Source organism: Aerococcus suis (assembly GCF_900176325.1).
Classification (GTDB): domain Bacteria; phylum Bacillota; class Bacilli; order Lactobacillales; family Aerococcaceae; genus Aerococcus; species Aerococcus suis.
In genome coordinates, this window is record NZ_FWXK01000002.1 from 1 (window position 1) to 115343 (window position 115343).

A 115343-nucleotide genomic window follows, 5' to 3' on the forward strand; every position below is an offset into this window, starting at 1 on the left:
TGGAGAATTAGCTCAGCTGGGAGAGCGTCTGCCTTACAAGCAGGATGTCGGGGGTTCGAACCCCTCATTCTCCATATGACTCGTTAGCTCAGTTGGTAGAGCAACTGACTTTTAATCAGTGGGTCACAGGTTCGAATCCTGTACGGGTCATTATTTTTGCGGGTGTGGCGGAATTGGCAGACGCACCAGATTTAGGATCTGGCGCCGCAAGGCGTGGGGGTTCAAGTCCCTTCACCCGCATTAAATATAAATTTGCCGGCTTAGCTCAGTTGGTAGAGCATCTGATTTGTAATCAGAGGGTCGAGGGTTCAAGTCCTTTAGCCGGCATATGCGGAAGTAGTTCAGCGGTAGAACATCACCTTGCCAAGGTGGGGGTCGCGGGTTCGAACCCCGTCTTCCGCTTAGCCTAAATGGCTAAGATATATTATGATAAATAAGCCGGGGTGGCGGAACTGGCAGACGCACAGGACTTAAAATCCTGCGGTAAGTGATTACCGTACCGGTTCGATTCCGGTCCTCGGCATTATCTTTATTTATCATTTGCACCCATGGCTCAACTGGATAGAGTACCTGACTACGAATCAGGCGGTTGCAGGTTCGAATCCTGCTGGGTGCATTATCCGGGAAATAGCTCAGCTTGGTAGAGCACTTGGTTTGGGACCAAGGGGTCGCAGGTTCGAATCCTGTTTTCCCGATTATATGGGGGATTAGCTCAGCTGGGAGAGCGCCTGCTTTGCACGCAGGAGGTCAGCGGTTCGATCCCGCTATTCTCCATAATATATTTATATTGGCGGCGTAGCTCAGCTGGCTAGAGCGTCCGGTTCATACCCGGGAGGTCATGGGTTCGATCCCCTTCGCCGCTATTCAGTTCTGGTAGTTTTTGTAGCTTGGACCTTTAGCTCAGTTGGTTAGAGCAAACGGCTCATAACCGTTAGGTCGTAGGTTCGAGTCCTACAAGGTCCATATAGAATTGATTATTAATAATACGGAGGATTACCCAAGTCCGGCTGAAGGGAACGGTCTTGAAAACCGTCAGGTGGGTCAAACCACGCAAGGGTTCGAATCCCTTATCCTCCTTAATAATATCGCGGGGTGGAGCAGTTGGCAGCTCGTCGGGCTCATAACCCGGAGGTCGTAGGTTCGAGTCCTACCCCCGCAATTATAGGTCCCGTAGTGTAGCGGTTATCACGCCTCCCTGTCACGGAGGAGATCGCGGGTTCGATTCCCGTCGGGACCGTTAAAATATTATGCGGGTGTAGTTTAGTGGTAAAACTACAGCCTTCCAAGCTGTTGTCGCGAGTTCGATTCTCGTCACCCGCTTTATATTAATATATGGGCCTGTAGCTCAGCTGGTTAGAGCGTCCGCCTGATAAGCGGGAGGTCGATGGTTCGAGTCCATTCAGGCCCATTGGAGAATTACTCAAGAGGCTGAAGAGGACGGTTTGCTAAATCGTTAGGCTGCTAACGCGGCGCAAGGGTTCGAATCCCTTATTCTCCGTATATTAAATTTTATTTGATATGTATTAATTAGTTATGGCCCGTTGGTCAAGCGGTTAAGACACCGCCCTTTCACGGCGGTAACACGGGTTCGAGTCCCGTACGGGTCATTTTAAATATGGAGGATTACCCAAGTCCGGCTGAAGGGAACGGTCTTGAAAACCGTCAGGTGGGTCAAACCACGCAAGGGTTCGAATCCCTTATTCTCCGTATATTAAATTTTATTTGATATGTATTAATTAGTTATGGCCCGTTGGTCAAGCGGTTAAGACACCGCCCTTTCACGGCGGTAACACGGGTTCGAGTCCCGTACGGGTCATATTACAGGACATATAGTATGTCCTGTTTTTTTGTGCTTAAAAATAGGACAATATATTATTGTTGTTCTCAAAAATCGATTAAAAAGATAAGTAGTATAACGAAAATAAATTATTCGTTTACAAGAATTCTTAATACGTTAAAGGCTATGGGTCTGTTATAATAGAAGATATGTTAATGAACTGAAGGGAAGAGTGACATTGCGACAATTTTTTGGAAATAAAAAACTTATTGTGATCTTAGTTAGTGTCATTACAGCGTTTAGTATGATATCTTTTTCAATATTTGGACAAAATGAGACACCGAAGCCCGTTCTATGGGTGAATGATGTGACAGCAATTATCGGTAGAATTGTATCTGCTCCTACTAATTCTTTAGTAAGATTTTCCGAATCAATAAATAGTCTTGTGAATACATATGATGAAAATAAATCTTTAAAAAAACAAGTTAACTCATTAGAGGATCTAAAAGCACAAAATAAAATGCTTAAAAGTGAAAATGAAGAATTATCTGATTTATTATCATTACGTCCTTCTTTAGTAGGAAAAAATATTATTACAAGTACGGTTATCACTCGTTCACCAGATAGTTGGATTGATAATTTAACGATTGATGTTGGATCGAATAATGGTGTTGAAAAAAATATGTCAGTTATGACTGACAGTGGGTTAGTGGGGCATGTTTCAGAAGTTTCACCAACAAGTTCCAAAGTTCAATTATTATCTACTGAAAATGAACAAGTGACGCAAGTAGCGGTAAGTATTCAATTAGATGATCAAATTGTTCATGGTGTGATTAGTGGATTTGATAAACGAAATGATGAAATTATTGTGACACAAATCCCTGCTGAAGCTAAAGTGAAAAAAGGTGATACAGTAACTACTAGTGGGTTAGGTGGTGTATCACCAGAAGGATTGATTGTCGGAGAAGTTGTTGATAGCAAGAAAGATAATCATGGATTATCACAAAAGGTTACAATAAAACCTGCTGCTGACTTTATTGACATTCGCCATGTTATTGTCGTTATGCCTGGAGATGAAACAGAAAACACAGAGAATACAAACCAGCCTCAAGAAGTTACTGAGGATGGTAATGTTGCAACTGAAAGCGGAGAAGGTGAATAAGATGCTAAGCTATTTTAAACAAAGCATTTTATTGCCATTATTGTTAATATTTTTGCTTTTATTTGATGGGAGTTTGATTGTTCTCTTATCTTATATGCTATCTAATGTGCCGTATATTATTTCAAGTGGTTTATTAGTGATGTCATTAATTCTACTAACCATTTATTTACCGAATACGACGTCGTTATTTTATTGGAGTTTTGTTGTAGGATTTATCTATGATACGTTTTACACAAGTATCATTGGGATTAATTTATTTGCTTTTCCTGCAATTATATTAATAACTCAATATATAGCAGGGAAATTACCACTTAATTTCTATAGTATATGGTTTTATGTATTAGTTTTATATACCCTGTATCATCATGTGATTTATCTCTTATATCGCTTACTAGATATTAATCAAAATACATTAGCAACGTTTTGGTCAGTTTACTTTTTACCATCTTTATTATTTAATGGTTTGATGGCTTTCTTATTAATTTGGCTTATTCGACAATTCGTTCTATTTATAAATAAATAATTTTCTGATTTAAAGGACTGGAAGTGCACTTACTTCTGGTCCTTTTTTATTATCGGTTTTAATAAAAAACGGTTTTCAATGAAAGAGCTTACTAATTTTTTAATTTGTTATATTAAATCTATTGACATATTTTGTAAGCGCTATAGTATAGTTAATATAATAACTTTTTTCTAGAGAAAAAGTTTGTAAATTTTAAGGAGCCGACGCATATAAAAAGGGTAATTTAAGAGTCAGAAGAACCAGGTCATCCTATCAGACCTGACCGCGAAGACGACCTGAAAGAGCTAGAAGCTTTTCAGGGTAATAACCATTCAGAACAAGATATTCCTTCAGGAGAAGTGATTACAACCGATAATATGCAAATCATTATTCCTGATATGACTATTGATCACAATAAACCATTAGAGGAGGCGAATATTGAAAAATTAAATGTACCTCAAGAGCAGGCCAGTCATTCTGATTACTTAGTAAACAATGATAATGCAAGTAATCAAACAGCTGAACGTTTGCCGGAAACCGGACAACAAACTAATTGGTGGTATAGCTTAGTGGCATTAATAACAGGTATTAGATTATTTAATTATAAAAAACGTCGACAAGGCGATTAATTTTTTTGAAAATGATGTAAGCGGTACAAAAGTAGTTATATATGAAGGAGAATTAGATGGATTCGAAATTGAAAATTCCAATGTTTAAGCAATCATTAACAGTTACTTTCAGTGTAGCGGCTAGTGTCTTGTTATTTGCAAGTAACGATTCACAAACTGCTCAAGCAGCAGAAGTCGATGAAACAACACCAACTTCTACCTTAGTTCAAGAGGATAAACAAGAAGTGCCTGTTGAAGAATCTAATGAAAAAACTGAACCAGTAGCAGAAACAGCAGAAGTTGCTGAAGAACCAGTTGAAGAAGGTCAACCAGAAGAATTAACCGATACTGTTGCTGAATCAGAAGAAACACCAGCAGCACCGACAAATGAAGGTGGCAATCAACCAGCAGCAGAAGAAACAACTGATGATGTAGCAGATACAGAAGAAGTAGAAAACACACAACCAGAAGCTAATGAAGCGACAGAAGCAGTGGATGCCGAAGAACAACCAGCAGAAGAAAATCCGAGCGAGGATGCAGAAGAACCTGAAGAGGAAACAAACGAAACGGAATCTAAAGAGGTTGAACCAGATTGGAAATTAGCGTCTAAAGATGGTGAAAATGCGGTTATCGAATTAGAAGGTGTTCGCTATAATGTGGTTGCTTCTAACGATAAAAATAATAATGGCAATAACGCTGCCTTATTTGAAAAAGAAGGATTGGAAACTAACGAAGATGGGTCAGTTTCTGTGCATCTTAAATTCTTAGATGTTTCTGCTCCTGGTCAAAGCCGTTTTGGTGCCTTTCTAAAATATGGCGATCCAAATAATCATATCTTTGTTGGTTATGACCAAGGTGATTGGTTCTGGGAATACAAACTAGATGGTAAAGGTGATTACTTACGTTCAAATCGTAAAGCAGCACCTAAAACTTTAGAATCTAATGATTTATTGATTTCATTAAAAGCGGATGGCCAGTTAAATGCTGAAAACAATGGTACGGCAGTATTTGATACCGTAAATATTCCGACAAATGTGATGGAAGCATTAAAAGATAATAAAAAAGTTTATCTAAAAGCCGGAAGCTTCCAAGATCAATCCACTCAAATTTTTGTTGTTGCGGATAATCAAGAAGGCGTTTCTCAAGATCCAACTGAAAGAGAGCCTGAAGAAGGTCCAGAAGTTAACGATCAAGATGTGGTTTATGATGAAATTACAGATGGCAAACTAACAGCAAAAATCGATACAGCTTTCCCACGTGTAGCTGAATTCGAATTTGAAGGTGATATTTTACCTGGCCAAGTCAATAAAATTGATTCTGTGAAAATTAATGGCCACGAAATTAAACCAGATGTCACTTATAACAAAATTGACGATAAAACAGTTGAATATCAATTTGATATTAAAGATCCAGAAAACTTCATTGATGCGGAAATGATTGTTCAATTGAAAATTGCAAATGGTAACTTCCACTTTGATGTGACAAATATTACTAACCGAAATAATATTGCTTATGGTGAAAAAATTGATAATCCTGAATTGTTATTAACGACAATTGAATTCCCAGGTAACTATTTAGTTGCTGTCTCAAGTGATGATGAAGATGCGGCTTTTGATGGCGCACGGATGTCTACAAATACGCATCAATCTGGTGATGTTCACATTGATGTAACCAATCCAATGCTAAATAATTTTCCTGAAGGATATATGTATGGATTTGTTTCTAATGATAAATTAGCAGCTGGTGTGTGGTCTAACTCTCAATATAACTTTGGTGGTGGAGCTAATGACTATACCCGTTTACAAATTGATAAACAAACAGTAGGCCATACGAATTATATTGGTATCGGTGCTACACCTTTCATCTATGAAAAACAATATAAAGGGTTAGTTTACGATAAAGAAACGTTAGACTTACCTTCAGCAACCGTTACTTTTGCTAAAGACGAAAATAATGATGGACAAGTTGACTGGCAAGATGGAGCGATTGCTTACCGTGACATTATGAATAATCCAATGGGTTGGGAACGTGTTCCTGATTTAGTTGCATATCGTATCGCGATGAACTTTGGTTCACAAGCACAAAACCCATTCTTGAAAACGTTAGATGGGATTAAACGGGTTTTCTTACATACAGATGGTTTAGGACAATCTATCTTACTTAAAGGTTATGGTAGTGAAGGTCACGACTCTGGACACTTAGATTATGATGATATTGGTCAACGTATTGGTGGCGCTAAAGACTTTATTCTATTAGGTGAAGAGGCTAAGAAATATGGTGCTGACTTAGGTATTCATGTGAACGCTTCTGAAACTTATCCAGAATCTGACTACTTCACGCCTGATCGTTTACGTAAAAATGCTGACGGTTCTTATAATTATGGTTGGAACTGGTTAGACCAAGGGATTAATATTGACGCTGCTTATGATTTAGGTCATGGACGTCGTGAACGTTTTGAAGACTTATATGAAGAAATTGGCGAAGCCATAGACTATATTTATGTGGATGTTTGGGGGAATGGTCAATCAGGTGATAATAATGCTTGGATGACTCATCAATTAGCCAAAGAAATTAATGAATTAGGCTATAACGTAGCCTTTGAATGGGGCTATGCTGGTGAATACGACAGTATCTTCCAACATTGGGCAGCCGATTTAACTTATGGTGGCTATAGTCTAAAAGGTATCAACTCTAATATTGTTCGCTTTATCCGTAACCATCAAAAAGATTCATGGGTTGGTAATTATCCACAATATGGTGGTGCGGCAGTTAATCCACTACTTGGTGGTTACAGCATGAAAGACTTCGAAGGATGGCAAGGACGTAGTGACTATATTGGTTACATTAAAAACTTATTCGAAGTCAATATTCCAACTAAATTTGTCCAACACTTCAAAGTCATGAAATGGATTGATGGGGAACCAGTATTAATGTCGGATAATGGGGAAACTTATCAATGGACACCTGAAATGGAAATTCATTTACAAGACGATAATGGTCGCGAACTAAAAATTTACCGTAAATCTAATGATGTTAACGATCCAGGATATATGCAACGAGTAATGACGTTAGATGGCCGCGTTATTTTAGATGGTTCAGCATACTTAATGCCATGGAATTGGGATGCCAACGGTAATGCGTTATCTGATAATGAAGAAAAACTTTATTACTATAACACTAAAGCTGGAGAAACAACATGGGAATTACCAGCTGAATATCAAGGAAAAGATTTATATCTCTATAAATTAACCGATACTGGTAAACAAGATGAAACTGTTATCCGCGCTACTGATGGTAAAATCACATTAGATCTTGATGCGGAAACACCATATGTGATTTATTTAGCTCCACAAGAAAATGAAACTGTTTCTTATGGTGAATTCTCTCATATAGTAAACCCAGGATTTAATGCGGTTAACTTAGATGCATGGGATGTAACCGGTCAAGCTGAAAAAGCTGATGTGGTTTATTCTCAAGGTTATAACCCAATGCTAGCTATTGGAGATAACGATGAAGCTACTCATGTGAGTCAAAAATTAACAGGACTAAAACCAAATACGAATTATGCCGTTTATGTTGGTGTCGATAATCGTTCTGATGCTAAAGCCAGCTTAAGCGTAACAGTTGATGGCGAAACATTGACTCAAAGTACTGATAAATCATTTGCTAAAAACTATATTCAAGCCGATGCTCACAATACTTTGAAACAAAATGCCACAGTGGACGATGTTTCTTACTTCCAAAATATGTATGTCTTCTTTAATTCCGGAGACAATCCAGATGACATTGTTTTAACATTGAGTCGTGAAGCAGGTAAAGATTTATCATACTTCGATGATGTTCGTATCGTTGAAAATGATGCTAAATTATTCGATGGTAGTCATAATACCGATAAAGATGCAACAGTCTTCTTCCAAGACTTTGAAGATGTCGCTCAAGGTATCTATCCATTCGTAGTATCTGAAATTGAAGGAGTACAGGATAATCGAACTCACTTAGCTGAATTAAATGATCCTTATACTCAACGTGGATTTAATGGTAAAGTCATTGCGGATGTTATTGATGGTAAATGGTCAGTAAAAACGAATGGATTAACCGGACGAAATAAATTGGTTTACCATACGATTCCACAAACGTTCTATTTTGAACCTGGTGAATTATACGAAATTTCCTTCGATTATGAAGCTGGTGCAGATGGAACATATGCGTTCGCAATTGGCGATGGGGAAAATGGTATTGGTAATTTAGACTTAACACCATTGAATAATACATGGAAAGATAGCGATTCTGCCAAAACATTCAAAATACAATTAATGGGTAGTGAAAGTGGTAAAACATTTATCGGTATCTACTCAACAGGTAAAGAGGCAGACTTAAATGGCACATCAGGAAACCACGCTAACTTCCAATCATATAATGACTTCATGCTAGATAATCTACGCATTGAAAAAGTAACGATGACACCAGAATTGTTGAAAGGTATTGTATTAGATAACGTCAAAGATGTATCAGATATTTATACACCGGAAACTGTTTCAGCATATGCAGCAGCTGTTCAAGCCGTCATCGATGCAAATCCTGAAACTATCAGCTTAGAAGAGATGCGCGAATTGGCAAATGCGGTGACAACAGCAGAAAACAATTTAGCCACTCAAAAAGCGCATCTAACGATTGACGATATGGCTCATTTAGAAGCTAACTATCAAGGTGGTTCCGGTATTGAATTGGCATTTGATGATAAATTAAATACCATCTGGCACTCATCATGGGCTGGAGATGGTGTTGGTAAACCAGTTATTATGGAATTAAATGAAGCGACACCAATAAAAGGCTTTGAATATATTCCAAGACAATCAGGCGCTAATGGTCGAATTCAAGACGGAACGATTACAGTTATTGACGCTGATGGTGAAGAACATGAATTCACATTTAGTGATTGGGCAAATGACGCTCAAACTAAAGTGGTTGATTTTGATGGTGTCATTAATGCTACAAAAGTGGTCTTAGTTCCAACGGCTACTTATGGAGGCTCAGAAGCTGAAATGAATAAATTTGCCTCAGCGGCAGAAATTCATTTATTAATTCCTACTGAAGTTAACGAAAGTGATACAGCTGCTGGCTTTGTCGAATCATTAGGAAATTATGAAAATGAATATGGTACTGATCAATTTGCAGGTATTCGCCAAAGTTACGAATTATTGGCTGCTAACCATTTATTAACAGATGGCACTGTTGAAACCTTAGAAACTCAGTTATTAGCTAAAGTAACGGATATTGTTAGTGGTGGCGGAACTGAACAGCCAGAAGAACCAACTGAACCATCAATTGGCAGTGAATACGTCGAAGATCCATATGTTGATGGAAAAGACGTTGTCGAAAAAGATTTAACAGATGAACCAGCCAAAGGTGAAAGTGGCAGTGAATACGTCGAAGATCCATATGTTGATGGAAAAGACGTTGTCGAAAAAGATTTAACGGATGAACCAGCCAAAGGTGAAAGTGGCAGTGAATACGTCGAAGATCCATATGTTGATGGCGATGAAATCATAGAAAAAGATGTGACCGTTCAATCAACTGACCATCTTGGAAGTGAATCAATGGACTTACAATCAACAGAGTCTAATGATGATACGATGACTGAAGCAGACAATGCGATGGCCACAGAAGATATTAAAGTAGACGCAACTGGTGAAGGTCAAGTTGGCGAAGATAAATCACTCCCTCAAACTGGAGCTACAGCAGGAACACTTCTTGGAGGTTTAACTGCGTTAGTTTCTGGACTAGGTTTATCTTTCAAAAAAAGAAATAAAAAATAAATCTAAGTAAAATAGTCTTAAACTACCGTAACAGAGCTTAACAGTTGTTAGGCTCTGTTTTATTGGTATTAATACAAGAAAAAGTTGACTGTAATTAGATATAATGATAGAATATTATCTGTTGTATTGTGTGAGCACCACACTACAACCGCTCAAAGATAAGTTTAAGACTCATAGAGCACTTATCATGGCGAGTCTAAGTCTATTAAAGGAGGTGCAGTTTAATGTACGCAATCATTAAAACTGGTGGAAAACAAGTTAAGGTTGAACAAGGACAAGCAATCTACGTTGAAAAACTAGAAGCTGAAGCTGGAGACAAAGTAACTTTTGATGAAGTTGTATTTGTCGGTGGTGATTCAGTTAAAGTAGGTTCTCCTGTCATTGAAGGAGCATCTGTTGTCGGTACTGTTGAAAAACAAGGTTTACAGAAAAAAGTAACAACTTTCAAATATAAACCTAAAAAAGATAGTCACCGTAAACAAGGACACCGTCAACCATACACTAAAGTAGTTATTGACGAAATTAATGCTTAATGATTAAAGCAATATTTCGTATGAATGAAGCACAAGATATTGTAAGTTTTGAACTTAGTGGCCATGCTGGTTCAGGTCCGTATGGTGAAGATATCGTTTGTGCAGCAGTTTCGGTAGTCGTTATTGGTACAATTAATAATATTGAACGACAAACGGCTATCACGCCTCTCGTTTCAATCGATGAAGTGAATGAAGGCTATATTTATATGGAATTGCCGGAAAGTATGCAAGAAGTGGATCAAGAAACTAGTCAAATTTTATTAAAAGGTTTATATGATATTTTAAGTGAGGATTTAGCTAGTGAATATCCACAGTTTCTTGAGGTGCTTACCGAGCCTATGAAATAAGAGGAGGTTACCTACATGTTAAAAATGAATTTACAATTCTTCGCCCACAAAAAAGGTGGAGGTTCAACTGCTAACGGTCGTGACTCTCAAGCAAAACGTTTAGGTGCTAAACGTGCTGATGGTCAAGCTGTATCAGGTGGTTCAATTTTATACCGTCAACGCGGAACTAAAATTTTACCTGGTGTAAATGTTGGCCGCGGTGGCGACGACACTTTATATGCTAAAATTGATGGTGTCGTTCGTTTCGAACGTAAAGGACGCGATAAAAAACAAGTTAGCGTTTATCCTGTAGAAGCATAAGATAACGTTCAAAAAGGCAATGTCAGATTTCGATATGACATTGCCTTTTTTCTATCATAAAAGAGGTTATGAAAAGAGGGTAGAAATGGCAGTAGATTACTTAAAAGCAACTTATGATATTATTCATGAATCCAATCAAACATTGATGGGAGCTCTTGACGAAACTTATATTGAAGCACTTTTTGAAACGTTACAAAATTTAGTCACTCAACAGGTACAACAAATTGATGGTGAGCCAAGTGACGATGTTGTCGAAACATTAACGAAACGTTATCAATCCCTTGATTGGTCAAAAGTTGATGCTGAAACGTTTAGAAAGGCGTTTCAAATGTCTTTCCTTCAAGTAGATCGTTATGATCAGTTACCGGCGAATTATCAAATGACTCCAGAAGCCATTGCTTTATTAATGGGATATTTTGCTGTTAAAGTTTCACAAACGAGTACTCAATCTGACACTCTTTCAGTATTCGACCCAGCGTTTGGGACAGGAAACTTATGGAATATCGTTCAAAATGAGTTATTAAAAAATGGGCGACGTGTTGAAGGATTCGGCTATGATAATGATGAATTATTATTAGATATTGCCGATCAAAGTCTACAACTGATGGGATTAGCACCACAGTTATTTCATGGTGACTCCTTACAAAATTTATATATTTCACCAATGGATCTTATTGTTAGCGACTTACCGGTAGGCTATTATCCTATTCAACAAAATCTGAATGACTTTAAAACAGCTTTTACAGACAATGAGAAATCACTACCTTATACGCATTATTTGATGATTGAGCAAAGTTTACGTTATTTAAAACCTGGGAAATGGGGATTATTCTTAGTACCAGCTGATTTAACTAATGACCAACATTTTGTCGATTTAATTAAAGGAATTAATCATTATGGTTATTTCCAAGCATTTCTTGAATTGCCTGAAAATCTATTTCGTCACCAGTCCGGTCGTAAAGCGATTTTGATGGTTCAAAAAGCTGGAAACCAAGCAAAACAAGCAGAGCCAGTATTAGTCGGAGAAATCCCAGATTTAAAAGCTATTGAACAAATATCTCAATTTATTGATAGTTTTGATCGTTGGTTAACAGATATTACCAAAGAATAATCTATTTTCTAGGTACTTACTACAATCAATGTTATAATGACGACACCAAATAATTTAAATTTAAGGAGCGAAATTATGTCTAAAGTAATTGCAGTAAATGCAGGATCTTCAAGTTTAAAATTTACAATTTTTGAAGTTCCTAGTGAAGAAGTTGTATCTTCTGGATTAGTAGATCGTATTGGTATCGGTGATTCCAATATTGAAATTAAATATGGAAACGGTGAAAAATACGAAGACGTCACTGATGTAAAAGATCATGAACAAGCAATTAACTTGCTACTTGAACAATTGTTAGAGTTGCATATCATTGATAGCTATGATGAAATTGCTGGTACTGGTCATCGAATCGTAGCAGGTGGAGAAATTTTCAAAGATTCTGCCTTATTGGATGATGAAGGCATTCAACAAGTTGAAGACTTAGCAGATTTTGCGCCTTTACATAATAAAGCAGAAGCTCAAGGAATTCGTGCATTCCAAAAAGTATTACCTGGAAAACCAACTGTTGGAGTATTTGATACGTCTTTCCATACGACGATGCCTGAAAAAGCATACTTGTATTCTATTCCAATGAAATATTATGAAGAACATGGTGCTCGTCGTTACGGTGCGCATGGTACTTCTCATCGTTACGTTGCTAATCGAGCTGCTGAATTGATGGGTAAAGATATTGAAGATTTAAAAATTATTACTTGTCACCTAGGAAATGGTGGTTCTATTACGGCCGTTGATGGCGGTAAATCTGTTGATACTTCAATGGGATTCACACCATTAGCTGGTATTACAATGGGAACACGTTCTGGAGATATTGATGCGTCATTAGTATCATATATTATGGAAAAAGAAGGTATTTCTGATATTAAAGAAATGGTTAATATCTTAAATAACAAGTCTGGATTATTAGGTTTATCTGGCGTTTCATCTGATATGCGTGATGTGGAAAGCGCTGCTGCTGATGGTAACCATAATGCTCAAACGGCTCTAGATATTTTCTACGACCGTGTACAAAAATACATTGCTTCATATATTGCGGTAATGGGTGGTGTTGATGCGATTGTTTTCACAGCAGGAATTGGTGAAAATTCAGCTAGCACTCGTGCAGGCATCATCAATGAACAAATGGATTGGTTTGGTATTCGCTTAGATGCTGATAAAAATGATACCCGTGAAGAAGCTGAAATCTCAGCAGAAGATTCACGTGTTAAATTATTTACGATTCCAACCGATGAAGAATTGATGATTGTACGTGATACAGTTCGTTTAGGAAATATTACTGATTAACGATAATATAGTAAGAAACGCGAGGTTCTACTCAAGAATCCCGCGTTTTTCTATTGATTTTCTAAATCCGTTCGAACAATCAAAACGTCACAAGGGGCATTACGGATAACATAGGCACTAACAGATCCCATAACAATACGTTCTAAAGTGCTTAAACCAGTAGCTCCCATCATAATTAATTCACAACCACAACTTTCACTTAAATCATGAGCAATGGTTTGTTTAGGCAAACCAAACTCTAAATGAGTATAAACTTCTTTAACGCCATGTTCTTTTGCGAACGCTTCATAATCGGCTAATAGTTGTTTGGCTTGTTCGACTAATTCAATGGTATATCGGGTATCATACTTATCGCCAGTTTGCATGGTTCGAGTATCGATAACATGTGCAATATCTAAGATTCCTTCATTACGTAACGCGGCTTGAACGGCTTTTTGAAACGCTTTTTCTGCTTCGTCAGAACCATCAATGGGGACTAAAATCCGTTTATATTCTTGATACATGTAATCACTCCTATCTTAGCTCTATTATACGATAGAACCCACAAAAAAACACACGTCAAAAGACGTGTGCTAAAATAATTTTTATAAAAGAACTCCGTAGATGCCGTGTATAGTCTATCTGTATTGAACCCGTATGTTTAAGTACAGGTGGGCACCATTATTCTGCTTCAACTGTCCTCATGAAAAGGCATAGTTTCCACAGAAGTTCACGGTTCCCTAGATAGATGGTTTGTAAGGTCAACACATTAAGAGAAGCACGTACATCACAGAACTTTCTTTGTATGACTAATTATACACACTTTATAGAAAAATTCAACCATTATTGTTTATTTAAGTATTGACGGTACTGCTCTAATGCACGTTCATATTTACCAGTCTGCCCCGCTTTAAAATACTGTCTATCACGTAATGTTTCAGGTAAATAAGCTTGTTTCACCCAATGATTAGGATAATTATGTGGATATTTATAACCGACGCCATGTTTTAAATCTTTAGAGCCTTGATAATGTGAATCTTTCAAATAATCAGGGATATGACCGCCCTTACCAGCTTTAACATCGGAAATTGCGGCATCAATTGCTGAAATACTAGAATTTGATTTAGGAGATAGGGATAAATCTATCACAGCATTTGCTAAAGGAATGCGTGCTTCGGGGAAACCTAATTGCTTAGCAGCATCGATAGCTAATACTGTTCGTTCGGCTGCTTGTGGATTAGCTAATCCGATATCTTCATAAGCAATCACTAATAAGCGGCGACAAATGGTTATTAGTTCACCACCAACGATGAGCCGTGCTAAATAGTGTAGGGCAGCATTGACGTCACTCCCTCTAATACTTTTCTGGAAAGCTGATATCACATCGTAATGCAAGTCCCCATCGGCATCATGAGTGAATGCTTTTTGTTGCATACATTCTTCAGCAATTTCTAAAGTAATCTTAATTTCGCCATTTTTGTCTTTGTTCGTGGATTTGACGGCTACTTCTAATGCATTTAAGGCTGAACGTAAATCACCATTAGCGGCATGAGCGAAATGATCCAGCGCGTTCTCATTAATGGTTACAGGGTAATCTGCTAATCCTCTAGAATCATTAATGGCTTGTTGTAACCCCATTTTTATATCATCATCTGTTAGAGGATGAAGTTCAAAAATTTGCATCCGACTACGTAAAGCAGGATTCGTATTGATATAAGGATTTTCTGTCGTCGCACCAATTAAAATGATTTGGCCACTTTCTAAGTGTGGGAGTAAGAAATCTTGTTTGGTCTTGTCTAAGCGATGAATTTCATCAAGAAGCAAGACAACCGAACCACTAAATTCTGCTTCTGAAACAATAGCTTGTAAATCTTTTTTACTATCAGTAGCGGCATTTAATTTTCGAAAGGCATAGTCAGTTGATCCAGCAATGGCACTCGCAATACTTGTTTTGCCAATTCCTGGTGGACCATATAAAATCATAGATGATAATTGTTTAGCTTTAACCATACGATAGATGATTTTGCCTTCACCAATCAGGTGTTGTTGACCAATCACGTCTTCGATTTTCTGTGGGCGCATGCGATAGGCTAACGGTTGATTTTTGGCTAACATAAGTGGCTCCTTTCTAAAAATGTCGTATCACTAATCATAGCACAAATGCGAAATGAGAGCGAATTATTGTCACCTACTAGAAATAAGTGATAAAATACTAGCGAATCTATATGAAAATTCTGATAATTCCAAGCTGTAATGTATGCTTAGAATTAATAGAAGGAGACAATTATGCAAGACATCCAGACTTTTATTAAACAGCCTGAAAATAGCAAATTATTTCAACAGACGACGATTGGAATCGAACGTGAAGGCCATCGAGTAACACCAGATGGGAAACTCGCACTGACTCCTCATCCGCCAAAAATTGATGGGAGTACGTCAAGTTTCTTTATTCAACGAGATTTTGCTGAATCTCAGTTAGAATTAGTCACGCCTCCTGTACAAACGAGTAAAGAAGTCATGCAATGGCTACAAGCTATTCATGAAGTTGCGATTCGATCAGCTGAAAATGAAGAGCGCATTTGGCCATTTAGTACGCCTCCGCAATTACCAGCGGACGATGATATTTCGGTTGCACAATTACAAGATCCGAATGCGATTAAATATCGTGAATATCTAATTTCTGCCTATGGGAAACAATTGCAAATGATATCTGGTATTCATTACAACTTAGGTATGAATGATGAATTTTTACACAAATGGTACGAATATGCTCAAAGTGAGGAAGATTTTAAGCAATTTAAATCCAATTTCTTCTTACGTTTAGCGCGAAATTTCTTACGCTATCAATGGATACTCGTTTATTTATTTGGAGCAACTCCAGCAGCGCACGAAACCTTCTATAATCAACCGGATGATAAATTTGATCATCCAATTCGTAGTATCCGTAATTCTCATCTAGGTTATATTAACAAAGCAGATGTGACTTATTCATATACGAGTTTGAAAGACTATGCAAAAAAATTAGCTGCTAATGTGAAAGAAGGACGTTTAATTGCTGAGAAAGAATTCTATTCTAATGTTCGCTTAAGAGGTGGAAAAAATTCCAAAGAACTTTTGAAGAATGGTATTCAATACTTAGAATTTCGTTTATTTGATATTCAACCAGATGCAACATATGGTATTACTGCTCAAGATATTGAATTTTTCCGCTACTTTATTTTATATTTAGTTTGGATGGATACCGATAGTGATATGGATGACGTTTATTTAGGTAACCAAATGAAAACTCAAGTTGCAGAAGAAAATCCTTTTGAGCCGAGTCAATATCAGTCAGAAGGGCAACAAGTCTTAACAGATATGGAATCAATGCTAGACGCTATTCATGCACCTCAAGTGGTTTTTGATGCCTTGCATGTGATGCAACAACGGATGCAAGATTCAACGCTTACTCCCGCGGCTAGATTTTATAATCAAGCCAAAACAGATTCTCAGTTTGTCGACTTAGGAACTGAGCGAGCGGCAGAAAATTATGCTAAAGCCATGGAAATACCATATGCACTCGGTGGCTTTACGGATATGGAATTATCGACGCAACTGCTTTTATTTGATGCCATTCAACAAGGGTATGAAATTGACATTTTAGATCGCGATGATCAAATGATTCGCGTTCGTTACGGAAATCATGATGAAATTATTAAAAATAGTAATATTACTAGTCGCGACTCATATAGTGCTTTTCATGTGATGACAAATAAAGAGGTAACTAAAAAGCTATTAGCTGAAGCAGGTTATACCGTTCCTCGTAGTACAATATTTAATCAAGAGGCAACTGCAAAAGAACAACTCGAAGCGTTTACTCATCGTCCAATTGTTGTAAAACCAAAATCAACGAATATGGGGATAGGAATTACTATATTTAAAGAGGGGGCAGATTCAGAAGCGTTACGTCATGCTATCGAATTGGCGTTCTCTAAAGATGATGTGATTTTGATTGAAGATTATGTTTTTGGGACCGAGTATCGTTTCTTTGTATTGGATGGTGTAACCAAAGCCGTCTTAAAACGTGATGGCGCTCATGTAGTTGGCGATGGAAAACAAACGATACGTGACTTAGTTGCAGATAAAAATAAAGATAAGTTACGTGGTGAGGATCATCGCTCCCCATTGGAAAAAATTGCTTTAGGTAAAGAAGAAGAGACAACATTAGAAATGCAAGGATATACGTTCGATTCCATTGTAGAAGCTGGTAAAAAAGTTTATTTACGTGATAATTCAAATATTAGTACCGGTGGCGATTCAATTGATGTGACAGCCTCAATGCATTCATCGTACAAACAAATTGCTGAAGGAATGGCAAATACTTTGGAAGTTGCTATTACGGGTCTCGATTTAATTATTGATGATATGACTGAGCCAGCAACCCTAACCAATTATGCAGCAATAGAAGCAAACTTTAATCCAATGATGATGATGCATATTTATCCAGCTCAGGGTGAGAGCGTTCGCTTAACAAAAGAATTATTAGATTTCTTATTTCCTGAAAAAACAGTATTTTAGGAGGAAAATTTAATGTCAGGAACTTATTTAGATTATGCTGCAACAACACCGATGGCTCCTGAAGTCATTGCAAAAATTACAGAAACCATGCAAATGAATTATGGAAATGCCTCTAGTTTGTATACTATAGGTCGGGAATCGCGTAAAATAATTGAAGATACGCGACAATTAGTGGCTAAAACACTAAATGCCAATCCTAACGATATTGTCTTTAATAGTGGAGGAACTGAAGCAAATAATTCCGCATTAATTAATGCGGCTAAACAGTACAGTCATCAAGGAAACCATATTATTACCACAGCTGTTGAACATTCATCGGTTTATCAAACGATGAAATATTTAGAATCTAAAGGTTTTCAAGTGACCTATTTAGACTTCGATACTACTGGACATATTAGTTTAGATGCACTAAAAAATGCGATTACGGATCAAACGATTATCGTATCGATTATGGCAGGTAATAATGAAGTCGGCTCATTACAAAATCTACAAGCGATTGGTGATTTATTAGCAGAGAAAGAGATATTTTTCCATACTGATACGGTGCAGGTTTATATGAACGAACCAATTGATGTCCAACAATTGCATGTTGATGCCTTATCAATGTCTGCCCATAAAATATATGGTCCTAAAGGAATTGGCTTTATGTATTATCGTGATACAGCGAAGAATTTTCATTCTTATATTTTAGGTGGCGATCAAGAAAATAAACATCGTGCTGGGACAGAGAATGTTCCGTTGATTGCTGGAATGCAAAAAGCGATTCAATTGCGGTTAGAAAATGGTGAACAAGAACAAAAACATTTTATTGAATTACGGCAATATTTACTAGAATCAGCAAAAGAAAGGCAATTGGATTTTGAGATAAATGGGCCACAGACTCCGGAGTTGAAACATATTTTAAATATTTATTGGCCCAATCACCCTAGCGATATCAATTTAATTAAATTTGATATGAATGATATCTATTTATCTGCTGGATCTGCATGTACAGCAGGTAGTTTAGAGCCAAGTCGAATTCTAGTTGATATGTTTGGTAGTGATAGTTCACGTACCACTGAAAGTTTCCGAATATCTTTTGGTGAAAAGACATCATTTAAAGAAATTGATCATTTTCTCGATGTTTGTGAGCAAATTAAGTAAGAGGAGCATATTATGGCACTAAAAGAAAAAGCAACATTTCCTGGCAGCAATAATGAGTTTTCCCTACATCCAGATTGTAAAAAATATACGTTACGTGATTATGGTTTTCAACAAACACCAAAAGGTCAGTTTGAATATAATCGACCCGTAAAACCTAGTTTTAAGGATTCACGTTCAATCATGTTAAAAATCCAAGTGGCAAAAGATTTATCAGGTTTATCAATGAATACTACTAATGCGAATGGATTACAGTCTGTTAATGTGTATAAAGGTGATCGCTTAGCAGATTTTATTCAGCCTTTGGAGGCCATTCTTACTGATATGGAAGAACAACATGTATTGAAAAAACACTAAGAAAACGTAAAAAAGCAAGTGATATCAAGATTATGGCTTGCTTTTTTATTTTGAGCGCTTTAAGATAAACACTTAGAGTTATCTAACTACTAATCAAGAAAAATACGACCTTCAATCGTAAATTTTTTAGAAAGATGGTGATGTGATTGGTAGATAATAGTCAAACAAAAGTAGTTGTTGGAATGAGTGGCGGTGTTGACTCTTCAGTAACCGCATTATTACTAAAACAACAGGGATATGATGTCATCGGTATTTTTATGAAAAACTGGGATGATACGGATGAAAATGGTTTCTGTACGGCAACAGAAGATTATAAAGATGTGCAAGCTGTAGCTAATCAAATTGGTATCCCTTATTATTCCGTTAATTTTGAACAAAAATATTGGGATCGTGTCTTTACATATTTCTTAGATGAATATAAACGAGATCGTACACCGAATCCTGATGTCATGTGTAATAAAGAAATTAAATTTAGAGCTTTCTTAGATTATGCTTTAGAGTTAGGAGCAGACTATGTCGCCACAGGTCATTATGCTCAAATACGGCGTGACGAAAATGGCAAAGTCCATCTCTTAAGAGGGGCAGATGACAACAAAGATCAAACGTATTTTCTAAATCAACTGAGTCAAGAACAATTGCAACATGTGATGTTTCCTTTAGGACATTTAGAAAAACCGGAAGTTCGTCGCATTGCAAAAGAAGCTAATTTAGCGACAGCCACGAAAAAAGATTCAACCGGTATTTGTTTCATTGGTGAAAAAAATTTCAAATCATTCTTATCTCAATATTTGCCTGCTCAACCAGGTAAAATGATTGCTGAAGATGGTACAGTGATGGGAGAACATGCTGGTTTGATGTATTATACAATTGGCCAACGAAAAGGATTAGGAATTGGTGGAACTAATGGCACTAATAATGATCCTTGGTTTGCCATTGGAAAAGATCAAGCAAGTAATACACTGTATGTTGGACAAGGCTATCATCATCCTAAGTTATATTCTGAGTATCTGATTGCTAGTGACTTGTCGTTTGTTGATGATGAATGGGACAAAGATTCTTTTGATTGCACTGCAAAATTTAGATACCGTCAAAAAGATACCAATGTTCACGTGGATCGTTTAGATGAAGATCGCGTTAAGGTAACATTTGAAAAACCTGTTCGTGCGATTACCCCTGGCCAAGCTGTCGTTTTTTATGATGGTGAGGAATGCTTAGGAGGAGCAACTATTGACCGCGCTTATACAGGTGATCATGTGATGCAATATCAATAAGACGATATTTTAAAGCTAGGAATATCCTAGCTTTTTTAGTTATTTTTTGAGTTTAAATGTGCTAAGATGAATATATCAAATCATTGCTTTAAAGTTTTATGAAGATAAGAGGTAATAGTTATGAAAGCAGTTATTTCCATTGATTATTCAAATGATTTTGTCGCTAGTGATGGCGCGTTAACAGCTGGTGAACCTGCTCAAGCTATCGAAAAAGATACCGTTCGATTATTAAAAGATAGTATCGGTAATGGAGATTTTGTTGTTTTTGCTGATGATATTCATGAAGCGAACGATCACTATCATCCAGAGACCGAATTGTTCCCACCTCATAATCTTATCGACACAACTGGTCGCCAACTTTATGGTCAAGTTCAAGATGTTTATGACCAAAATAAACATTTAGATACGGTCTATTGGTTAGATAAAACCCGTTATTCTGCATTTGCGGGAACTGACTTAGATATTAAATTGAGGGAACGGCATATTCAAGAAGTTTGGTTATCTGGAGTAGTAACAGATATCTGTGTGTTACATACAGCAGTAGATGCTTATAACTTAGGATATGATATTGTCGTTGTTGAAAATTGTGTCGCATCATTTAATCAAACGGGGCACGAATGGGCGCTTGATCATTTCAAAAATAGTTTAGGTGCTAAAGTTATTACTTATTAATTCCTAGGAAAATTATGAAAGAATTCCATTTATTAATGATGGAATTCTTTTTTGTAAGTAAATAGTCTCTAATAATGACTTATGATATACTGAAAAGTTGTGATTAGGAGGGAAGTAAATGACTACCGAACGAGATTATATTATTGGTGAGATAAAAGCCACTTTTTTTGAAAATCCAAATAATTATTATCGAGTGATGAAAATTCGTGTTGATGAAACCAATACGATGTATTCTGAAGATGAGATTGTTGTTACGGGGGTGTTTGCTGAAATCCAAGAAGGAACAACTTATCAGTTTAATGGTCAATTAGTCGATCATCCAAAGTATGGTATTCAATTTAAATGTGAGACTTATGAGCGTCAAAAAATAACGAGTCGTGAAGGCTTACAACGCTTTTTATCAAGTGATCAATTTCCTGGAATTGGTAAAATATTAGCGAAACGAATCGTAACGCAATTTGGTGAAGAAACGATTGATATTATTTTAAATTCTCCAGATCGCTTACAAGAAATTAAAGGTTTAACCAAAAAGAAACGCGTGATGTTACATGACTTGTTAGAGTCTCAACAAGGTAATGAACAAGTTTTTATTCAATTAGCTGAGATGGGATTTTCTAATCAATTAGCGGCTAAAATACATGCTCAGTATCATAATGATGCGATTGAAATCATTGAGGAGAATCCTTATGCTCTCATTGAAGATATTAATGGATTCGGTTTTAAACGTGCTGATGAGTTAGCGATGCACCTAGAATTCCCACCTGATAGCCAAGTACGAATTACCGGTGCTATTATTTATAAACTTGATGAAATCTGTATGCAATCTGGAAATACTTATGTAGAGTATGATGGATTAGCTGATCAAGTCAGTGAATTACTCTCTGAAGGGCAAGTCCAACGTATTGAGCCAGATTTAGTTAAAACGATTCTTGACGAAATGAGTGAACTCGGTAAGATTATTATTACTGAAGGACATAAAGTCGCGTTACCAAGTTTATATTATGCTGAGGCAGGAATTGCTGCTAAATTAAATCATATGCAACAAGATCGCTATCAGCCGGAATATCCTAATTGTAATTTAGATGATGAAATTGAGACTTTAGAAGAAGAATTGAACATTCGTTATGGGAATGCACAAAAAGCTGCAATACGAGAAGCTTTAATGAATAAAGTGTTCGTTTTGACTGGCGGGCCAGGAACTGGGAAAACAACGGTACTTAACGGAATTGTTCAATTATATTCGAAGTTGAATGATTTATCATTAGATGTTGATGATTATGAGCCGGGAGGATTTCCAATAGCTTTAGCCGCACCTACCGGACGTGCTGCCAAACGTATGTCAGAAATGATTGGTCTACCAGCAAGTACAATCCATCGATTGCTCGGATTAACTGGTGAGGAAGATGAGACTGAGGAATGGGAAGGCAATGGCCAACAATTAGAAGCCGATTTACTGATTATAGACGAAATGTCAATGGTTGATACGTGGTTAGCTAATCAATTGTTAGAACGAATTCCTCCGTTTATGCAAGTTATTTTTGTGGGGGATAAAGATCAACTACCTTCCGTTGGACCAGGACAAGTTTTATCTGATATTATTCGTTCTCAAACAGTTAAAACACGAGAACTAGATGAAATTTATCGTCAAGATGATGAATCAACAATTGTCACTTTAGCTCATAACATAAAACAAGGCATTGTTCCGGGTAATTTAACCATTAATCAATCGGACCGCTCATTCATGGTGAGTGACACGAATCATTTAGCACCGCTTGTATCAGCAATAGCTAAGCGGGCGATTGAAAAAGGATATGATAAACGCTCTGTTCAAGTCTTAGCCCCAATGTATCGCGGACGAGCAGGAATCCATGCTTTAAATGAACAGTTACAATTTGCTCTCAATCCTAATAATGAAGGGACTAAACGAGAAGTTAGCTATTTTGAACAAACTTTTAGAGTCGGAGATAAAGTCTTACAATTAAAAAACCAACCCGAAGATAATGTCTTTAATGGGGATGTGGGAGAAATTGTCGCTATTTTTAGAGCGAATGAAACTGAAAGTAAGGTGGACGAGATTGTTGTTGCCTTCGATGATGTTGAAGTGACTTATGAACGTAAAGATTGGAATCAAATTACTTTAGCGTATTGCACGTCGATTCATAAATCACAAGGAAGTGAATTCCCAATTGTCATTTTGCCATTAGTTAAACAATTTCAACGGATGCTACAACGCAATTTAATTTATACTGCGATTACTCGAGCTAAGCAGTCTTTAGTCTTGATAGGGGATCCTGATGCTTTTGTAATGGCTATTCAAAACGTGACGGAGCATCGTGATACGCAGCTTCTTGAATTTTTATTGGAAGCGAATCATTTAGATTCTGATGAAGTTTTTGTTGGTAATGATGAAACATCAGTTATTGATAAAGAAATAGAAGAAGATGATGGTCCTAAAATTTTGACAGCCGCTCATATTATAAATCAACAGATTGACCCGATGATTGGGATGGAAGGATTAACCCCATATGATTTTTAGTGATAAAGTGATTTGACTCAGACTTGACATTTATTCTAAATAATCAGTATAATATCCTGTAAGCAAAAATAAGCAATCTGTGAAAGACTATAACCAATCAATTTTAGCGAGAGTGGATAGTGAAAGCACTCACCGATTGTGTTGCTCCTTTCACTATAGATAAGTCGAAAGACTTCGCGCTCGCGTTAATAAGCAAATGAAGAGGTAATGAACATATCATTGCAACTGAGGTGGTACCGCGCACTTGCGTCCTTAGTAGCAAAGATATGTTTTTTTATTTGAGGAGGAAAAATATGGAACAATTAACTAGTGTAGAAATTAGACAAAAATGGTTAGATTTTTGGAAAACAAAAAATCATCAAGTAGAACCTAGTGCCTCGTTAGTTCCTGTAGATGATCCCACATTATTATGGATTAATTCAGGTGTTGCAACATTAAAAAAATATTTTGATGGGTCAGTTGTTCCGGATAATCCTCGGATTACGAATGCTCAAAAATCTATTCGGACAAACGATATTGAAAATGTTGGTGTTACAGCGCGTCACCATACGTTATTTGAAATGTTAGGTAACTTTTCAATTGGAGATTATTTTAAATCTGAAGTCATTCCATGGGCATGGGAATTACTAACAGGTGAAGAATGGTTTGCGATTGAACCTGAAAGATTATATGTGACATATTTCCCAGAAGACAAAGAAACATTGAAATTATGGCAAGAGGTTACACAATTAAGTGATGATCATTTTGTTCCTATTGAAGATAATTTCTGGGATATTGGTGCCGGTCCATGTGGCCCAGATACTGAAATTTTCTTTGATCGTGGTAAAAAATATCAGGATTTAGCTGATGATGATCCTGAAATGTATCCAGGGGGAGAAAATGAACGTTATTTAGAAATTTGGAATATTGTCTTTTCTCAATTTAATCACATGCCAGATGGAGAATATGTGCCTCTAAAACATAAAAATATTGATACAGGTATGGGATTAGAACGTATGGTAAGTGTTATGCAAGATGCCCCTACAAACTTTGAAACTGACTTATTTATGCCTATCATCCATGCTATTGAAAAAATGGCAACGACTTCTAAATATGGGGAAGATGCTAAGGTTAATATTTCATATAAAGTCATTGCTGACCATATTCGAGCAGTTACCTTTGCTATTGGGGACCAAGCGCTACCTTCTAATGAAGGACGCGGTTATATTTTAAGACGATTAATTCGTCGTGCGATGATGCATGGTCGGCGATTAGGAATTACTAAAGCTTTCTTATATCAATTAGTTCCGGTTGTTGGTGAAATTATGTCTGATTTCTATCCAGAAGTGGTTAGTGAAGCTGACTTTATTATGGAAGTAATTGAAAAAGAGGAAGAACGATTCTTAGAAACCATTAATGAAGGAGAAGACATCTTAACTGGTGAGATTGAACGTCTAAAAGCTGCAAATGAGACGGTGTTGGCTGGTGAAATTGCCTTCAAATTATATGATACTTACGGTTTCCCATTAGAATTAACCAATGAATATTTAGAATCAGCTAATATGACGACCGATGAAGAAGCTTTTGAAGCAGCAATGCAAGCACAAAGAGAACGTGCTCGTGCAGCTAGAAAAGATACAAAAGGTATGGGTATTCAATCTGATATTTTAGGCGATATTGTGGCTGATAGTCAGTTTGTAGGCTATGAAAATGTCAAAAGTGAAGGAACGGTTAATAGTTTAATCGTTAATGATCAGATTGTAGAAGTAGCTGAAGCTGGACAAACCGCTTACTTTACCGCTTCAGAGACGCCATTTTATGCGGAAATGGGTGGACAAGTAGCCGATACCGGAGTGATTTACTCGCTAGATGGTAAAAAACTCGGTGATGTTATTGATGTTCAAACGGCACCTAATGGCCAACATTTGCATGAGGTGACTTTAGTAGAAACTCTTAAATTGAATGACGACATTCAATTAGTTGTTGATGAAAAACGACGTCATGCGATTACTAAAAACCATACGGCAACACACTTACTTCATCAAGCGCTTAAAGATATTTTAGGTGAGCATGCTAATCAAGCGGGCTCATTAGTGGCTCCTAAACAACTACGGTTTGACTTTACGCACTTTGGTCAAGTGACAGATGAAGAGTTAGAACGCATGGAACATATCGTTAATGAAAAAATTTGGGATGCTATTCCCGTAGAAACGATTGAAACAACGATAGAAGATGCGAAAGCACGTGGCGCTATGGCATTATTCGGTGAAAAATATGGTGATATCGTACGTATGGTTTCTGTTGATGATTGGTCTATCGAATTATGTGGTGGTGTCCACGTAGCTAATACAGCAGAGATTGGTGTATTTAAAATTGTTTCTGAAAGTGGTATTGGGGCTGGTGTTCGTCGGATTGAAGCATTGACTGGTGAAGCAGCTGTTGACTTCTATAATCAACAAGAGCATCAACTACAAGCAATCGCTAACCAAGTGAAAGTGAAAAAAGCAGCAGATATCTTACCACGATTAGAAAGTCAACAAGCAGAAATAAAACAATTAGAACAAGAATTGGAAAGCCTTAAAGCTAAAGCCAACCAAGAAGCTGCTGGACAAATTTTCCAAAATGTTCATACCGTAAATGGCACAAGTTTTATTGCTGAACATTTGCCAAAACGTGAAATTAAAGATTTACGTCATATTAGTGATGATTGGAAACAAGCAGATTACTCTGATATTCTAGTATTAGCTACAGATCATGATGATAAAGCGAATTTATTAGTTGCCGTTAAACCTGAAGCCATTGAAAAAGGCTTTAAAGCTGGCGACTTGATTAAACAATTAGCCCCACTTGTGAATGGTGGCGGTGGTGGTCGTCCTGATTTAGCACAAGCAGGTGGTAAAAATCCAGCTGGAATTAAAGATGCGCTATCAAAAGTCAGCGATTTATTGTAAAATAGGACTAAGCCATTTATATATAATAGGGTGGTTTAAACCAATTAGGAGGTGCCCTTATGAGTATCAAAGATGAAACGGTTTTATTTAACTTCGGTGAAGGCAAAGAACGTGAAATTCAAAAAACATTAGGGATGGTATATGATGCCTTAGTTGAAAAGGGTTATAATCCAATCAACCAAATTGTTGGCTATTTATTATCTGGTGATCCTGCATATATTCCTCGTCACAATGATGCCCGTAATATTATTCGGCAATATGATCGTGACGAACTATTAGAGGAATTGATTACCCACTATATGGCAGATTTAGGTAGACGCTAATGCGCTATATGGGACTAGATGTTGGCACTAAAACAGTAGGGGTCGCTGTAAGTGACCTAATGGGCTGGACAGCTCAAGGAATCGAAATTATTGCTATCGATGAAGAAGCTGAAGAATACAATCTCGATCGAGTTAAAGCACTCATCGATGAGTATGATGTGACCAAAGTAGTGATTGGTTTACCTAAAAATATGAATAATACAGAAGGACCAAGAGCTGAAGCTTCTCGATTTTATGGCAGTTTAGTTGAAGATGAATTAGGAGTGCCGGTTGTATACCAAGATGAACGCCTGACAACCAAACAAGCGGAACGTATGTTGATTGAAAAAGGCGATGTGAGTCGACAAAAACGCAAAAAAGTAATTGATAAGTTGGCAGCTGTCTTAATTTTACAAAATTATTTAGATGCCAATAGCTAAAGGAGGAAAAAGAATGACAGAAGAAAATGCGCATGAGCATGAACATATTACGATTGTTGATGAAGAAGGTAACGAAACATTATATGATATTTTGTTTACCTTTGATTCTGAAGATTTTGATAAATCATATGTTCTTGTTTATCCTGCAGGAGAATTGAGTGAAGAAGAACCTGTTGAAATCGAAGCTTTCTCATATATCGAAGCAGACAACGGTTATGAAGGTGAATTAAAACCTATCGAAACTCAAGAAGAATGGGATATGATTGAAGAAGTTTTAAATACCTTTGTTTCTGAAGACGAAGAATAACTAATATTGGGGACTAGAGAAAAAGCTAGTCCCTTCTTTTTATTGCAATTATATTACAAAAGGATGACTTTTTAGCAATTCAGTGACTAACAATTGCTCCTTTTCTTCAAAGTCATGTATAATAATTAAGATGTTTTAAAGAGCAGTAAGGAGATTGTTTATGACCAAAAAATCTAAGCGTCACTCTAGTAAACGCCAAATTGAGGCGAAACAAGAGGACAATTTAGCAAGTAAAGTGGTAAAGTGGCTATTTATCTTATTAATTAGCTTAGTATTAATTTTCGGAATAGTATTTGGTGTTAACGTTATGACTGGTGGCTTCGGAAGTGATGATGAAACGGTAGCTGTGGATATTCCTAGTGGCGCAACGGCAAATGATGTCGCAACAATTTTAGCAGATAATGATATCGTTGCTAATGATAAGTTGTTTAGTCTCTATATGCGTCTATCTGGCAAAGATGAAATTCAAGCGGGTCATTATGAATTACCGAAATCTGCTGGTTTTGGCGAAGCAAGTGACATTCTAGCTGAAGGTGGTCTTTCAGGAGAAACTTATAAACTTGCCATTCCTGAGGGAACAAATTTAGAAGGAATTGCCGATATCGTTGCGGACGCTTCCGATTATTCTGCCGATGAATTTATGGAAGTAGCAAAAAGTGATAAATTTTTCGACCAATTAAAAGCTGACTACCCTGATATGTTAGGAGAAGTTGCTGATAAAGATGATGTCAGATATAAACTCGAAGGCTATTTATATCCAGCAACTTATGACATTGGTAAAGACGAAAGCATTGAAGATATTATTCATAAGATGGTTGATAACATGAATAATGTTTATGTTCAACACCAAAGTGAACGTCAACATTCTGACTTATCATTCCATGAAGTCTTAACCTTGGCCTCATTAGTAGAAGCGGAAGCTCCTGAAACTGCTGATCGTCAAAAAATTGCAGGTGTCTTCTTTAATCGATTAAACCAAGATATGCCAATTCAATCTGATATTTCAATTAGCTACGCATTGAACGAACATCGACCATATGTGACATACGATGATACAGAAGTTGACTCACCATACAACTTATATAAAAATACTGGCTTAGGCCCTGGACCATTTAATAATCCTGGTGTCGAAGCTATTGAAGCAACATTGGAACCTGAAGATACTGATTATTTATACTTCGTTGCTGATCTAAAAACAGGTAAAGTTTACTATGCGAAAACGTATGAAGAGCATATGGAACTTGTTGATAAATATGTGTCTGAAGATAATGCAGATATGTAGTATAATAGAAAACAAATGACGATAATAAAAGCTCAGGATAGTCCTTGGGCTTTTTTCTTGAGTATGAGGGGAGAAAGCAAATGAGAAATTGTCCGATTATAATTGGGGTTACCGGTGGAACAGGTAGTGGTAAGACATCCGTTACTCGTAAAATTATGGCAGATTATGAAGATGTCTCACTAGCATATATTGAACAAGATGCTTATTACAAAGACCAGTCGCATTTAAGTTTTGAAGAGCGAATTAAAACGAATTATGATCATCCGTTAGCTTTTGATACTGATTTATTAAAATCTCATCTAAATCAGTTACTGAATAACGAAGCGATTGATATGCCAGTTTATGATTATACGCAACATACACGAAGCCAGCAAACAGTGCATATAGAACCGCGTGATGTGATTATTTTAGAAGGTATTTTAATTTTATATGATGAAGAATTAAGAGACTTGATGGATATCAAAGTTTATGTTGATACCGATGATGATATTCGGATTATTCGCCGTATTGAACGCGATATGGCGGAACGTGGACGGTCCTTAGAATCGATTATTAAACAATATACTGAAGTGGTTAAACCGATGCACGAACAGTTTATTGAACCAACGAAGAAATATGCCGATCTAATTATTCCTGAAGGCGGAAAAAACTTAGTAGCTATTGACTTAATGCGGACTAAAATTGAGTCAATATTAGAAGATAAGAAAAAGTAAAACGTATTGCAATTTAGAATAATATCTGATATTGTATTGCTATTGATTTTTGATAAAAGACAGTTAGGAGAATAGTATGACTGAAGAAGTTTATCCGATGACCCAAGAAGGGTTAGAAAAAATAGAAAAAGAATTAGATGAGTTAAAAGTTGTTAAAAGAAAAGAAATTGTTGAACGAATTAAAATTGCTCGTTCATATGGTGATTTATCTGAAAACTCAGAATACGAAGCTGCAAAAGATGAACAAGCTTTTGTTGAAGGCCAAATTGCTAAACTAGAAAATGTGATTCGTTATGCTGAAATTATTAATCCTGAAGATTATGAAGCGGATGAAGTTAGCTTAGGACGAAAAGTGACTTTCCAAGAACTTCCTGATGGGGATGAAGAAGAGTATTCAATTGTTGGTAAAGCTGAAGCTGACCCATTAGAAGGTAAAATTTCTAATGAATCTCCAATTGCAAAAGCCTTAATTGGAAAACGTGAAGGTGATGAAGTAGATATCACAACACCAGGTGGAACGATGAAGGTAAAAATCGTGAAAGTTGAAGAAGCTTAAAAGATTAAATTAAAATGATATGCTCCCCCAAAAAGGTGTATTTTTAGTACACTTTTTGGGGGTTTTTTATTTATATTGTAAGATAGGTCTTAAGCAGGACGTGAAAACTATTAAATTATGTATAATAAGAAGTAGGATAGAGGTGAAACCATGTCTAAGCGGACGAAATTATTAATTATCATTTTAGTTCTCATTTTATTTAGTGGCTTTACTTGGCATATTGAAAGTTTTATTTCCATTTTTGTTGGATGTAGTCTTTTTTATTGGATCCTTACGCGTCCAAGTACATCTTATCATCGACGACAAACCTTCATTATATGTCTTAGTGCACTAGCAATATTTTTTATTATATATGGTTTAATTAATATGGCCTGGGTTGGCTTATTAGTAATTATCATTGGCGCAATGCTAATCATGTCACCCACCAAAACACAAAGCGTTGAAAATGTTCAAATATTAAACGAAAGAGATACATTACAAAACTCTCAAAATCAAGAAGCGAATAAATCACTATTTTTGAAATGGCAATACTTTTTTGGCAGTCAACCAGCTCCGCAACATTTGGATGACTTTTCTCTTGTGAGTGGGATACAATCGACATTGTTAGATTTTGGACAAGTATTAATTCCACGAGGCGAACACTTTTTAGTGATTCAAAAAATAGGAGGGCAATTAAAATTGGTCATCCCTGAAGGAGTCGGGGTGGCGTTACATGTTCATCAATATCGAGGACGTGTTTATTGGAATCAGCAAGAAGAAATATTCAATAACCAGCAAATGATTTTAACGACCAAGCAATTTGCTGAAGCACCAAGACAGTTAAACATTCACTTATATATGGGAATAGGGGATATTCGGGTGATTGAATTATGAGAATCAAACGCTTACTACTGATTTTTTTCGCCATTTTGTTTGGTGAAATAATAACACTATTAGTGTTATTTGGAATGTTCCCATCTCAATTCATTCATATTGTTCGATCATTGACACTAGTTCAAGGTATTTATAGCGGATTACTTTTAGTCGTCATGTTTTTAATTATTGCTTTGAGTTTATCAACGCTTCTTTCAATCTACTTAGTAGAAGAAGAAAAAGCGTTGCAAGGCGTGTTAACTCAACTGCTTCATTCGGAAGAGAACGAAGCATCTGTTAAAGAAGAATTAAATTATTTACCTGAGCAAACGAAAACGTTATTGGTTGATTTACAACAGCAAATTTCCCAGTGGCAGCAAACTCAACAGCAACATGCACTCCAAGAGCAAGAGGTTAATGGTTTACGTGAAGATTATATAGTCAAAAAAGAGAGACAACGGATTGCTAGAGAGTTACATGATTCTGTGAGTCAACAATTATTTGCGATGACAATGGTTTTATCGGCAATTGAAGAAGAAAAAGAACAGTTACCAAAAGCAACTCAAAACTTAATTAGTCAAGTTGTTCAGATGATTAATTTTGCGCAAGCAGAGATGCGAGCATTATTATTACATTTACGGCCGTTAAATTTAATGGATAAACCGTTAGACCAAGGCATTGAGCAGCTATTTAAAGAATTAGATACTAAAGTAGCGATGACATTAGAAACCCGATTGAATCCAGTCAATTTACCTCATGAAATTGAGGATAATCTTTTTAGAATTGTTCAGGAATTACTCTCTAATAGTTTACGTCATGCTAAAGCAACCGTTATCGAATGCGAATTGTTTAATCGTCAAAGTTATGCGATTATTCGTTTTATTGATAATGGTGTAGGGTTTAAGGTTAATGGGCAATCCTCAACGAGTGGTTATGGATTAAAAAATATCCAAGAGCGAGTGACACAATTCGGAGGAAATTTCAAAATAATGAGTGAACCTGATGAAGGGACCGTTGTTGAAATTGCGATACCAAAATAGGAGGAACTATGATACGAGTATTAATTGTGGACGATCATGAAATGGTAAGATTAGGGGTATCAACTTATCTTGGGACTCAACAAGATATCGAGGTCGTAGCCCAGGCTAGCAATGGAGAAGAAGGATATCATAAAGCTATCAAATACCGACCTGATGTGATTGTAATGGACTTGGTGATGGATGGTTGTGATGGGATTACAGCCTCTAAAAATATTTTGGCTGAATGGCCAGAAGCCAAAATTCTTATTGTGACGAGTTTCCTCGATGATGAAAAAGTTTATCCAGCCATTGAAGCAGGAGCCTATGGTTATATTTTAAAAACATCGTCGGCAGCAGAAATTGCTCAGGCAATTCGTAAAACAGCTAATGATGAACAAGTGATTGCCCCTAAAGTATCAGAAAAATTGCGCCATCATGAATTAGAACAAAGTCGACATTATTTACATGATGATTTAACGAAGAGAGAATTTGAAGTTTTGCAATTAGTGGCTAAAGGAAAATCAAATAGTGAAATCGCTAGTGAACTGTTTATCTCTCTTAAAACCGTTAAAACACATGTTTCAAATATTTTAAGTAAACTACAAGTTGAAGACCGAACGCAAGCAACGATATATGCTTATCAGCATCAATTAATTGAATAATAACTAGAATATTAAAAAGGAGGCAGATGAGTGATCCATCTGTCTCCTTTAATATATATTATATCATTTACCTCTTATACTCTAAGAACAACTGGCATAATCATTGGATGACGTTTTGTTCGGTTATATAAGAAGGGTTGTAAGGCACTTTGCATTTTATCACGAAGAATTTTTTCACTTGCTTCATTACCTGAATTTAAATGACCAATAACGGCGGTTTTAATGACTTTTTGAGCATCTTGAATGAGTTCTCCGGATTCTCGCATGTAAATAAAACCACGAGAAACAATATCAGGTCCAGCTAGTAATTCATTATTATCAAAATCAATAGTCACCACAGCAATAACTAGCCCATCTTCAGATAAGTTATGACGATCTCGTAACACAATATTTCCAATATCCCCAATACCTTTTCCATCTACATAGACATCGTTAGCAGGGAACGAACCTGCACGACGCGCGCTGTCAGCGGTTAACGCAAGAACGTCACCATTCTTCATAACAAAGGTATTGTCTTTAGGGATACCCACTTGATGAGCTAAGCCAGCTTGAATACTTAACATCCGATATTCTCCGTGCACTGGCATAAAGTATTTTGGTTTCAATAAGGACAACATTAATTTCATTTCTTGTTGTCCGCCGTGTCCAGAAGTATGCACATTATTCACTTTACCATGAATAACGTCAGCTCCTGCTTCTAATAAATTGTTAATTAAACGGTTAACACTCGTCGTATTACCTGGAATCGGTGAACTAGAGAAAATAACCGTATCATCTGGCTGGATAGAGATTTGACGATGCGTACCATTGGCGATTCGACTTAATGCAGCCATTGGTTCCCCTTGAGAACCGGTACACATAATCATGACTTCTTCAGCTGGATAATTATTGATTTGTTTGCCATCAATGAAGGTATTTTCTGGCACATTAATATAGCCTAATTCACAAGCATTTTTAATCGCCGCTTCCATTGACCGACCGAATACAGCCACTTTACGTCCCGCTTTAATAGCGACGTCGATTGCCTGACTTAGACGGAAAATATTTGATGCAAAGCTGGCAAATATAATTCTTCCTTCAATACCTAAGATAATGTCACGTAATGACTCACCAACAATTTTTTCTGATTTGGTAAATTCTGGAATTTCTGCATTAGTAGAATCTCCTAACATTAACAGAACGCCTTCATCACCTAGACGAGCCATTTTGTGAATATCAGCCGGTTTACCCACAGGTGTAAAATCAAACTTATAGTCGCCCGTAAAAACAATATTTCCTGGTGGGGTTTTTACCACAATTCCCATTGCATCAGGAATGGAATGAGCAGTTAAATAAAAACTGAATGACGTTTTTCTAAATTTAACGACATCATCTTCATCAATCTCGTGCAATTCAGCATCTCGTAATAAACCATGTTCATCCAGTTTGTTACGAATTAAAGCCATCGCCAAACGACCAGCATAAATTGGAACATTGATTTGTTTTAAAAAGAAAGGAATGCCTCCAATGTGGTCTTCGTGACCATGAGAAATAACTAATGCTTTAATTTTATCTTTGTTTTGTAAAAGGTAGCTATAGTTGGGAATAACATAATCAATTCCTAAGAGTTCATCTTCTGGGAATTTAACACCGGCATCCAAGACGATAATCTCGTCTTGAAATTGAACGGCGTACATGTTTTTACCAATTTCGCCGAGTCCCCCGACGGCAAAAACACCTACCTCATTATTTTTTATATTAACTTTCATTAGTTAGAAAACTCCGTTAAGTGGAAGTCTTCACTTTTTTTCTCATATTCAAGATGTGCGCCTTCGAGAGGTTGAATGTATTCAACATTGTAGGGGGTATTTTGAGCAATCATTTCACGCACAGCCACAACTGAATCTGCTTCAATATATAATGCATGGGTAGCTTCACGATGTGGAACCTCTGTTTTAGATTCCTGATAAGTTACTTTGTAAATCATAACATTCTCCTTTTTAAAATTAGTTCAATATACTAGTTTCATTTTAACATATTTCCTAAAAAGTTGCTGTTAATATCATTTAATAGAAGTGATTAATCATATCAAGTAATATGTGATAAAATATAAAAGAATAAGAGGGGGAATCTATATGGAAGCATTGCTTAAAGCAGCAAAATATGCTGTGGTTACGTTTTTGGCAGTAACTATTGCGAATATTGTAGGATTAGAATATGAAATTAGTGCTGGAATTATCGCAATTTTTAGCTTAGCTGAGACTAACCGAGCAACCATTCAGTATATTGAAAGAATTACATTGACAATGGTATTAAGTCTTATTATTGCCAGCGTTCTTTTTTCATTTTTAGGATTTCATGTTTGGATATTTGCGCTTTATTTACTGATTACTTATCCTATCACTGTTCAATTTAATTCTCATCAAGCCATAGCTCCTTGTGCTGTTGCAGTTTCACACTTACTGCAAGAACAATCGGTATCGGTGGACTGGATGTTCAATGAATTTTTACTGTTAGTTATTGGGACGGGAGTCGCATTTTTGGTTAACTTGTATCAGCCAAAACGCTTAGATCAAATTGAAAATTACAAAGAAAAAGTGGAAGAAGATATGAAGGCCATTTTGACAGAATTTGCTGATTATTTATTAGCTGATGATGCTGTTTATGAAGGGTCAATTTCATTAGTAAGTTTACAAGATCACTTACGCGAAGCCATTACGCTTGTTCAAACAGAAGGGGAAAATCGCTTAACCGATAATTATTTTTATTATCGAGAATATTTTGATATGCGTGAAGCTCAAACTCGGCTATTATATGAAATGGATGAGAGCTTACGAGAATTGGGAGCAACCAGTCCGGAGTATGAGGCTTTAGCAGAATTTCTCCATCATACGAGTGATAAACTACACGAAAAAAATACAGGGATTCGCTTACAAGAAGATTTAAAAAAAGTTGAAGTCGCTTACCAAGAAACCCCATTACCACAATCACGAGCAGAGTTTGAAGAGCGAGCAGTTCTTTATGAAGTATTACTTGATTGTCGTAAATTTGTCCAATTAAAAAAAGATTTCGCGAGACGTTTACGTTTTATGCATGTGAAACGAACGTTGAAAAATGATTAAAAGACTGGCGCTAAGCCAGTCTTTTATTTTAAACGAAATAGTAAATTGAAAAGTACATTGCCATACTACCTAAAATAACAAAAATATGCCAAATAACGTGCCAGTAGTGTTTATGAGCATTAGCATAGAATATCGTACCAACCGTATAGAAGATTCCGCCTAGAACAAGCAGTATTGACCCCCAAGTTCCCAAACTGAGAATCACATCTTTGATAGCAAAAATAACTAACCATCCCATTAAAATATAAAGGGCGGTAGAATATTTTTTTGTTTCTTTCAAGAAAAATATTTTCATAAAAACACCGGCTAAAGCGATAATCCATTGACTGATACAAATAAACCAACCTAATTTTCCACCGATTGCTAGTAAACAGAATGGGGTGTAGGTTCCTGCAATCAATAAAAATATACTTGAGTGATCAATCACTTTAAAAATAGGTGCCATACGAGTGAAAGAAAAACTATGATAAAGAGTGGATGCTAAGTATAAAAAGCACATAGAAGCCCCATAAATAATATAAGTATTAATTTCTAAAAGGGACTCATTTTGTATCGCTTTAAAAATTAACAAAACCGTGCCGATAATGGCTAATATCGTTCCAATCCCGTGGGTAACCGCATTTAACACTTCATTCGTAATTTGATATTTACGGGAATAATGATTTACTGATATGCCATCGATAGAATTTACCATGCTATCTCCTCCTAAACGTTTACTTATTGAAATTATAGCATAAAAAATGAGTAGGAGTACTTTTCATTGTAATCTCAAGGTTGCCTATAATAAACTAATAATAAGGAAGGTGAATAATATGAAGAAACCTTTAGATTTTTCATTGATTGATGAATTAACGAAAAGAACGACGGAAGAAGTTAATAAAATTGATCCATTAAATATTTTAGTTGTTGGTAAAACGGGTGTCGGAAAAAGTACTTTAATTAATCATCTATTTAGAGAACGATTAGTTGAAACAGGTGTTGGAAAACCAATTACACAGCACTTACGTCGAATTTCTAAAGATGGCGTACCAATGACGTTATTTGATACTCGTGGTTTGGAGTTAGACGCTAGTGTTCAAAAACAAGTAGCAGAAGAAATTAAAGAAGCCATAGAAAACCTTAAACAAAATAACGAGTCTTTAGATGTCATTTATTATTGTTTATCAGCTAGTAGCTCTCGTATAGAAGAGATGGAGATTGATTTTATTCAATCATTAGCTAAACAAGCGCCTGTCATTATTGTACTGACACAATCAATTGGCCAACCAGCTAAAGAATTCAAAATGTATATTGAAACATTAAATTTACCGATTTATTCAGTCGTTAATGTCATGGCTAAAAATTACAAGATTAGTGAAGATATTCAAATTGATGCGTTTGGACTCGATGACTTACTTGACCAATCATTTGCAGTCCTTCCAGAAAATCGTCATGAGGCTTTTAACAATGCCCAACAAGTTGATATTGAACGTAAAGTTCAGGCAGCGAAAAGTTGGGCGAAAAAATATATGGTAACCACATTTGGTGTAGGATTTACTCCTATTCCGTTTGCGGATGCAACAGTTTTGGTTCCAATGCAACTCGGAATGTTAGCTCATATAACAGCTATCTTTGGGATTTCATTAGATAAATCAACTTTAATTGGAATTATTGGTGCTATTGGAGGGACTGGAGGAGCTACCTATCTAGGACGGACGTTAGTCAGTAATGTGATGAAGTTTTTACCTGGTGTCGGAACGGCTGCTGGAGGTGCAATTTCTGGATTAACCGCAGCAATGGTTACTAGTGCCTTGGCTATGAGTTATATTGAAGTGTTAGCGATAATTGCAACGCAAGAAGCAGAAGGTGGCGAGTTAGATTCTAAAGCTGTCAAACGAATTATGAAAGAACGATTTGACATGCGACTAAAACGTGGAAAAGATGACGAAGACGTCAAACAAATCGTTGCCAAAAGTGATGAATTGTCATTTGATGATGAGAAACCAAAACGAAGAAAATGGCAACCACTCAAAAAATTTGTTAAACGAAATCGACGAAAATAATATGTAAAAAAACCTAACGTAAAGCGTTAGGTTTTTATTTTGGTGTGCTTTTTTAAGATAATGGTGAAAATTTTTCATAAGATGATATTTTTTGGAGTAAATGATGCAATCTTTTTCTTATAATATTAGCGATTTTGTAAATATTTAAGAAAAAATAAAAACAAATTTTGCAACCATGTTATTTTTAGTGTAAAATAAATCCAACATGATAGATTTCTTTACATGAAATCAAATTTTATATTTTTGGAGGAAAGTTATGTTCGCATCACTTTTAGAAGCCATTAATGGGTTCCTCTATTACCCATTATTAATTATTGTGTTGGCTGTCGCAGGAATTTATTTTTCTTTTCGGACCAAATTTGTGCAAATTCGAATGGTTCCAGAAGCTATCCGCGCTTTAATGGAAAAACCTGAAGATGATAACGGGGTATCTTCTTTTCAAGCTCTAATTGTTTCTACTGCCTCACGTGTTGGGACTGGAAATATTGTCGGAGTGTCAACGGCTATTGTTCTTGGGGGACCTGGAGCCGCTTTTTGGATGTGGTTATTAGCAATTATTGGTGCTGCCACTGCCTTTATTGAATCAACACTTGCCCAAATTTATAAACGTAAAGATAAAGAAACGGGAGAATCATATGGTGGTCCCGCATATTATATTGAATCCGCATTAAAAAATCGTGGCATTGCTAGTTTATTTGCTCTATTTTTAATTTTAACGTATGCCTTTGGATTTAACTTACTCGCTTCATATAACTTACAATCAACATTTGCAGTTTACGACTTTTATCACCCATCAACGACACCATATATTATCGGTGCTATTTTAGCAGCTATTGTTGCTTATGCTATTTTTGGTGGGGGTAAACGGATTGTTCGCATTACTGAAATTATCGTACCTGTTATGGGAATTGCTTATGTTTTAATGTCAATTATCGTATTAGCAATGAATATTGACTTATTGCCTAATGCCATACGTTTAATCTTTGAAGATGCATTCTCTGCTCGCTCATTTGGTGGAGGATTAGCTGGATCAGCAATGATTTACGGAATTAAACGGGGATTATATTCAAATGAAGCTGGAGTAGGGTCTGCTCCTAACGCAGCGGCATCAGCCGGTGTGTCTCACCCAGTTAAACAAGGACTTGTTCAATTTATGTCTGTATATATTGATACGTTATTAATCTGTACAGCTACTGCTATGATGTGTATTGTGACAGATGTCCAACCAACTGAAGAATTAGCAGGTGCACCATTTATTCAAGAAGTGTTGGCACAAAACTTCGGCTCAATTGGTCCTTCATTCATTACTATTGCAATGATTCTATTTTCCTTTACGACGTTATTAGGTAATCTATACTATTGTGAACCAGCGTTATCATTCTTAAATAAAAATAAACGCCCAAGCAAAAACTTTATTTTAATCTTTAATATTATTTGTGTCGCTGTTATTTTTATTGGGGCATTAGTACCAATGGATATGGCTTGGACAATCGCAGATATTCTTATGGCCGGCATGGCATTAATTAATATTCCAGTATGTTTACTCATTGGAAATGTAGCCATTAAAGCAGTTGCTGATTATAATGAGCAACGTAAAGCGGGTAAAGAACCGGTTTTCAAAGCTAGCAAAGTTGGCTTAGATCCTAATGAACTCGATTATTGGGGTTAACAAGCAGATATAACGAAAAGGAAGCAATCTAAAAGGATTGCTTCCTTTTTATTTTATGAGGTAATTAATGTTAAGGACGCCAGCTTGATCGTAAAATAGAAATTAATAAAATTAAACCAATAATACTTGCGACGATAAAAAAGGCAATCCCTAAACTTTCAACAGAAGGGGTTCTAGCAGTGGTTATAATGAACGTAGACGATACAATTAATGCCGCCAGAATTAAACTTGAAATGGCACGATTAATCATCCGATTGACTTCAGTCATCCGACGTTCAATATTATTAAAACCAATTGTCACTTTTAACCGGTCATTGTTAATATGATCTAATGTTTTTTCCAGTTTTTGTGGAATATTTGCAAGTGTCCGTGCTTGTCTGGAACTACTTCTTAATAAATGTTCCGGAGATATAAGTTCTTTCCAATCGATAACATTTCCGGTCAATAAAAAGCTTTGAAAAACAGCCATAAAATCTAGGTCTGGAGACAAGTTTTGAATGACTCCTTGGATGATGACAATGGTTTTCTCCAATAGAATAAATTCAGACGGAAAAGTTAATCCATATTGATGCCCAAAACGTAAAACATCTTGGAAGATAGCAGAGACTTCTAATCCAGCAAAACCTTTTGTAAGGTATTTATTAAATAGATATTGAATATCATGATAAAAAGCCACTTGATCAATTGGTTTATGTTGTTTACATACTTGTAAGAGTAATTTTGCAATCTCATCAACATCTTTGAAGGTAATCGCCTTTAACGTATCTATCAAAATTTTTTTATTTAATGGTGAGAGTTTGCCCATTAAGCCAAAATCAATAAAATAGATTTTGCCATCATTAATTAGTAAATTTCCGGGATGCGGATCTGCGTGATAAAATCCATCTTTAAAGACTTGGAAAAGAAAGGAATAAACTAACTTTTCAGCAATATCGTTTAAATCGTAATCAGCTTTCAATAATTGCTCTTTTTGATTAATTCGAATACCATCCACAAATTCTTGCACCATGACGTATTGTGTCGTCAATTCATCAATAGGATGCGGCGCCTGAATAACGGAACGATTGTTATTGTACATCATAAATCGTTTCGCATTTTTAGCCTCATTTTCAAAGTCAATTTCTTGTAAGGTTTGGTTTTTAATCTCATTTAATATTTCAACCGGATTCACCATAATTCCTAAGAAAATATTAGGGATATGTTCAATCACGCGAATAAAGATATTTAAATCACGGATTAATTCATTTTCAATATTAGGCCGCTGAACTTTCACAATGACTGATCGTCCATCAGGCATTGTTGCTTGATGGATTTGAGCAATTGATGCACTAGCTAATGGTGTTTTATTGAAGGTTGAAAATAAATGGTCAATCGGTTGTTTTAAATGAAGTTGTACAAGTTCTTCTATCACGTCATAGGATAAAGGGGACGTATTATCTTGGAGTTTTTGTAACTCGCTAATATATTCAGGTGGTAAAATGTCATTACGAGTTGAGAGAATCTGACCAATTTTAATAAAGCTAGGGCCTAGTTCTTCAAAAGCCAAGCGTAAATTTTTAGGATTTTGGTCTTTATTTTCTGGTTTAACGTGTGTGTTATAAATATGTCCAAATCCATACTTACCTAATACACTAACGATTTCTGTAAATCTTTCTCTATGACTAACCATTCATTTTCCCTCTTTTCTTAGGTAATAAAAAGCTGAAGCAAGCATTCAGAAGCTTGCTTCAGCGAAAGAAAAGACTAAATATTATTGTCTTCTGAATCTTGATTTTGGACTAATTGAGTTAAGTTATCAACTTTAATTGATAGGTCATTTACTTGAGCTTTTAAGTCATTAAGTTCGGTTGATTCTACTGTAGATTCAGCGGTGTGACGTTGTCTATCTTTTACAGCTCGTTTTAAATCTTGGCTTAAAACTTTTCCTTCGTCAACAGAAATTTGTCCTTTTTTAACTAGACGGTCTAACGTATCGTTAGCGGTTTCATAAGTTAAAGTCGTGCCTCCAACAGCTGCTAAGAATAAATTTTTTAAAGCATCCATGTCATTCATCCTCTCTTAAGAATTAATCAGTAAATGTGTATATGAAATTTTCTTTATCTGAGTCAAAGTCAACATGAAAATTATGTCCGGCAAAAAACCAGTCATCTTCTGGGGTGGTGAAGTAAGTAATACCATCTTTTTCAGTTTTTGCTAGTGTGTCACCATTAGGTTTCTCAACATGAATAGCGACTGAGAAACCTTCATGAATTTGTGTTTTTCCATAGACTTTACTAGAAAACTTTAAGCCATCACCAGAAGTTAAGCCCATTTCATCTTGAACATATTGATGTGCTGCATCGGTAACTGTTATTTCCATAAGCACCCCTCATTTTTTTAGTTAGTTATATTATAGCGTATTATGGATTGAAAGCAATGTAAAGGGTTAGGCAAAACAAAAACATTTATCTCACTTGCTTATGAATCGGAATGGTTATGATATAAGTCATCATAGCCAAATGATATCATTATTATGTTAAAATAGAATCATTCTAATAAAAGGAGATGAGTGGATGGAGGCACCATTAATTCAATTAAAAAATGTTGCTTTTAAACCTCAGGAAGAATTGATATTAGATGATATTCAATTATCAATTCCTAAAGGAAAAAAAATTCGAGTGACTGGAGCTTCAGGTTCTGGGAAAAGTACATTACTAAAATTAATTGCCTTTCTTATACCAAAAGATTCAGGTACAATACAATACCAAGGACGAGATATTAAGGAAATTTCGCCTATGGATTATCGAAAAAAAGTGTCTTATATTACGCAAACGCCACAACTGTTTGGCAAAACGATTGAAGATAATTTACGTTTTCCTGCTGAAGTACGTAATGAGTCGTTTGATAGCGAACGTGCCAAACAACTATTAAAAGATTTTCATCTAGAGTATTTAGAACTCAATCAACCAGTGAAAAATTTATCTGGAGGAGAAAGACAACGGGTTGGGCTTATACGGCACTTTATGTATGAACCAGAAGTGCTATTGCTTGATGAGATTTCTTCAGCATTAGATGAGGACTTACGGGAAAGTGTTTGGAAATGGTTAGTTAACCATGCTAAAGAGCATCAACAAACTATTATGTGGATCAGTCATATTGAAGATGAACTGATTCAACCAGATGCGGAAATTCACTTAGAACATCATACGGCAGAATGGAGGGAGTTATAATGGATTCAATTTCTGTATCCATCCCATCTTTGGTTTTATCTTTTTCTTTAGTTTTAGTTGCAATGGGAATTAGCTATAAAGAAAAATTAGGTTTAAATAAAGATATCATTATTTCAATGGCACGAATGATTATTCAATTGATTATTGTTGGTTATGTTTTGACATTTATCTTTAATTTAAATCTAAGTTGGGTAACTATCTTAGTGATTTTATTTATGGTCGTTAATGCTGCTTGGAACGCTAGACGACGTGCTGAAGCGATTCCCCATGCTTTTCGAATTTCACTGATTTCTTTATTGATAGGGGTTATCTTCTCATTAGTTATTTTAGTATTGACAGGTGCTATTGACTTTGTGCCTTCACAATTAATCCCAATCAATGGGATGCTAGTTGGTAATGGGATGAATGTTATCGGGCTAAGTTATCGTAATTTAAATCAAGCTTACAATCATTCGTATCAAGTCGTGAACGAACGATTAGCTTTAGGTGCAACACCGAAGTTAGCTTCTAAAACCATTATTCGACAAGCCATTAAAGACTCCTTACAACCAACAATTGATACAGCACGTACAGTAGGATTGGTTCTATTGCCTGGAATGATGACTGGTATGATTATGGCAGGGTTAAATCCAATGAGTGCCATTATGTATCAAATTCTTATTTATTTTATGATGATGTCAACAGGGACGATTACGTCATGTTTAGCTGTGTATCAATCATATAAATATTTCTTTAATGATTCCGCTCAATTAGTTCCTCTTAATAGTAATGATAACTAAGTAATATAATAGCTATTAGGCGCCAATACTCTCTAATATGTTATGATTTATAGGTTAGGGTTTATCAGTTAATGTGATAAAATGATGCCTATAAATAGGGGGAGATTTAGGTGCAATCATTTACAATCGAAACGCCGATTTGGACAGATTTATGTAATCAATTTGGTCAAATAACGTTACCCGGTTTAATCCAGTTAACGTTGCGTACCTCTGAAGCTCATGAGCATCAATATGCAGATATGAGAACATATATGGAAGCTCACAAGCTTGGATGGATAATTACTGCTAATCAAATGACTATTCATCGATTACCAAAATTTTCAGAAAGTGTTCGTGTTGTAACCGAAATAGCGGATGCTAACCAATTTTTTACGTTTAGGAAATTCCAAATTTTAGATAAACATGAGAATTTGCTAGTTGAAGTTATTACCACATTTTCATTATTACATCTTGATACGAGACGAATTGCCAGAACTCCTGATATTTTCTTGTCCTGGTATGAACTTCCAAATCAACGTTCAAAATATCGGCAACTCCGATTACCGAAATCATTATCTTCTGTATCACAAACAAAAACATATTATGTTCAATTTTTAGATATTGATGGGAATGGCCACGTGAATAATGCGGTTTATTTTCGGTGGTTATCTAATGCGTTAGGATTAGAATGGTTTAAAAAATATCGTGAGAAGCGTGTGACAATTTCTTACAATAAGGAGGCTCTTTTAGGGGAGTCCGTGACTGTCAATACAGAGATGGTCACTAAGGGTGGAGAAGTAACAACGTTACATGCTATCACAGATTACCAAGGAGAATTGCATAGTATGATTGAAGTTCAATGGGAAGAGCGAAAATAGTGGGTTAGAATTATGATAGAAAACAAAGATTATTATGTCATCAATCGTGAAGAGTGGAACGACTATTTATCAAATGAATCGCCACATCGACAAGTGACGATTAGTGAAGAACAGCTGGAAAAAATTACTTCTTTAAATGACGAATTAACCTCTCAAGATGCTTATGAAGTCTATAAACCTATTACCGAATTAATTAGCGTTTATTTAGAAAATTATAAACTATTAACAGATAAACGGGATTATTTTTTAGGTATTAAACGGTCAATGCCGCCGTTTATTATTGGTATTGCGGGTAGTGTGGCAGTCGGAAAGAGTACTGCTGCGCGGTTATTACAAATTTTCTTATCGCAATTTTATCCTGAGTTACAAGTCGCATTAGCCACGACGGATGGGTTTATATATCCTAATAAAATCTTGAAAGAAAAAGGGATAATGGATAAAAAAGGGTTCCCCGATAGTTACAATATGCCAGCTTTGATTGATTTTCTCAAAGAAATTAAAAATGGGCATGAACATATTCCATACCCTACCTATTCACATAAAGTTTACGATATTATTCCAGATAAAATGCAATATTTGGATAAGCCAGATATCGTTATTCTTGAGGGGATTAATGTATTACAATTTCCAAGCAATACGAATATCTATCTAAGTGATTTCTTTGATCTGTCGATTTATATTAATGCAGATGAAGATATTATTGAGCAATGGTTTTATGAACGATTTAAATTGCTAGTCAATAATGCGCGAAACACACCAAGTGATTACTACTATAAATTCAATTTAATGTCTGAGGATGAGGCTATGGCTTATGCGACTAAAGTGTGGCATGATATTAATTTGGTCAATCTACATGAATACATTTTACCGACTCGTCCCAACGCGAACATTGTGATTCATAAAGAGGCTCATCATCGCATTAGTGAATTATGGCTAAAAAAATATTAGGAGGGTGCTATGAAAACAACACAACGAACGAAACAAATAATGGGAATTATTATAGCTGCGATTTTACTATTTTGGGCAGTTAATAATTTTGATGCGATACGTAATGGTTGGAATACGATTTTTGCTCTAACATTACCATTTATTCTTGGTGCAGGGCTAGCTTTTGTTTTAAATATTCCTTTGCGAATTTTTGAGAAGTATGTCACAAAATGGACAGGTAAATACCGTAGTTGGTATCGAATGTTAGGAATTTTATTTAGCTTTCTAATTGTGACTCTCGTACTATCCTTTTTAATTTTCTTGGTTCTTCCAGATTTACAAGAAACAATATCATCGTTTATTAGTATTGTTCCACAAGAAATTAATAAATGGATTAATTGGATAAATGATTTTATTACGAAAAATCCTGAAATTATGCGAGTATTAGAGGAAATGCCGTTAGATATTGAAACCATTAAATCGCAAGCGATTAATGCGGCACAAACAGTTGCAGGCGGCGCGTTTGGATCGATTGTGGTGTTAATCACAGGTATTATTAATTCAGTATTTAATATTTTTGTGGCCATTGTATTTGCTGTATTTATTTTATCAGGAAAAGAAACGTTAACCCGTCACTTTAAAAAATCAATTTATGGATTATTTAGCTTAGAATGGGCAAATTATATTATTAATGTTGGTAAGAAAGCTAACGAAGTCTTTTCTAACTTTATTTCTGGTGAAGTAGTAGAAGCTTTTATTTTAGGTTTAATGTTTTACATTAGTATGTGGATTTTCGGTTTTCCATATCGTTTATCTGTTTCAGTATTAACTGGAGTTATGGCATTGATTCCTATCTTTGGTGCTATTATCGGGGGAGCTGTTGGAGCTATTCTTATTGCTGTTGTAAGCTTCAAACAAGGAATCTGGTTTATTGTTCTAACCGTTGTTATCCAACAAATTGAAGGAAATGTCATTTACCCACGTGTTGTCGGTAATTCCGTTGGTTTACCTGGAATTTGGGTAATGTTTGCTGTGACAATTGGTGGTGGCTTATTTGGATTTGCTGGTATGCTATTGTCAGTACCGACATTGTCATTAATCTATCAATTATTCCAAGATACAATTAATTATAATTTAGAATCTCGAGGATTAGAAGTCGAATCGGATTCAGCTAATTTATAAAAGTTAACGATAAAAAAGAGGAGAACGTCTTTAAGATTAGAGACGTCCTCCTCTTTATTTATGTCCATTTTTATTATTTGAATGGAATGGAGTGGAAGATTAATAGCTCATATGTATATCGGCAGGGTCTTGATCATCAAATTGACTATTATATAAGTCAGCGTAGAAACCACCTTTAGCCATTAGTTCCTCATGATTACCATGCTCAGTAATGTTTCCATTTTGCATAACGAGTATCATATCGGCATTCTTAATCGTACTTAACCGATGGGCAATCACAAAGCTTGTTCGACCTTCCATCACTTTATCCATCGCTTCTTGAATCAACTGTTCAAGGCGAGTATCAACTGATGAGGTTGCTTCATCTAATATCAAAATATCAGGATTAGAGAGCACCGCACGAGCGATAGTTATTAATTGTTTTTGACCTAATGAGATATTGTTCGCTTCTTCATTAATTTCCATATCGTAACCACCAGGGAGTGTCTTAATAAAGTGATCGACATTCGCAATTTCAGCGGCATCTTGAACTTCATAGTCATTAGCGTCTAAATCCCCAAAGCGAAGATTTTCTCTAATGGTGTCTGTGTATAACCAAGCATCTTGTAATACCATACCAAAATGTTTACGTAAATCATGCCGAGATGTATTTTTAATATCAACTCCGTCAATTTTAATTGCTCCTTTATCGACATCGTAGAAACGCATTAGAAGGTTAATTAATGTCGTTTTACCAGCACCAGTGGGACCAACAACCGCAATTGTTTCACCTGGATTGACATGGAAAGAAATGTCAGTCATTAGCGGTCTTTCAGGATTGTAGCCGAATTGAACATGATCAAATACCACTTCACCGGCTACTTTTTCAGGTAGGCTATCAGTAATTTCACCTTGATATTCTTCTGGTTCATCTAAGAAAGTGAAAACACGAGTACCAGCAGCAGATGCTGATTGAATCACTCCACTTAATTGCGTCATCATTTGGATGGGTTGATTAATTTGCCAAACATATTGGACAAAAGCTTGTAAATTTCCGACCGTTAGTGACCCCGCAATAACCGCAAAAGATCCAAAAATAGCGACTACTGCGTAAGCAAAATTTGATACGAAGTTTAAAATTGGCATCATTAATGAAGAAATGAAGCTGGCTTTAAAACCATTATCGCGAAGTTCTGCATTTTTAGCTTCGAATTCTTTTACAGTGTCCGCTTGTTTACCATAAACTTTAATTTCCGTGAATCCACTTAACTGTTCTTGTGTGAATCCAAATAAATCTCCTAAGGCATCCGCTTTTTTTTGGAAAGCTTTTTGTGAATGACCTAGAATATATCGACTAAGTACGTAAGACAGTGGCATAGTTGCAATTAAGATTAGAGCTAACTTCCAGTCTAGAACTAACATACTAATAACGGCAAAAGAGATACCTAATACGGCGGTGACCATTTGAATAAACGACTGTTGTAAAGCATTGGTAATAGCATCGACATCATTGGTCATACGCGCCAAAATATCACCTGTTTGATGATTATCAAAATATGATACCGGAATACGACTAGCTTTAGTTGAAATGTCGTTACGTAAGTCAAACATTGCTTTTTGAACGACATTGGTTAAGGTGAACTGAGCAATAAATTGACCACCGAAGAAACCTAAACCACGAATGAAATAAAGAACAAGTACCCAGGCAATATAAGGGTAATTAATTCCAGCATCAGGAACGCCATTAACGATATCAACGACATTATGTGATAGCTCGGTAATTGCTAAACCGATGACAATAGGTTCAATTGCTGAGGTAAAGTTCTGAACAAGTGTGGCAATCATAGCTATTGAGAACTGACCTTTGTAATTTCGTAAGTATTCCCATAAGCGTTTTAGAATTGTCGTAAATTTCATTGTTGCAATTCCTCCTCACTTAATTGTGATGCCGCGATTTCATAGTAGAGTGGTGAATTTTTAAGTAATTCTTCATGCGTGCCTTTAGCGGCCACATGTCCTTCATCTAAAACGATAATTTGGTCGGCATGCATAATGGTCCCCACACGTTGAGCGACAATGACAGTAGTGGCATCTTTCGTTTCGTCTTTTAATGCTTTACGTAATGCCGCGTCTGTTTTATAGTCTAGAGCGGAAAAACTATCATCAAAAATATAAATTTCGCGACCACCGATAATGGATCGAGCAATTGATAGGCGTTGTTTTTGACCACCTGATAGGTTATTTCCACCTTCAGCTAAGTGAGTTTGGTAATGATTTTCAAGTCGATGAATAAATTCTTGAGCTTGAGATATCATTGTGGCATGCTCCAAATCTTCTTTACTAGCATCAAATTTACCAAAACGTAAATTTTCGTCAATATCACCAGTAAATAACAGTGCCTTTTGTGGCGTATAGCCAATTTTTTGTCGCAATTTGTCAAGACCATAATCACGCACATCAATACCATCAACTAAGATTTGTCCCTTTGATACATCATAAAAACGGGGAATTAATTTAACAATAGTTGATTTTCCTGATCCGGTAGACCCAATAAAGGCAATGGTATCACCAGGTTTCGTTTTAAAATTGATATGTTGAAGGACCGGTTTATCCGCATCCGGATAAGCAAAGTCGACATCACGAAACTCTAATGTTCCGTATTCTTCGGAATCATTTTGTTGTTCCGTTTCTGGTTTTTCTTGAACAGAAATTGGTGTCTCAAGAACTTCTTCTAACCGTTCAGCTGACACTTGAGCACGTGGATAAATCATAAAAATATTGGCGAATAGCATGAGGCTAAATAACGCGTGAAATACATACTCAATAAAAGCGACGATTGTACCCACTTGCATCGTTTGATTTTCGATATATCCAGAACCAAACCAAATAATCGCAATAATAGCTAAGTTGACAATTATTGAGAATAATGCAGGCGTTACTGCCATCCAACGAAAGAGGGTAGTTGATTCTTGACGATAAGCATTATTTGCTTTAGCAAATCGATTTTCTTGAAAATCTTCTCGATTAAAGGCACGAATAACACGTAATCCAGTGATTGATTCCCGAAGCACTCGGTTAATACGATCTAGAAAGTTCTGCTGACGTTCTGAAATTGGCAAGGTAATTCGAGCGATTAACAAAACGGTGATGAAAATAATGGGTGCTAAAGGAAGAATCGTCAAACCTAAGCGAATGGATGTCCTGATAATCATGATGACACTTACAATAATCATCATCGGAGCGGTAAATCCCTGACGTATAATCATATCAGTAAATTGTAATAAAATAAAAGCATCACTAGAAATTCGAGTCGTTAATGAAGGAACTCCTAACTCTTGAAATTCATGATGCGATAGTTGATGCATTTTTCGGTAAGCATCGTTTCGCATTTCCATCGTCATTGAATTAACGATTTTACTGGACGTATAAATCGTCAGTAAACGTCCAACTAAGCCAATTAGAGCTAACCCAACCATAAAGAAAAAATAACGCCAAATAATATCGGCATTATCTACTAAAATTCCTTCATCAATCATTCTAGCAAGCATGGTAGGTAGACCTAAAGTAACTAAAACAAAACCTAAATTTCCTAATATAGCTAAAATTAATAAGCCTTTATAGGATTTAACATATTTCCAAATATAGGCCATATCATCCTTCCTTTCTGTACAATATTGCTTAAGCTATTATAGACCGCGGTTACTTAGGTTGTAAAGGAAAGCAATTGTATTTATGAAAAAATAGTGAACATAAATTTAATATAAAAATAAAAAACACCTGTTGGGGGCAGGTGCTTTTTTCATTTCTGTGGGGCCAGAAAGGTAACCGCAATTGTTACCATAAATAGAGTATAACGCGACTCTATTGATTTAAAGTAAATGTTTTGTAAATCTTTGTAAATAAAAGGCATTAATATAATTGATTCACGCGTTTTTGCGTATCCTTATCATTTAAGTAATCGCTGTAAGTGGTATTAATACGATCGACAACTCCGGATGGACTGACATGGATAATACGGTTCGCGATGGTTTCAACAAATTCACGGTCATGAGATGTAAAGAGTACTACTTCTTTAAATTTAATCAGACCGTCGTTTAAACTGGAAATAGACTCTAAATCTAAATGATTTGTTGGCTCATCTAGAATCAATACATTAGCCTTAGAGAGCATCATTTTAGATAACATACACCGAACCTTTTCGCCTCCTGATAGCACGGAAACTTCTTTATTAACATCTTCTCCTGAGAAAAGCATCCGACCAAGGAAACTTCTCAAGAACGTATTATCTTGTTCTTCTGGCGACGCATATTGACGTAACCATTCTAAAATCGTTTGGTTGTTGGCTGTAAATTCCTCAGAGTTATCTCTGGCTAAATAACTTTGTGAAGTGGTGACTCCCCATTTGTAAGTTCCACTATCTGGTTCCATTTCACCCATAATAATTTTAAATAAGGTTGTTGTCGCTATATCATTACGACTTTCAAAGGCTACTTTCTCATCTGGTCTGATGTTAAACGTAATGTTATCAAGTACCTTAACACCGTCAATCGTTTTGGAAAGATTTTCGACACTAAGAACGTCATTACCAATTTCTCTTTCAGGTTCAAACCCAACATAAGGATACTTACGACTTGATGGTTCGATATCATCTAATTCAATTTTTTCTAACATTTTTTTACGAGAGGTTGCTTGTTTCGATTTCGAAGCATTTGCTGAAAATCGAGCAATAAATTCTTGCAATTCTTTAATTTTTTCTTCTTTTTTAGCGTTAGCATCCGCCTGTAATTTAGCAGCTAATTCAGATGATTGTTTCCAGAAATCGTAATTTCCGACATATAATTTAATTTTGCCAAAATCAACATCACAAATATGAGTACACACTTTATTTAAAAAGTAGCGGTCATGAGAGACAACAATGACAGTATTTGGGAAGTTAATAATATATTCGCTTAGCCATTCAATGGCATTCGAATCTAAACCATTAGTCGGTTCGTCGAGAAGTAAAATATCTGGATTGCCAAATAGTGCTTGAGCAAGTAAAACCTTTACTTTATCTTTTTCTCGTAATTCGCTCATTTGCATCGTATGCATCGATTCATCGATATTTAAACCTTTTAATAATTGCGCCGCTTCAGCATCAGCTTCCCAACCGTTTAATTCAGCAAATTCTGCTTCTAATTCACCTGCACGAACACCGTCCTCTTCGGTAAATTCAGGTTTTGCATAAATAGCATCCTTTTCCAGTTTAATATCATATAACCGTTTATTTCCCATAATGACCGTATCTAATACAGTGAATTCTTCAAAACCAAAATGGTCCTGACTTAATACGGAAATACGTTCATCAGGATCTTTACTGACTGTACCAGTTGAAGGTTGAATTTTACCTGACAAGATATTTAAAAAGGTTGATTTTCCAGCACCATTTGCACCGATAATTCCATAGCAATTTCCTGGAGAAAATGCGAGATTGACATTGTCATATAACTTTCGGTCAGAAAAATGAAGACTGACATCATTAACTGTTAACATTTATTTCCTCTTTCTGCCTTAAGGCTGTGTTGTAAACTGACCCCCATTATGACATGAATAGTGCCTTAGAGGCAAATAGATTTTGTCGTCTAAGGCACACTCATAAGGTTATTTATTTTTTTTAGTAGCGAGATGACTTTGGATGCGATTTAGCCATTTTTTATGAGATGTTTGTAGTGATCTCGGATCTTGGCGTTCAATTTCAGCTTTAGTGGCAAATACCATTTGAGCATCAACAGGGGTGTCATCGTTACGTACATAGGCATAATGACTATTCGGTAACTTATAACGCGCTTTAATATTATCATCAAGGTAAACATTTAAAATCGCTTTAAGCTCTTTACGAATATCAGCATCTAAAATTGGAAATTCAATTTCAACACGTTTAATCATATTACGCGTCATCATATCTGCTGATGATAAGAATAATTTTTCGTCACCATTATTATTAAACCAGTAGATACGACTGTGTTCTAAAAAGCGACCAATGATACTAATGACACGAATATTTTCGCTTAATCCAGGAATTCCTGGATTAAGGCAACAAATTCCACGAATAATTAAATCCACTTTGACGCCAGCCTGGCTTGCTTCATAAAGTTTTTTAATAATACGTTTAGAAGTTAGTGAATTCATTTTGGCAATAATATGACCATTACCATATTTTTTATGTTGCTTGATTTCTTGGTCGATATCTTCCATATAGGTATCCCTAATATCAAAAGGAGATACATGTAAATAATGATATTCAGGTTGTTTAGAGTACCCACTTAAGTAGTTAAAAAAGTCAGTCGCATCTTGAGCGATTTTATCATTGGTTGTAATAATTCCCATATCGGTATAAATTCGAGCGGTTTTGTCATTATAATTGCCAGTTCCTAAATGGACATAACGTTTTAGTTTTCCATGTTTTAGTTTCATTACCATGGCAATTTTACTATGAGTTTTAAGATGTGTTTTACCGTAAATGACATGGCATCCGGCTTCTTCTAGCACTTTTGCCCATTGGACATTATTTTCTTCGTCAAAGCGGGCTTTCAGTTCGACTAATACGGTGACTTGTTTACCATGCTCAGCTGCTGTTTTTAAAGCTTGGACGATTGGCGAATTATTTGATACTCGATATAACGTTTGTTTGATTGCGATTGTGTCAGGGTCACTAGCAGCATCCTGGATAAACTTAACAATTGGTTGGAAAGAATCGTATGGATGATGGAAGAACAAATCTTTTTTATCGGCTGCTTTGAAAACATTTGTGCCTTGTAACTCTTTAGGATAAACAGGGGTAAATTTATTAAACGTTAAATTTGGATAATAAGCTTCTAAGTCATCAATGGCTTCATTTAGTCCTGTTAAATCAAGGGGACCATTAATTAAGTAGACATCGCGTTCTTTTAATTCGAGTTGACGAGTTAAGTAATCAATATCATCTGCCAATACTTCGGGGTGTTTAGTACGAGTATCGACTTCTAAGCGAACAGAACGGCCATTACGACGCTTAATTAAATAATCTTCAATAACAGCTAATAAGTCTTCAGCACCATCTTCATGAATATCCAAATCAGCATTACGGGTTACTCTGAAGAAAAATGAACTCGTGATTTCGTATCCTTTAAACATATCATGAATAAAGGCTTGAATAATTTCTTCAACTGGTACTAAGAAATGATGGTTATTTTCTTGATAGTGATAATAACGACTAACAAGTGGTGGAATAGGGACAATAGCTGTCTGTTCTTCTCCATTACGATATAAATGAACAAAAAGATGTGTGACTTTATTATTTAAGTTAGGGAATGGACGATAAGCATCAATTCCTAAAGGCGTTAAAGTTGGAAAGACCGCTTGATAGTAAAAGTCTTTTATTTTTGACCATTCTTTTTGTGACGCTTCATGAATTGAAATAAAATGAATATTATGTTCTTCACATTCTTTAATTAATTGATAATAGAGTTGGTATTGATAAGTGACATTGGCTTTATTGACACGAGACACTTCTGCTAATTGTTCATCTGGTGACCATTGTTTTTTACTATCAACGTAATTAGCACCCATATAGTGTTGATCTTGTAATCCAGCAACACGAACCATCATGAACTCATCTAGATTGGAACTACCGATAGCCAAGAATCCTAAACGTTCGAGTAAGGGATTGCGAGTATCTTCAGCTTCTTGTAACACACGATAGTTAAATCCTAACCATGAGACTTCACGGTTATCATAATAATCAGGGTTATCATAATCAAATTTTAAGTTGTTAGTCATAGAACCCATCCTTTCTTGATAGCTTTGGGGTTAGTTTATCAATTTATAAGACGACTCGTTAATAAATTCAATCGTAATGTCTGCATCGATGATTCGTTCTAAATGTTTTTTCTGACTTTCAGACCGATGAAGCTCAGAAATTAATGTTCCGGTATAAAAAATACGCAGGATAATTTGATTTTGTTTCTTCACTAAATCAATATCTTTAATGAGATTAGTATTCGCTTCATTTAAACATTCAGAGAACTTTATCAAGCCTCCTGTATTTTGTAAGTATGTGATTTCATCATCGCTAAACCAGTCCCCAAAGTTATGCAAGTATTCTTTAAATAAGGTTTTATTTTTATAACTTGCTAACACTGCTAGCATAATACGCTCTTTATGGTTAAAACCATTCAGGTTCGAATTGGAAATGAGATAAAACGTATGTTGTGATGCATTTCCTGGTTCAATCATTTCTCCTAAGTAATAAAGATAGGCCCCAAAATTGAGTAATTTTAACTCATACTCATTATAATCTAAATTACCATTTTCGTGTAACGCATGATAAATTTTATTCGCATTCACCATCCGTTGAGCGCCATTGGTCATTCGAACATCGTATAGTCCTGTAAGACGTTCAATCGTTTGTTCCGGCACGTAATTGATATTGAAAGCATCGGGATATTCCTCTTCCATGTATTCATATAAAATACCTTCACGCAATCCACGTTGACTAAAAATAAATTGAGAGGCGTGGACAAATTGAATCAGTTCATCAAATACAATAGTTGCTGGAATAATAATATCTGCACGTTCTGAACTTAAACCATCTAACTTCCGTAATTCTTTGCTAGATAAATCAGTAAATAAATCCAACGTATCTGTAATATCTTGAGGCGACATGATGTAATTATGAAGTCCTGCCATTGTATAATTATTTTCTGTTTGATGGACGCGAACAACATTCCGGGCAGACCCACCAACGGCAACAATTGGTAATTTTGTCTTCTTCATAAAATCTTTTTTCTTAAAGGCAGACTTGACAAATTCTCTTGTTTTTTCAATGGCTTTTTCATCATTATGATCGGTATTTTTAAAAAATTGATTTTTTAATGATACAGCTCCAAAAGGGAATGAATGTGAATCGATAATTTTTTTGTCCTTGAAGAGAGTAATTTCTGTCGATCCACCGCCAATGTCAATAGAAACGCCATCAGTTGTTGTCATAGAGTGGATAATGGCATTAAATCCATAGAAAGCTTCCATTTCCTCTGGAACAACCTCAATTTGAATATTCGTGCGTTCTTTCACCTGATCGATAATATCCTGACAATTTTTGGATTGTCGAATGGCTGCGGTAGCTTTTGGTAAGAGACGAGATGTTTGATAAATTTCTGTTTCCTGTTTAAAGGCTTTCAAGACATGGCACAAAACATCAATACCTTCTTGGCTCATCACTTTATCATCATCAATATATTGGTATATTCTGGAAGGCATTTTGATATTTTGAACTTCTTTGATTGATAGATTATCTTCAATTTGAAAAATAACCAATCGTAGAGAGTTCGATCCAATGTCAATTAAGCCGATACGTTCTTTCATGTCAAACCCTTTCTAATTTAAATTGTCTGTGTTCTTTTTAAAGCATCAGCGATTGCTTTGGCAACGCCGGCGTTATAGTTAGTATCTGTTTCATATTTTGCAACGTCTTTAACTCCTGGTTCAGCATTGCCCATAGCATATGAGTAACCAGCCATTTCTAGCATAGTGACATCATTAAAATTATCACCAACTGTTAAAATATTTTCTAGATTATAACCATGGTCGTCACAATATTTTTTAATCGCATCGCCTTTCGTTGCGCCTTGGCGTGAGATTTCTAAATTATTTTCAAAGGAACTCGTTGTATAGATGTTTTTGAATTCATTTTTTAATTCTTCAGCAAGAGGGTTTAAAACTTTTTGTCCGTCGACGTGAAGGACCGTTATTTTTAAGATATTTTGGTGATCTTTATCAATTAAATCGAGTAAATCATCACGATATTCAATCGCATTTACCTCATGGGATTGTGTCGCACGTTGTTGACATTCTTCTCTAGATAGATCAGGATTTTGACGATGAATGAGTTCCGTCATTCCTAATATACGTTCCTTTTTAGAGCTAGAATAAACATTTTTAGAAGTCATTGCTTCTAAATAATAGCCTTCAGCAGTCCCTTTTTTAATAATATTTTTAGCTGTCTCATCGGGTAAAGCGACTTCATATTCGACTTCACCGTTACGACCAAATAAAATAGCACCGTTTAATCCAATGATTGGGCAACGAATTCCAGCTTCATCTAATAGAGCTTTAGCTTCAGTGAAATTACGACCAGTACTGACGATAAAGGGAATTCCCATATTATAGGTTTTCATCAACATTTTGGCATTTTGAGGATGGACATGAACGTTACGGTCCAGTAATGTCCCATCCATATCTGAGACAATTAATTCAAGCATAGTAGTACTCCTTTATCTTTAGTTACTTAAAGTTTATCATAAGAAGGAGTAGGCAACTAGAATAATGCCAATTAAGTAGGAGGATTTAAATGGAAAGTTTATCACAATATTTATCACCATCTTGGCAACAATTGCTTGCCGATTTTTTGGAAGGAGATACTTTTAAAAAATTAGACGCCATCGTTTTGACAGCTTATGACATGAAGACAGTATATCCACCAAAGCAACAGGTTTTTGCAGCTTTAAATTATATGAAACCAGAAGATGTGAAAGTGGTTATTTTAGGTCAAGATCCTTATCATGGAGAAGGGCAGGCGAATGGCTTAAGCTTTTCAGTCCAACCTGGAGTGAAATTGCCTCCTTCTCTACAAAATATTTTTAAAGAACGTGCTCATGATATTCATATCAACCCAAGTTCAAATGGCGATTTATCCAGTTGGGCGGAGCAGGGAGTATTGTTATTAAATACTGTGCTAACCGTTACGGCACATGAAGCCAATTCTCATCGTAATTGGGGATGGGAGCAATTTACAGATGAAATATTAAAAAAAATTAGCAAAAATAATGAACATATCGTTTTTATTTTATGGGGAAAAGCCGCTCAAAATAAACAAAAAATAATTGATACGAATCGTCATACCATTATCTGCGCGCCACACCCAAGTCCGTTATCAGCGTATCGAGGATTCTTCGATTCTGCACCTTTCTCTAAAGCAAATGAAGCACTTATTGCCCATCATCAAGAACCCATTGATTGGGATAATAATCATAAATAAAATAACCCTCAAAAGCTATCTTACTTAAAAAGCTTTTGGGGGTTATCATTTATACTATTATAATCATTAAAGTTGGTTATCAAACCATTCACTTACATAACGAAAAACGGGTTCGACTCCACCATAGAGTAGAATTTCATGGCCTCTATTTTCAAACATGTAAAAGGTTACAGATGCGAATTGATGTTTTTGGAACTCTTTTGCTAGACGATACGTTTCTTTCCCTTTGTTGACTAGTGGATCATTTCGACCAGTAATAACAGCAATAGGCATCTGACGATTGATATTTTTTAGCCAGCCAGGACGGGTAGCTTTGGTAACCATTTTAATCAGTTCTGCAAAACCATTATTCGTAAAGACGAACCCTGTAAGCGGCCACTCAGATAAATCTGGCGCTGTATCTTCATGCCAGAGTTTTTGTAGTTTATTACTATCATCAGCAGCTTCGTTAATACCTGTTTGGAAAATTAAGCGGTGAATATCATAGTTATAGGCTTTTGGATTAAAATGATTAAGTAATGGTGCTAATTTTGAACCGAGAGCAATTAAACGAGAAAAACTATTTGTGCCACTCATCATAACACCATCGATTTCATAACTATAACGATCAAGATAGATTCTTGTTAAGTAGCTTCCCATACTATGAGATAAAATAAAATAGGGTAGGGTTGGAAATTGGTAATGGATAGCTTCATAAACATTATGCATATCTGAAATCATTAATTTATCTGCTTCATGACTGCCAAAATAACCTAACCGTTTGTTTTCTTTGGCTAAAGGGCCATGACCCAAATGATCATGAGCGACAACATGATAGCCTTGGCTAGTTAAATATTCAGCTAGCTTATGGTATCTTTGCGCATGTTCTGACATGCCGTGAACAATATGAATAATTGCTTTTGGTCGATGCGTGGTTTTCCATAAATAAGTCGGAACATAAGGACGTTCTGGAACGATTGATGGGATAGATTTGAGTGTTTGGTACGACATAATTAAACCTCCGCTAAGCGTTTAATTCCATTATATAATAAAGCGAGGAGTATTCATAATACGATACTCCTCGCTTTTTATGACTAACGGTGGGTTAGTTAACCGGTTGATTTGTATTAGCGTTACTTCGTCGATTAGGCTGAGGCTGTTCTGTAGCCGGTACTTCTGGACTTGGCGTTGGTGTCTCTGGTTGTTCTGGTCGTTCTGGAGTTTCCGATTGCGGTGCTTCTGGTCGTTCTGGAGTTTCCGATTGCGGTGCTTCTGGTTGCTCAGGTTCAGTAGCTGGCTCGGAAGATTCCTCCACTTCAGATGAAGCATCAGATTGACTATCTGACTCAGTCATAGATTCGGACTGAGAAGAAGATGTCTGTTGTTGAGATGATTGACTAGAATGAGACATTTCATTATCAGATGATTCTGAAGTTGATTCCGCTGGAACAGAAGATGTTGTTTCGACTGTTTGTTGACGGTTATTGACATAATCATCATATAATTTATCATTTGCTAAACCAGTAATTCGCCGTGAAGACGGAGTACTTGATGTGGCAAATTTAGTTGGAACGGCACCAAACTCTAATGGGACTTCATGAACAGAATCTGGGCGTTGCCAATCTTCGTTACTACTATTATTGGCTAAGTATCCCATAATACTTTGATAGAGTTGTCCAGCAATTTGCCGGTCACTACCGATTAAATAATTTTTTTCACTTGTATCAGTTGGATTATCATATCCTGTCCAAATGGATAGCGCATAATCAGTAGAGTAACCACTCATCCAACTATCTGGTACAGCATCTTCTGGTAACCCCATTTCAGCTAATTGGTCATCGTCGAAGTTAGTGGTTCCTGATTTACCCGCTTCATTTAGACCACTAGTATGGTAAGGCCCTAATAAACCATGGGTACCATCAGTGAAACTTCCTTTAAGCATATCAGTTACCATATAAGCCGTTGAATCGGTCATAGCTTGTTCAGATTTACCTTTTACGGAAATCTCTTCACCTTCAGTTGTCACAAAATGGTCAACAGCTTTTGGTTCGTTATATTGACCATAATTACCTAGTGTAGCATAAGCAGCACTTAATACTAATGGTGTGGCTTCGCCACCTAAAGCATTAGATTCATAGATACCGTCACCATTATTTAAATTAATACCAACATTTTTTAGGAATTCATCAACTTTTTCCATACCTACTTCATCATCAATTTGTTGGATAATTTTTAGGGCAGGGATATTTCGAGAAGCCACTAACGCTTGGCGTAGGGTCATCATTCCTTTGTATTGACGGTCCCAGTTGTAAATTTCCATACCTGAGGAATATTTATGTTTTTCATCAACAACTGAAGAATCAGTACTATAGTTTAAAAATTCAATTGCAGGTCCGTAAACAGAGAATGGTTTAATGCTTGAACCAATGGAACGTTCTAAGTCGCTTGCACGGTTAAGACTAAGCATGTCATTGTATTGACGGCCACCAACTAAGGCAACGATATGACCGGTATCAGTATCTAATACTGAGGCAGCGGCTTGTAATTTATCATCTGGGAATAATAGTCCGTCATTATCATTAATTGTTTCATAAACATTTTTTTGGGCATCCGTATCTAGATGGGTATAAACTTCAAGACCATCAGTATATAGATCATAACCTTCAGCGTCAACGTCATCTGCAACTTGTTGAATATAAGAGTCAAGCATGAGGTTGTTTTCATCTTCGGTTTGTTGGAAATCCTCTAAGGATTCTAAACCTTCATCGATTGGTTTTTCGACAGCTCCATCATATTCATCTTGAGAAATTTTATCGTTAGTTAACATGGCGTGTAAGACGTCGTTACGTCTTTTTTCAGCTTGTTCAGGATTATGGTACGGGTCATATGAAATTGGAGCTTGAGGCATACCAGCTAAAGTAGCAATTTCATTTAGCGCTAATTCATTAAGAGGTTTACCATAGTAGATTTCGGCGGCTGTCCCCATACCATAAATACCATTTGCCATATAAACTTTATTAATATAGTATTCAAAAATTTCTTGTTTATCCAAATGGTCCTCAAGTTGAGTCGCTAACCAAATTTCTTGAACTTTTCGTTTGTAAGTCTGATCAGATTCTTTTGTTGAAAAAACGGATAGTTTAACGAGTTGTTGCGTTAAAGTCGATCCACCTTGGGAGATACCTCCAGCTTTAAAGTTAGCAATAGCAGAGCTAATGATTCGTTTGAGGTCAAATCCACCGTGAGATAAGAAACGACGGTCTTCAATTGAAGTTACTGCATCAAATGTCTCTTCAGAAATACTATCTTCGTCGACAATAATTCGTTCATTAGCGGAGGTTTCATACACCTTATTGCCATCTTTATCATAAATTGTAGAGGCAATAGTTCCGGTTAAATCTTTATCGGTTAATTCGGGAGCGGTGGAAATCCAGTAAGCACCAATACCTCCTAAAACTAAACCAACGAGTAGAATCATCCCACCAATGGCTAGTAGGACTTTTTGCCAAGTTGGTAATCCTTTAGATGACCGTTTTTTACTTTTTTGTTTACTGCTACGTCGGCTATGACGTTGTTGACTCAATTTCCTCACTTCTTTCTATTTTTTATTTACCTATTCAGCATTTGATCGACTGCTTTTAAATAATCGAGCCGTGGTCGAAAACCACTTTGAACGGGGTAGCTAACCTGTTGAATATGTTCTAGAGAAAGTTGACTTTTTCCTCCGTTTTGATAATTATCCCAAGCTATTTTCAACTCAGAAAAAGGATACAAATAACAACTATCAAGGGATTTGAAATATATCAAAAGAAAGCAGATTCCTCCTTGCTTATCACAGGCAGCCATATGTTTGACTTGGTGGTCATGAATATTGCGTAGCGGAAAATGTTTGACTAAATTGGTCTGCTTCGCTTCAAAATCAATATAATAACCTTTATATATACCATTATAGTCAGTTGTCGAAGCTTGTCTATAGTAAGCCTCTTTGATCACTGCTCGACTTCGCTTAGGGTAGTCAACTTTAACCACTTGAATAGGGGTCGGTTTTTTATGAATAACCGCTAAATCTTTTGAATTGTACCAATTGTTAGCCGCGTTTATCATATCCTCTAAACGCATTCCTCGTTTTGCAAAGTTATCTTGTACTCGTTTTTTAGGACGTTTCGAGGTTGGCTGGTAAGAATGACCATTTGGATAACGCATATGAAACTCCTTTCAAATCACCTTATTATAGCAAATTGGGGGAGATAAGAGAAATGACGAGAACGATTTTAAGCAAAATGTAATAAATTATTGGATTAACAGTAGAGTGGAGCAACAAAGGTAGACATTGATGGATATTTAGTGTAATATGTGATGATGTGAGGATTACGACTTGAGGTAATCCTATTTCAATTAATTAATGTATGTTAGGGGAATTTAAATGACTGTAAATTTTGAAAAAACAGCGACAAATGAAGGTGTTTTACATTTTACCATTGAACATGACAAAGCTTTAAAAGCTATGAAACAAGCTTACAAACGAATCCAAAAAGACGTGGCTTTACCAGGTTTCCGTAAAGGTAAAGTAACATATAAAATGTTTACACAAATGTATGGAGAAGCTAGTCTTTATGAAGATGCTTTAAACTTATTATTACCTGTTGAATATCCAAAAGCTGTTGAAGAAGCAGACGTTGATGTTGTTGCACAACCACAAATTGATATTGAAGATATTCAAAAAGGAAAAGACTGGAAAATTGCTGCAAAAGTAGCTACTAAACCTGCTGTTAAATTAGGTGAATACAAAGATTTAGAAGTTTCTAAACAAGACCGTGAAGTTACCGATGAAGAAGTTGACCAACGTTTAGCTGCAGCTCAAAGTCGTTTAAGCGAATTAGTGCTTAAAGAAGAACCAGCTGAAAAAGGTGACACTGTTGTCATTGATTACGAAGGCTTCAAAGATGGTGAAGCTTTTGAAGGCGGACAAGCTGATAACTACTCATTAGAACTTGGATCTGATTCATTTATTCCAGGCTTTGAAGATCAATTAATCGGAGCTAAAGAAGGCGATGAAGTTGAAGTTAAACTATCATTCCCTGAAGATTACCCAGCAGAAGACTTAGCTGGACAACCAGTTGTCTTCCAAGTTAAAGTTCATGAAGTAAAAGAAAAAGAAGTTCCTGAATTAGATGATGAATTTGCTAAAGATGTTGACGATGAAGTGGAAACTTTAGACGAACTTAAAGCAAAATATCGCAAAGAACTTGAAGAAAATAAAGAAGCACAAGCAACTGAAGCAGTAGAAGAAGAAGCTTTACGTAAAGCTGTTGAAAATGCTGAAATTGAAGATCTTCCAGAAGCAATGGTTCACGAAGAAGTTCACCGTCAAATGGAACATTACTTAAATGAAATGCAACGTCAAGGAATTTCTCCTGAATTATTCTATCAAATTACAGGAACATCTGAAGAAGACTTACATAAACGTTTTGAAGAAGACGCAGATGTTCGTGTGAAAACAAACTTAATTTTAGAACAAATTGTAGCTGATGAAAATCTTGAAGCTAACGACGAAGATGTTGAAAATGAAATCAAATCATTAGCTGATACTTATAATATGGAAGAAGATAAAGTTCGCGAAGTCGTAACCAAAGATATGTTACAAAATGACATTGCATTGAAAAAAGCAATGGACATGATTACGAAATCAGCTAAAGAAGTTTAATCTTAGTTTATTATGAAATGTGAGGAGAACTTGGAGTTGTTAAAATTGACTTCAAGTTCTCTTTTTGTAAAAATAGGAAAACGGAAATGAAAGGAGAATTGCCGAATGTATAATGATGATTCAACAACTATTCACTGTTCCTTTTGTGGCAAGTCTCAAGAACAAGTCGATAAATTAATTGCAGGGCCAGAAGTGTATATTTGCAATGAATGTGTCGCGTTATGTCAAGAAATAATTGATGAAGAATTACATAATGAAAGTCAAGAATATCAACCAATGATGGAGCCACCTAAGCCGACTGAAATTTATCGTATATTAAATGATTATGTCATCGGTCAGGAAATGGCAAAACGATCCTTATCAGTTGCCGTTTATAACCATTATAAACGTGTTAACGCAAACCTCAGTCATGAGGTGGCAGACGATGAGAATGTCGATTTACAAAAAAGTAATATTTTATTAGTTGGTCCAACTGGCTCAGGTAAAACTTACCTTGCTCAAACCTTAGCCAAAATTATTGATGTGCCGTTTGCAATTGCCGATGCAACCACTTTGACAGAAGCAGGGTATGTTGGCGAAGATGTTGAAAATATTCTAGTGAAACTTTTACAAGCTGCTGACTATGATGTTGAAAGAGCCCAACGAGGCATTATCTATGTCGATGAAATTGATAAAATTGCACGGAAATCTGAAAATGTTTCAATTACTCGTGATGTGAGTGGTGAAGGAGTTCAACAAGCACTACTTAAAATTTTAGAAGGAACTGAAGCAAGTGTTCCTCCCCAAGGTGGACGGAAACATCCTAATCAAGAACTCATCCAAATTGATACGACCAATATTTTATTTATTGTTGGCGGTGCTTTTGATGGTATTGAAAGTATTATTAAAGAGCGCCTTGGAGAACGTGTGATTGGTTTTGGTCAAGCTAATGAAAACAAAAAATTTGATGACCAAGACTCTATTTTGAGCCATGCTATTCCAGAAGATTTACAAAATTTTGGCTTAATTCCTGAATTTATTGGTCGGTTACCTGTAATGGCTAATTTAAGTAAATTAACGAAAGAAGATTTAGTTCAAATTTTAACAGGTCCTAAAAATGCGCTGGTTAAACAATATCAACAATTGCTAGCGATGGATGATGTGACCTTAGAATTTTCAAGTGATGCTCTAGATGCTATTGCTCAAAAAGCATTAGATCGTAAAACAGGAGCACGGGGATTACGATCAATTATTGAAGAATCTATGTTAGATGTGATGTTTGAGATTCCGGAACGTGATGATGTTTCTAAAGTTATTATTACTGAAGAAACCGTTAACGAGAACGCAAAACCAGAGTTATTGGATGCTGACGATAATCATTTAGAAGGTTAGAACGCAATGAGTGTATAAGGCTGGGATATATCCCAGCCTTTCTACATTTGATTAATTGAAAAATGAGGAGGACTTATGCATATACAAAATGTTGAGTTTTTAGTTAGTGCGGTATCACCTGCACAATACCCAGAACCTCTTATCCCTGAGATTGCTTTAGCTGGGCGATCTAATGTGGGGAAAAGTTCATTTATCAACGCGATGATTAATCGAAAAAAATTAGCCCGTACATCAAGTAAACCAGGTAAGACACAACAATTAAATTATTACCAAGTTGAAGATTGGTTTTACTTTGTAGACGTTCCTGGCTATGGATATGCGAAAGTAAGCAAAAAAGAAAAAGGCAAATGGGCAAATATGCTGCAAACTTACTTTAGCGAACGGGAAAACTTAGAATTGGCTTTATTAATTGTTGACTTTAGACATAAACCAACCAAAGATGATATTGCGATGAAAGATTTTTTTGTTCATTATAATATCCCTTATTTTGTCATTGCGACAAAAACCGACAAAGTGAAAAAAAGTCAATGGTCAAAACATATGAGTGAAATATATCGGACACTAAATTTAGAAACGGTTGACCAAATATTACCTTTTTCGGCAGAAACAAAAGAAGGTCGTGAAGAGGCATGGGAAATTATAACGGACGTTTTACAAGGTGCATTTGACTAATAGGATTCAGCTTGCAAAATACCGTGATTTTTAATATAGTTAACAATGAGTTTTGCTGAAAAGTAGGTGTGATAATGGCACAGCGAATTCCTGAAGAAACTGTTGATTATATTAGAGAAGAAACGAATATATTAGATATTGTTTCTCAATATGTCGATTTACAAAAACGAGGGCAAAACTATTTTGGATTTTGTCCTTTTCATGACGAACGGACACCTTCTTTTTCAGTCAGTGAAAATAAGCAAATTTTTCATTGTTTTAGTTGCGGTAGGGGAGGAAATGCTTACCGCTTTCTAATGGATTTAGAGGGCTACTCTTTCCCAGAAGCGGTTAAAAAAGTTGCTGAATTAGGGAATGTATCGACTGATTATGATTGGAATCAATTGAATCAATCCTCAAAACAATCTATGTTTACGGAAAGTCAAGAAAAATCATTAGCCATTCATCAGCAATTAACAGAATATTATCATTATATCCTGACAACTACCAAAGCTGGACAATCTGGAATGGATTATTTAGAGAAACGCGGATTATCACTAGATACTATTCGTACTTATCGCATTGGTGTGGCTCCTAATGATGGTGAAATTACTGCCAATTTTTTAAGAAACCAGGGTTTTACAGATGATGAATTATTTAATTCGGGAGTCTTTAGTGGTGTATCAGAGCGACTACATGATCGTTTTAGAGGACGAATCGTTTTTCCACTATCGAACGAAAGAGGAAACGTCTGCGGCTTTTCAGGTCGTTTATTTACTGATGGAGATGACCAACAACCAAAATATTTAAATAGTCCTGAAACAGATATTTTCCATAAAAGGGAATTTTTATTTAATTTAAATATTGCTAAAGAAGATGTGCGCAAAGCGAAGGAATTCGTTCTATATGAAGGATTTATGGATGTCATTTCTGCGGCTAATATTGGCTTAAAAAATGGTATTGCTTCAATGGGAACGAGTTTAACAGCTGAACAAATTCAAAAGCTGAATCATTACACGAAACAAATAGTCATCGCCTATGATGGCGATCAACCTGGTCAAAAAGCTACAAAACGAGCAATTGAATTGATTCATGAAGAAAAGCCATCATTGAAGCAGATGGTTTTACAATTTCCTAATCAATTGGATCCCGATGAGTTTATTCAACATTATGGTGGCGACCGTTATCGTCAATTTGTATCAGAGCAGCGCGTGTCGATTATTCACTTCTATCGCAATTATTATAAACAACTATATTCTTTAGATGATGATCAGGGGAAAGTTGATTATACAAATAAAATGTTGCAAGTGGTTAATCAACAAGTGAGTCCCCTTGAACAGGCTGTTGCTATTAATGACATTTCTGCTGATACTGGAATCAATGAAGAAGTGCTGAATGAGCAACTTGCTGCGATGCCTGAGAATGGTAGTAATAACAGTGAAATTACCAGTCATTCACCAGTAACCTTTAATCAGACAATAAATCAACCAACTGAAAAAAATTATAGTTTGACGCAAAAAAGTGAATTAGTTTTGTTAAATCGTTTATTTTATCATCAAGAGTTGATTGATGTTTTACCAGAATTAGTGACAAATTTTCATTTTGACACACCGATTATGGAAACCATTTATTTATTATGGCAAGAATATGTTAATGCTAATGAGAATCCCAATCCTGAAGAGTTCTTACAAACTTTAACGGGTCAAGAAGAACAAAGTAAGGTCGTTGAAGCGATGACAATTGACTTACCGAAAGAAGTGAGTGAGAGGGAGATTAGTGATTTAGTGTTTCATATTGTGACAGAATCTGATTTAAATCAACAATTGGCGGCAATAGATAAGCAACTTGCCGTTGCCAAATCTTTGGATGATTTTGCGCAATTAAGTGATTTAAATATGAAAAAAATAGAAATAATGAAACAATTGAAAAATAAAAATTGATAGGAGTCGGTTGCATGAGTAAAGCAAAAGTAGACGGACTAACGTTAAATCAAGCGACAAAGAAATTAATTGCTGAGAAAAAAACTTTAGGACAAATTAACTATAAAGAGCTTAGTGATAAAATTGCTCATAAATACATGTTAGACGATAAACAAATTGATAAGTTAATTTCCGACTTTGAAGATAAAGGTGTCGCTGTTGTTGATGACGATGGTGGACCAACGAAACGGCAATTAAAAAATGAAGACGATAAACCGAAAGATGATACTTTAGTTCCTTCTGATGTAAAAATTAATGATCCCGTTCGGATGTATTTAAAAGAAATTGGTCGAGTGGATTTGTTAAATGCTGATGAAGAGGTTGCTCTAGCGAAAAGAATTGAAGAAGGGGATCCTGTTGCTAAGCAAGAATTAGCCGAAGCCAACTTACGGTTGGTTGTTTCGATTGCCAAACGCTATGTTGGTCGGGGAATGTCTTTCTTAGATCTTATTCAAGAAGGAAATATGGGTCTAATGAAAGCTGTGGAAAAATTTGACTACACTAAAGGATTCAAGTTCTCTACATATGCTACTTGGTGGATTCGTCAAGCGATTACTCGGGCGATTGCCGATCAAGCACGTACGATTCGTATTCCGGTTCACATGGTTGAAACGATTAATAAATTAGTCCGGATTCAACGGCAATTATTACAAGATTTAGGTCGCGAACCAACACCGGAAGAAATTGGTGCTGAAATGGACTTACCAACGGAAAAAGTCCGTAATATTCTAAAAATTGCTCAAGAACCAGTGTCATTAGAAACGCCAATTGGTGAGGAAGACGATTCCCATTTAGGCGACTTCATTGAAGATCAAGAAGCAACTAGTCCTGAAGATCATACCTCTCAAGAGTTATTAAAAGAACAACTAAGTGAGGTACTTGATACCTTAACCGATCGGGAAGAGAATGTTTTACGTTTACGTTTTGGTTTAGAAGACGGACAATCCAAAACGTTAGAACAAGTCGGACAACAATTTGGTGTTACTCGGGAACGGATTCGTCAAATCGAAGCCAAAGCACTACGTAAATTGCGCCATCCATCCCGTTCAAAACAATTAAAAGACTTTTTAGATTAAGAAGAAGAGGTAAGTTTAGCTTACCTCTTTTTCATTACTAACATTCGAAATTATCAAAAGTGGAAACAATCAGGTAAATTAAAAAAGAGATATCCATCGTTCCTACCGCAGATGAACTCTGTTTCAAGGGGAACTAGAATATCTCTCTTTCACAATTATATATAAAGTAAATGTGGGTGAAAACTAATTAGTCATATGTTGGAAATAATTATTATGTCTAGAGAACCATTTAATCAGTTTTGATGGTTAATTAATGCCTTTTTAGGTGTTGGATTATTTGTCTTAATCATTACTGGACGAATCTTTTTATACGCTTTGATTAAGGTAATAAAAAGTATGGGTATAAACTTTGAATGACACTTTTTTCATGATATACTTAAGCCATATTAAGAGGGGAAGTTTAAACTTCCCACTCAATGGTCCACTCAAAGGTTATTACAAGTAATGCGACTTTTATTGTTAGCTTGTGATTAACCTTTGAGTTTTCTTATGTTTTTGCATTAATTTTGCACTGTACTACTCACATCACTACTATATCAACAACAAAAATGCCGGATGCAGGATTTGAACCTGTGACCCCCGCATTACGAATGCGATGCTCTACCAACTGAGCTAATCCGGCATATTAAACAACATAAATTAGTATACGCTTGAATAAGTTAAATGTAAATACTTCTTTATAAAAAACTAATAAAACTGATTCAGACTATTGAAGTTCATGTAATTTCTTTTCGCTAGTGGATATCTGTTTGTTATAATAATCAATAAAACAAATGAGAGAGTGATGAGATGAACGCTAACCAATTATCCAAGCGACTGGCAGCAGCTGCGCGATTTGTTCCTAATGATGCCCGTTTAGCAGATATTGGCTCCGATCATGCCTATCTTCCTGTTTACTTAGTCAAGGAAGGAATTATTGATTATGCCATTGCAGGTGAAGTGGTTGAAGGTCCCTATCAATCTGCGATAACAGAAATTTCTGAGCAGAAACTAACAACTAATATTGAAGCTCGGTTAGGTGATGGGCTTGAAGTGGTTCAACCAGAAGATCAAATTGATGTCGTAACAATTTGTGGAATGGGTGGCAAATTAATTGCTGAAATCTTAGCGAGAGGATTAAATAACCAACATTTTAACCAGTTCCCATTGTTAGTGTTACAACCTAATGTTTGGGAACCAGGTTTAAGAAAGTGGCTACTTAATCATCAGTACGATATCGTAGCAGAGACTGTAGTAGCTGAGCATCATAAATATTATGAGATCATCGTCGCAAAACCAACAGAAACTCCTTCCTCTTGGACGGAAGATGAATTATTATTTGGAAGATTTTCTAAAAGAACAGCACCAGAAGATTTTAAAGAAAAGTGGCAACATGTCTATGAGCAATATGGCCAAATTTTAAGCCATTTTAAGGAAACGAACAATCAAGAATCGCTTACTAAAAAGGCTGAAATGATCAATTATCGAAACAAAATTAAGCAATGTTTGGAGGCAGAATAATTATGACAGAAATAACAGTCGGTGACTTTATTCATCAATTTGAACAGTATGCACCAGTAAAATTTGCAGTACCTGGTGATCCGGTAGGGTTACATTTTGGCTCAAGAAAACAAGTGATTCATCGGATGATGGTTACTTTAGATGTTAGACCAGAAGTGGTTGATGAAGCCATTGAAAAAAATATTGATTTTATATTTGCCCATCATCCACCTATTTTCAAAGCACCTGATAAATTAGATGCCGATGATCAGCAACAAGCGATGTATATTAAACTGATAAAAAATAATATTGCCGTTTATGCTGCGCATACTAATTTGGATGCGGCACCTGGGGGGATGAATGATTGGCTTGCTGATCTCTATCAAATTAACGATATTGAAGTATTGTCTCCACATACTCATGTTAGTTATTACCGAGTTAATGCCTATATTCCAACAGAATCTGTTGCTTCAATCCATCAAGAATTAATCACTGCTGGATATGGCAAGTTTGGCAATTATAGTGGCGTTTACTATGAATTAAATGGGCAAGGCCACTTCACACCAGAATCTGGGGCCAATCCGACTATCGGAGCTGTAAATGTTGATGAAACAGTTGAAGAGACATTATATAGTCTCTTATGTCGAGAAGATGAGTGGCAAGCATGTGTAGACTTAATAACCGAAAAACATCCCTATGAAGAACCCGTAATCGATGTGGTTCAGTTAGCGAATCTCAACCAACCGATTGGAATTGGTCGAATTGGGAATTTAAAAGATCCGATGCCAATTGAAGATTACATTCAACTGATTAAAGACAAAACAGGTGTGAATGGTTTGCGAGCCGTTTTAGCTGATGACAAGCGATTAGTAAAACGAGTTGCGGTATTAGGTGGTGATGGTGGAAAATATTATCCTGAAGCCTTGGCTAAAGGCGCAGATACATTTATTACCGGTGATATTTACTATCATGTGGGGCATGATATGATTGCAGACGGGTTGAATGCGATTGATCCTGGACATCACTTTGAAAGTATTTGTAAATCAAAATTAACCCAATTATTTAGCGACTGGCAAGAAGCCAATGAATGGCAAATGACAATTATGCCAAGTGAATTAAATACTGATCCATTCACATTTTATTAAGGAGGAAAACATTATGTACGACGTTAATACCGATTTATTGTTAGAAAAATTTTTGGCTTATGTAAAAGAAGATACGCAATCAAATCCAGATAATTCTAAAAGCGTTCCGTCTTCAGAAAATCAAGTCGTGTTTTTAAAAAAATTAAAACAATCATTAGAAGAAATGGGCTTATCCAGTATTCAATTTAATCAGGATGATGCTTATGTGACAGCCGTTCTACCAAGTAATGATGAGGATCATAGTTATCCAACGATTGGCTTTTTTGCTCATGTCGATACAGCAGATTTTAATGGCAAAAATGTGAGTCCTCAAATTATTGAAGATTATCCAGGAGGGAACATTTCTCTTGGAAATTCAGGTTACCAATTAACTCCTGAAGAGTTTCCAGCTTTGAATCATTATCAAGGACAAACATTAATCACAACTGATGGAACGACACTATTAGGTGCAGATGATAAAGCTGGTATCGCTGAAATTGTGACTGCTATTACGTATTTAATGGCACATCCAGAAATAAAACATGGCGATATTAAAGTAGCATTTGGTCCCGATGAAGAAATTGGTATCGGCGCTTCACGTTTTAATGTTGAACGTTTTGATGCAGATTTTGCGTATACAATGGACGGAGGTCCACTAGGGGAATTACAATTTGAAACATTTAATGGCGCTCAAGCAAAATTTGTGGTAACAGGTAAAAATGTTCATCCGGGAACGGCAAAAGGAACGATGATTAATGCGTTACAAGTTGCGATTGATTTCCATCAAGCGTTACCGCAATCAGATCGACCTGAGAAAACGAGTGGTCGAGAAGGCTTTTATCATTTACTTGATTTAAATGGTAATGTGGAATCAGCAACGGGAGAATACATTATTCGTGACCATAGTCGTGAAAAATTTGAAGAACGTAAACGCTTATTCCAAACAACGGCTGACCAAATTAATAATGAATTTGGTCGCGAAGTGATTGCGGTTTCAATAACGGATCAATACTATAATATGGGTGATGTGATTAAAAATGATTTCCGTCCGATAACATTAGCTAAACAAGCTTTTGAAAAAATTGGTATTGAACCTGACACAGCAGCTGTTCGCGGAGGAACAGATGGCTCTACCTTAACATTTAATGGCTTACCAACGCCTAATATATTTGCTGGCGGAGAAAATATGCATGGTCGCTTTGAATATGTCAGTTTACAAACGATGGAAAAAGCGGCTCAGGTTATCGTTGGCATCGTTGAAGCGTCACGTGACTATAACACACTATAAGTTATAAACCGGACTTCATAGTGACTTAATCTTAGAAAGGAATATGGGATGAGTTTACAATTTACATTAATTCAGGAGACCAACTCAGGACGTGAGAAAGTCTTTGAAGATATCCTAAAATTTTTAGGCGAATCAACCAAAAATCGGGTATTTTATTTAACGCCTGAACATATGAAGTTTGAAATGGAAATGTTTGTTCTAAACCATATTGAAGAGCTAACATCTCAACAAGATGAAGTTGCTATGATGCGGCTAAACGTCTATAGCTTTAGACGTTTAGCCTGGTTTTTAGCGCAGCAAACGGATTATCAAGAGAGTCGTCATTTATCTGATGTCGGGCAAATGATGGTTATTCAAAAAGTATTGTCATATTTAAAAGACGATTTAACGGTTTATCGTGGAGAAGTTAATCGGATTGGCTTTATGCAAAAATTAAAAGATCTATTTAATGAACTCATAAATGGCAATATTTCGAGTGAAACGTTATCAACAATTACTGACTCAGATGGTGATGACTCATTATTGATAGCTAGCCAGAAAAATAAATTAAGTGAGCTACATCAAATCTATGCTTATTATGAAAATTGGTTAGCAAATCAAAAGATTTCTAAAAGTACAATTTACGATGATTTATTTCAACAAATACAAGGGCTTGATTTGGAACATATTATGGTGGTTGTTGATGGCTTTAAGCGGTTTAATGCCGGAGAAAAACGTGTTTTAGGCGCTTTGTTAACTAAAGTTCCTAAAATGCATCTTATTTTAACCTTAGATCAGCCTTTTATTGATCATGCGCCTCAATGGGACGATGTCTTTATTGCTACCGGCACGATTTACTATGAAATGTATCATTTTGCTAAAGAACAAGGAATTCCAGTAAACCAGGACATCTATGGATCGACCGTTTGTCAATATCATCCAGGAATTAAAAGATTAGATCAATTGATGCAGCACGACAATCTAAGTCAAGGTAAACAAGTGATTGATCAGTCAACTCAAGCGGAGTTAGAAGATGTGGTTCATCTTTTCAAGGCAGAGACCACGTATATTGAAGCTAACGAAGTAGCTAATCGTATTCATCAATTAGTTTCAAAAAATAATTATCGATATCAAGATATTCAAGTATTAATGCGCGATACAGCGTTATATCAAAATAGCTTAATTCCTGCTCTAGAGAGAAATAAGACGCCGTACTTTTTAGATGAGCAAGAAACAATGGATCGCCACCCATTGTATCGGATGTTAACCGCTATTTATAATATTTATCAATATAATTGGCGGTATCAAGATGTTTTCAATTTATTACGTAGTGAACTTTTAGTTCCTAAGCAATGGCAAACATCAGCTGAGCATCCGCTAACAGGAAGAGAATACCGAGAACTTATTGATCGTGTTGAAAATATTGTTTTGAAAAATGGATACGAAGGTAAATTTTGGTGGAATAAACGTCAGTCTTGGCAATTTCGGCGAATTAATGAGGATGGAGAGGTTATTCAAACAGAAGCTGAACAACATCTTGAAATTGAGAGTAATCGGATTCGCCTATTTTTAGCGCAAACATTACAACCTTTATTTGATTCTTGGGATACTGAGTCAGATACATTATCTATTCTGACACAATTTTATCGATTCTTATCTTCCAATCATGTGGCTGAGAGATTAGGCACGTGGCGGGATGACCAATTAGCTGAAGGCGATTTACAAGGCGCCCGTCATCATGAACAAGCATGGCAAACCTTTGTTACTATATTGGATGAATATGTACAACTGTTTGAAAAAGAACCATTTCATCCTTCTCAATTTTTTGACTTATTAACGACTGCATTTCAAGAAGCAAAATTTAGTATTGTCCCACCAACAATGGACAGCGTTACCATTTCAACATTAGATAGACCACGATTGAACCAAAAGAAAGTCACTTTTATAGTTGGTTTGACAAAAGGAGCGTTACCTAAAACCTTTACGGATTCCTCATTAATGACTCAAGAAGATCGTGAATTACTTGAGCCACGTTTAAACTGGAATCAAAAATTATCACCATCCGCTAAAATAAAAAGGAATGATGAAAAATTTTTAGCTTATAAAGGCTTTTTGTCTGCTTCGGAACATCTTTTTTTAAGCTATCCTTTTAATGACGAAAATGATGCGTTAGCCGAAGCTTCTCCATATATTAATTGGTTAGTAACAGAGTGTAACCTTCCAATCAAAAAAGTGACGAGTGATTTATCAACACAAACATTTGGTGGATGGCAATCGCAATTAGATGCTTTCATCCAAGCTAAGCGTCAATCACAGGAAGAACAAGTGATTCTTTCTCCGAAATGGCATCAGTTGCTCAGTCAGATTACAGAGAAAGTATCTAATCGCCAAGGTTTGAATCATTTGTTACATAGTACAGATTATAAAAATAAAGTTGTCAACTTACCTTCAAGTTTAGCAAAAGAATTGTATGGTCAGCATTTAAGATTATCCATTTCTCAACTAGAAATGTACAATCGTGATCCGTTTAGCTTCTTTATGCGTTATGGGTTACGGTTAAATGAAAGAGATATTTTTACCTTATCTCCGTTAGAAACGGGGACGTATTATCACGCGGTCCTTGACTATGTTGTCAAAATGGTTCAAAAGGACCAACTTAATCTAGGGTCATTAACCGAACAAGAATTAAAAAAATACGCTGAAATTGCGTTTAGTGAGTTAAAACAAATTGACATGCATCCCGAATTTACCATTTTAACAAGCTCGCAAATTATGAACCAATTGGGCCAACGAATGGATTTAAAATTATGGCAATTATTAAAACAAATCGAGCAACAACAAAAAGATACCGAGTTTAATACAATTGAAACTGAAAAAGCCTTTGGGTTTGACAGAAGTTACGCTTATCAGTTGTTACTACCTGATGGGGATACAATTGATTTGCGGGGGAAAATTGACCGTATCGACAAAGTGGATTATGAAGGAAAAACATATCTGCAAATTGTTGATTATAAATCGAATCATAATGTTAAAGTTGACTTTAGTAAGATTTATACCGGTCGTCAATTACAATTATATACTTATTTAGCTGTCGCATTGAACTTATATCAAGCGACATTGTCTAAGGATGTATTACCGTTTGGAGCTTTCTATCAAAATATCAATTTAGCCAAACAAACAATAAAAACGCAAAGTGAGTGGGATAAAAAAGTTACAGATTCGGTTCAGAAACGTTATCAATTATCTGGTTATGTGCTAGGGGATATTGACTTATTAAAAGCAGTAGATGAGTCGTTTAATACAAAACGAAAATCTCAAGTTTATCATGCCGAACTAACCCAAAAGGATACGTTTAATAAGAAAAATAGTTATCAATTAAGTGATGAAGAATTTCAGTTAATGTTGGCATTTGTTAAAGAAAGAATTCAACAAACAGCAACGAAGATAAAATCAGGATATATTCAATTGGAACCGTTCAAGGATGATAACTTTACATTATCAAAAACAGCTCCTTATCGTTCGGTCTCATTATTTGATGTCACTGAACCAGAACAACCTTATCGAGAAGAGACTGATTTGAAGAATAAATCAGAATTCTTTAAACAGGTCAAAAAAGACTTACAGGAAGGAGAAGAAGATAATGAGTAACATTCCAAAACGCGATCCGCAATCATTATTTACTGACAATCAGTGGCAGGCTATTCACGAAGATGGACATAATTTACTATTGTCAGCTTCTGCTGGTTCAGGGAAAACGAGTGTTTTAGTCCAACGAATTATTGCTAAGATAAAAAAAGGTGTTAGTATCAAACGGCTGCTAGTCGTTACTTTTACTGAGCGAGCAGCTGGTGAAATGAAAGAACGTCTAGAAAAAGAATTAAGAAACTTAGTCAATCAGACCTCTGATACGGGAAAACAACGATTCTATATTCAACAAATACAATCATTACCAGAAGCTGATATTTCAACTATTGACGCTTTTTGTCGTCAAGTGATTTTACGATTTTATTATCTAATAGACCTTGATCCGGTTTATCGTTTGTTAACGGATAAAACAGAAATTTCATTACAACGGCAAAAGGTATGGCAACAATTAAAAGAAGAATGGCTAGCTGTAGGAGACGAGGATTATCTGATTGTCCATAATAATTTTTCCAATGGGCAGAGCGATAAAGCGGTCGATGATTTAGTATATTCACTATATGACAAAGCTAGGGTTCATGCGAATCCAAAACAATGGTTAGAGGAATTGCTTCACTTATACGATGGCAATGAAACGTTCGGTGACTCACAATTATTTCAAGATTATATCCAGCCGATGGTATTGAGTGAAATTGAGCGACTAAAGAATCGCCTCTTCCAATTAAAACAACAATTACCAACTGCTGAAGCCGACCCATTTAAAAAGTTAAGTGATGATATCGACAGTATAATCGAACGATTCAATCAAATTAAACAGCTATTACAAGTTAGTTATCAACAAGCTTTTGACTTAGCTCATAGCAAACTCCCAATTAAAACGAGCGTCAGCAAAAAAGGGCTAACGGATGAAGAAAAGGATATATACAAAGAATACGCTGATAGATTCAAAGCAATCAAGGATGATTTCAATAAAAAAATAGTTCCCAAATATTTAGCGTTTAATGATGCAACTCAGACGCAATTTCATCATGAAGCATATCAAATCGCCAAAGCAACGATTCAGGTACTGATACGTTTCTTATCTAAGATGGAAGAACAAAAGCGAAAAGATGCTGTTATGGATTTCTCTGATATTGAAGGATATACGTATCAGATTTTAACGTCACCTTCTAAAAATCAAGCGGGTGAGACTGTTAGTGAAGCAAAAATATATTATCAATCGCTCTTTGAAGAAATATTGATTGATGAGTACCAAGACGTGAATGCGTTACAGGAAGCCATTTTAACGACCATTTCACGTGGTAATAATATGTTCATGGTTGGAGATGTTAAACAAAGTATTTATCGTTTTCGTTTCGCTGAGCCTCAATTATTTATTCAAAAATTCGAAGATTATGCTGATGGAGAGAATGGAAATCGCATCATTTTAGCTGAAAATTTCCGTAGTCGGAATAATGTGTTGCAATTTACGAATTACATTTTTCGACAAATAATGGATAAAACAGTCGGTCAAATTACTTATGATGATACCGCTGCTTTAGTCAATGGGTTCAAAGATTTTAAAGGTGAAACCAATCAATTTAATACAGAAGTGTTGATGTATGAATCGACGTCAGAAGATGACGATAATCGCTATTCAGAAAAAGGAGAAAAGGATTCATCTTCAAGTAATTTTACAGGTGATGAAGGGGAAATCACCTTAATGGCGCAAAAGATTAAGCGAATGATTCAACACAAATTTAAAATTTACGATAAAACCCTCAAACAAATGCGTCCGATTACTTATAGGGATATTGTTATTTTAGCAAGTTCAAGAACACGTTATTTGGATATTGAGAAAGTATTTGAAACATATCATATTCCGTTACATTTAGATAAATCCACCAACTATTTTCAACGGATTGAAATGTTGGTTATGTTAAATGTTTTACGTCTCGTTGATAATCCTGATCAAGATATTCCGTTAGCTTCGGTTTTACGATCACCTATTCTTAATTTGAGCGAACCTGAATTAGCTAACATTCGATTAGCTAATCAAAATGGGTCTTATTATCAAGCGTTTCTAGCTTATCTTGAGCAAGCAGATTTAGAAGATAATTTGGCCAAGAAATTAAAACAATTTGATTATTGGCTAGAGAATTGGCGGAATATGGCGAGAGATCATGCCATCTCAGAGTTAATTTGGCAGATTTATTTGGATACTGGATTTTTAACATATGTTAGTGGAATGCCTAATGGGGAACAACGGCAGCGTAATTTACATGGTTTATATCAAAGAGCTGTTAATTTTGAGAATTCAGGATTCAAAGGATTGTTTCAATTTATCCAATTTGTAGAGGCTATTCTCTCTCAAGATAACGATTTAGAAACACCTCAGGTTATTGATGAAGACATGAATAATGTCTCAGTGATGACAGTTCATGCGTCAAAAGGATTGGAATTTCCAGTCGTCTTTTATTTAAATTTCACACAAAAATTTAATACTGAGGATGTTAAACAGCCATATATAGCAAGTGATGCCATTGGACTAGGGGTAGAAATTAATAATCTAAGTAAACAAGTGAGTTACCAGGATCCTTTATTCCAACTAGCTAAAATCGAAGAGAAGCAACAACTCTTAGCCGAAGAGATGCGTAAACTTTACGTTGCCCTAACAAGAGCAGAACAGAAGCTTATTTTAGTTGGTAAAGTAAAAGATTGGGATAAAGCAGTGACTGTTTGGGGTAATATGGTGAGTGAAGACGAGTTGATTCCGTCTACTAATCGCTTAAACGCTCAATCTTTAGCAGATTGGATAATGCCCGCTATTTTAAGGCATAAGAATAGTCAAAATGTGAATCATGTGTTAGATATTCCTATTTTACCGTCCAAAGAACTAACTAATCTTCTTAAAATTGAAGTTGTGAATGAAGAATCATTAAGTAAAAGGCATAACACTAGTACAGTCGAGTCAGAGGTCGATAACGATATTAACCTGCAAATGCTTGATATTGATATCGATAACCTTCCAGATGTGAATTGGAAATATGCATATAGACAAGCGATTAAAACAACTAGTTATCAATCGGTTAGTGAATTAAAACGACTGATGCAAGATCCTGATGAAGAGGAATTGACGCCTTTTCAAATTCAAAAGCAAAATAGTATGCGTTATACGAGTGATACGTTTGAAGGGCCCCAATTTATTCAGAAAGCAATTAAAGTAGCAACACCTCAAGCGATTGGGACAGCTACTCATTTATTAATGCAACGCGTGCCTTTAGACACGATGCCTACGACTGATTCGCTCCGTAATTTATTTACGCAGTTAGCTAAAAAAGGGGTAGTGAATCAAAAATTAGAAACAGCGATTGACTTCGATAACTTGGCCGCTTTTTTTGCCACCGATATGGGACAGCTTTTATTACGCGAACATCACGATTTATATCGTGAAGAAAGTTTTTCTTTGATGTTACCTGCTAATGAAATTTTTGATGAAACAGGGCTAGAAGACCGATTATTAGTTCATGGAACGATCGATGGCTTTATTTTAAAATCAGATCATATTATTTTATATGATTTCAAAACTGACCGCCTTAATTATTTAAATCCTGGTCAGCAAGAAAAAACGTTAAGAGAGCGATATGAAACACAAATTTCATTGTATGCTAAAGCTTTAGAAGCGATTTGGGGGCGACCAGTAACCAAAAAAGTTCTTATTAGCTTAGATACAGTTAAAAATTTTTATATTTAGGGCTTGCATTTTTATAAATACCCGTGCTATAATATATTTTGTCGTTAGGAAATATGTTATAGCACATGCGGGTGTAGTTTAGTGGTAAAACTACAGCCTTCCAAGCTGTTGTCGCGAGTTCGATTCTCGTCACCCGCTTAATATAGAAGAGTGAGACTGATTTGGTCTCACTCTTTTTTGCTGAATAAATGATATGAGAGGTGAATCATTAATGAAGTATTATGCTGTCCGCAAAGGTCGCCAAAAAGGAATTTTTACCTCATGGCCTGAATGTCAAAAGCAAGTGAGTGGTTTTAAAGGCGCGGAATTTAAAAGTTTCAAAACCAAATCAGAAGCACAAACGTATTTAAATCAAACCAATTCCCTTCAAAATCATCAACAACAAACATCTATGACGAAAGAAGATGCCTTAGTCGTATATGTGGATGGTAGTTATGATCAAAGGCTTAAACGTTATGGTTATGGTGGGGTGATTATTTATCAAAATCAGGAAACGACCTTCCAAGGTAGTGGTACGGAAGCTGATTTGATTGTTATGCGTAATGTTGCGGGTGAACTTTTAGGAGCTATGCGTGCTGTGTCAATTGCGGAAAAGATTGAAGCTCCTAGTATTATTATTTACCACGATTATGCCGGAATCGCTAAATGGGCGACTGGCGACTGGCGAGCAAATAAATCTGCCACTCAATATTATCAGCAATTTATGCAAAAACATGCTCAAAACTTGACGATTCATTTTGAAAAGGTAGCAGCACACACGGGTGACTATTATAATGAACAAGCAGATCAATTAGCTAAGGAAGCGGTGCGCAATGCATTATAGGAACAAAAATATGATTATTCAGTATGTGCTTATATTTGGACTTGTTTTATTAGATCAACTTGTTAAATGGTGGACAGTATCTAATTTACCGTTATATACTGATCAATCTATTATTGATAATATCTTATCGCTATTCTATATTCAAAACGATGGCGCAGCTTGGGGAATTTTAAGCGGTCAAATGTGGTTATTTTATATTATAACGGTTGTTGTTATTATTGGATTATTTTATATGCTACATACAGATGGAAAACAACATGTTCTCTTGCGAACTGCTCTAAGTTTCCTAATAGGAGGCGCGATTGGGAATTTTATCGATCGTCTACATTTAAATTATGTGATTGATATGTTTCGATTAAAATTCATTAATTTTCCAATTTTTAATATTGCTGATGTCGCACTTACTATTGGTGTTATATTACTCATTTTCTACGTTTTCTTTGGAAATCATGAATTGGAGGAAAGTGAATGAAATATAAGGTCAGTCTTAATGCTCAAGGTCAGCGTCTGGATCGATTCTTGACAGATGAAACTATTAGTGAAAGTCGAACGACAATCAAAGAGTGGATAAAAAAGGGGTTTGTCACTGTAAATCAACAACAAGAAAAAAGTAGTTATAAAGTGATAGAAGGAGACAAAATTGAAGTTTGTCTTCCAAAAGAGAGTCAGGACACGCCATTATTATCTCCAGAACCTATGGATTTAGATATTGTCTATGAAGATACGGATATTATTGTTGTCAATAAGCCGCAAAATTTAGTCGTACATCCATCACCTAATCATTTGAATCATACTTTAGTGAATGGATTACTCGACCATGTGTTAAAACACCACGAGCAGTTAGCGGATAGCCCGAATGGTGAATATCGCCCCGGAATTGTTCATCGTATTGATAAAGATACTTCAGGACTTTTAGTCGTTGCTAAAACAGAACTTGCTTTAGAGAATTTGACTAATCAAGTGTCTAATCATTCGATGTCGCGAAAATATATGGCGCTAGTTTATGGTGATATAGCAGAGGAATCTGGTCAAATCAACGTGCCTATAAAACGTCATCCTGTTGATCGCTTACGCTATGAAGGGCATCCTGAAGGGCGCCAAGCATTAACTTATTTCAAAGTATTGGAACGCTTTAATCAATTTACGCTACTTGAACTATCGTTAGCAACTGGACGGACTCATCAAATCCGTGTCCATTTACAATTTATCAATCATCCCGTCGCTGATGACCCATTATATTCTAGAGATCATAAGCAGCAGTTTTTTACAACAAATGGTCAGTTATTACATGCGTATCAACTCACTTTAAATCATCCACGTTCTGGTGAATTAATGACTTTTGAAGCTGATTTACCTTACACGTATCAAAGTATATTAGAAAATTTACGTCATGAGATATAAAAAAGTTTTCTCACGTAAATTTAATAATTGCTTTGCAAAACAGGAATGAATTTAGTAGAATGATATGGTGATAGAATAGAGAGGGGATTTTGAATGACTACTGGAGCATGGATTTTTGTTGCAATCATTACATTTATTTTAGGCATGGTTGCGGGATTCTTCATTTCACGTAAATATATGATTAAATATTTTGAAGAAAACCCACCAATTTCAGAAGATATGATACGAGCAATGATGGCACAAATGGGGCAAAAGCCATCAGCTAAACGTGTTCGTCAAATTTCGCAATCAATGCGTAGTGTAGGAAATAAACGTAAATAATAAAATCTTTTAAGCCGAGACCCTGTGTTTCGGCTTTATTTTTCTTCTTGGAGGGGTGAAAACTATGTTTTCAATATTTAAAAAACTGAGTTGGTTTTTCAAACTAAGATGGAAGTCTTATCTCTTTGGTGTAACTGCTCTGATTACTTGCGCCATTTTAACGGCAGCCACACCTAAAATTGTTGGTAATGTGATTGACCAAATGGCTAGCGGACAATTAACAATGTCAACCCTTCTTATGCAAGTTGGGATTATTTTAGTTTTTGGATTAATTATGTATGTTTTACGTTTTGGATGGCGCTCGGCTATCTTTGGAAATTCAACGATTCTAGAGTCTATTATGCGTAATCGCTTATTTCATCATTTTACGCAAATGGATAATACATTTTTCCATAAATATCGTACCGGAGATTTGATGGCTCATGCGACTAACGACTTAGCTGCCTTACGATTTGTTGCAGGTGGTGGGATCTTGACCCTAACAGATTCCATTTCAATCAGTGCCATTACTATTTTCTCGATGCTAGTCCTAATTGATTGGAAATTAACAGTATTAACGATTATTCCTTTCCCATTACTAATTATTAGTTCGCGTTATTTAGGGCAACGAATGAATCGAAGTTATAAAAAATCATTAGAAGCATTTTCACGACTAAATGATCGCGTACAAGAAACTGTCTCTGGAATGAAAGTGGTTAAAGCTTTTGGGGAAGAGAAAGAGTTCAATCAAGATTTTCAGGATGATGTTCAAGGTATCATTCGAGCAAATAAAAAAGTTTATACTCTGGAATCTGGGTATAACCCAATTAATCAAATTATTATTGGTTTAACGTATGTTTTAACTTTATTTGTCGGGACATTCTTTGTCCAATCTGGACGAATTTCAATTGGGGATTTGGTTGCTTACTTTTCTTATTTAGGAAATATGACGTGGCCATTACTGGCTGTAGGTAATTTAGTTAACACTCTAGAACGTGGTAGTGCGAGTTGGGACCGTGTCGCTGCCTTATTAGAAGAAACGTCAGCAGTCGTTGAAAAGGAAGATGCTTTATCAGGTCCCGTATCAGGTGATATTCATTTTGCTATTGAAGATTTTGCTTATCCAGATGGAGATGGCGACGATCATATTCAGAACGTTCACTTTGATTTGCCAGTTGGAGAAACATTAGGAGTTGTCGGTAAAACTGGTAGTGGGAAAACCACGTTGTTTAAATTGATGCTCCGCCAATACGATAATTATCAAGGCCAAATAACTTATGGAGGCGTTGATTTACGAAATTACCAACTGCAAGCTCTGTCACAAGCTTTTGGATATGTTCCACAAGATAATTTCTTATTTTCAACGACTATTCGGGATAATATTCGGTTTTCAAATCCAGAATTGCCACAGTCTGAAGTTGAGAAGTATGCTAAATTGGCAGATATTCATGATGATATTATGTCATTTCCTGAAGGCTATGATACTGAAGTTGGGGAACGAGGCGTTTCTTTATCAGGTGGACAGAAACAACGGATCTCAATTGCTCGCGCTTTAGCGGTGGAGCCAGAGTATCTTATTTTAGATGATGCCTTGTCTGCTGTGGATGCACAAACTGAAGAACGTATTTTAGCTAATTTGAAAACTTATCGAAACGAACAAACCACAATTATTGCGGCTCATCGTTTAAGTTCTGTAATGCATGCTAAAGAAATAATTGTGATGGATAATGGTCAAGTTTCTCAAAGAGGAACTCATAGTCAACTTGTTAATCAGTCAGGTTGGTATCGAGAAACCTATAATAAACAACAGTTACAAGCTAAGTTAGGTGAGGAGGAAATTAGTGATGAAAACAACAACAACTAAAACCTCTTTCTCTTTAAAAGAGCAGTGGCAAATTTTTAAAATGTTGATAGCTTTTACGAAGGGCTATCGAGGACAATTTTTAATGTCTTTTATCGCTATGGCTGGTGTCAGCGGAATTGCAGCTTACTTACCTGTTGTTATTCAACAATATATGGATAATTACTTGCGAATGGGTAATGCGACTTTGATGATTACCATCCGGGTGAGCTTATTTTATTTAGTACTGACCATTTTGAAATCTATTTTTGAATATGTACAAAATTATTTGTTTCAAATGGCTTCGGAACGAACAGTAGGAGATATTAGGGATACATTATTTGATCATGTTATTAAGCTTGGAATGCGTTATTTTGATCAGGTACCCAATGGGACCGTTGTTTCTAGAGTAACCAATGATACTGAAACAATTATTGAATTTTGGAACGTTTTCCTAAATCTTTTTAATGGTTTGTTTAACGTTATCGCTGTGGGTATTGCTATGTTTACTCTTGATTGGGAATTAGCGTTAATGTTTACCGCTTTTCTACCAATTATTTTATTGTTAGTCTATATTTATCAACGCTATAGTACGCGTATTTATAGTCAAATGCGGGAATCCTTAAGTCGATTAAATGCACGACTAAGTGAGTCGATTTCTGGTATAAATATTATTCAAGCATTTGCTCAAGAAAAACGAATGATGGCAGAATTTGATACGGTGAATCAAGAATATGTCGTTGCTAGAAAAGCAATGTTTAAAATGGATGCTCTACTTTTAATGCCAGCAATTAATCTAATTGAGGCTTCAGCACTTGCTTTAGTATTATTTGTTTTAGGTCGTCAGCAAATCATAGATGCTTCTGTTGAAATCGGAGTTATCTATGCGTTTACTTCTTATTCTAAATCATTCTTCCATCCTTTAGGTCAAATGATTGATAGTTTAAGTATTTTCCAAGATGGCATTGTTTCCGGTTCACGAATTAAAGAAGTTTTAAATTACCAAGAAATGGCGCCTACGTCTTTACCTGGAGCAAGTGCTCATATCACTGACGGAGAAATTAGTGTTCGAGATCTATCATTCTCATATGATGGTGAAAAATCTGTATTAAAAAATATTAATTTTGATGTTAAACCCGGTCAAACTCTAGCATTAGTTGGCCAAACTGGATCAGGTAAGTCATCAATTATTAATGTTCTTATGCGGTTTTATGAGTTTTCTCATGGTAAGGTAATGATTGACGGTCATGACATTAAAGAGATTCCAATTGAAGAATTACGTGCTAAAATGGGATTAGTTTTACAAGATAGTTTTATGTTTTATGGAGATATTGCGAATAATATTACACTGCATAAAGATTATAATGATGAATATATTCAAGCAGCTGCTCAGTTCGTAAAAGCTGATGACTTTATTCGTGCGATTGACGGTAATTACCATGCTCGAGTCATTGAAGGTGGAGATGCGTTTTCTACGGGGCAAAATCAATTAATTAGTTTTGCGCGAACGATTATTCGCGAACCTAAAATATTAATCTTAGATGAAGCGACAGCTAATATTGATACCGCTACTGAACAAAAAATTCAATCTGGTTTAGATAATATGCGTCGTGGTCGAACAACGATTATTATTGCTCATCGTCTCTCAACGATTAAAGATGCGGATAAAATTTTAGTTTTACGACATGGTGAAATTATTGAGTCAGGAACTCATGATGAATTGATTGCAGCTGGAGGAACTTATCACGATATGTATCAATTACAAACTTACCAAAAAGATGAATAGAAGGTGACCTATGTTATATAAATTTTTACTTTGGATAATTCGTGGCCTCATTCGCATCGTCAATGGGAAGGGACATTTTGAATATCATGAAGATTATAACCCAGATGCGACATATGTCGTAGTGGCTCCTCATCGCAGTCTGCTGGATCCTATTATTATCGCTAAAGCACTTTATCCTAAGCAAGTCGCTTATATTGGAAAAAAAGAGTTGTTTAGTAATAAATTTATGTCTTGGGTTTTCAATTCAGTAAATGTTATCCCTGTTGATCGTGATAAACCAGGTGTCAGTACAATAAAAAATGCTGTTCGAGTATTAAAAGACGGAGACAAGCATGTGGGAATTTTCCCAACTGGCTCACGATTTTCTGATGAAATTAAACCAGGATCAGGAAAAATTGCCAAAATGGGTAATGTTGACTTATTACCGGTCACTTATCAAGGACCAATTAAAATTTCTGGTCTTTTTAGTCACAAAAAAGCGAATCGGGTGAAATGTCGGGTAGGAAAACCCATTGCTCTTCCTGACGGAAAACGTTTAACAAAAGATGATATGAAAATAGTTAGTCAAGAAATTGCTGAATCATTTGCTGAAAATGATGCGCAATTAGATCCCGAGTATACTTATGATGTTGAAAAAATGCGTGCAGAGTATGAAGCTAGAAAGGCTAAATAAATGTTAGAGTTAAAAAATATTGCGAAATCATATACGACAGGTAATTTTACTCAGAAAGCATTAGATGATGTCTCTCTTTCCTTCCGTCAAAATGAATTTGTTTCTATTTTGGGACCATCAGGATCAGGGAAAACAACATTATTAAATATTATTGGTGGTTTGGATCAATATGATAGTGGGGATTTACTGATTGATGGTCAATCAACAAAAGATTATTCTAATCGTGATTGGGATACCTATCGTAATTACTCCATCGGTTTTGTTTTCCAATCTTATAATTTAATTCCCCATCAATCAGTGCTGAATAATGTTATTTTAGCTCTAAAGCTAGGTGGCTTATCAAAAAGCGAGCAAAAAACTAAAGCAACCAAAGCTTTAGAAGAGGTTGGGTTGGGTGACCATATTCACAAAAAGCCTAATCAGTTGTCGGGAGGACAAATGCAACGGGTTGCAATTGCGAGAGCTCTAGTCAATGATCCTGAAATAATCTTAGCTGATGAACCGACTGGAGCACTTGATTCTAAGACGTCGACAGCAATTATGGATTTATTACAACAGGTGGCTAAAGACCGATTAGTCATTATGGTAACCCATGATCCTGAACTGGCTCATAATTATTCTACTCGGATTGTTCAGCTTCATGATGGGGTCATCACTGCTGACTCAGACCCTTATGAAATCAAGCAGCATTTAGCAGGTAATCCCCCTAAAAAACAGTCAGGAATGTCATTTTTGACGGCTTTAGGATTGAGTTTTAATAATTTATGGGACAAAAAAGCACGAACACTATTAACTGCTTTTGCGGGTTCGATAGGGATTATTGGAATTGCCCTTATTTTAGCGTTAACGAATGGTGTCAGTCAGTATATTACTGATGTTCAAGAAGACACGTTAGCTTCATACCCTTTAACTATTAATTCAGAAGAAATGGATATTTCTTCCTTTGTTAATATGGGGGAATCTTTTTCGAAAGAGTTTGAAGAAGAAGCTAACAAAGGATTTAGTGATGTCCGTATCTCAACGATGGGATTAGAAGCTGAACAACAATTTAATGCAGGGTTGCAGGAGAATGATTTAAAATCATTTAAATCATTTTTAGAGAAGGATAACGGTATCCAAGAAGCTATTGGGAAAAATGGTGTGAATTATACCTATCCATTAAAATTTAAGGCATTTACTGAAGATGAAGATAATCAGTGGATTGATACTGATACGGTCATGGATGATGATAAGCAAAGTAATCAGTTTTCATTTGACTTTACTAACCAGGATGAAAATGGAAAATACTTTAATCAATTAACATCATCAAGTGATGCGGTTATTAGTCCGATGATTAAAGATACCTATGATTTAGTAGATGGTCAATGGCCATCTCAAGCAAATCAAGTGGTGTTAATTTTACTTCCTGATTATTCATTATTACCTGAAGATGCGGTTTCGATTGGTTTAATGACAAAAAGCGAGTATGATGATTTGAACTCGACGATTGATTCAGGAGATGAGGTTAAAGGGCCACGCTATAGTAGTGATGAAGTGATAGGACATAAATATTATCTCTATCCTGAAGCGATGAATTATACGAAACAATCAAATCAAACTTTTGAACGCGAGGACGAGTTACCCAATAAAGATAAAATAAAATCAGATGGTATTGAATTAGAAATCAGTGGGATTATTGCACCTAAAGAAACCGATTCAGCTGGTCCTGTTAGAGGGCCAATTGCTTATACGTCAGATTTAACAGATGAATTTAAGCAAGTGACAAATAATAGTTCCGTTGTTAAGCAACAGTCAGAAAATGTTGACACAAATGTTTTGACTGGATTACCGTTTGAAGCGAAAGATGATAATGAAAAAGCAGAACAAGGGAAGGATTACTTAGAAAACCTTACTGATACTGAAAAAGTTATGGCTTATTTCAAGTATGTAGGTGACAATGAAGAGGCTAATCATACAGCTAATGATTCCGCCAATGCTATGGATTTATCTATGTTACAAGCGGATGATGAGGAAGATGATGTTAAGAATAGTCCACTCATTGGATTATTTGACGAATGGGTGGATAATCAAGCATCTAAAGACGATTTCATCCAAGTTTATCATGATGAATTAGCCGATTATAATTATGAAGACAATATGAAAAACTTTGGTGCTATTCATGATGATCAACCTGAAAGTATAGATATCTATACCGATTCATTTGATCAAAAAGATCAATTATCTGATGCTATTGAGCGGTATAATGATGAAGCGAAAGACGGAAAAGAAATTACCTATACGGATTTTGTCGGTTTATTAACGACTTCCATCGCCTCTATTATTAATGTTATTGCTTATGTTTTAATCGGATTCGTGTCTATTTCATTAATTGTATCAGCGATTATGATTGGCATTATTACTTATATTTCTGTTCAAGAACGAACGAAAGAAATCGGTGTATTACGTGCTTTAGGGGCAAGCAAACGAAATACGACAACAATGTTTGTTGCTGAAAACTTATTAATTGGAATTACTTCTGGAGCTGTCGGTGTGGGAATTTCTTATTTAGTGATTTTTACAGCTAATTATGTGATTCATCATGTCTTTAACCATCCAGAAATATCAGCCTACTTAGGTTGGAAAGCAGTCATTGCTCTTATTGTATTAGCAACCATTATTACAGTCATTGGTGGTCTGTATCCCGCTCGTTCAGCTGCGAAAAAAGATCCGGTAACTGCTTTACGAACCGAATAATCCAATCTTTAAAGAAGATGGTTTTTGCCATCTTCTTTTTTAAAACGCTGATTTAGGTGTCAAAAGATGACTTATGTTATAATAGTAGAATACTGAAAACGCTAAACAATGGGGTGTAGTCATGAAGTGGAGTATTTCAAGTAAAATTATTGATGAGGCGCATCAGTTAGTAAATGATGAACGAATTATAAAATTGGTTCCAGATGAAACAGAAACGGTCTGGCGCTCAGAAGTCGTGGATGATAAAACGTATAAAGTCATTTTAGATGGTACGGGTAAAGAAGAAGATGTCTGTCAATGTGACGTTTGGGAGAAAAAAGGGTATTGCCGGCATACAGTGGCGACTGAGCTTTTTTTACGTGAGTTGGATATGACACGAGTTTTTAAATTCAATAATGAACTAAAAAGATTCCCAGAAACAGCGGATGAAGATGCCTTAATGACGGTTTTAATGGAAGAGTTTAAACAAGATATTTTAGGAGAACCTGATGAAACGATTGAAGCACCACAGCTTTCTCCATTAAATATTGTTGTTGAAGTCCAAAACGAAGGAACACAATATTATCAAACAGACTTTTCCAATATTTTTTATTTAAGGTTAAAAATTGGTTATCATCGCCAATATTACGTATCTGATTTGTCAGAGTTTTTCAATTGTTTAGAAAATCATGGATTATATACTCTTCCTAATCGTGAAAGAGAGACTATTTGGTTAAGTCCTGTAACCTTTTCTAAAGCAACCTATGAATTTCTTAGCCAGCTCGCACAATCTTATATGTTTGATCGAGAAAAACATATGAAATCTCTTCACACCCCTGATAGTCGTCACTTGAAACAACGTTATTATTTAAACCGTGAACAAATTCAAACGTTATTAACTTATCACGAGGATACGCCATTTGAATTGCAATGGTTGATTGATAATGAAAGTGTTCATTTTAATCGTCAGCAGCCATCAAATTTTCTTACAATTTCTAAACAAAATCAAAAGATAATATTTAAATTTAATCCGAATATTCATTGGTTTAAACATTATGGAATTGTTGCAATCAATCAAGAGGTGTACCAGGTTGGCTTAACTAAACAAGACTTTCAAGCAATGAGTGCGTTGTATAACCAAATTGTTGAGCATCAATTTGAACTTGAAATAGATATTGATCAGGCAAAAGAATTGATTATGAATTTTGGATATTTATTCCGAAAAATTCAACCAGAAATTAATTTTGCTGAAATAGTAAATATACAACAAGAGAAATTAGTGACAGAACTTATTGCTGATTTAACACAGCAAACATTGCAAGTTGAATTGATTCATCATTATGGGACTCAAGTAGCATATCGACCTCATCAATTAACAATAAGTGATGAAGACCCCATTATATTACGAGATGTGACGACCGAAATAAAACGTGAACGTTGGATGAATCGTTTGCATTTTTCATATGAGAATAATCACTATTCACAAAAATTTCCATCAGTAACTGAAGCGGTTCACTTTATTAAAAAATTGACGCATTCATTACCACACGGTTGGCAATGGACATTCAAAGATAAGTTAGCAGGACTAGATGAGCATGAGCTTAATGGAGAACTTGAACTAAATCGTGGAACGACTAATCGTTATTTGACCATTAATTTTAATATTGAAGATGTAGAGTCACAAGAAGTTGACCGAATATTAGAAGCAATTGTTAACCGTGAAACTTACTATCAATTGAGTGATGGTCGCATTGTAGATGTTTCAAATGTTTTACCTGAAGAGCAAGAAGAATTAGTTCAACATCTTTATCAGCAAAATGGGGAAGTTAAGTCAGGCGATAAAATTCCAATTTATCAAACATTGCGATTCGCTAGTGAGCTTCAAGATCAAGCTGACTTTCAACGATTTTATGATGAAATTATTCATTATAATGATTATATTGATGTGGATTTAGCTGGTTTGAAGACGACATTATCCCATTATCAACTAGAGGCAGTTAAGTGGTTAAAAGCTTTGAGTCGATACCAACTAGGAGGCTTATTAGCGGATGAGATGGGACTAGGGAAAACTGTCCAAACGATTGGGTATGTTTTAGATGCTTGGAATTCCAATCAGAAGTTAAAATGTCTGATTATTACGCCAGCTTCCGTATTGTATAATTGGAAGCATGAATTTAATCGCTTCGCTCCTAAAATTCCAGTAACTGTTATTGATGGTTCAATTGAAGAGCGCGAAACGTTACGTGAAAATGCTGGAAATATTATGTTAACGTCTTATCAAAGTTATCGAAATGATCAAGAAGCCTACAAGGATGACTTTTTTGATGTGCTTATTTTAGATGAGGCCCAAGCAATAAAAAATGAGCGGACATTATTATATCAATCAGTAGCTAAACAAAAAGCGGGAATGCGAATTGGATTATCAGGAACACCGTTAGAAAATAATCTAAGTGAATTTTGGGCCATGATGCGAATTATTCTTCCTGGATTATTGCCTGATGCTAAAACTTTTCAAAATTTGTCAACGAGTGACATCAGACAATTAACAGCGCCATTTGTTTTAAGACGGACTAAACAAGACGTTCAATTGGACTTACCAGATAAAGAAGTGTCTGATCGCTACGCTTCACTTGACGCTAAACAAAAAAATATTTATTTGGCTTATTTGGAAGATATTAAGAATAAAATGGATCAAGCGAGTCAGTTATCTAATATTCAAATGGATTTATTAGCAGGAATTACTCGACTTCGTCAAATATGCTGCCATCCACAATTAATAGATAGTGATTACTCAGGAACATCAGGTAAATTTGAATACTTTAAAGAAACATTAGATAGAGCTTTAGATGCGGGGAAATCCGTTCTGGTCTTTTCTCAATTTACCAGTATGCTAGATATTATTGGAAACTATTTAGAGGACCAATCTATTGCTTACTATAAAATAACAGGTCAGACTAAAAAACAAGTTCGCCAAGAGCAAGTGACGGCATTTAATCGCCAAGAGCGTCAAGTGTTCTTAATTTCTTTACGTGCCGGTGGGGTTGGATTAAACTTAACCGGGGCTGATACGGTATTTTTATATGATTTATGGTGGAATCCTGCGGTAGAAGAACAAGCTATTGGACGCGCTCATCGAATTGGACAAACGAACGATGTGCGGGTATATCGTTTTATTACCGAGGGAACAATCGAACAACGGATTGCTGAGCTACAAGAAGAGAAAAGAATTCTATTCGATGAAGTCTTTACCGAGGGAGAATCAGGAATCAATCAATCATTAAGCCTGGAAGATTTACAACAAATTATAGGAATTAAAAATTAACTTGCAAATTAACTTGTCTTATGGTAAGTTAATTGGGTGCGCATGCACAGCTAATTCACACGTTACGGATGAAAACGCAAGGTGCTCAATGATTGAGTGGCGTTTTTTAGAAGTAGCGGCGGAAAATAAACCAAATGGAGGAATTTACATGTCAGTAATTAGCATGAAACAATTATTAGAAGCAGGTGTTCACTTTGGACACCAAACACGCCGTTGGGACCCTAAAATGGCTCCTTACATTTTCACAGAACGTAATGGAATCTACATTATCGACTTACAACAAACTGTTAAATTAGTTGATAAAGCTTATAACTATGTTCGTCAAGTTGCTGAAAATGATGGTGTTGTTTTATTCGTAGGTACTAAAAAACAAGCACAAGAATCTATTGCTGATGAAGCAAAACGTGCTGGTCAATACTATGTTAACCATCGTTGGTTAGGTGGTACGTTAACTAACTGGGAAACAATCCAAAAACGTATTGCTTACCTTAAAGACATCGACCGTATGGAAGAAGACGGAACATTTGATGTTTTACCTAAAAAAGAAGTTATGGACTTAATGAAAAAACGCGAACGTTTAGAAAAATCATTAGGTGGTATTAAAGAAATGCCACGTATTCCTGATGTTATGTTCGTTGTCGACCCACGCAAAGAAGCTATCGCTATTGCTGAAGCTCGCAAATTAAACATCCCTGTAGTTGCTATGGTAGATACTAACTGTGACCCAGATGATGTAGATTTTGTTATCCCTTCAAATGACGATGCTATTCGTGCGGTTAAATTATTATCAGCTACAATGGCAGACGCTGTTATCGAAGGTCAACAAGGGGCTCAAGAAGAAGAGGAAGCACCAATTACAGCTGAAGACTTTGAATCAGATGCTGTTTTAGATGACGCTTCAGAAGTAGAAGAATAAGCGATACCATAGTTGAAGTATATACGCGAATAGCGTAAAATAAGACTTAAGTAGTTGGCTATCTGATAAGTATTAGGAGCTAGGAAGCTTTACTTATGGGATAGCCTTTTATTAAGACATGAAGATTCTAGGAGGAATGAATGCAAATGGCAGTATCAGCTAAAGAAGTTAAAGAATTACGTGATCGTACAGGCGTTGGAATGATGGAAGCGAAAAAAGCTTTAGTTGCAGTTGACGGTGACATGGATAAAGCAGTTGACTACTTACGTGAAAATGGTTTAGCAAAAGCCGACAAAAAAGCTAACCGTATCGCTGCTGAAGGATTAACTAAAGTTGCTATCGATGGTAATGATGCAGCAATCGTTGAAGTAAACTCAGAAACTGACTTTGTTGCTAAAAACGATCAATTTATCGATGTTTTAGATAAAATTGCGAATGCAATCTTAGTTAATAAACCTGCTGACTTAGAAGCCGCATATGAAATTGATATGGATGGTAAATCATTACAAAACTTCTTAAAAGAAGCGACTTCAGTTATCGGAGAAAAAATTTCATTACGTCGTTTTGAAACAATTACTAAATCAGACGATCAATCATTCGGTGAATATGTTCACCAAGGTGGACGTATTTCTGTATTAGTATTACTTGATGGTAACAATGATGAAGTTGCTCAACAAGTTGCTATGCACGTTGGTGGTATGAAACCTCAATACTTAAATGAAGACGATGTTCCTGAAGAAAAACGTGAACATGAAAAACAAGTATTAACTGAACAAGCTTTAAATGAAGGTAAACCAGAAAAAATCGTTGAAAAAATGATTGCTGGACGTTTGAAAAAATACTTTGCAGAAATTTGCTTAGTTGATCAAAAATTCTTACTAGATGACAGTCAAACTGTTGGTGAATTTGCCGCATCTAAAGACACTAAAGTTGAACAATTTGTACGTTACGAAGTCGGCGAAGGTATGGAAAAACGTGAAGAAAACTTTGCAGACGAAGTAGCAAGTCAAATGGGTAAATAATTTCATTAGATTAATGGATGAGACATTCATTCAATAGTAAGGTTGGGGATGAATGACCGTTCCCAACCTTTTTTGTAAGGAGTTATCATATGGTAGAACCAAAATATAAGCGTGTCGTACTAAAATTAAGTGGTGAAGCCTTAGCTGGACCAAAAGGTTTTGGTATTGACCCGGATACAATGAAAAATGTCGCCCAAGAAATAAAAGATGTTCATGATTTAGGTGTTGAAATCGCTATTGTATGTGGTGGTGGAAACATTTGGCGTGGCGTTACTGGTGAAGAAATGGGTATGGAACGTGCCCAAGCTGATTATATGGGAATGTTAGCGACAATTATGAATGCGTTGGGCTTACAAGACGTCTTAGAAAATATAGGCGTTCCCACTCGTGTGCAAACCTCAATTGAGATGCGTCAAATTGCTGAGCCGTATATTCGACGCAAAGCCGAACGTCATCTAGAAAAAGGACGTGTCGTGATTTTCGCTGCCGGAACAGGTAATCCATACTTCTCTACCGATACCACATCTGCTTTACGAGCTGCTGAAATTGAGGCGAATGTGATTTTAATGGCCAAAAATGGCGTTGATGGCGTTTATTCAGCTGATCCTCGTAGTGATGAAACAGCTGAAAAATATAGCAATCTAACGCATTTAGATATTATTCAAAAAGGATTACAAGTAATGGATTCAACTGCTAGCTCATTAAGTATGGATAATCATATTCCATTGGTTGTCTTTAATTTAAACGAGTCTGGCAATATTAAACGCGTTGTTCTCGGAGAAGATATCGGAACAACAATTACAGATAAGGAGTCATAATATGGCAATTGACACAATTTTAAAAGATACAAAAGCACGAATGGCTAAAAGTGAAGAGTCTCTTCAACGCGAATTAAATCGTATTCGTGCAGGGGTTGCCAATGCCAGCCTATTAGATGGTATTAATGTGGAATATTATGGAGTTCCTACTCCGTTAAATCAATTAGCAACCATCTCTACCCCTGAACCTCGTATGTTAATGATTACCCCTTATGATAAAGGATCATTAGGTGAAATTGATAAAGCAATTCAAATGTCAGATTTAGGTATTCCACCAACAAATGATGGATCAGTTATTCGTTTGACAATCCCAGCTTTAACTCAAGAACGTCGCCAAGAATTGACAAAACGTGTAAATAAAAACTTAGAAGATGGTAAAGTTGCGGTTCGTAATATTCGTCGTGATGCCATCGATGAAGTAAAAAAAGCTCAAAAAGCTAAAGAAATTACTGAAGATGATGTTCGTAGCTATGAAGATGATATTCAAAAATTAACGGATGCTTCTATTGCAAATATGGAAGAATTAGCACAAGCAAAAGAAAATGAAATTTTAAATGTTTAATAATCTATGCTTGTCGAAGGAATCTAACAGGTGAGTTAGGTTCCTTTTTCTTTTGTCTAATCATGCAAATGCGTTAAAATTTAGTAAATGAGTATGTTTTGAGCCTATTCTTTGATACAATGAAAAGAGTATTTTCGGAGGGAAAAATATGAAAGCTAAGTATACTTTTAATGAAAATCTATCAGTACCAAAGCACGTTGCTGTGATTATGGATGGTAATGGACGATGGGCTCAAGAACGTGGCAAGAAACGGACAGAAGGCCATTATGAAGGGTTAATGGCATTACGTCGAGTGGCGATTGCAGCCCATAAAATGGGAGTTAAAGTTGTGACGGCTTATGCTTTTTCAACTGAAAACTGGAAACGCCCACTAAGTGAAGTGAATTATTTAATGACTTTACCGAAATCATTAAACGATGATGTATTACCCGATTTAATGAAAAATAATGTACAAGTTCGCTTAACTGGGTCATTAGATGGCGTTCCTAAAGTAACCCAAAAATATATAAAAAATGCGATTGAAAAAACCCATGATAATACTGGTTTAATTGTGAATGTCGCATTCAATTATGGGAGCCGCCATGACATCGTTGAAGCAACCAAAGCAATCGTCGATGATGTTCAGTCAGGAAAATTAACGACTGAACAAATTGATGAAGCGTTATTCGCAAAACATCTAGCAACTGGTCATCTAGGTGAGTTATCAGACCCTGACTTTTTGATTCGTTCAAGTGGAGAAGTTCGTTTAAGCAATTATCTCCTATGGGAGCTAGCTTATAGTGAAATGTTGTTTGTCGATACTAAATGGCCAGATTTTGATGAAGAGGTATTCAAAGCTTGTATTGGAGAATATCAACATCGGCAACGGCGATATGGGAAAACTGGAGAACAAATTGAAACCGATGAATAGGGAGGTGACAATATGTTTCAACGTGTAATTACAGCGATTGTTGCCTTGGCTATCTTTCTTCCACTATTATTTATTGGAGGATTGCCTTTTGAATTATTAGTAATGGTAATGGGAATTATTACCTTGTTAGAGTTACTACGAGTTGTTGGACAACCATTATGGCGGTTTGAAACTTTAGTAACGGTTATTATTATGGTATTAGTCATTCTTCCTAGTCGCGTTTTAACTTTATTTTCTAATGAAATCAATCAAATGATTCTTTTTTATGCAGGAGCTATGATATTACTTTTTATTTCAGTGTTTGTTCCTGATCGAGTGAAATTTGAACAAGCGGGGACATTATCTTTAGCTGCTTTATATGTAGGTCGCGGTTATCATTTTTTAATTGAAACTCGTAACTACGGCTTACTACCGTTACTCTTTGTTTTAGTCATCATATGGGGAAATGATAGCTTTGCCTATATTGTTGGCCGGTTAATCGGGAAAAATAAATTGGCACCTGAAATATCACCGAATAAAACCATCGAAGGATCAATTGGAGGTATCGTTGGTGCTTTTATTTTAAGTAGTATCATTTTATACTTTGATAATTTCTTTGGTATTAGCTTATTACAAAATATTATTTTAGTGACGTTAATTGGTATTATAGGGCAACTAGGTGATTTGGTAGAATCAGGAATCAAGCGAGCATATGGTGTGAAAGATAGCGGAACGATTTTACCAGGACATGGTGGTTTGTTAGATCGTTTTGATAACATGCTAATCGCATTACCAATGTTCTATTTTATTATTTCATTCTTTTAGAAGTGAGGAATCGTTATGCAAGCGATAATCGCATTTATTTTAATTTTTTCCATAATAGTGATTGTGCATGAATTTGGTCATTACTTTTTTGCTAAACGCGCAGGAATTTTAGTTCGTGAGTTTGCTATTGGTATGGGTCCTAAAATTTATCATTATGAAGGAGACGAAACAACTTATACGATACGGTTGTTACCAATAGGTGGTTACGTCCGTATGGCTGGATTGGAAGAAACTGAGGATAGTTTAGCTAAAGGCATGCAAGTCGTGATTGAGACGGATAAAAATGAGACGGTTCAATCTATCTCGACTGTTGAAGAAGAACAAAACTTTTCTGGATTACCTTTAGAAGTTATTGATGCGGATTTAGAAGATCAAATGTTTATAGAAGGAATCCCTTTCGGTGAAAGTCAGCCTAGACGATTCTCAGTCAGTGAAAAAGCTTTTTTTATCGAACCTGATGGGACTAAATTAAAAGTCGCTCCAAGACATCGACAATATCAATCAGCAAGTATTGGTCATCGTTTAATGACAAATTTTGCTGGACCTATGAATAATTTTATTTTAGCCATTGTTGCGTTTATTATCTTAGGTTTCGTTCAAGGAGGCGTTCCAACTAATAGTAATATTATTGGTGACGTTCAACCCAATTCACCAGCTGCCGAGAGTGGGATTAAAGCGGATGATGAAATTATTGCGATTAATGATGAAAATATTTTAAGCTTTGAGGCTATGGGTAAAGCCATTGAACCTCATAGTGACGAGAAAATTACAGTGACGATTAAACGTGATAATCAAACGCGTGACTTGCAACTTACGCCAGAAGGTGTCGATGCTGGTGAAAATAAAAAAGTCGCTAAAATTGGTGTTATGCCTAAACGAACGTTAAATCCAATTAAGGTAATAGGAAATGGCTTTGTATTAGCTTGGCAAATTGTAGCTGCAGTTTTTGCGGTGTTAATATCTATGTTTAAAACAGGCTTTGATATTAATAACTTTGGAGGTCCTGTTTATATGTATCAAGCGACGTCTCAAGTGGTTAGTTTAGGCGTCACTGGATTACTCTCTTGGTTAGGTGCCTTAAGTGTTAATTTAGGAATTGTCAATTTATTACCAATTCCTGCTTTAGATGGAGGTAAACTCGTCCTAAATATAATTGAACTTATTCGAGGAAAACCATTAAGTCCGAGGGTAGAAGGTTATATTAACGTGATAGGTGTCGTTCTTGTGTTCATTCTAATGATTGCTGTGACATGGAATGATATTTTACGTTTCTTCAGTTAAATGTTATGTGCGACAATAAGGGGCCATTTGATTGGTCCCTATTTTACTTAATTAAGGAGGAAAATATGGCAAATTCTCATGCTGAGGCTTTTCAAGTATTATTAAAACAATTAAATTGGTCGCCTAACCATGAAATATTCCAAAAAGGCGAAATCAAAAATGTGACAGTACATACACAATCGCGAGTATGGCAGTTTGATTTAAGTTTCGAACGTCGTCTTCCGGCACCATTATTTAAGGAACTAGAGGAACGATTAGCGAATGATTTTCAACCGGGACGTGCCCATATGCGAGTCATTGTGAGCGAAGAACTCCCAGTTAATCCAGAAGAAGTTTATGATTATTGGCCTATCATTATTAAACGGTCCAATATTTCAAATGGGTTAACTAACCAAATTTTTAAAAATCAATTACCAACGTATGAAAATAATCAGTTTATTATTCGTTGTGATAATGATCAGGTGAAACAAGTCATTGAAAAAAACTATATAGCGGTAGTCAAACAAAATTATCAAATGGCGGGCTTCCCTGTATTACCTTTTGAAGTAGTGGTGGACGTTGATACAGCTAATGATCGTCAAGATAATTTTCAGGCACGTCAAGACCATTTAATGGAAGCACAACAAGAGATAGCAAAAGCTGCTAATAAACGTCAACATGAAGCACCAAAACAAAAAGAAGCGGATGTATTACCAAAAGTTAATAAAGTTGCGATTGGGAAACCAGTCCCTCATGATGAACGTTTACGACCAATGAGCAGTTACGTCGAAGAACAACGTCAAGCGGTTATGGAAGGGGTTGTTTTCGAAGTTGAAATCAAACAATTACGTACGGGTCGTCAAATTTTAAAAATGAAACTATCAGATTATACGTCAGCCTTTATCGTTCAAATGTTCTCTAAAAATGATCAAGACAAAGCGATATTTGCTGCTATAAAAACCGGTATGTGGTTACGCGTTAAAGGGGACATCAAAATGGATGACCAATTTGAGCGTGATTTGGTTGTTACAGCGAATAGTTTTGAAGAAATTCACAAGGAAAAACGTCAAGATACAGCTCCAAAAGGCGAAAAACGAGTTGAACTGCATTTACATACTAATATGAGTATGTTAGATGCGACCAATTCAATTACTGACTATGCCAATCAAGCCAAAGCTTGGGGGCATGAAGCAATAGCCGTTACCGACCATTCCGCATTACAAGCCTTTCCTGAAGCGAGTCAGGCAGCTAAAGATACGGGATTAAAAATGATTTATGGTGTTGAAGCGAATGTTGTTGATGACGGTGTTCCAATTGCCTATAATCCGAGTGATATTGAACTCGAAGATGCAACTTATGTTGTTTTTGACGTGGAAACGACGGGGTTATCTGCTGTCTATGATCAAATTATTGAATTAGCAGCAGTAAAAATGCATCGTGGAAATGTTATTGATCAATTTGAGGAATTTATTAATCCTGGTCATCCTTTAAGTAGCACCACTATTAATTTAACTGGAATTACTGATGCGATGGTGCAAGATGCTAAACCGGTTGAAGAGGTAATGCAATCATTTAAAGATTGGACAGATGGCACCATTTTGGTGGCCCATAATGCGAGTTTTGATATGGGATTTTTGAATGCGACGTATAAACGTCTAAATATTCCAAAAGCTGAAAATCCAGTGATTGATACTTTGGAATTGTCACGGTTCTTGCATCCACAGATGAAATCCCATCGATTAAATACTTTAGCTAAACATTATAATGTCGCTCTTGAACAACATCACCGGGCAGTGTACGACTCAGAAACAACTGGTGCGTTATGCTGGATTTTCTTAAAAGAAGCGGCTAGTGAACATGATATTACGAACCATAAAGATTTGAATAAACGGGTCGGAGAAGGTGACGCCTATAAACGAACGCGTCCGTTTCATGCCACAATTATTGCTAAAAACCAAGATGGATTAAAAGATCTCTTTAAATTAATTTCGGCTTCGAATGTTACTTATTATTATCGGACACCAAGAATTCCACGTTCTTTATTAAATAAATCGCGTAAAAATTTATTGATAGGTTCAGCTTGTTCAGAAGGAGAGGTTTTTGAAGCTCTTATGCAAAAAGGGCGTCAGGAAGCAATCAATAAAGCTAGTTTCTATGATTATCTAGAAATCATGCCTAAGGGAATTTATGAACCGTTAATAAAAGATGAGCTAATTAATGATGAAGAAACATTAGAAAATATTATGCGTGAGTTGATTTCTGTCGGAGAAGAAGTTGATCGCCCAGTTGTTGCTACTGGTAACGTTCACTATTTAAATCCGGAAGATAAACCATATCGTGAAATATTGATTCATTCGATTAAATCAAATCGAACGAAATATTTTCCTGAGGCTCATTTTCGGTCAACTGATGAAATGCTAAACGATTTTGCTTTCTTAGGGGAAGAAATGGCTCATCAATTAGTTGTTGAAAATTCACAAAAAATTGCGAATCTCATTGAACCCATCGAACCACTAAAAGATAAATTGTATACTCCTAGTATCGAGGGGTCAGAAGAACAAATTACTGAGATGAGTTATGAGAAAGCTAAAAGTATTTATGGAGAGAATCTCCCTGAAATTATTGAAAAACGATTGAAAAAAGAATTGTCATCTATTATTGGTAATGGTTTTTCTGTTATTTATTTGATTTCACAAAAATTAGTGAAGAAATCTAATGATGATGGTTATATCGTAGGTAGTCGGGGATCTGTTGGTTCATCCTTTGTAGCCACTATGATGGGAATTACAGAAGTTAATCCATTAGCTCCTCATTATGTATGCCCCGAATGTCATCATAGTGAGTTCTTTACGGATGGAAGTGTCGGATCTGGATTTGATTTGCCAGATAAAGAATGCCCACATTGCGGGACTAAAATGAATAAGGACGGTCATGATATTCCATTTGAAACCTTCTTAGGATTTAAAGGCGATAAAGTTCCCGATATTGATTTGAACTTCTCAGGGGAATATCAACCGAGAGCGCACGCTTATACTAAAGTTCTTTTCGGAGAGGATAAAGTCTTTAGGGCAGGAACAATTGGTACTGTTGCTGAAAAAACGGCTTTTGGATATGTCTTAGGTTATGATCGTGATAACAACTTAAATTTACGTAAAACGGAGAAAGAATTTTTAGCGCAAGGTGCTACTGGTGTAAAACGGACAACTGGACAACATCCAGGAGGTATTATCGTTATTCCTGAATATATGGATGTTTATGATTTTACCCCAATTCAATATCCGGCCGATGATCAAAGTGCTGAGTGGCGAACGACTCACTTTGATTTCCATTCTATTCATGACAATGTGTTAAAACTTGATATTCTAGGGCACGATGATCCTACAATGATTCGGAAATTACAAGATTTATCAGGCATTGCCCCAACCGACATCCCAGTAGATGATCCTTCTGTCTATGAATTATTCAATGGTACTGAAATCTTAGGTGTGACGCCTGAACAAATTTATTCTAAAACAGGGACATTGGGAATCCCTGAATTTGGGACAGGTTTTACGCGTCAAATGTTAGAAGCAACTAAACCAACTACGTTTGCTGAATTATTACAAATTTCAGGTTTGTCACATGGAACGGACGTGTGGTTAGGTAATGCTGAAGTTTTAGTTCGAGAAAAAGGGCTACCATTATCTGAAGTCATAGGCTGTCGTGACGATATTATGGTGTATTTATTGCATAAAAATTTACCTGAATCGGATGCGTTCCAAATTATGGAAAAAGTTCGGAAAGGTAAAGGATTATCAGATGAACATAAAGCGATTATGCGAGAACATGATGTTCCAGAATGGTACCTAGAATCCTGTGAAAAAATTAAATATATGTTCCCTAAAGCTCATGCGGCAGCTTATGTTTTGAATGCTATGCGTGTTGCGTGGTTTAAAGTTCATCATCCCATTTGGTATTATTGTGCCTTTTTAAGTGTTCGTGCAACTGACTTCGATCTTGAAGCAATGACAAACGGATTACAAGCTACTAAAGCACGAATTGAAGAGATTCGTAACAAAGGGAATGACGCTAGCAATAAAGAGAAACAAACATTAGTTATTTTAGAGATTGTAAACGAAATGCAAGAACGTGGTATCGAGATGAAAATGGTTGATGTGGAAAAATCTGATGCTATGGCGTTTGAAATTATAGATGATCATACACTATTAGCGCCATTCCGTGCCGTAGATGGTTTAGGAAATAATGTTGCCAAACAAATTGTCAAAGCCAGAGAAGAGTCGCCATTCTTATCTAAAGAAGATTTACAAAAACGGGGCAAAGTATCTAAGTCATTAATAGAATATATGAGTGAACAACATATGCTAGATAATTTACCTGATCAAAATCAATTAAGTTTATTTGATTTTTAAAAATGATTGTTTAAGAGATATTGGGAAGATCCAATATCTCTTTTTTGTTTTACTAGTAATGCCAGTTATTGCAATAAATTTACAATAATTGCAATCTATTATAAAATAGAAGAGATGTCAGACAATTTTTGTTTATTTTGAAGCAAAAATAAAAAAAAGGAGGAGTTTAATGGATTTACTGGTTGATAAGTTTAAAGAAGTCTTATCATCGGTTTTACCTATTGTGATTATTGTGATGCTGTTATCTTTCACAATTGTCGACGTTGCCCAAGATATGATGCTTCGTTTTATTATCGGAGCTATCTTATTAATTTTTGGGTTGACTATTTTTCTATTTGGTATCGATGTTGGGATGCAACTAATTGGAGATAATTTAGGTCGGTTTATGAGTACCCAAACTCGTAATAGTATTGTTATGTTCATCGCCTTTTTGGTAGGATTTGCAGCGACAGTTGCAGAACCCGATTTGCTCATTTTGGGTGGGCAGATAGCCGATGCGACAGGAGGAACGTTTTCAGAAACGTTTATTGTCGGCATTGTTTCAATAGGAGTTGGATTAATGATTGCCCTAGGTGTTCTACGATTAATTAAAAGTTTTGGTATTAAATACTTTTTCTTAATTATTTATGCCTTAATTGCCGTTTTGGCATTACTTTCCACAAATGAATTTATGGCTATGGCGTTTGATGCTTCTGGAGCAACAACTGGTGCCTTAACTACTCCTTTTATACTAGCTATTGGAGCGAGTGTTTCTAATAGTAAAGGGGGAGCCAGTGCGAGTGATGATTCGTTTGGGTTAGTTGGTGCGATGAGTACAGGACCTATTCTAGCCGTATTATTACTGTCATTAATTCAAAAAGGTGGATTCCAAGGTTCAGGGGATGCTTATCAATATACTGAAGGAATTTTTTCACCTTTTATTCATGCTATTGGGGAGACATTATTTGAATCTCTCATTGCTTTAGCGCCAATTTTAGTTATTTTTCTAATTATTAATTACCTTTCACTTAAAATATCAAAGCAACGATTAAAAGATATTTTTAAAGGGGTTGTCTATACGTTACTTGGATTAACCGTTTTCCTAATTGGTGTTAATCAAGGCTTTATGGACATGGGAAGATTTTTAGCAACAGAGTTAGCTAATGATCACCAAAACTTGTTACCAATTATTGCGCTAGTGATGGGATTAGTAGTCGTTTTAGCTGAACCTGCTGTTCATGTTCTAGGTGAGCAAGTTGAAGATGTCACTGGTGGATATATCAATAGTAAGTTATTGATGGGAGCGTTATCCATTGGTGTTGGATTAGCATTAACATTCTCAATGTTACGAATTATGATTCCAGGGTTACAATTATGGCACTTTTTATTACCTGGTTTTTCTATTGCATTGATACTCGCTTTCTTCGTTCCAGATTTATTTACTGGTCTTTCCTTTGATGCTGGTGGCGTCGCTAGTGGTCCAATGACCGCAACGTTTATATTAGCCTTCTCACAAGGAGTAGCGGACACTTTACCTCAAGCAGATGTCTTGGTCGATGGATTTGGTGTGATTGCAATGGTTGCCATGACCCCTATTATTATGGTACAAATATTAGGATTGATTTTTAAATTGAGAACTCGTAAAGTAGGTATGGATTAATTGGGAAAGGAGATGCACGGTGGATTATCCAGTAGTATTACTTGGTATTGTTAAAGACGGCCAAGGAAGTAAATTTTTACAAGCATGTAAAGACGGTGGATCAACAGGTGGAACCGTGTTACGAGGACTAGGAACAATTGGCAATAAAGTCATGAATATTCTAGGTCTTCATGATCGACGGAATGAAGTTATTCTGACGATTGTCCCGAATGAACTTGAAGATTCACTGCATCAATTGATTTCAAAACGTCTGCATATGGACAAGCATGGACAAGGCGTTTTGTTCTCTTTAGCAGCAACTAGTTTGATCGGTAACCATGGAAAAGACTATCAATTTCAAGAAAGTGAGGAAAATATGGCGGATCATCAAGTGATTATAACGATTGTTGATCGTGAATTTGGAGACGATGTTGTGGCGGCAGGTAGAGAAGCAGGCGCTCGAGGAGCAACTATTTTACATGGTCGAGGCACAGGATCACGTGAAGTCTCTAAACTCTTTCATGTGAATATTGAACCTGAGAAAGAAGTTGTACTAATGGTTGTCGATGGTGATAAAACAAAAACTATCTCTGACAATATTGTTAAGGAATTAGATATTCGTGCAAAAGGAAAAGGCTTATTGTTCACGATGGGTGTCAATCAAACAACAGGGCTTTACGAAGCGGACTAAGAGATGGATATCTTGCACGTTAGGTGTTAATGTGATATATTATTAACTGATTAATGACCACATGAGAGTGAGCGGGGACGCTCACTCTTTTTCATGAATTAAGTATCTAAAGAATGAAATGGAGGATAATATGGCAAAAATAGTGGAGCAAATCAAGCCGTTAATCGAACCAACATTAACTGAATTAGGCTATACGCTTTATGACATTGAATATGTTAAAGAAGGAAAAGCTTGGTATTTACGGATATATATTGATAAACCAGGTGGCGTAACTTTGGAAGACTGTGTTTCAGCAAGTGAACACGTTTCTGAAGTCATTGATGAAACGGCTGATAGCATCATTAAAGGTGCCTATTATCTAGAAGTTTCCTCTCCTGGAGCTGAACGGCCATTAAAAACAGCTGCTGACGTTGAAGCGGCGATTGGTAAATGGGTATACGCATCATTTTATCAATCAATTGATGGTGAAAAAGACATTCAAGGTCGTTTACTCGAAGCGAATGATGATTACTACGTTATTGAGAAAAAAGTAAAAACGCGCCGTCAATCAGTAGAGATTCCAAAATCACAAGTTTCTTTAATTCGCTTAGCGATTGAGTTGTAGAAAGAGGGAAGATAATGAGTAAAGAATTACTAAATGCTTTAGATATTCTTCAAGAAGAAAAAGGGATTTCACCTGAAGTTGTGGTTGATGCTTTGGAAACAGCTTTGATTACAGCTTATAAACGAAATTATCAACAAGCACAAAATGTTGAAGTTGTCTTTGATGAGAAAAAAGGGAATTTTAAAATTTTTGCTATAAAAGAAGTTGTTGATATGGTTCTAGACTCACAATTAGAAGTATCACTTGAAGATGCCCATAAAATTAACCCAGCTTATGAAATTGGGGATACGATTAAATTTGAAGTGACACCGTCTGATTTTGGTCGGATTGCTGCTCAAACAGCAAAACAAGTGGTTATGCAACGAGTTCGTGAAGCAGAACGTAGCATTATTTATGAAGAGTTTATTGACTATGAAGATGATTTGTTATCAGGAGTTGTTGAACGTCAAGACCGCCGTTATGTTTACGTTAATTTAGGTAAAATTGAAGCGGTATTAACTCCTGAAGGACAAATTCCAGGTGAAACGTTCCAAGCTCATGACCGTATTCAAGTGTATATTGAACGAGTAGAAAATACGACGAAAGGCCCACAAATTTATGTCAGCCGCAGTCATCCTAATTTATTAAAACGATTATTTGAACAAGAAGTTCCAGAAATTTATGATGGTACGGTGGAAATTAAATCAATTGCTCGTGAGGCAGGAGATCGTTCAAAAGTAGCTGTCTATTCAAATGATCCAAATATTGACCCAGTAGGTACGTGTGTTGGTCCACGTGGTCAACGTGTTCAAGCTGTTGTCAATGAATTAAAAAATGAAAACATGGATATTATTGAGTGGAATGAAGACCCTGCTGTTTTCATTAGTAATGCATTGAACCCAGCTGAGGTACTTGATGTTCATTTTGTTCCAAATGAAAAATCATGCATCGTTGTTGTTCCTGACAATCATTTATCATTAGCAATTGGAAAACGAGGTCAAAATGCTCGTTTAGCAGCGAAACTAACCAATCACAAGATTGATATTAAATCGGAATCCGATTTTGCTGAGTATCAATTAACTGATGAGTATCAAGATCTTTTCTTCCCAGCTGAAGATTTAAAAGAAGAGTCAGCAGAAGATGCTGCAAATGTTGCGGAAGATGTTCCTGAAGAATCATTAGTAGATGTGGCAGATGAAGTTGAAGCCATTGAAGATGCAAGTGAAAACGAAGTAGAAGCAATGTTAGATAATGAAGATATTTCTGAAGGAAACTACGATCCTGAAGATGTCGAAGACGTCATTGATGAGTTTGATAATGATTCAGAACAATCATATGATGATTTAGTAGCTGCTTACGATAATCCAGACCTTGATAAGGATATCGACTAGGAGGGATTGGAATGAAACAGCGCAAAATTCCAATGCGTAAATGTGTCATTGCGAATGAGATGTTTCCTAAAAAGGAACTCGTTCGCATCGTCCGTACACCGGAAGGAAACGTCGAAATTGATCCAAGTGGTAAGCAAAACGGACGCGGTGCTTATATCTCTCTAAATCCAGAAATGGTTCAAAAAGCATGGGATAAGCACCTCTTAGATCGTCATTTAAATGTGACCATTAGTGATGAATTTTATGAAGAATTGAAAGCATATGTTGCTCACCAAAAGGCCCGCCAAGAGTTATTTGCTAATGAATAAAAAACTGAATTTATTGGGATTAGCTCAAGCTGCTGGTAAACTAGTCAGTGGAGAACCACAAGTATTAACAGCTATTAAACAAAAGCAAGCAAAGGTTGTATTGTTAGCAGCTGATTGTGGGGCAGCAACACAAAAGAAAATACGTAACAAATGTTCCTATTATGATATTCAACTAATTGAAAATTATACACAGTACGATTTAAGTCAAGCGTTAGGAAAGAAACGAACAGTCGTATGTTTAACAGATAAAGGATTTGCTCAAAGTTTTTTGAGTAAATAATGTGTGATACAGGAGCGAAAATCATATGAAACAATAGCACAATTAAGGATGGTGATGGCATGTCTAAAAAACGTGTCTACGAATTTGCAAAAGAAATCGATAAAACAAGTAAGGAAGTTTTAGACTTAGCTCAAGCTGCTGGGCTTGATTTTAGTAGTCATATGGCGACTATGAATGAAGCAGAAGAAAAACAATTGACAGATTATATGAGTGCTAAAAAAGAACAATCAGCACCTGATCAATCAGCAGAAAAAGAATCACAAAAAGAGACTAAAAAAGAAGCTAAGAAAAACAAACATAAAGGTAAAAATAAAAAAGCGGATAATAAACAAAAACCGCATAAAAAAGGGCATAAAGATAAAAAACATGAAAAAAATCATTCTCATGATCAAAAAGAGAATGACCAAAATTCTCAACCAAAACATAAACCAGCACCTGATAAAGTAGTTTATAAAGAGGGAATTACTGTTGCTGAATTAGCTAAAAAAATTCATAAAGAACCAGCTAAATTAGTTAAAGATTTATTTATGATGGGTGTACCTACAAATCAAAATCAATCATTAGGTTCAGATGAAGTTGAAATTATTTTAGCTGAATATGGTATTGAAGCTAAACAAGAAGTTGTCATTGACCCATCTGATTTTGAACATTACTTTGAAGATGCTAAAAATCAAACAGAACATTTAGAAAGTCGTCCACCAGTTGTGACGATTATGGGTCATGTTGACCATGGTAAAACAACCTTACTTGATTATTTGCGTCATGCAAATGTAACTGAAGGTGAAGCAGGTGGTATTACTCAACATATTGGAGCATATCAAGTAGCTTCTGATGATCGGTTAATCACGTTCCTAGATACACCTGGCCACGCAGCATTTACGACAATGCGGGCACGTGGGGCAGATGTTACAGATATTGTTGTTATTGTAGTAGCAGCCGATGATGGTGTCATGCCACAAACGGTGGAAGCTATTAACCATGCGAAAGCAGCTGAAGTCCCAATAATTGTCGCAGTTAATAAAATTGATAAACCAACGGCAAACCCACAAAAAGTTATGCAAGAATTATCCGAATATGGATTAATTTCTGAAGACTGGGGTGGAGATACCATCTTTGTCGAAATTTCTGCCAAATTTGGTCAAAACGTTGATGAATTATTAGAAATGATTCTATTAATTGCCGATGTTGAGGAATATAAAGCACAACCTAATCGTTTGGCATTAGGATCTGTGATTGAAGCACGTTTAGATTCTTCTAAAGGAGCCATTGCGACTTTACTTGTACAACACGGAACGCTAAAAACTGGCGATTCATTAGTAGTTGGTAATACTCACGGTCGTGTTCGGGTAATGTCAGATGATAGTGGTAAACGGATTAAATCTGCCGGGCCATCAACACCAGTCGAAATTACCGGATTACAAGAAAGTCCAGAAGCTGGAGATCGTTTTGTTGTCTTCGAAGATGAAAAAACAGCTCGTAGCATTGGTGAAGAGAGAGCATCTCGTGCGCAAGAAGAACGTCGTCAAATGACTCATCATGTTACTTTAGATAACTTATTTGAAACGTTACAAGAAGGACAACTAAAATCTGTAGCAGTTATTATTAAAGCAGATGTCCAAGGATCAGCTGAAGCCTTATCAGCAAGTTTACAAAAGATTGAAGTTGAAGGTGTCAAAATTGATATCGTTCATAGTGCCGTTGGAGCAATTAATGAAGCAGATATCTCGTTAGCACAAGCATCTGGCGCTATCATCGTTGGTTTTAATGTTCGTCCAACACCACAAGCTCGTGAACAAGCTGAAGCAGATGGCGTTGATATTCGTCTTCACAACGTTATTTATAACGTTATTGATGAAATTGAAACGGCAATGAAAGGTCTACTTGATCCTGAATATGTTGAAGAAGTGACTGGTACAGTACAAGTACGTGAAACCTATAAAGTTTCTAAAGTCGGAACTATTGGTGGTTCATACGTATTAGATGGCTATATCGAACGGAACAGTGGTGTTCGTGTCATTCGTGATAATATTGTTATTTACGAAGGACAATTAGCTTCATTGAAACGTTTTAAAGATGATGCCAAACGAGTTGACAAAGGCTATGAATGTGGTTTAATGATTGAAAATTACAATGATATTCAAGTAGATGATATTATTGAAGCCTTCCATATGGTAGAAGTAAAACAATAGGAGGTTTGTCATGGCAAAATTTAGAGCCGAACGCGTGGCACAAGAAATTTTACGTGATGTCAATGACATTCTACAACGTAAAGTGCGTGATCCGCGTGTTGAAGGAGTCACAATTACAGATGTTGATGTAACGGGTGACTTACAACAAGCAACGATATACTATACCGTCTTATCTGATAATGAATCAGATCGAAATGATGCGAAAACAGGTTTAGAAAAAGCAAAAGGCTTAATCCGTAGTGAAATTGGCAGTCGTTTGCAAATTTATAAAACACCTGAAATTTATTTTACTTACGACGAGTCAATTGCTTATGGTAACCGAATCGATGAATTAATTAATCAATTGCATCGCGAGGAAAAATAAGACAATTAAGAAAGAAGTTGAGTTTTTCTCAACTTCTTTTATTTTTGCCTTTCTACCGTGTTTGCGTAACGAAATATACGTGCGTCACGATTGAAAAAATGATATGCTAATAACGATTTACGAAAAAGTTAGGTGATAACATGCAAAATTTGGATGGCATTTTACCTTTGTGGAAGGAAAAAGGCTTAACTAGTCACGATTGTGTATTTAAAGCACGAAAAATCTTACATATGAAAAAAATAGGTCATACAGGGACTTTAGATCCTAATGTGGATGGTGTTCTTCCATTATGCCTTGGTAAAGGCACCAAATTAGTTGATTTAATAATGGATAAAACCAAAACATATGTGGGTGAAATTACGTTAGGATTTGCAACTGAGACGGAAGATTTAGATGGAAAAATCATTGATGAATTGGCTATTGATCAACCGATTCCATCAGAAGTCATTGATCAAAAAATGCAAGAATTCAAAGGAATAATTACTCAAATACCACCAATGTATTCAGCCGTAAAAGTAAATGGTAGACGATTGTATGAGTATGCGCGAGCAAATGAAACTGTTGAGAGACCGACACGGCAAGTTGAAATTCATCAATTTAAGCGAACCTCTTCTGTAGAGTATGACAATGAAAAGCATGTCCAACGATTTAAATTTGAAGTGGTTTGTGGAAAAGGAACTTATATCCGCACACTTGCTTCAAATTTAGGTGAATCATTAGGTGTTCCAGCAACAATGATCAAATTAACCCGAACAGGAAGTTCACCATTTAGTAAGAATGAATGCTTGACATTGGCAGAAGTTAAACAAGCCGTTACAGATGGTTCAATTAACCAATATGTATGGTCAATTGATCGTGTATTAAATCAATATCCGACTTGGGAAGTGCCAGCTCATTTAATAAAATTAATTAGAAATGGTGCCGTAATTGATAAAGACCAATTACCTAAGGACTTAAGTGATGAGCCAATCGTAGCAGCTCAAATTGATAACCAAATTATCGGTTTATATGGGCCACATCCAACGAAAGAAAATAAAGTTAAGCCTAAGAAAATGTTTTAATCGAGAAGGGACGACAGATGGAAGTTAGACAATTACATCATCCAATTGACACACAAGATATTTATCAAGGTCCGATAGTATTAGCCCTGGGTTTTTTTGATGGTGTGCATAAGGGGCATCAAGCAGTTTTACAAACAGCTAAACGTGAAGCATCAAAACGTGGACTTCCGTTAGCTGCTATGACATTTAATATTTCACCTAAATTTATGTTTCAAGAATGGCACCCAAAAGAGCTACAGTATTTGACAGATTTATCTGAAAAAGAAGAGTTGATGGCATATTATGGGGTAGATATTCTTTATGTTGTTCAATTAACAAGTGCTTTTGCTAAATTAGCCCCGCAATTATTTGTTGATCAATATTTGGTTGGATTACAAGCTCAAACAGTAGTCGCCGGTTTTGATTATACATATGGCCCTAAAGATACAGCAAATATGACATTATTGAACGACTATGCTAGAGATCGCTTTCGAATTATCGAAGTTCCTAAAGTAGCTATGGAAGGGCACAAAGTGGGAACAACACAAATTAGAGAAGCCTTAATTGGGAAAGGCGATGTCACATTTGCTAATGATCAATTAGGCTATCCATATTTCTTAATGGGATTAGTTATTCACGGTGAAAAAAGAGGACGAGAACTTGGTTATCCCACTGCCAATTTGCTAATCGATGATTCACATGTGATGCCAAAAGTTGGGGTATATGTGGTGGAATGTTTAATCAACGAGGAGCTTTATCCAGGCATGGCATCGATAGGATATAATATTACTTTTGGTGATAATCGTGAAAAGACAGTAGAAATTCATCTCTTGGATTATAGCTTAGATATATATGGCGAAACAGTGAAGGTCTATTGGCATAAACGATTACGAGGTGAAGAGAAATTTTCTTCAAAAGAAGCACTCATTGAACAAATGCAACAGGATGAAATTGACACCCGAGCATTTTTCGAAAATTATTATCCTTATCAATAAAAAACACTAATAAGGAGATTGAAGGAAACTTCAATCTTTTTATTTTGTCTTGAAAAAGTAGAAAATCATTCTTCTATTCGCAAAATAAATTTAGATATTTGATGATATATTTCACAAAAGAGCCTCAATAATAGCAAACAAAGACTGTCATATCAGCGTTTTTACTGCTTATTTATAAAAGTAAAATAAGGTCAAAAAATACTTTGACTATTGTTGACTTAAGTATCAGACCATGATATTATAATGGTGTTAGCAGTCGAGCTGTTCAAGTGCTAAAAGTGAGGTGATACAAATGTTGACTGACCGACAGATGTTAATCCTTCAAGCAATTATTGATCACTATACGACTTATGAAGAACCTGTGGGATCGAAAACTTTGGCTAAGATGCCAACGATTGAAGCAAGTTCGGCAACAGTACGGAATGAAATGGCTAGATTAGAAGCGTTGGATTTAATTAGTAAGACGCATTCATCATCCGGTCGTATTCCGGTTGAAGCTGGTTATCGGTATTATATTAATCATATTATGCCGAAATATGGTGGTTTAATTGATTCAGGTTTAACAGATACTGAACAAGAAATGGTTCATGAAATTTTTAGTGATCCATATGCTGAATTGGAAGACATCATCACGAAGTCGGCGGAAACATTAGCGCTGTTATCACAAAACGTGGTGATGGCTTTAGGACCGGAAGCTTTGACCCAACGATTAGCTGGTTTTAAAATTGTTCAGCTAACCAGAGATCGCGGGATGGCAATTTTAATTACCCATCTCGGTAGAGTAGAGGATTTCGTATTTACGATTCCTAAGCAAGTCTCATGGGATACGCTCGAAGAGTTAGTGAATGTCATTAATGCGGAAATGCTTCAATTACCGCTTTCTACTGTCATTCAACGATTGCAAACAGAAACAATTGATATTATGAACTTGGATAAACATCCAAATAATCGCTCCTTAGTTAACCATTTAGTTAAAAAAATTGATGGTGAGCGGCTAGTTATCAGTGGTAGACAATTACTCTACCAACAACTAAGTTCAAGCGAGGACTTCAAAGAAATTCACTCTTTGAATGAAGTTCTGAATAATCATCAATTATTAATTGACTTAATGAGTGAGCGAAATAAAGGTATTCAAGTGCGTATCGGTAAGGAACTAGAACAACCTAAACTTGAAAATATGAGTTTAATGACTGCTAATATTGGAACAGATCAAAACGATCATGACTTAATATTTGCGGTTTTAGGACCTGAAAATATGCCGTATCTGAAAATGGTTCAGTTAGTACATGGTATTCGTTCTGAATTGAATCGATTTTTAGATGATTACCAATCAAAATTATAGGAGGGTTTGCTGGTGGATAAAGAAAATCAAGAACCAACAACAGAAGAACAAAAGACAGAGAAAGAGGAAAAAACAACAGAAAATGTTGAATCCACTCAAGAAACTGTTGAAAATTCAGAAGAAAATAAAAAAGAGGATGCCTCAGAGGTTAAACAATTAAAAAATGAATTAGCAGAAAAAGATGATCAAATTGTTCGTTTATCTGCCGAAATTCAAAATATGCGTCGCCGTTTTCAAAATGAACGACAAGATTTAGCTAAATACCGTTCTCAATCACTAGCAAACGACATTTTACCAGTGTTAGATAATCTTGAACGGGCATTAGCTATTGAAGTAGAAGGCGATGCTAGTGAAAACTTGAAAAAAGGTGTTGAAATGGTTCAATCTAGCCTAATTCAAGCGTTAGCTTCTGAGGGAATTGAAGAAGTGAATCCGTTAGGTGAAATCTTCGATCCAAACTTCCACCAATCTGTATCATCAGTACCAAAATCTGATGATCAAGAAGATGAAGAAATTGTGGAAGTTTATCAAAAAGGTTATATGATTAAAGATCGAGTATTACGCCCAGCAATGGTTATTATTGCTCAATAATCACAAAATTTTAAGAAAATTCATTTTTAACATAAACTATTAATTGAAAGGATGTTTTAAGTTATGGCTAAAATTATCGGTATTGACTTAGGTACAACAAACTCTGCTGTTTCTGTATTAGAAGGTGGAGAAGCAAAAATTATTCCAAACCCAGAAGGTAACCGTACAACACCATCTGTTGTGTCATTCAAAAATGGTGAACGTCAAGTTGGGGAAGTTGCAAAACGTTCAATGGTAACTAACCCTAATACCATTGCATCAATTAAACGTCATATGGGTGAAGATGGATATAAAGTAGATATTGAAGGTAAATCTTATACACCTCAAGAAGTTTCTGCTATGATTTTACAACACTTAAAATCATATGCTGAAGATTACTTAGGTGATAAAGTGACAAATGCAGTTATTACAGTTCCAGCTTATTTCAACGACGCAGAACGTCAAGCAACAAAAGACGCTGGTAAAATTGCTGGTCTAGATGTTGACCGTATTGTTAACGAACCAACTGCAGCTGCTTTAGCTTATGGTTTAGATAATACAGATGCTGAAGAAAATGTCTTAGTATTTGACCTTGGTGGTGG

The 115343-nt window shown here is 35.9% G+C and carries 91 protein-coding genes, 22 tRNA genes, 1 other RNA gene and 1 other annotated feature (1 of these 115 running past the window's edge); of the genes, 95 read left to right on the forward strand and 19 right to left on the reverse strand.

Going from position 1 to position 115343, the window contains the following annotated elements:
* Position 1 precedes the first annotated feature (1 nt).
* From B8955_RS01710 to B8955_RS01850, 29 genes are all read left to right on the forward strand, one after another.
* Positions 2 to 74 (forward strand) — tRNA-Val (locus B8955_RS01710).
* Between the two features lie 3 nt (positions 75 to 77).
* Positions 78 to 150: transfer RNA gene (locus B8955_RS01715), tRNA-Lys, on the forward strand.
* Between the two features lie 8 nt (positions 151 to 158).
* Positions 159 to 240, forward strand: a tRNA-Leu gene (locus B8955_RS01720).
* Between the two features lie 14 nt (positions 241 to 254).
* Positions 255 to 327: transfer RNA gene (locus tag B8955_RS01725), tRNA-Thr, on the forward strand.
* A 3-nt stretch (positions 328 to 330) separates the two neighbouring features.
* A tRNA-Gly gene (locus B8955_RS01730) sits at positions 331 to 402 on the forward strand.
* Positions 403 to 437: 35 nt separating this feature from the next.
* Positions 438 to 523, forward strand: a tRNA-Leu gene (locus B8955_RS01735).
* Positions 524 to 542: 19 nt separating this feature from the next.
* Positions 543 to 616 (forward strand) — tRNA-Arg (locus B8955_RS01740).
* A gap of 5 nt (positions 617 to 621) precedes the next feature.
* Positions 622 to 695, forward strand: a tRNA-Pro gene (locus B8955_RS01745).
* A gap of 6 nt (positions 696 to 701) precedes the next feature.
* A tRNA-Ala gene (locus B8955_RS01750) sits at positions 702 to 774 on the forward strand.
* A gap of 15 nt (positions 775 to 789) precedes the next feature.
* A tRNA-Met gene (locus B8955_RS01755) sits at positions 790 to 863 on the forward strand.
* Between the two features lie 26 nt (positions 864 to 889).
* Positions 890 to 963, forward strand: a tRNA-Ile gene (locus B8955_RS01760).
* Between the two features lie 24 nt (positions 964 to 987).
* Positions 988 to 1077 (forward strand) — tRNA-Ser (locus B8955_RS01765).
* A 9-nt stretch (positions 1078 to 1086) separates the two neighbouring features.
* Positions 1087 to 1159: transfer RNA gene (locus B8955_RS01770), tRNA-Met, on the forward strand.
* Between the two features lie 5 nt (positions 1160 to 1164).
* Positions 1165 to 1237: transfer RNA gene (locus B8955_RS01775), tRNA-Asp, on the forward strand.
* Between the two features lie 12 nt (positions 1238 to 1249).
* Positions 1250 to 1320, forward strand: a tRNA-Gly gene (locus B8955_RS01780).
* Between the two features lie 14 nt (positions 1321 to 1334).
* Positions 1335 to 1408 (forward strand) — tRNA-Ile (locus B8955_RS01785).
* Positions 1409 to 1410: 2 nt separating this feature from the next.
* Positions 1411 to 1498 (forward strand) — tRNA-Ser (locus B8955_RS01790).
* 37 nt (positions 1499 to 1535) lie between these two features.
* Positions 1536 to 1607, forward strand: a tRNA-Glu gene (locus tag B8955_RS01795).
* 10 nt (positions 1608 to 1617) lie between these two features.
* Positions 1618 to 1707: transfer RNA gene (locus B8955_RS01800), tRNA-Ser, on the forward strand.
* 37 nt (positions 1708 to 1744) lie between these two features.
* Positions 1745 to 1816, forward strand: a tRNA-Glu gene (locus B8955_RS01805).
* Between the two features lie 193 nt (positions 1817 to 2009).
* Complete coding sequence (mreC, locus tag B8955_RS01810) at positions 2010 to 2939, forward strand: rod shape-determining protein MreC (RefSeq protein WP_234983502.1); 930 nt, start codon at positions 2010 to 2012, stop codon at positions 2937 to 2939.
* Between the two features lies 1 nt (position 2940).
* Positions 2941 to 3462, forward strand: a complete 522-nt coding sequence (mreD, locus tag B8955_RS01815) for a rod shape-determining protein MreD (protein ID WP_159444412.1) — start codon at positions 2941 to 2943, stop codon at positions 3460 to 3462.
* A gap of 338 nt (positions 3463 to 3800) precedes the next feature.
* Positions 3801 to 4070 carry an LPXTG cell wall anchor domain-containing protein gene (locus B8955_RS01820; RefSeq protein WP_143238342.1) on the forward strand — a complete coding sequence of 90 codons (270 nt, stop codon included), beginning with the start codon at positions 3801 to 3803 and terminating at the stop codon, positions 4068 to 4070.
* A gap of 56 nt (positions 4071 to 4126) precedes the next feature.
* The gene (locus tag B8955_RS01825) at positions 4127 to 9865 is read left to right on the forward strand and encodes an endo-alpha-N-acetylgalactosaminidase family protein (RefSeq protein ID WP_084097967.1); all 5739 of its coding nucleotides are present in this window, start codon (positions 4127 to 4129) and stop codon (positions 9863 to 9865) included.
* 136 nt (positions 9866 to 10001) lie between these two features.
* Positions 10002 to 10073 (forward strand) — a sequence feature (ribosomal protein L21 leader region).
* 16 nt (positions 10074 to 10089) lie between these two features.
* Positions 10090 to 10398, forward strand: coding sequence for a 50S ribosomal protein L21 (gene rplU / locus B8955_RS01830; RefSeq protein WP_084097968.1), 309 nt, complete (start codon positions 10090 to 10092; stop codon positions 10396 to 10398).
* Entirely contained in the window at positions 10398 to 10745 is a 348-nt protein-coding gene (locus tag B8955_RS01835; protein WP_084097969.1) for a ribosomal-processing cysteine protease Prp, read from the forward strand. Before rplU ends, B8955_RS01835 begins: the two co-directional genes overlap by 1 nt.
* Before the next feature lie 15 nt (positions 10746 to 10760).
* Complete coding sequence (gene rpmA / locus B8955_RS01840; RefSeq protein WP_084097970.1) at positions 10761 to 11045, forward strand: 50S ribosomal protein L27; 285 nt, start codon at positions 10761 to 10763, stop codon at positions 11043 to 11045.
* Between the two features lie 85 nt (positions 11046 to 11130).
* A complete protein-coding gene (locus B8955_RS01845) occupies positions 11131 to 12156 on the forward strand; it encodes a class I SAM-dependent methyltransferase (protein ID WP_159444414.1) in 1026 nt (341 codons plus the stop codon).
* 75 nt (positions 12157 to 12231) lie between these two features.
* Positions 12232 to 13434, forward strand: a complete 1203-nt coding sequence (locus B8955_RS01850; RefSeq protein WP_084097972.1) for an acetate/propionate family kinase — start codon at positions 12232 to 12234, stop codon at positions 13432 to 13434.
* 50 nt (positions 13435 to 13484) lie between these two features.
* On the opposite strand, the gene B8955_RS01855 is transcribed toward B8955_RS01850, so the two are convergent.
* The 3 genes from B8955_RS01855 to B8955_RS01865 all read right to left on the reverse strand — a co-directional run bounded on the left by B8955_RS01855 (position 13485) and on the right by B8955_RS01865 (position 15528).
* On the reverse strand, positions 13485 to 13937 hold the full coding sequence (locus B8955_RS01855; protein ID WP_084097973.1) for a universal stress protein: 453 nt from the start codon (positions 13935 to 13937) through the stop codon (positions 13485 to 13487).
* An 87-nt stretch (positions 13938 to 14024) separates the two neighbouring features.
* A non-coding RNA gene (gene ssrS / locus B8955_RS01860) (6S RNA) lies at positions 14025 to 14212 on the reverse strand.
* Between the two features lie 44 nt (positions 14213 to 14256).
* Positions 14257 to 15528 carry a replication-associated recombination protein A gene (locus B8955_RS01865; protein ID WP_084097974.1) on the reverse strand — a complete coding sequence of 424 codons (1272 nt, stop codon included), beginning with the start codon at positions 15526 to 15528 and terminating at the stop codon, positions 14257 to 14259.
* A 171-nt stretch (positions 15529 to 15699) separates the two neighbouring features.
* On the opposite strand from B8955_RS01865, the gene gshAB reads away from it, so the two are divergent.
* The 16 genes from gshAB (at position 15700) to B8955_RS01945 (ending at position 33009) form a co-directional block, all read left to right on the forward strand.
* Positions 15700 to 17970 (forward strand): bifunctional glutamate--cysteine ligase GshA/glutathione synthetase GshB, encoded by a 2271-nt coding sequence (gene gshAB, locus B8955_RS01870; RefSeq protein ID WP_084097975.1) that lies wholly within the window; start codon positions 15700 to 15702, stop codon positions 17968 to 17970.
* A 12-nt stretch (positions 17971 to 17982) separates the two neighbouring features.
* Positions 17983 to 19113 (forward strand): cysteine desulfurase family protein, encoded by a 1131-nt coding sequence (locus B8955_RS01875; RefSeq protein WP_084097976.1) that lies wholly within the window; start codon positions 17983 to 17985, stop codon positions 19111 to 19113.
* A gap of 12 nt (positions 19114 to 19125) precedes the next feature.
* On the forward strand, positions 19126 to 19467 hold the full coding sequence (locus B8955_RS01880; protein WP_084097977.1) for a hypothetical protein: 342 nt from the start codon (positions 19126 to 19128) through the stop codon (positions 19465 to 19467).
* Between the two features lie 146 nt (positions 19468 to 19613).
* Positions 19614 to 20738, forward strand: coding sequence for a tRNA 2-thiouridine(34) synthase MnmA (gene mnmA / locus B8955_RS01885; RefSeq protein ID WP_084097979.1), 1125 nt, complete (start codon positions 19614 to 19616; stop codon positions 20736 to 20738).
* A gap of 120 nt (positions 20739 to 20858) precedes the next feature.
* A complete protein-coding gene (locus B8955_RS01890; protein WP_084097981.1) occupies positions 20859 to 21410 on the forward strand; it encodes a cysteine hydrolase family protein in 552 nt (183 codons plus the stop codon).
* A gap of 118 nt (positions 21411 to 21528) precedes the next feature.
* Entirely contained in the window at positions 21529 to 23946 is a 2418-nt protein-coding gene (gene recD2 / locus B8955_RS01895) for an SF1B family DNA helicase RecD2 (protein WP_084097983.1), read from the forward strand.
* A gap of 293 nt (positions 23947 to 24239) precedes the next feature.
* Positions 24240 to 26876: an alanine--tRNA ligase gene (gene alaS / locus B8955_RS01900; protein WP_084097985.1), complete on the forward strand. Its 2637-nt coding sequence runs from the start codon at positions 24240 to 24242 to the stop codon at positions 26874 to 26876.
* Between the two features lie 59 nt (positions 26877 to 26935).
* Positions 26936 to 27199, forward strand: coding sequence for an IreB family regulatory phosphoprotein (locus B8955_RS01905; RefSeq protein WP_084097987.1), 264 nt, complete (start codon positions 26936 to 26938; stop codon positions 27197 to 27199).
* On the forward strand, positions 27199 to 27618 hold the full coding sequence (gene ruvX / locus B8955_RS01910; protein ID WP_084097989.1) for a Holliday junction resolvase RuvX: 420 nt from the start codon (positions 27199 to 27201) through the stop codon (positions 27616 to 27618). The genes B8955_RS01905 and ruvX overlap by 1 nt, the downstream gene beginning before the upstream one ends.
* Before the next feature lie 13 nt (positions 27619 to 27631).
* Complete coding sequence (locus B8955_RS01915; RefSeq protein ID WP_084097991.1) at positions 27632 to 27925, forward strand: DUF1292 domain-containing protein; 294 nt, start codon at positions 27632 to 27634, stop codon at positions 27923 to 27925.
* 160 nt (positions 27926 to 28085) lie between these two features.
* Complete coding sequence (gene mltG, locus B8955_RS01920; RefSeq protein WP_084097993.1) at positions 28086 to 29207, forward strand: endolytic transglycosylase MltG; 1122 nt, start codon at positions 28086 to 28088, stop codon at positions 29205 to 29207.
* Between the two features lie 80 nt (positions 29208 to 29287).
* Positions 29288 to 29920, forward strand: a complete 633-nt coding sequence (udk, locus tag B8955_RS01925; RefSeq protein ID WP_084097995.1) for a uridine kinase — start codon at positions 29288 to 29290, stop codon at positions 29918 to 29920.
* A gap of 76 nt (positions 29921 to 29996) precedes the next feature.
* Complete coding sequence (gene greA, locus B8955_RS01930; RefSeq protein WP_084097997.1) at positions 29997 to 30476, forward strand: transcription elongation factor GreA; 480 nt, start codon at positions 29997 to 29999, stop codon at positions 30474 to 30476.
* Positions 30477 to 30842: 366 nt separating this feature from the next.
* Complete coding sequence (gene liaF / locus B8955_RS01935; RefSeq protein WP_159444415.1) at positions 30843 to 31349, forward strand: cell wall-active antibiotics response protein LiaF; 507 nt, start codon at positions 30843 to 30845, stop codon at positions 31347 to 31349.
* Positions 31346 to 32368 (forward strand): sensor histidine kinase, encoded by a 1023-nt coding sequence (locus B8955_RS01940; protein ID WP_084098001.1) that lies wholly within the window; start codon positions 31346 to 31348, stop codon positions 32366 to 32368. The genes liaF and B8955_RS01940 overlap by 4 nt, the downstream gene beginning before the upstream one ends.
* A gap of 8 nt (positions 32369 to 32376) precedes the next feature.
* Complete coding sequence (locus B8955_RS01945) at positions 32377 to 33009, forward strand: response regulator transcription factor (RefSeq protein ID WP_084098003.1); 633 nt, start codon at positions 32377 to 32379, stop codon at positions 33007 to 33009.
* Between the two features lie 74 nt (positions 33010 to 33083).
* Here the strand turns inward: B8955_RS01945 and rnjA are convergent, their stop codons facing one another.
* Both rnjA and B8955_RS01955 read right to left on the reverse strand, forming a co-directional pair.
* A complete protein-coding gene (rnjA, locus tag B8955_RS01950; RefSeq protein ID WP_084098005.1) occupies positions 33084 to 34757 on the reverse strand; it encodes a ribonuclease J1 in 1674 nt (557 codons plus the stop codon).
* Complete coding sequence (locus tag B8955_RS01955) at positions 34757 to 34975, reverse strand: DNA-directed RNA polymerase subunit epsilon (RefSeq protein ID WP_084098006.1); 219 nt, start codon at positions 34973 to 34975, stop codon at positions 34757 to 34759. The genes rnjA and B8955_RS01955 overlap by 1 nt, the downstream gene beginning before the upstream one ends.
* Positions 34976 to 35123: 148 nt before the next feature.
* Here B8955_RS01955 and B8955_RS01960 point away from each other — a divergent pair, with 148 nt between their 5' ends.
* Positions 35124 to 36110 (forward strand): aromatic acid exporter family protein, encoded by a 987-nt coding sequence (locus B8955_RS01960; RefSeq protein ID WP_084098008.1) that lies wholly within the window; start codon positions 35124 to 35126, stop codon positions 36108 to 36110.
* 28 nt (positions 36111 to 36138) lie between these two features.
* Here B8955_RS01960 and trhA read toward each other — a convergent pair whose 3' ends face one another.
* Positions 36139 to 36804 carry a PAQR family membrane homeostasis protein TrhA gene (gene trhA / locus B8955_RS01965; protein WP_084098010.1) on the reverse strand — a complete coding sequence of 222 codons (666 nt, stop codon included), beginning with the start codon at positions 36802 to 36804 and terminating at the stop codon, positions 36139 to 36141.
* A 118-nt stretch (positions 36805 to 36922) separates the two neighbouring features.
* On the opposite strand from trhA, the gene B8955_RS01970 reads away from it, so the two are divergent.
* Positions 36923 to 38152 (forward strand): GTPase, encoded by a 1230-nt coding sequence (locus B8955_RS01970; RefSeq protein ID WP_084098012.1) that lies wholly within the window; start codon positions 36923 to 36925, stop codon positions 38150 to 38152.
* A gap of 256 nt (positions 38153 to 38408) precedes the next feature.
* A complete protein-coding gene (locus tag B8955_RS01975; protein ID WP_084098014.1) occupies positions 38409 to 39821 on the forward strand; it encodes an alanine/glycine:cation symporter family protein in 1413 nt (470 codons plus the stop codon).
* A 70-nt stretch (positions 39822 to 39891) separates the two neighbouring features.
* On the opposite strand, the gene B8955_RS01980 is transcribed toward B8955_RS01975, so the two are convergent.
* From B8955_RS01980 to B8955_RS01990, 3 genes are all read right to left on the reverse strand, one after another.
* A complete protein-coding gene (locus B8955_RS01980) occupies positions 39892 to 41490 on the reverse strand; it encodes an ABC1 kinase family protein (protein WP_084098016.1) in 1599 nt (532 codons plus the stop codon).
* A 74-nt stretch (positions 41491 to 41564) separates the two neighbouring features.
* Positions 41565 to 41864: a hypothetical protein gene (locus B8955_RS01985; protein WP_084098018.1), complete on the reverse strand. Its 300-nt coding sequence runs from the start codon at positions 41862 to 41864 to the stop codon at positions 41565 to 41567.
* 22 nt (positions 41865 to 41886) lie between these two features.
* Positions 41887 to 42180, reverse strand: a complete 294-nt coding sequence (locus B8955_RS01990; RefSeq protein ID WP_084098020.1) for a HesB/YadR/YfhF family protein — start codon at positions 42178 to 42180, stop codon at positions 41887 to 41889.
* A 193-nt stretch (positions 42181 to 42373) separates the two neighbouring features.
* Between B8955_RS01990 and B8955_RS01995 the strand changes: the two genes are divergently transcribed.
* The 5 genes from B8955_RS01995 to B8955_RS02015 all read left to right on the forward strand — a co-directional run bounded on the left by B8955_RS01995 (position 42374) and on the right by B8955_RS02015 (position 46775).
* Positions 42374 to 43030: an ABC transporter ATP-binding protein gene (locus B8955_RS01995; protein ID WP_084098022.1), complete on the forward strand. Its 657-nt coding sequence runs from the start codon at positions 42374 to 42376 to the stop codon at positions 43028 to 43030.
* Positions 43030 to 43809, forward strand: coding sequence for an ABC transporter permease (locus tag B8955_RS02000; RefSeq protein WP_084098024.1), 780 nt, complete (start codon positions 43030 to 43032; stop codon positions 43807 to 43809). Before B8955_RS01995 ends, B8955_RS02000 begins: the two co-directional genes overlap by 1 nt.
* 110 nt (positions 43810 to 43919) lie before the next feature.
* Positions 43920 to 44666 carry an acyl-[acyl-carrier-protein] thioesterase gene (locus B8955_RS02005; RefSeq protein WP_084098026.1) on the forward strand — a complete coding sequence of 249 codons (747 nt, stop codon included), beginning with the start codon at positions 43920 to 43922 and terminating at the stop codon, positions 44664 to 44666.
* A 12-nt stretch (positions 44667 to 44678) separates the two neighbouring features.
* Positions 44679 to 45614 (forward strand): type I pantothenate kinase, encoded by a 936-nt coding sequence (gene coaA / locus B8955_RS02010; RefSeq protein WP_084098028.1) that lies wholly within the window; start codon positions 44679 to 44681, stop codon positions 45612 to 45614.
* 9 nt (positions 45615 to 45623) lie between these two features.
* Complete coding sequence (locus B8955_RS02015; RefSeq protein ID WP_084098029.1) at positions 45624 to 46775, forward strand: AI-2E family transporter; 1152 nt, start codon at positions 45624 to 45626, stop codon at positions 46773 to 46775.
* A 99-nt stretch (positions 46776 to 46874) separates the two neighbouring features.
* On the opposite strand, the gene B8955_RS02020 is transcribed toward B8955_RS02015, so the two are convergent.
* From B8955_RS02020 to B8955_RS02045, 6 genes are all read right to left on the reverse strand, one after another.
* The gene (locus B8955_RS02020) at positions 46875 to 48671 is read right to left on the reverse strand and encodes an ABC transporter ATP-binding protein (RefSeq protein ID WP_084098031.1); all 1797 of its coding nucleotides are present in this window, start codon (positions 48669 to 48671) and stop codon (positions 46875 to 46877) included.
* Positions 48668 to 50404, reverse strand: a complete 1737-nt coding sequence (locus B8955_RS02025; RefSeq protein ID WP_084098033.1) for an ABC transporter ATP-binding protein — start codon at positions 50402 to 50404, stop codon at positions 48668 to 48670. Before B8955_RS02025 ends, B8955_RS02020 begins: the two co-directional genes overlap by 4 nt.
* Before the next feature lie 259 nt (positions 50405 to 50663).
* Entirely contained in the window at positions 50664 to 52286 is a 1623-nt protein-coding gene (locus tag B8955_RS02030; protein ID WP_084098035.1) for an ABC-F family ATP-binding cassette domain-containing protein, read from the reverse strand.
* 108 nt (positions 52287 to 52394) lie between these two features.
* Positions 52395 to 54551: an RNA degradosome polyphosphate kinase gene (locus tag B8955_RS02035; protein ID WP_084098037.1), complete on the reverse strand. Its 2157-nt coding sequence runs from the start codon at positions 54549 to 54551 to the stop codon at positions 52395 to 52397.
* Between the two features lie 30 nt (positions 54552 to 54581).
* Positions 54582 to 56135, reverse strand: a complete 1554-nt coding sequence (locus B8955_RS02040; RefSeq protein WP_084098039.1) for a Ppx/GppA family phosphatase — start codon at positions 56133 to 56135, stop codon at positions 54582 to 54584.
* Between the two features lie 17 nt (positions 56136 to 56152).
* Complete coding sequence (locus B8955_RS02045; RefSeq protein ID WP_084098041.1) at positions 56153 to 57031, reverse strand: Cof-type HAD-IIB family hydrolase; 879 nt, start codon at positions 57029 to 57031, stop codon at positions 56153 to 56155.
* A gap of 89 nt (positions 57032 to 57120) precedes the next feature.
* Here B8955_RS02045 and B8955_RS02050 point away from each other — a divergent pair, with 89 nt between their 5' ends.
* Positions 57121 to 57807 carry a uracil-DNA glycosylase gene (locus tag B8955_RS02050; protein WP_084098043.1) on the forward strand — a complete coding sequence of 229 codons (687 nt, stop codon included), beginning with the start codon at positions 57121 to 57123 and terminating at the stop codon, positions 57805 to 57807.
* Positions 57808 to 57873: 66 nt separating this feature from the next.
* Here the strand turns inward: B8955_RS02050 and B8955_RS02055 are convergent, their stop codons facing one another.
* From B8955_RS02055 to recU, 3 genes are all read right to left on the reverse strand, one after another.
* Positions 57874 to 58797, reverse strand: a complete 924-nt coding sequence (locus tag B8955_RS02055) for an alpha/beta fold hydrolase (protein WP_084098045.1) — start codon at positions 58795 to 58797, stop codon at positions 57874 to 57876.
* 94 nt (positions 58798 to 58891) lie between these two features.
* Positions 58892 to 61369, reverse strand: coding sequence for a transglycosylase domain-containing protein (locus B8955_RS02060; RefSeq protein ID WP_084098047.1), 2478 nt, complete (start codon positions 61367 to 61369; stop codon positions 58892 to 58894).
* Positions 61370 to 61395: 26 nt separating this feature from the next.
* A complete protein-coding gene (gene recU, locus B8955_RS02065) occupies positions 61396 to 61989 on the reverse strand; it encodes a Holliday junction resolvase RecU (RefSeq protein ID WP_084098049.1) in 594 nt (197 codons plus the stop codon).
* Between the two features lie 220 nt (positions 61990 to 62209).
* Between recU and tig the strand changes: the two genes are divergently transcribed.
* The 5 genes from tig to rpoD all read left to right on the forward strand — a co-directional run bounded on the left by tig (position 62210) and on the right by rpoD (position 68567).
* Positions 62210 to 63490 carry a trigger factor gene (gene tig / locus B8955_RS02070; RefSeq protein ID WP_084098051.1) on the forward strand — a complete coding sequence of 427 codons (1281 nt, stop codon included), beginning with the start codon at positions 62210 to 62212 and terminating at the stop codon, positions 63488 to 63490.
* 105 nt (positions 63491 to 63595) lie between these two features.
* A complete protein-coding gene (gene clpX / locus B8955_RS02075; protein WP_084098053.1) occupies positions 63596 to 64861 on the forward strand; it encodes an ATP-dependent Clp protease ATP-binding subunit ClpX in 1266 nt (421 codons plus the stop codon).
* A gap of 75 nt (positions 64862 to 64936) precedes the next feature.
* The gene (yihA, locus tag B8955_RS02080) at positions 64937 to 65533 is read left to right on the forward strand and encodes a ribosome biogenesis GTP-binding protein YihA/YsxC (RefSeq protein WP_084098055.1); all 597 of its coding nucleotides are present in this window, start codon (positions 64937 to 64939) and stop codon (positions 65531 to 65533) included.
* 74 nt (positions 65534 to 65607) lie between these two features.
* Complete coding sequence (dnaG, locus tag B8955_RS02085) at positions 65608 to 67452, forward strand: DNA primase (RefSeq protein ID WP_084098057.1); 1845 nt, start codon at positions 65608 to 65610, stop codon at positions 67450 to 67452.
* A gap of 14 nt (positions 67453 to 67466) precedes the next feature.
* Positions 67467 to 68567 (forward strand): RNA polymerase sigma factor RpoD, encoded by a 1101-nt coding sequence (gene rpoD, locus B8955_RS02090; protein ID WP_084098059.1) that lies wholly within the window; start codon positions 67467 to 67469, stop codon positions 68565 to 68567.
* Between the two features lie 549 nt (positions 68568 to 69116).
* On the opposite strand, the gene B8955_RS02095 is transcribed toward rpoD, so the two are convergent.
* Positions 69117 to 69189: transfer RNA gene (locus B8955_RS02095), tRNA-Thr, on the reverse strand.
* Between the two features lie 167 nt (positions 69190 to 69356).
* On the opposite strand from B8955_RS02095, the gene B8955_RS02100 reads away from it, so the two are divergent.
* The 36 genes from B8955_RS02100 to dnaK form a co-directional block, all read left to right on the forward strand.
* Positions 69357 to 70067 (forward strand): tRNA (adenine(22)-N(1))-methyltransferase, encoded by a 711-nt coding sequence (locus B8955_RS02100; RefSeq protein ID WP_084098061.1) that lies wholly within the window; start codon positions 69357 to 69359, stop codon positions 70065 to 70067.
* Between the two features lie 2 nt (positions 70068 to 70069).
* Entirely contained in the window at positions 70070 to 71191 is a 1122-nt protein-coding gene (locus tag B8955_RS02105) for a Nif3-like dinuclear metal center hexameric protein (protein WP_159444416.1), read from the forward strand.
* A gap of 13 nt (positions 71192 to 71204) precedes the next feature.
* The gene (gene pepT, locus B8955_RS02110; RefSeq protein ID WP_084098065.1) at positions 71205 to 72458 is read left to right on the forward strand and encodes a peptidase T; all 1254 of its coding nucleotides are present in this window, start codon (positions 71205 to 71207) and stop codon (positions 72456 to 72458) included.
* A gap of 48 nt (positions 72459 to 72506) precedes the next feature.
* Positions 72507 to 76085 (forward strand): PD-(D/E)XK nuclease family protein, encoded by a 3579-nt coding sequence (locus tag B8955_RS02115; protein WP_084098067.1) that lies wholly within the window; start codon positions 72507 to 72509, stop codon positions 76083 to 76085.
* Positions 76078 to 79812 carry a helicase-exonuclease AddAB subunit AddA gene (gene addA, locus B8955_RS02120; RefSeq protein ID WP_084098070.1) on the forward strand — a complete coding sequence of 1245 codons (3735 nt, stop codon included), beginning with the start codon at positions 76078 to 76080 and terminating at the stop codon, positions 79810 to 79812. Before B8955_RS02115 ends, addA begins: the two co-directional genes overlap by 8 nt.
* Before the next feature lie 67 nt (positions 79813 to 79879).
* Positions 79880 to 79950, forward strand: a tRNA-Gly gene (locus B8955_RS02125).
* Positions 79951 to 80023: 73 nt separating this feature from the next.
* The gene (locus B8955_RS02130; protein WP_084098072.1) at positions 80024 to 80635 is read left to right on the forward strand and encodes a ribonuclease H1 domain-containing protein; all 612 of its coding nucleotides are present in this window, start codon (positions 80024 to 80026) and stop codon (positions 80633 to 80635) included.
* A 10-nt stretch (positions 80636 to 80645) separates the two neighbouring features.
* Positions 80646 to 81107, forward strand: coding sequence for a signal peptidase II (lspA, locus tag B8955_RS02135; RefSeq protein WP_084098499.1), 462 nt, complete (start codon positions 80646 to 80648; stop codon positions 81105 to 81107).
* Complete coding sequence (locus tag B8955_RS02140) at positions 81104 to 82036, forward strand: RluA family pseudouridine synthase (protein WP_084098074.1); 933 nt, start codon at positions 81104 to 81106, stop codon at positions 82034 to 82036. Before lspA ends, B8955_RS02140 begins: the two co-directional genes overlap by 4 nt.
* A gap of 93 nt (positions 82037 to 82129) precedes the next feature.
* On the forward strand, positions 82130 to 82357 hold the full coding sequence (locus B8955_RS02145; protein WP_084098075.1) for a YneF family protein: 228 nt from the start codon (positions 82130 to 82132) through the stop codon (positions 82355 to 82357).
* Positions 82358 to 82421: 64 nt separating this feature from the next.
* Positions 82422 to 84200: an ABC transporter ATP-binding protein gene (locus tag B8955_RS02150; RefSeq protein ID WP_084098077.1), complete on the forward strand. Its 1779-nt coding sequence runs from the start codon at positions 82422 to 82424 to the stop codon at positions 84198 to 84200.
* Positions 84181 to 85962 carry an ABC transporter ATP-binding protein gene (locus tag B8955_RS02155; protein ID WP_084098079.1) on the forward strand — a complete coding sequence of 594 codons (1782 nt, stop codon included), beginning with the start codon at positions 84181 to 84183 and terminating at the stop codon, positions 85960 to 85962. The genes B8955_RS02150 and B8955_RS02155 overlap by 20 nt, the downstream gene beginning before the upstream one ends.
* Positions 85963 to 85972: 10 nt before the next feature.
* Positions 85973 to 86635: a lysophospholipid acyltransferase family protein gene (locus B8955_RS02160; protein WP_084098081.1), complete on the forward strand. Its 663-nt coding sequence runs from the start codon at positions 85973 to 85975 to the stop codon at positions 86633 to 86635.
* Positions 86636 to 89368 (forward strand): ABC transporter ATP-binding protein/permease, encoded by a 2733-nt coding sequence (locus B8955_RS02165; RefSeq protein ID WP_084098083.1) that lies wholly within the window; start codon positions 86636 to 86638, stop codon positions 89366 to 89368.
* Between the two features lie 121 nt (positions 89369 to 89489).
* A complete protein-coding gene (locus tag B8955_RS02170; protein ID WP_084098085.1) occupies positions 89490 to 92669 on the forward strand; it encodes a DEAD/DEAH box helicase in 3180 nt (1059 codons plus the stop codon).
* Positions 92670 to 92817: 148 nt separating this feature from the next.
* A complete protein-coding gene (gene rpsB / locus B8955_RS02175; RefSeq protein ID WP_084098502.1) occupies positions 92818 to 93585 on the forward strand; it encodes a 30S ribosomal protein S2 in 768 nt (255 codons plus the stop codon).
* 146 nt (positions 93586 to 93731) lie between these two features.
* Positions 93732 to 94607 (forward strand): translation elongation factor Ts, encoded by an 876-nt coding sequence (gene tsf, locus B8955_RS02180; RefSeq protein WP_084098505.1) that lies wholly within the window; start codon positions 93732 to 93734, stop codon positions 94605 to 94607.
* 89 nt (positions 94608 to 94696) lie between these two features.
* A complete protein-coding gene (gene pyrH / locus B8955_RS02185) occupies positions 94697 to 95425 on the forward strand; it encodes a UMP kinase (RefSeq protein ID WP_084098087.1) in 729 nt (242 codons plus the stop codon).
* A 1-nt stretch (position 95426) separates the two neighbouring features.
* On the forward strand, positions 95427 to 95987 hold the full coding sequence (gene frr, locus B8955_RS02190) for a ribosome recycling factor (RefSeq protein WP_084098089.1): 561 nt from the start codon (positions 95427 to 95429) through the stop codon (positions 95985 to 95987).
* 148 nt (positions 95988 to 96135) lie between these two features.
* The gene (locus tag B8955_RS02195) at positions 96136 to 96897 is read left to right on the forward strand and encodes an isoprenyl transferase (protein ID WP_084098091.1); all 762 of its coding nucleotides are present in this window, start codon (positions 96136 to 96138) and stop codon (positions 96895 to 96897) included.
* 12 nt (positions 96898 to 96909) lie between these two features.
* Complete coding sequence (locus B8955_RS02200; protein ID WP_084098093.1) at positions 96910 to 97701, forward strand: phosphatidate cytidylyltransferase; 792 nt, start codon at positions 96910 to 96912, stop codon at positions 97699 to 97701.
* Between the two features lie 15 nt (positions 97702 to 97716).
* A complete protein-coding gene (gene rseP / locus B8955_RS02205; protein ID WP_084098095.1) occupies positions 97717 to 98982 on the forward strand; it encodes an RIP metalloprotease RseP in 1266 nt (421 codons plus the stop codon).
* Between the two features lie 65 nt (positions 98983 to 99047).
* On the forward strand, positions 99048 to 103370 hold the full coding sequence (locus tag B8955_RS02210; RefSeq protein ID WP_084098097.1) for a PolC-type DNA polymerase III: 4323 nt from the start codon (positions 99048 to 99050) through the stop codon (positions 103368 to 103370).
* Between the two features lie 169 nt (positions 103371 to 103539).
* Positions 103540 to 105009: a DUF1538 domain-containing protein gene (locus B8955_RS02215; RefSeq protein ID WP_084098099.1), complete on the forward strand. Its 1470-nt coding sequence runs from the start codon at positions 103540 to 103542 to the stop codon at positions 105007 to 105009.
* Positions 105010 to 105028: 19 nt separating this feature from the next.
* Entirely contained in the window at positions 105029 to 105679 is a 651-nt protein-coding gene (locus B8955_RS02220; protein WP_084098101.1) for a P-II family nitrogen regulator, read from the forward strand.
* A 130-nt stretch (positions 105680 to 105809) separates the two neighbouring features.
* The gene (rimP, locus tag B8955_RS02225) at positions 105810 to 106283 is read left to right on the forward strand and encodes a ribosome maturation factor RimP (protein ID WP_084098103.1); all 474 of its coding nucleotides are present in this window, start codon (positions 105810 to 105812) and stop codon (positions 106281 to 106283) included.
* A 14-nt stretch (positions 106284 to 106297) separates the two neighbouring features.
* Positions 106298 to 107653, forward strand: coding sequence for a transcription termination factor NusA (gene nusA, locus B8955_RS02230; protein ID WP_084098105.1), 1356 nt, complete (start codon positions 106298 to 106300; stop codon positions 107651 to 107653).
* Positions 107654 to 107664: 11 nt separating this feature from the next.
* Positions 107665 to 107961, forward strand: a complete 297-nt coding sequence (gene rnpM, locus B8955_RS02235; protein WP_084098107.1) for an RNase P modulator RnpM — start codon at positions 107665 to 107667, stop codon at positions 107959 to 107961.
* Complete coding sequence (locus B8955_RS02240; protein ID WP_084098109.1) at positions 107954 to 108241, forward strand: L7Ae/L30e/S12e/Gadd45 family ribosomal protein; 288 nt, start codon at positions 107954 to 107956, stop codon at positions 108239 to 108241. Before rnpM ends, B8955_RS02240 begins: the two co-directional genes overlap by 8 nt.
* A gap of 59 nt (positions 108242 to 108300) precedes the next feature.
* A complete protein-coding gene (gene infB / locus B8955_RS02245; RefSeq protein WP_084098111.1) occupies positions 108301 to 110430 on the forward strand; it encodes a translation initiation factor IF-2 in 2130 nt (709 codons plus the stop codon).
* A gap of 10 nt (positions 110431 to 110440) precedes the next feature.
* A complete protein-coding gene (gene rbfA / locus B8955_RS02250) occupies positions 110441 to 110794 on the forward strand; it encodes a 30S ribosome-binding factor RbfA (RefSeq protein WP_084098113.1) in 354 nt (117 codons plus the stop codon).
* A gap of 149 nt (positions 110795 to 110943) precedes the next feature.
* Positions 110944 to 111855 (forward strand): tRNA pseudouridine(55) synthase TruB, encoded by a 912-nt coding sequence (truB, locus tag B8955_RS02255; RefSeq protein ID WP_084098509.1) that lies wholly within the window; start codon positions 110944 to 110946, stop codon positions 111853 to 111855.
* Between the two features lie 17 nt (positions 111856 to 111872).
* Positions 111873 to 112829, forward strand: a complete 957-nt coding sequence (gene ribF, locus B8955_RS02260; protein WP_084098115.1) for a riboflavin biosynthesis protein RibF — start codon at positions 111873 to 111875, stop codon at positions 112827 to 112829.
* Between the two features lie 292 nt (positions 112830 to 113121).
* Positions 113122 to 114171, forward strand: coding sequence for a heat-inducible transcriptional repressor HrcA (gene hrcA, locus B8955_RS02265; protein WP_084098117.1), 1050 nt, complete (start codon positions 113122 to 113124; stop codon positions 114169 to 114171).
* A gap of 12 nt (positions 114172 to 114183) precedes the next feature.
* A complete protein-coding gene (gene grpE, locus B8955_RS02270; RefSeq protein WP_327078270.1) occupies positions 114184 to 114762 on the forward strand; it encodes a nucleotide exchange factor GrpE in 579 nt (192 codons plus the stop codon).
* A gap of 63 nt (positions 114763 to 114825) precedes the next feature.
* A protein-coding gene (gene dnaK / locus B8955_RS02275) for a molecular chaperone DnaK (protein ID WP_084098119.1) crosses the window boundary here: on the forward strand, positions 114826 to 115343 show its start. The gene runs 1321 nt beyond the window's last position; the window shows 518 of its 1839 coding nt (coding positions 1–518); it begins with the start codon at positions 114826 to 114828; its stop codon lies beyond the right edge, outside the window.

Excerpts from the sequence above, each read along its gene's own strand:
- mreD (WP_159444412.1), top strand. The coding sequence starts at position 2,941 with ATGCTAAGCTATTTTAAACAAAGCATTTTATTGCCATTATTGTTAATA.
- B8955_RS01825 (WP_084097967.1), top strand. The coding sequence starts at position 4,127 with ATGGATTCGAAATTGAAAATTCCAATGTTTAAGCAATCATTAACAGTT.
- rplU (WP_084097968.1), top strand. The coding sequence starts at position 10,090 with ATGTACGCAATCATTAAAACTGGTGGAAAACAAGTTAAGGTTGAACAA.
- B8955_RS01835 (WP_084097969.1), top strand. The coding sequence starts at position 10,398 with ATGATTAAAGCAATATTTCGTATGAATGAAGCACAAGATATTGTAAGT.
- rpmA (WP_084097970.1), top strand. The coding sequence starts at position 10,761 with ATGTTAAAAATGAATTTACAATTCTTCGCCCACAAAAAAGGTGGAGGT.
- B8955_RS01845 (WP_159444414.1), top strand. The coding sequence starts at position 11,131 with ATGGCAGTAGATTACTTAAAAGCAACTTATGATATTATTCATGAATCC.
- B8955_RS01850 (WP_084097972.1), top strand. The coding sequence starts at position 12,232 with ATGTCTAAAGTAATTGCAGTAAATGCAGGATCTTCAAGTTTAAAATTT.
- B8955_RS01855 (WP_084097973.1), bottom strand. The coding sequence starts at position 13,937 with ATGTATCAAGAATATAAACGGATTTTAGTCCCCATTGATGGTTCTGAC.
- B8955_RS01865 (WP_084097974.1), bottom strand. The coding sequence starts at position 15,528 with ATGTTAGCCAAAAATCAACCGTTAGCCTATCGCATGCGCCCACAGAAA.
- gshAB (WP_084097975.1), top strand. The coding sequence starts at position 15,700 with ATGCAAGACATCCAGACTTTTATTAAACAGCCTGAAAATAGCAAATTA.
- B8955_RS01875 (WP_084097976.1), top strand. The coding sequence starts at position 17,983 with ATGTCAGGAACTTATTTAGATTATGCTGCAACAACACCGATGGCTCCT.
- B8955_RS01880 (WP_084097977.1), top strand. The coding sequence starts at position 19,126 with ATGGCACTAAAAGAAAAAGCAACATTTCCTGGCAGCAATAATGAGTTT.
- B8955_RS01890 (WP_084097981.1), top strand. The coding sequence starts at position 20,859 with ATGAAAGCAGTTATTTCCATTGATTATTCAAATGATTTTGTCGCTAGT.
- recD2 (WP_084097983.1), top strand. The coding sequence starts at position 21,529 with ATGACTACCGAACGAGATTATATTATTGGTGAGATAAAAGCCACTTTT.
- alaS (WP_084097985.1), top strand. The coding sequence starts at position 24,240 with ATGGAACAATTAACTAGTGTAGAAATTAGACAAAAATGGTTAGATTTT.
- B8955_RS01905 (WP_084097987.1), top strand. The coding sequence starts at position 26,936 with ATGAGTATCAAAGATGAAACGGTTTTATTTAACTTCGGTGAAGGCAAA.
- ruvX (WP_084097989.1), top strand. The coding sequence starts at position 27,199 with ATGCGCTATATGGGACTAGATGTTGGCACTAAAACAGTAGGGGTCGCT.
- B8955_RS01915 (WP_084097991.1), top strand. The coding sequence starts at position 27,632 with ATGACAGAAGAAAATGCGCATGAGCATGAACATATTACGATTGTTGAT.
- mltG (WP_084097993.1), top strand. The coding sequence starts at position 28,086 with ATGACCAAAAAATCTAAGCGTCACTCTAGTAAACGCCAAATTGAGGCG.
- udk (WP_084097995.1), top strand. The coding sequence starts at position 29,288 with ATGAGAAATTGTCCGATTATAATTGGGGTTACCGGTGGAACAGGTAGT.
- greA (WP_084097997.1), top strand. The coding sequence starts at position 29,997 with ATGACTGAAGAAGTTTATCCGATGACCCAAGAAGGGTTAGAAAAAATA.
- liaF (WP_159444415.1), top strand. The coding sequence starts at position 30,843 with ATGGCCTGGGTTGGCTTATTAGTAATTATCATTGGCGCAATGCTAATC.
- B8955_RS01940 (WP_084098001.1), top strand. The coding sequence starts at position 31,346 with ATGAGAATCAAACGCTTACTACTGATTTTTTTCGCCATTTTGTTTGGT.
- B8955_RS01945 (WP_084098003.1), top strand. The coding sequence starts at position 32,377 with ATGATACGAGTATTAATTGTGGACGATCATGAAATGGTAAGATTAGGG.
- rnjA (WP_084098005.1), bottom strand. The coding sequence starts at position 34,757 with ATGAAAGTTAATATAAAAAATAATGAGGTAGGTGTTTTTGCCGTCGGG.
- B8955_RS01955 (WP_084098006.1), bottom strand. The coding sequence starts at position 34,975 with ATGATTTACAAAGTAACTTATCAGGAATCTAAAACAGAGGTTCCACAT.
- B8955_RS01960 (WP_084098008.1), top strand. The coding sequence starts at position 35,124 with ATGGAAGCATTGCTTAAAGCAGCAAAATATGCTGTGGTTACGTTTTTG.
- trhA (WP_084098010.1), bottom strand. The coding sequence starts at position 36,804 with ATGGTAAATTCTATCGATGGCATATCAGTAAATCATTATTCCCGTAAA.
- B8955_RS01970 (WP_084098012.1), top strand. The coding sequence starts at position 36,923 with ATGAAGAAACCTTTAGATTTTTCATTGATTGATGAATTAACGAAAAGA.
- B8955_RS01975 (WP_084098014.1), top strand. The coding sequence starts at position 38,409 with ATGTTCGCATCACTTTTAGAAGCCATTAATGGGTTCCTCTATTACCCA.
- B8955_RS01980 (WP_084098016.1), bottom strand. The coding sequence starts at position 41,490 with ATGGTTAGTCATAGAGAAAGATTTACAGAAATCGTTAGTGTATTAGGT.
- B8955_RS01985 (WP_084098018.1), bottom strand. The coding sequence starts at position 41,864 with ATGGATGCTTTAAAAAATTTATTCTTAGCAGCTGTTGGAGGCACGACT.
- B8955_RS01990 (WP_084098020.1), bottom strand. The coding sequence starts at position 42,180 with ATGGAAATAACAGTTACCGATGCAGCACATCAATATGTTCAAGATGAA.
- B8955_RS01995 (WP_084098022.1), top strand. The coding sequence starts at position 42,374 with ATGGAGGCACCATTAATTCAATTAAAAAATGTTGCTTTTAAACCTCAG.
- B8955_RS02000 (WP_084098024.1), top strand. The coding sequence starts at position 43,030 with ATGGATTCAATTTCTGTATCCATCCCATCTTTGGTTTTATCTTTTTCT.
- coaA (WP_084098028.1), top strand. The coding sequence starts at position 44,679 with ATGATAGAAAACAAAGATTATTATGTCATCAATCGTGAAGAGTGGAAC.
- B8955_RS02015 (WP_084098029.1), top strand. The coding sequence starts at position 45,624 with ATGAAAACAACACAACGAACGAAACAAATAATGGGAATTATTATAGCT.
- B8955_RS02020 (WP_084098031.1), bottom strand. The coding sequence starts at position 48,671 with ATGAAATTTACGACAATTCTAAAACGCTTATGGGAATACTTACGAAAT.
- B8955_RS02025 (WP_084098033.1), bottom strand. The coding sequence starts at position 50,404 with ATGGCCTATATTTGGAAATATGTTAAATCCTATAAAGGCTTATTAATT.
- B8955_RS02030 (WP_084098035.1), bottom strand. The coding sequence starts at position 52,286 with ATGTTAACAGTTAATGATGTCAGTCTTCATTTTTCTGACCGAAAGTTA.
- B8955_RS02035 (WP_084098037.1), bottom strand. The coding sequence starts at position 54,551 with ATGACTAACAACTTAAAATTTGATTATGATAACCCTGATTATTATGAT.
- B8955_RS02040 (WP_084098039.1), bottom strand. The coding sequence starts at position 56,135 with ATGAAAGAACGTATCGGCTTAATTGACATTGGATCGAACTCTCTACGA.
- B8955_RS02045 (WP_084098041.1), bottom strand. The coding sequence starts at position 57,031 with ATGCTTGAATTAATTGTCTCAGATATGGATGGGACATTACTGGACCGT.
- B8955_RS02050 (WP_084098043.1), top strand. The coding sequence starts at position 57,121 with ATGGAAAGTTTATCACAATATTTATCACCATCTTGGCAACAATTGCTT.
- B8955_RS02055 (WP_084098045.1), bottom strand. The coding sequence starts at position 58,797 with ATGTCGTACCAAACACTCAAATCTATCCCATCAATCGTTCCAGAACGT.
- recU (WP_084098049.1), bottom strand. The coding sequence starts at position 61,989 with ATGCGTTATCCAAATGGTCATTCTTACCAGCCAACCTCGAAACGTCCT.
- tig (WP_084098051.1), top strand. The coding sequence starts at position 62,210 with ATGACTGTAAATTTTGAAAAAACAGCGACAAATGAAGGTGTTTTACAT.
- clpX (WP_084098053.1), top strand. The coding sequence starts at position 63,596 with ATGTATAATGATGATTCAACAACTATTCACTGTTCCTTTTGTGGCAAG.
- yihA (WP_084098055.1), top strand. The coding sequence starts at position 64,937 with ATGCATATACAAAATGTTGAGTTTTTAGTTAGTGCGGTATCACCTGCA.
- dnaG (WP_084098057.1), top strand. The coding sequence starts at position 65,608 with ATGGCACAGCGAATTCCTGAAGAAACTGTTGATTATATTAGAGAAGAA.
- rpoD (WP_084098059.1), top strand. The coding sequence starts at position 67,467 with ATGAGTAAAGCAAAAGTAGACGGACTAACGTTAAATCAAGCGACAAAG.
- B8955_RS02100 (WP_084098061.1), top strand. The coding sequence starts at position 69,357 with ATGAACGCTAACCAATTATCCAAGCGACTGGCAGCAGCTGCGCGATTT.
- B8955_RS02105 (WP_159444416.1), top strand. The coding sequence starts at position 70,070 with ATGACAGAAATAACAGTCGGTGACTTTATTCATCAATTTGAACAGTAT.
- pepT (WP_084098065.1), top strand. The coding sequence starts at position 71,205 with ATGTACGACGTTAATACCGATTTATTGTTAGAAAAATTTTTGGCTTAT.
- B8955_RS02115 (WP_084098067.1), top strand. The coding sequence starts at position 72,507 with ATGAGTTTACAATTTACATTAATTCAGGAGACCAACTCAGGACGTGAG.
- addA (WP_084098070.1), top strand. The coding sequence starts at position 76,078 with ATGAGTAACATTCCAAAACGCGATCCGCAATCATTATTTACTGACAAT.
- B8955_RS02130 (WP_084098072.1), top strand. The coding sequence starts at position 80,024 with ATGAAGTATTATGCTGTCCGCAAAGGTCGCCAAAAAGGAATTTTTACC.
- lspA (WP_084098499.1), top strand. The coding sequence starts at position 80,646 with ATGATTATTCAGTATGTGCTTATATTTGGACTTGTTTTATTAGATCAA.
- B8955_RS02140 (WP_084098074.1), top strand. The coding sequence starts at position 81,104 with ATGAAATATAAGGTCAGTCTTAATGCTCAAGGTCAGCGTCTGGATCGA.
- B8955_RS02145 (WP_084098075.1), top strand. The coding sequence starts at position 82,130 with ATGACTACTGGAGCATGGATTTTTGTTGCAATCATTACATTTATTTTA.
- B8955_RS02150 (WP_084098077.1), top strand. The coding sequence starts at position 82,422 with ATGTTTTCAATATTTAAAAAACTGAGTTGGTTTTTCAAACTAAGATGG.
- B8955_RS02155 (WP_084098079.1), top strand. The coding sequence starts at position 84,181 with ATGAAAACAACAACAACTAAAACCTCTTTCTCTTTAAAAGAGCAGTGG.
- B8955_RS02160 (WP_084098081.1), top strand. The coding sequence starts at position 85,973 with ATGTTATATAAATTTTTACTTTGGATAATTCGTGGCCTCATTCGCATC.
- B8955_RS02165 (WP_084098083.1), top strand. The coding sequence starts at position 86,636 with ATGTTAGAGTTAAAAAATATTGCGAAATCATATACGACAGGTAATTTT.
- B8955_RS02170 (WP_084098085.1), top strand. The coding sequence starts at position 89,490 with ATGAAGTGGAGTATTTCAAGTAAAATTATTGATGAGGCGCATCAGTTA.
- rpsB (WP_084098502.1), top strand. The coding sequence starts at position 92,818 with ATGTCAGTAATTAGCATGAAACAATTATTAGAAGCAGGTGTTCACTTT.
- tsf (WP_084098505.1), top strand. The coding sequence starts at position 93,732 with ATGGCAGTATCAGCTAAAGAAGTTAAAGAATTACGTGATCGTACAGGC.
- pyrH (WP_084098087.1), top strand. The coding sequence starts at position 94,697 with ATGGTAGAACCAAAATATAAGCGTGTCGTACTAAAATTAAGTGGTGAA.
- frr (WP_084098089.1), top strand. The coding sequence starts at position 95,427 with ATGGCAATTGACACAATTTTAAAAGATACAAAAGCACGAATGGCTAAA.
- B8955_RS02195 (WP_084098091.1), top strand. The coding sequence starts at position 96,136 with ATGAAAGCTAAGTATACTTTTAATGAAAATCTATCAGTACCAAAGCAC.
- B8955_RS02200 (WP_084098093.1), top strand. The coding sequence starts at position 96,910 with ATGTTTCAACGTGTAATTACAGCGATTGTTGCCTTGGCTATCTTTCTT.
- rseP (WP_084098095.1), top strand. The coding sequence starts at position 97,717 with ATGCAAGCGATAATCGCATTTATTTTAATTTTTTCCATAATAGTGATT.
- B8955_RS02210 (WP_084098097.1), top strand. The coding sequence starts at position 99,048 with ATGGCAAATTCTCATGCTGAGGCTTTTCAAGTATTATTAAAACAATTA.
- B8955_RS02215 (WP_084098099.1), top strand. The coding sequence starts at position 103,540 with ATGGATTTACTGGTTGATAAGTTTAAAGAAGTCTTATCATCGGTTTTA.
- rimP (WP_084098103.1), top strand. The coding sequence starts at position 105,810 with ATGGCAAAAATAGTGGAGCAAATCAAGCCGTTAATCGAACCAACATTA.
- nusA (WP_084098105.1), top strand. The coding sequence starts at position 106,298 with ATGAGTAAAGAATTACTAAATGCTTTAGATATTCTTCAAGAAGAAAAA.
- rnpM (WP_084098107.1), top strand. The coding sequence starts at position 107,665 with ATGAAACAGCGCAAAATTCCAATGCGTAAATGTGTCATTGCGAATGAG.
- B8955_RS02240 (WP_084098109.1), top strand. The coding sequence starts at position 107,954 with ATGAATAAAAAACTGAATTTATTGGGATTAGCTCAAGCTGCTGGTAAA.
- infB (WP_084098111.1), top strand. The coding sequence starts at position 108,301 with ATGTCTAAAAAACGTGTCTACGAATTTGCAAAAGAAATCGATAAAACA.
- rbfA (WP_084098113.1), top strand. The coding sequence starts at position 110,441 with ATGGCAAAATTTAGAGCCGAACGCGTGGCACAAGAAATTTTACGTGAT.
- ribF (WP_084098115.1), top strand. The coding sequence starts at position 111,873 with ATGGAAGTTAGACAATTACATCATCCAATTGACACACAAGATATTTAT.
- hrcA (WP_084098117.1), top strand. The coding sequence starts at position 113,122 with ATGTTGACTGACCGACAGATGTTAATCCTTCAAGCAATTATTGATCAC.